76 protein-coding genes, 5 tRNA genes and 1 pseudogene (1 of these 82 running past the window's edge) are annotated in these 115,343 nt (G+C 44.6%); 42 read left to right on the top strand and 40 right to left on the bottom strand.

Going from position 1 to position 115,343, the window contains the following annotated elements:
* Positions 1-202 precede the first annotated feature (202 nt).
* The 5 genes from hisS to O3603_RS04525 all read right to left on the bottom strand — a co-directional run bounded on the left by hisS (position 203) and on the right by O3603_RS04525 (position 4,663).
* Positions 203-1,564 (bottom strand): histidine--tRNA ligase, encoded by a 1,362-nt coding sequence (gene hisS / locus O3603_RS04505; protein ID WP_371520987.1) that lies wholly within the window; start codon positions 1,562-1,564, stop codon positions 203-205.
* A gap of 189 nt (positions 1,565-1,753) precedes the next feature.
* A complete protein-coding gene (locus O3603_RS04510) occupies positions 1,754-3,028 on the bottom strand; it encodes an adenylosuccinate synthase (RefSeq protein WP_371520990.1) in 1,275 nt (424 codons plus the stop codon).
* Positions 3,025-3,531 (bottom strand): Fur family transcriptional regulator, encoded by a 507-nt coding sequence (locus tag O3603_RS04515; RefSeq protein ID WP_314518175.1) that lies wholly within the window; start codon positions 3,529-3,531, stop codon positions 3,025-3,027. Before O3603_RS04515 ends, O3603_RS04510 begins: the two co-directional genes overlap by 4 nt.
* 405 nt (positions 3,532-3,936) lie before the next feature.
* Positions 3,937-4,359 (bottom strand): hypothetical protein, encoded by a 423-nt coding sequence (locus O3603_RS04520; protein WP_371520993.1) that lies wholly within the window; start codon positions 4,357-4,359, stop codon positions 3,937-3,939.
* 22 nt (positions 4,360-4,381) lie between these two features.
* Entirely contained in the window at positions 4,382-4,663 is a 282-nt protein-coding gene (locus O3603_RS04525; protein ID WP_371520995.1) for a hypothetical protein, read from the bottom strand.
* Between the two features lie 526 nt (positions 4,664-5,189).
* Here O3603_RS04525 and O3603_RS04530 point away from each other — a divergent pair.
* The 5 genes from O3603_RS04530 (at position 5,190) to O3603_RS04550 (ending at position 9,010) form a co-directional block, all read left to right on the top strand.
* The gene (locus O3603_RS04530; RefSeq protein WP_009435947.1) at positions 5,190-6,101 is read left to right on the top strand and encodes a nucleotidyltransferase; all 912 of its coding nucleotides are present in this window, start codon (positions 5,190-5,192) and stop codon (positions 6,099-6,101) included.
* 167 nt (positions 6,102-6,268) lie between these two features.
* A complete protein-coding gene (locus O3603_RS04535; protein WP_371520998.1) occupies positions 6,269-7,318 on the top strand; it encodes a bifunctional oligoribonuclease/PAP phosphatase NrnA in 1,050 nt (349 codons plus the stop codon).
* Positions 7,315-7,824 carry a nitroreductase family protein gene (locus tag O3603_RS04540; protein WP_371521001.1) on the top strand — a complete coding sequence of 170 codons (510 nt, stop codon included), beginning with the start codon at positions 7,315-7,317 and terminating at the stop codon, positions 7,822-7,824. Before O3603_RS04535 ends, O3603_RS04540 begins: the two co-directional genes overlap by 4 nt.
* Before the next feature lie 54 nt (positions 7,825-7,878).
* Positions 7,879-8,256, top strand: coding sequence for a YccF domain-containing protein (locus O3603_RS04545; protein WP_371521004.1), 378 nt, complete (start codon positions 7,879-7,881; stop codon positions 8,254-8,256).
* Between the two features lie 73 nt (positions 8,257-8,329).
* The gene (locus tag O3603_RS04550; RefSeq protein ID WP_371521006.1) at positions 8,330-9,010 is read left to right on the top strand and encodes a hypothetical protein; all 681 of its coding nucleotides are present in this window, start codon (positions 8,330-8,332) and stop codon (positions 9,008-9,010) included.
* A gap of 185 nt (positions 9,011-9,195) precedes the next feature.
* On the opposite strand, the gene O3603_RS04555 is transcribed toward O3603_RS04550, so the two are convergent.
* Positions 9,196-9,600, bottom strand: a complete 405-nt coding sequence (locus O3603_RS04555) for a hypothetical protein (protein WP_371521009.1) — start codon at positions 9,598-9,600, stop codon at positions 9,196-9,198.
* A gap of 152 nt (positions 9,601-9,752) precedes the next feature.
* On the opposite strand from O3603_RS04555, the gene uvrA reads away from it, so the two are divergent.
* Positions 9,753-12,656 carry an excinuclease ABC subunit UvrA gene (gene uvrA, locus O3603_RS04560; RefSeq protein WP_371521011.1) on the top strand — a complete coding sequence of 968 codons (2,904 nt, stop codon included), beginning with the start codon at positions 9,753-9,755 and terminating at the stop codon, positions 12,654-12,656.
* 437 nt (positions 12,657-13,093) lie between these two features.
* On the opposite strand, the gene O3603_RS04565 is transcribed toward uvrA, so the two are convergent.
* The gene (locus O3603_RS04565) at positions 13,094-14,944 is read right to left on the bottom strand and encodes a beta-galactosidase (protein ID WP_371521014.1); all 1,851 of its coding nucleotides are present in this window, start codon (positions 14,942-14,944) and stop codon (positions 13,094-13,096) included.
* Between the two features lie 334 nt (positions 14,945-15,278).
* Between O3603_RS04565 and O3603_RS04570 the strand changes: the two genes are divergently transcribed.
* The gene (locus O3603_RS04570; RefSeq protein WP_371521016.1) at positions 15,279-16,556 is read left to right on the top strand and encodes a DUF3078 domain-containing protein; all 1,278 of its coding nucleotides are present in this window, start codon (positions 15,279-15,281) and stop codon (positions 16,554-16,556) included.
* A gap of 571 nt (positions 16,557-17,127) precedes the next feature.
* Here the strand turns inward: O3603_RS04570 and O3603_RS04575 are convergent.
* From O3603_RS04575 to O3603_RS04590, 4 genes are all read right to left on the bottom strand, one after another.
* On the bottom strand, positions 17,128-18,738 hold the full coding sequence (locus O3603_RS04575) for a beta-N-acetylhexosaminidase (RefSeq protein ID WP_371521018.1): 1,611 nt from the start codon (positions 18,736-18,738) through the stop codon (positions 17,128-17,130).
* Between the two features lie 101 nt (positions 18,739-18,839).
* Positions 18,840-20,141, bottom strand: coding sequence for an alpha-L-fucosidase (locus O3603_RS04580; RefSeq protein WP_371521021.1), 1,302 nt, complete (start codon positions 20,139-20,141; stop codon positions 18,840-18,842).
* Positions 20,142-20,267: 126 nt separating this feature from the next.
* On the bottom strand, positions 20,268-22,301 hold the full coding sequence (locus tag O3603_RS04585) for a reprolysin-like metallopeptidase (RefSeq protein WP_371521023.1): 2,034 nt from the start codon (positions 22,299-22,301) through the stop codon (positions 20,268-20,270).
* A gap of 52 nt (positions 22,302-22,353) precedes the next feature.
* A complete protein-coding gene (locus O3603_RS04590; RefSeq protein WP_371521026.1) occupies positions 22,354-24,039 on the bottom strand; it encodes a beta-N-acetylhexosaminidase in 1,686 nt (561 codons plus the stop codon).
* A gap of 174 nt (positions 24,040-24,213) precedes the next feature.
* Here O3603_RS04590 and O3603_RS04595 point away from each other — a divergent pair, with 174 nt between their 5' ends.
* Positions 24,214-25,608 (top strand): DKNYY domain-containing protein, encoded by a 1,395-nt coding sequence (locus tag O3603_RS04595; RefSeq protein WP_371521029.1) that lies wholly within the window; start codon positions 24,214-24,216, stop codon positions 25,606-25,608.
* 344 nt (positions 25,609-25,952) lie between these two features.
* Here O3603_RS04595 and O3603_RS04600 read toward each other — a convergent pair whose 3' ends face one another.
* From O3603_RS04600 to O3603_RS04620, 5 genes are all read right to left on the bottom strand, one after another.
* Positions 25,953-27,509, bottom strand: a complete 1,557-nt coding sequence (locus O3603_RS04600; protein WP_371521031.1) for a DUF438 domain-containing protein — start codon at positions 27,507-27,509, stop codon at positions 25,953-25,955.
* A 170-nt stretch (positions 27,510-27,679) separates the two neighbouring features.
* Positions 27,680-28,285, bottom strand: a complete 606-nt coding sequence (locus O3603_RS04605; protein ID WP_287315157.1) for a 5-formyltetrahydrofolate cyclo-ligase — start codon at positions 28,283-28,285, stop codon at positions 27,680-27,682.
* Positions 28,285-29,967, bottom strand: a complete 1,683-nt coding sequence (locus tag O3603_RS04610) for a S41 family peptidase (protein WP_371521034.1) — start codon at positions 29,965-29,967, stop codon at positions 28,285-28,287. Before O3603_RS04610 ends, O3603_RS04605 begins: the two co-directional genes overlap by 1 nt.
* 44 nt (positions 29,968-30,011) lie before the next feature.
* Positions 30,012-30,446 (bottom strand): cytidine/deoxycytidylate deaminase family protein, encoded by a 435-nt coding sequence (locus O3603_RS04615; RefSeq protein WP_371521036.1) that lies wholly within the window; start codon positions 30,444-30,446, stop codon positions 30,012-30,014.
* A 2-nt stretch (positions 30,447-30,448) separates the two neighbouring features.
* Positions 30,449-32,542 carry a M3 family metallopeptidase gene (locus tag O3603_RS04620; protein ID WP_371521039.1) on the bottom strand — a complete coding sequence of 698 codons (2,094 nt, stop codon included), beginning with the start codon at positions 32,540-32,542 and terminating at the stop codon, positions 30,449-30,451.
* A gap of 656 nt (positions 32,543-33,198) precedes the next feature.
* On the opposite strand from O3603_RS04620, the gene O3603_RS04625 reads away from it, so the two are divergent.
* The 4 genes from O3603_RS04625 to O3603_RS04640 all read left to right on the top strand — a co-directional run bounded on the left by O3603_RS04625 (position 33,199) and on the right by O3603_RS04640 (position 40,397).
* Entirely contained in the window at positions 33,199-34,809 is a 1,611-nt protein-coding gene (locus tag O3603_RS04625) for a CTP synthase (protein ID WP_288953579.1), read from the top strand.
* Positions 34,810-36,735: a membrane protein insertase YidC gene (gene yidC / locus O3603_RS04630; RefSeq protein ID WP_371521042.1), complete on the top strand. Its 1,926-nt coding sequence runs from the start codon at positions 34,810-34,812 to the stop codon at positions 36,733-36,735.
* A gap of 2 nt (positions 36,736-36,737) precedes the next feature.
* Entirely contained in the window at positions 36,738-38,900 is a 2,163-nt protein-coding gene (locus tag O3603_RS04635; protein ID WP_371521044.1) for an alpha/beta fold hydrolase, read from the top strand.
* A gap of 72 nt (positions 38,901-38,972) precedes the next feature.
* Entirely contained in the window at positions 38,973-40,397 is a 1,425-nt protein-coding gene (locus O3603_RS04640) for an MFS transporter (protein WP_371521178.1), read from the top strand.
* 577 nt (positions 40,398-40,974) lie between these two features.
* Here the strand turns inward: O3603_RS04640 and tilS are convergent.
* The 3 genes from tilS to O3603_RS04655 form a co-directional block, all read right to left on the bottom strand.
* Positions 40,975-42,360, bottom strand: a complete 1,386-nt coding sequence (gene tilS, locus O3603_RS04645; RefSeq protein WP_371521047.1) for a tRNA lysidine(34) synthetase TilS — start codon at positions 42,358-42,360, stop codon at positions 40,975-40,977.
* Positions 42,350-43,552 carry a class I SAM-dependent rRNA methyltransferase gene (locus tag O3603_RS04650; RefSeq protein WP_371521050.1) on the bottom strand — a complete coding sequence of 401 codons (1,203 nt, stop codon included), beginning with the start codon at positions 43,550-43,552 and terminating at the stop codon, positions 42,350-42,352. The genes tilS and O3603_RS04650 overlap by 11 nt, the downstream gene beginning before the upstream one ends.
* Positions 43,553-43,614: 62 nt before the next feature.
* The gene (locus O3603_RS04655; RefSeq protein WP_371521052.1) at positions 43,615-44,277 is read right to left on the bottom strand and encodes a 3'-5' exonuclease; all 663 of its coding nucleotides are present in this window, start codon (positions 44,275-44,277) and stop codon (positions 43,615-43,617) included.
* A 105-nt stretch (positions 44,278-44,382) separates the two neighbouring features.
* Between O3603_RS04655 and O3603_RS04660 the strand changes: the two genes are divergently transcribed.
* From O3603_RS04660 to O3603_RS04690, 7 genes are all read left to right on the top strand, one after another.
* On the top strand, positions 44,383-46,851 hold the full coding sequence (locus O3603_RS04660; RefSeq protein ID WP_371521055.1) for a DNA translocase FtsK 4TM domain-containing protein: 2,469 nt from the start codon (positions 44,383-44,385) through the stop codon (positions 46,849-46,851).
* Between the two features lie 59 nt (positions 46,852-46,910).
* A complete protein-coding gene (locus O3603_RS04665; RefSeq protein ID WP_371521057.1) occupies positions 46,911-47,522 on the top strand; it encodes a LolA-like putative outer membrane lipoprotein chaperone in 612 nt (203 codons plus the stop codon).
* Positions 47,523-47,603: 81 nt separating this feature from the next.
* A complete protein-coding gene (locus O3603_RS04670) occupies positions 47,604-49,106 on the top strand; it encodes a DUF5687 family protein (protein ID WP_371521060.1) in 1,503 nt (500 codons plus the stop codon).
* Positions 49,107-50,499: 1,393 nt separating this feature from the next.
* Positions 50,500-50,572 (top strand) — tRNA-Lys (locus O3603_RS04675).
* Positions 50,573-50,611: 39 nt separating this feature from the next.
* Positions 50,612-50,684: transfer RNA gene (locus O3603_RS04680), tRNA-Lys, on the top strand.
* Between the two features lie 100 nt (positions 50,685-50,784).
* The gene (locus tag O3603_RS04685) at positions 50,785-51,936 is read left to right on the top strand and encodes an ATP/GTP-binding protein (RefSeq protein WP_371521063.1); all 1,152 of its coding nucleotides are present in this window, start codon (positions 50,785-50,787) and stop codon (positions 51,934-51,936) included.
* Positions 51,933-52,736, top strand: coding sequence for a hypothetical protein (locus O3603_RS04690; RefSeq protein ID WP_371521066.1), 804 nt, complete (start codon positions 51,933-51,935; stop codon positions 52,734-52,736). Before O3603_RS04685 ends, O3603_RS04690 begins: the two co-directional genes overlap by 4 nt.
* Before the next feature lie 174 nt (positions 52,737-52,910).
* Here O3603_RS04690 and O3603_RS04695 read toward each other — a convergent pair.
* The 7 genes from O3603_RS04695 to O3603_RS04725 form a co-directional block, all read right to left on the bottom strand.
* Positions 52,911-52,981 (bottom strand) — tRNA-Gly (locus O3603_RS04695).
* A 2-nt stretch (positions 52,982-52,983) separates the two neighbouring features.
* Positions 52,984-53,059, bottom strand: a tRNA-Thr gene (locus O3603_RS04700).
* Between the two features lie 300 nt (positions 53,060-53,359).
* Complete coding sequence (locus tag O3603_RS04705; RefSeq protein ID WP_371521068.1) at positions 53,360-57,139, bottom strand: LamG-like jellyroll fold domain-containing protein; 3,780 nt, start codon at positions 57,137-57,139, stop codon at positions 53,360-53,362.
* Between the two features lie 200 nt (positions 57,140-57,339).
* The gene (locus O3603_RS04710) at positions 57,340-61,074 is read right to left on the bottom strand and encodes a LamG-like jellyroll fold domain-containing protein (RefSeq protein WP_371521071.1); all 3,735 of its coding nucleotides are present in this window, start codon (positions 61,072-61,074) and stop codon (positions 57,340-57,342) included.
* A 427-nt stretch (positions 61,075-61,501) separates the two neighbouring features.
* Positions 61,502-64,528, bottom strand: coding sequence for a GEVED domain-containing protein (locus O3603_RS04715; RefSeq protein WP_371521074.1), 3,027 nt, complete (start codon positions 64,526-64,528; stop codon positions 61,502-61,504).
* Positions 64,529-64,627: 99 nt separating this feature from the next.
* Positions 64,628-66,460 (bottom strand): SusD/RagB family nutrient-binding outer membrane lipoprotein, encoded by a 1,833-nt coding sequence (locus O3603_RS04720; protein ID WP_311453700.1) that lies wholly within the window; start codon positions 66,458-66,460, stop codon positions 64,628-64,630.
* 174 nt (positions 66,461-66,634) lie between these two features.
* On the bottom strand, positions 66,635-70,018 hold the full coding sequence (locus O3603_RS04725; RefSeq protein ID WP_371521077.1) for a SusC/RagA family TonB-linked outer membrane protein: 3,384 nt from the start codon (positions 70,016-70,018) through the stop codon (positions 66,635-66,637).
* Between the two features lie 823 nt (positions 70,019-70,841).
* Between O3603_RS04725 and O3603_RS04730 the strand changes: the two genes are divergently transcribed.
* The 3 genes from O3603_RS04730 to O3603_RS04740 are packed head-to-tail and all read left to right on the top strand — an operon-like array spanning position 70,842 to position 76,538.
* Positions 70,842-71,918: an efflux RND transporter periplasmic adaptor subunit gene (locus tag O3603_RS04730; protein WP_009435916.1), complete on the top strand. Its 1,077-nt coding sequence runs from the start codon at positions 70,842-70,844 to the stop codon at positions 71,916-71,918.
* A 4-nt stretch (positions 71,919-71,922) separates the two neighbouring features.
* Positions 71,923-75,111: an efflux RND transporter permease subunit gene (locus O3603_RS04735; RefSeq protein ID WP_315440798.1), complete on the top strand. Its 3,189-nt coding sequence runs from the start codon at positions 71,923-71,925 to the stop codon at positions 75,109-75,111.
* Positions 75,108-76,538 (top strand): TolC family protein, encoded by a 1,431-nt coding sequence (locus tag O3603_RS04740; protein ID WP_371521080.1) that lies wholly within the window; start codon positions 75,108-75,110, stop codon positions 76,536-76,538. The genes O3603_RS04735 and O3603_RS04740 overlap by 4 nt, the downstream gene beginning before the upstream one ends.
* A 611-nt stretch (positions 76,539-77,149) precedes the next feature.
* Here O3603_RS04740 and mnmE read toward each other — a convergent pair.
* From mnmE to O3603_RS04755, 3 genes are read right to left on the bottom strand one after another with little or no spacing between them, the layout of a single operon-like run.
* Positions 77,150-78,541 carry a tRNA uridine-5-carboxymethylaminomethyl(34) synthesis GTPase MnmE gene (mnmE, locus tag O3603_RS04745; protein WP_371521082.1) on the bottom strand — a complete coding sequence of 464 codons (1,392 nt, stop codon included), beginning with the start codon at positions 78,539-78,541 and terminating at the stop codon, positions 77,150-77,152.
* Positions 78,542-78,545: 4 nt separating this feature from the next.
* The gene (locus tag O3603_RS04750; RefSeq protein ID WP_371521085.1) at positions 78,546-79,304 is read right to left on the bottom strand and encodes an exodeoxyribonuclease III; all 759 of its coding nucleotides are present in this window, start codon (positions 79,302-79,304) and stop codon (positions 78,546-78,548) included.
* Between the two features lie 54 nt (positions 79,305-79,358).
* Positions 79,359-80,234, bottom strand: a complete 876-nt coding sequence (locus O3603_RS04755; RefSeq protein WP_155715829.1) for a nucleoside phosphorylase — start codon at positions 80,232-80,234, stop codon at positions 79,359-79,361.
* Positions 80,235-80,725: 491 nt separating this feature from the next.
* Between O3603_RS04755 and lpxD the strand changes: the two genes are divergently transcribed.
* From lpxD to O3603_RS04790, 7 genes are all read left to right on the top strand, one after another.
* Complete coding sequence (gene lpxD / locus O3603_RS04760) at positions 80,726-81,766, top strand: UDP-3-O-(3-hydroxymyristoyl)glucosamine N-acyltransferase (RefSeq protein WP_371521088.1); 1,041 nt, start codon at positions 80,726-80,728, stop codon at positions 81,764-81,766.
* A gap of 5 nt (positions 81,767-81,771) precedes the next feature.
* Positions 81,772-83,160: a bifunctional UDP-3-O-[3-hydroxymyristoyl] N-acetylglucosamine deacetylase/3-hydroxyacyl-ACP dehydratase gene (locus O3603_RS04765; RefSeq protein ID WP_314518237.1), complete on the top strand. Its 1,389-nt coding sequence runs from the start codon at positions 81,772-81,774 to the stop codon at positions 83,158-83,160.
* Between the two features lie 37 nt (positions 83,161-83,197).
* Positions 83,198-83,968 carry an acyl-ACP--UDP-N-acetylglucosamine O-acyltransferase gene (gene lpxA, locus O3603_RS04770; RefSeq protein ID WP_371521091.1) on the top strand — a complete coding sequence of 257 codons (771 nt, stop codon included), beginning with the start codon at positions 83,198-83,200 and terminating at the stop codon, positions 83,966-83,968.
* A 4-nt stretch (positions 83,969-83,972) separates the two neighbouring features.
* Positions 83,973-84,872, top strand: a complete 900-nt coding sequence (gene miaA / locus O3603_RS04775) for a tRNA (adenosine(37)-N6)-dimethylallyltransferase MiaA (protein ID WP_371521094.1) — start codon at positions 83,973-83,975, stop codon at positions 84,870-84,872.
* 65 nt (positions 84,873-84,937) lie between these two features.
* A complete protein-coding gene (locus tag O3603_RS04780) occupies positions 84,938-87,505 on the top strand; it encodes a transglycosylase domain-containing protein (RefSeq protein WP_371521097.1) in 2,568 nt (855 codons plus the stop codon).
* A gap of 18 nt (positions 87,506-87,523) precedes the next feature.
* Positions 87,524-89,275 (top strand): AAA family ATPase, encoded by a 1,752-nt coding sequence (locus O3603_RS04785; RefSeq protein WP_371521100.1) that lies wholly within the window; start codon positions 87,524-87,526, stop codon positions 89,273-89,275.
* Between the two features lie 300 nt (positions 89,276-89,575).
* On the top strand, positions 89,576-90,100 hold the full coding sequence (locus O3603_RS04790) for a hypothetical protein (protein ID WP_311453689.1): 525 nt from the start codon (positions 89,576-89,578) through the stop codon (positions 90,098-90,100).
* A gap of 531 nt (positions 90,101-90,631) precedes the next feature.
* Here the strand turns inward: O3603_RS04790 and O3603_RS04795 are convergent.
* Both O3603_RS04795 and O3603_RS04800 read right to left on the bottom strand, forming a co-directional pair.
* Positions 90,632-91,468, bottom strand: coding sequence for a bifunctional UDP-sugar hydrolase/5'-nucleotidase (locus O3603_RS04795; RefSeq protein WP_036895715.1), 837 nt, complete (start codon positions 91,466-91,468; stop codon positions 90,632-90,634).
* Positions 91,469-91,489: 21 nt separating this feature from the next.
* Positions 91,490-92,254 carry a 5'-nucleotidase C-terminal domain-containing protein gene (locus tag O3603_RS04800; protein WP_009435794.1) on the bottom strand — a complete coding sequence of 255 codons (765 nt, stop codon included), beginning with the start codon at positions 92,252-92,254 and terminating at the stop codon, positions 91,490-91,492.
* 318 nt (positions 92,255-92,572) lie between these two features.
* On the opposite strand from O3603_RS04800, the gene O3603_RS04805 reads away from it, so the two are divergent.
* The 3 genes and pseudogenes from O3603_RS04805 (at position 92,573) to rplS (ending at position 95,780) form a co-directional block, all read left to right on the top strand.
* Entirely contained in the window at positions 92,573-94,708 is a 2,136-nt protein-coding gene (locus O3603_RS04805; RefSeq protein WP_371521104.1) for a TonB-dependent receptor, read from the top strand.
* 405 nt (positions 94,709-95,113) lie between these two features.
* Positions 95,114-95,248: pseudogene (locus O3603_RS04810) on the top strand (phosphatase PAP2 family protein); the annotation flags it as partial.
* A 163-nt stretch (positions 95,249-95,411) separates the two neighbouring features.
* Positions 95,412-95,780: a 50S ribosomal protein L19 gene (rplS, locus tag O3603_RS04815; RefSeq protein WP_009435837.1), complete on the top strand. Its 369-nt coding sequence runs from the start codon at positions 95,412-95,414 to the stop codon at positions 95,778-95,780.
* A gap of 55 nt (positions 95,781-95,835) precedes the next feature.
* On the opposite strand, the gene O3603_RS04820 is transcribed toward rplS, so the two are convergent.
* Both O3603_RS04820 and pncB read right to left on the bottom strand, forming a co-directional pair.
* A complete protein-coding gene (locus O3603_RS04820) occupies positions 95,836-96,120 on the bottom strand; it encodes a hypothetical protein (RefSeq protein WP_004383742.1) in 285 nt (94 codons plus the stop codon).
* Between the two features lie 114 nt (positions 96,121-96,234).
* A complete protein-coding gene (gene pncB / locus O3603_RS04825) occupies positions 96,235-97,440 on the bottom strand; it encodes a nicotinate phosphoribosyltransferase (protein ID WP_371521108.1) in 1,206 nt (401 codons plus the stop codon).
* A gap of 767 nt (positions 97,441-98,207) precedes the next feature.
* Between pncB and nrfH the strand changes: the two genes are divergently transcribed.
* From nrfH to ccsA, 4 genes are all read left to right on the top strand, one after another.
* Positions 98,208-98,837 (top strand): cytochrome c nitrite reductase small subunit, encoded by a 630-nt coding sequence (nrfH, locus tag O3603_RS04830; RefSeq protein WP_371521111.1) that lies wholly within the window; start codon positions 98,208-98,210, stop codon positions 98,835-98,837.
* 23 nt (positions 98,838-98,860) lie between these two features.
* Positions 98,861-100,357 (top strand): ammonia-forming cytochrome c nitrite reductase, encoded by a 1,497-nt coding sequence (nrfA, locus tag O3603_RS04835; RefSeq protein ID WP_371521115.1) that lies wholly within the window; start codon positions 98,861-98,863, stop codon positions 100,355-100,357.
* Positions 100,358-100,570: 213 nt separating this feature from the next.
* On the top strand, positions 100,571-101,884 hold the full coding sequence (locus O3603_RS04840) for a cytochrome c biogenesis protein ResB (protein ID WP_371521117.1): 1,314 nt from the start codon (positions 100,571-100,573) through the stop codon (positions 101,882-101,884).
* Entirely contained in the window at positions 101,881-102,669 is a 789-nt protein-coding gene (gene ccsA, locus O3603_RS04845) for a cytochrome c biogenesis protein CcsA (RefSeq protein ID WP_371521120.1), read from the top strand. The genes O3603_RS04840 and ccsA overlap by 4 nt, the downstream gene beginning before the upstream one ends.
* A gap of 604 nt (positions 102,670-103,273) precedes the next feature.
* Here ccsA and O3603_RS04850 read toward each other — a convergent pair.
* From O3603_RS04850 to O3603_RS04880, 7 genes are all read right to left on the bottom strand, one after another.
* Positions 103,274-104,629 (bottom strand): MATE family efflux transporter, encoded by a 1,356-nt coding sequence (locus O3603_RS04850; protein ID WP_371521123.1) that lies wholly within the window; start codon positions 104,627-104,629, stop codon positions 103,274-103,276.
* A gap of 279 nt (positions 104,630-104,908) precedes the next feature.
* The gene (locus O3603_RS04855; protein WP_371521126.1) at positions 104,909-105,487 is read right to left on the bottom strand and encodes a porin family protein; all 579 of its coding nucleotides are present in this window, start codon (positions 105,485-105,487) and stop codon (positions 104,909-104,911) included.
* 298 nt (positions 105,488-105,785) lie between these two features.
* The gene (locus O3603_RS04860) at positions 105,786-106,787 is read right to left on the bottom strand and encodes a 2-hydroxyacid dehydrogenase (protein ID WP_371521129.1); all 1,002 of its coding nucleotides are present in this window, start codon (positions 106,785-106,787) and stop codon (positions 105,786-105,788) included.
* Between the two features lie 672 nt (positions 106,788-107,459).
* On the bottom strand, positions 107,460-108,041 hold the full coding sequence (locus O3603_RS04865) for a DUF417 family protein (protein WP_009435953.1): 582 nt from the start codon (positions 108,039-108,041) through the stop codon (positions 107,460-107,462).
* A 191-nt stretch (positions 108,042-108,232) separates the two neighbouring features.
* Positions 108,233-108,940, bottom strand: a complete 708-nt coding sequence (locus O3603_RS04870) for a DUF4230 domain-containing protein (protein WP_371521132.1) — start codon at positions 108,938-108,940, stop codon at positions 108,233-108,235.
* Positions 108,941-109,609: a DUF4230 domain-containing protein gene (locus O3603_RS04875; RefSeq protein WP_009435854.1), complete on the bottom strand. Its 669-nt coding sequence runs from the start codon at positions 109,607-109,609 to the stop codon at positions 108,941-108,943.
* Between the two features lie 88 nt (positions 109,610-109,697).
* Positions 109,698-111,383 carry a glycoside hydrolase family 10 protein gene (locus tag O3603_RS04880; protein ID WP_371521135.1) on the bottom strand — a complete coding sequence of 562 codons (1,686 nt, stop codon included), beginning with the start codon at positions 111,381-111,383 and terminating at the stop codon, positions 109,698-109,700.
* 468 nt (positions 111,384-111,851) lie between these two features.
* Between O3603_RS04880 and O3603_RS04885 the strand changes: the two genes are divergently transcribed.
* The 6 genes from O3603_RS04885 to O3603_RS04910 form a co-directional block, all read left to right on the top strand.
* Positions 111,852-112,346, top strand: coding sequence for a hypothetical protein (locus O3603_RS04885; protein ID WP_371521138.1), 495 nt, complete (start codon positions 111,852-111,854; stop codon positions 112,344-112,346).
* A gap of 28 nt (positions 112,347-112,374) precedes the next feature.
* Positions 112,375-112,983, top strand: a complete 609-nt coding sequence (gene recR, locus O3603_RS04890; RefSeq protein WP_273541614.1) for a recombination mediator RecR — start codon at positions 112,375-112,377, stop codon at positions 112,981-112,983.
* 33 nt (positions 112,984-113,016) lie between these two features.
* Positions 113,017-113,469 (top strand): hypothetical protein, encoded by a 453-nt coding sequence (locus tag O3603_RS04895; RefSeq protein WP_371521141.1) that lies wholly within the window; start codon positions 113,017-113,019, stop codon positions 113,467-113,469.
* Positions 113,470-114,669, top strand: a complete 1,200-nt coding sequence (locus O3603_RS04900; protein ID WP_371521144.1) for a glycosyltransferase family 2 protein — start codon at positions 113,470-113,472, stop codon at positions 114,667-114,669. It begins immediately after the preceding gene.
* A gap of 4 nt (positions 114,670-114,673) precedes the next feature.
* A complete protein-coding gene (locus tag O3603_RS04905; protein ID WP_288953980.1) occupies positions 114,674-115,201 on the top strand; it encodes a GNAT family N-acetyltransferase in 528 nt (175 codons plus the stop codon).
* A gap of 79 nt (positions 115,202-115,280) precedes the next feature.
* Positions 115,281-115,343, top strand: a tRNA-Asp gene (locus O3603_RS04910) (it continues 11 nt past the right edge of the window).

The following is a 115,343-nucleotide window of genomic DNA, read 5'->3' on the forward strand; positions in this document are numbered from 1 at the left end:
CAAATAAAGGGGGCATCTCCTTGATGTAAAGAGAGGCTCTTTTCGACATAAGGAAACGCCCTTCTCTAATCGAGAAGGGCGTTTCTTCAATTCTAGAACATTGTTACCTCTATTCCTGTTTAGCATTACTTTGCAAGCCAATAGCAGTAATCACTCCCCTCTCCATTCGGAGAGGGGTTGGGGGTGAGGCTTCTTCTCTTTATTACTTTACCCTCGCTATTAACTCCTCTGGCGTCACAAGCGTTTGTTCACCAGTAGTCATATTCTTCAAAGTAACCTTTCCTTCTTCCATTTCCGACTCTCCAGCAAGAGCCACGAAACCGATGTTCTTTGCATTCGCATAGCTCATCTGCTTCTTCATCTTTGCTTTATCGGGGAACATCTCGGTGCGAATACCCGCACGACGAGCGGCTGCTACGATTGGAAGACAGTATGCTGTCTCCTGCTCACCGAAGTTGATAAAGAGTAATTGAGTGCCTTGCACGCTCTCTTTTGGATAAAGGTCTAGGGTGTTCAAAACGTCATATATGCGGTCAGCACCAAAGCTGATACCAACGCCAGAGAGCCCTGGCATACCAAAGATACCCGTGAGATTGTCATATCGACCACCACCAGTAATAGAGCCAATCTGCACATCTAACGCCTTAACCTCAAATATGGCGCCAGTGTAGTAGTTAAGTCCTCGTGCCAAGGTAAGGTCGAGTTGTATCTCATTCTTTAGTCCGGACGTCTTCAACATATCAAGGATAAAGCGTGTTTCCTCAACTCCCTTTAGTCCAGTCTCGCTCTCCTTCAAGGCTTCCGCAATCACTGCTAACTTCTCTTCGTTGGTTCCTTCCAACTTAATGATAGGTTGCAACTTAGCAATCGCATCCTCTGATATACCATCAGCACGCAACTCCTCGTTTACATTCTCAAGTCCTATCTTATCGAGCTTATCAATGGCAACAGTGATATCAACAATCTTATCCTTCTCACCAATCACCTCGGCAATACCCGTAAGAATCTTTCTATTATTGATCTTTATCTGTACTCTCACCCCTAACTTGGTGAAGACTGTGTCCACAATCTGCATTAGTTCCACCTCATTTAATAGTGAGTCAGAACCTACAACATCGGCATCACACTGGTAAAACTCACGATAACGACCCTTTTGAGGGCGGTCGGCACGCCATACCGGTTGTATTTGATAACGCTTGAAAGGCAACTGCAGTTCCTCACGATGCATGACTACGTAGCGTGCGAAGGGGACAGTAAGATCGTAACGAAGTCCCTTCTCGCATAGTTTCGTTTGCATCTTCAACGTGTTACGCTCCTTCAATTCATCGTCACTAACCGACTTCAGATAGTCACCAGAGTTCAACACCTTAAAGAGGAGTTTGTCTCCTTCATCGCCATACTTGCCCATTAAGGTGTGTAAAGTCTCCATGGCAGGTGTCTCAATCTGCTGAAATCCATACAAAGCATAGACACTTTTGATTGTATCGAATATGTAGTTACGTTTTGCCATCTCCTCTGGTCCGAAGTCACGGGTGCCCTTTGGGATGGAAGGTTTATTTGCCATTGTCTGTTATAGTTATTCTTCTTAATATAAAAAAGGAGTTAAGAGCATTGGAGGAGATAGAGAAGTGAAAGAAACGATATTGTCAGTTATAGAGGAGAGAACCATCTAATGACCTTATATCCTTGTTCTTTTACTTCCCTAACAACCTTATTCTCTTAACTATTCAAAATTCTTTTGTTCCTATATTGATTATAGAACGATTGTCTGCTCGCGGTCAGGACCGATAGAGATAATGCCAATCTTGGTCTCAAGATACTCCTCCAAGAAAGCAACATAATCGCGGAACTCCTGTGGGAACTCTGCTGCAGAACGACAGTGAGTCATATCCTTCTTCCAACCGCGGAACTCCTTATAGATTGGTTTCACATCATCAATCTCGTATGGGAAATCCTGTGTTTGTGTACCGTCAGGAAGCTCGTATGCAACGCAAGCCTTGATGGTTTCGAAGGTGTCAAGTACGTCACTCTTCATCATAATAAGCTCTGTCACACCATCAACCATTACTGAGTAACGAAGCTGAACAAGGTCTATCCAACCGCAACGACGCTCTCTTCCAGTTACAGCACCATACTCATGACCAAGGTCACGAATCCTCTTTCCAGTCTCATCAAACAGCTCTGTTGGGAATGGACCAGCACCAACTCGTGTGCAATATGCCTTCATGATACCATAGACATTGCCCACTTTATTAGGTCCAATACCTAGTCCTGTACAAGCCCCAGCACATATAGTATTGGATGAAGTAACAAATGGATAAGAACCAAAGTCGACATCAAGCATTGTTCCTTGAGCACCTTCACAGAGGATGTTCTTGCCGTCACGTAATAGGTGATTGATGACATGCTCAGAGTCAACAAACTCAAACTCTTTCATGTACTCAATGCCTTCCATCCATAGTTTCTCAGTATCATCAAAACCTTCAAAGTCAGTCCACCCCAATGCTGCTAACATCTTCATGTGGCGTTCCTTGTGCTCTGCATACTTACGATCGAAGTCACATAAGATATCTCCTACACGCAATCCATTACGGCTAATCTTATCTGTGTAGGTAGGACCAATGCCCTTACCTGTTGTGCCAACTCTATTCTTTCCCTTAGCAGCCTCGTATGCTCTATCAAGGATGCGATGGGTTGGCATGATGAGATGAGCCTTCTTTGAGATACGCAAACGTTGCTTAAGTGGGTGCCCACTCTTCTCTAACTCCTTTGCTTCTCCCATAAAGAGATCAGGTGCCAAGACCACTCCATTACCAATGATATTGACCTTTCCTCCCTGGAAGATACCCGATGGGATGGAACGTAAAACATACTTCTCTCCCTCGAATTCAAGCGTGTGTCCTGCATTAGGACCACCCTGAAAGCGAGCCACAACATCATAACGTGGTGTGAGTACATCTACGACCTTTCCCTTACCTTCATCACCCCATTGGAGACCCAACAGGACATCAACTTTACCTGTGTTCATTTGCTTTTATGTGAGTTTTTACCTTGCTTTTGGGTTAAGAACTTGCTCTTCTGACGTGATAGAACAGCCTGACAGCGAGAGCATATACCATATATATATAATGAGAAACCATCTCTGCGGAACCGATAAAACTTAGTGTTTTTAATCGCTTCAGTGATCTCCTGAGACTCAACCTCGGTCACTGTTCCACATACAGTGCATATCTGGTGGATATGATCTTCATTATCGTAACAAGCCTCATACATGGTTTGTCCGATGAAACGATGCCTAACGATAAGGCGCAACTCTATGAATAGACGCATTGTATTATACAGCGTTGCACGAGATACACGGAAGTTCCTTGTTTCAAGCTCTACGCCCAATTCGTCTAAAGAGAAGTGTCCTTTCATGTCATACACGGCATCAAGAATAGCATACCGCTCTGATGTCTTGCGATGATTATTCGCTTCGAGGTACTCATCCAGAATATCTCGAACTCTTTTTTTGACTATGTCTTTAGTCACAACTTACTGATTAAATTCGCACAAAGTTAGTGTTTTTTAATGATATAACTAGTATGTGGTAATAAAAAAAAGTTAAAGAGAAGGGGAAGAGATAGGCCACTTCATCTTACTAATGCAGGGCATTCTCCCCTCATAAAGATTCTTATTTGCCATCTCTCCCATTGTTGTTTGCAAACTCAGGGAGCATTCTCCTACCTTTTCCTTATGATAAGTTGCCCCTCAACGTACCTATCCCTATCTTACTAAAAACCCCTATTTTATTTTAAATAATAGTTGCTGTCCCCTTTAACATATCACCTATAACGTTAGGAATCAAAGGCTTATATTAATTCAAAGAGAGGTAGTAACATTCGCAAGCTAGTCTTTGAAAGTTTCAAGAGAGGTGTTTCTTTCAAAACACCTCATCTAAAAACTCTTCCATAGTTCCTGCCTTTGCAGCGGGCAGACTATCGGCTTGACGCAAGTGATAATAACGCTGTTCAGCTGTTCACTCACACTATCAATCAACTGTTCCTCAGCACTCTTTCCCTTCTTCTCTTTCGCCTGGCTATACCGCTCGAAACTCTCTTCAATGATGTTATCCACTGCTTCTTTCGGTTCACCATATATCTTATCTCCAAACAATCTTGCCTGTCTCTCTGCCACCTGATTGGCACTCGGTTGGGCATTCCCATCGGCATCTAACTCATGAGATAATTGTTCCACATCATCGGTATTAATGCTGTTCTTCTTCGATTCTTTTATAGCATCAAACTTATTGATAATGCTAATTACACCTGCAGAACACCCATAGATATTGGAGATATTAGCGACGAGGAAGTTACTCATAAAGCCACTTCTCACCACCTCCTTAGAGCGTATTCGTCGAGGAATGAGCATCACCTGTTCGGCATCCAGTGGTATCTACGCCCTCATGGGCTTCATCTATTACTAGCAAATTCCACGTTAGCTCTGCCACTTCCTCTAGTTTCTTATGACTGCCACCGAAGTAGATTGAGCCCTTCAAGTCCTGTAAACTCACAAACTCAATGCAGTTCTTTACACCATTGCCATGCTTTATCTGCTCCACATATTGTGGACGAGTAAGACAAGGAGTGGGCTTTCGCTGAAGCAAAGAAGGCACACGACTCACAAAGAGATACTTGTCTTGTCCAACGAACTTTAGGTAGTCAACAGCCCATCTACAGCCTCTCCCCCAACCATCTACAGCCTCTCCAACAGCCCATCTACAGCCTCACCCCCATCCCCTCTCCGAATGGAGAGGGGCGTGAATACTGCTATTAGCTTGCAAAGTAATGCTAAACAGGAATAGAGGTAATCATATTCTAGAATTAAAGGAAACGCCCTTCTCGATTGGAGAAGGGCGTTTCCTTATGTCGAAAAGAGCCTCCCTTTGCATCAAAGAAACGCCCCCTTTATTCGCAAACAATAGTATTCACGCCCCCTCTCCATTCGGAGAGGGGACGGGGGTGAGGCTGTAGATGGACGGTTGTTTGGCTGGTTGTGGTTGGTTGTTTGGCTTTTTGTTGTTTGGATAAGGCTATGTATTCTATCTAAAAAGATGGTGATATACAAATCTTTTTCTTACCTTTGCAGCATATAACAATAGATGGTCTGTTTAGCAAACCACAATAGATTAACGATATAAAAACAAAAAGATGAAACCTACATTATTACTTCTTGCGGCTGGAATGGGTAGCCGCTACGGTGGTCTCAAGCAGCTCGATGAGCTCGGACCCAATGGTGAAACAATCATGGACTACTCTATCTATGATGCCATCCAGGCTGGTTTTGGCAAGATAGTATTCGTCATTCGTAAGGACTTCGAGGACCAGTTTCGCAAGCAGGTACTATCTAAGTATGAAGGACATATCCCTGCCGAGCTAGTCTTCCAAAGCATTGATGCACTGCCTGAGGGCTTCTCTGTACCTGAAGGACGTGAGAAGCCATGGGGCACCAATCATGCTGTTTTGATGGCAAAGGACGTTATCAAGGAGCCTTTCTGCGTCATCAACTGCGACGATTTCTACAATCGTGACTGCTTCAAGGTGATTGGTAAGTTCCTTGCCGACCTCCCCGAAGGTGCTAAGAACAAGTATGCTATGGTTGGATTCCGCGTTGGTAACACCCTTAGCGATAATGGAACTGTGGCACGTGGTATCTGTTCTACGAATGCAGAGGGTAACCTCACAACGGTTGTGGAACGCACTGAGATTGAGCGTCGTGAGGGCGAAGTGAAATACAAGGATGAGCAGGGCGAGTGGGTCGCAGTGAGTGATAACACCCCAGTCTCTATGAATGTATGGGGCTTCACACCTGATTACTTCGATTATAGCGAGGCTTATTTCAAGGAGTTCTTATCGGATCCGAAGAACATAGAAAACAAGAAGGCGGAGTACTTCATACCGCTGATGGTGAACAAACTCATCAACGATGGCACTGCAACAGTTAAGGTGCTTGACACGACGAGCAAGTGGTTTGGCGTTACATATGCCGCTGATCGAGAGAGTGTCGTTGCGAAGATTCAGTCGTTGATAGACGATGGTACTTACCCAGCTAAGCTATTTTAAATAAAGAAGTCATGGGGATGTGTGACCTGTGTGCTGGTGAGGAACAATCGTTCTAAGCCCCATAAGTCATGCACCCCAGCTTTTGATTTCGCCTTCCGTGTCGACGCATAGGATGTGAAGGAAGGATTGTTTCACCCCTACAATATCTATAAGTAGAACAACACACAATGGATTTAAACTTATTAAAACAGGATGAGCTTGCCTCATTACGACAGTTGCTTACCTCTGCGGAAAACATTGTTATCTGTGCTCACAGAGCACCTGATGGTGATGCCATGGGCTCTTCTCTGGCATGGATGAACTATCTGAATGGGATAGGAAAGACCAACGTGAAGGTGTGTATGCCTGATGCTACACCCGATTTCTTACATTGGTTGCCTGGTAGTAACACCGTCATTCGTTATGACCGACGCCCTCGTGAGGTGGAGCGAATCTTTAAAGAGGCTGACCTTGTGTGTTGTCTCGATTTCAATCAGCCCTCCCGTGTGGATGCAATGCAGGACGCTTTGGAGTCGTCGGAAGCCCCCCGTTTGCTCATCGACCACCACTTGGACCCTGATGAAGGGTGTGCGCTGGCTATCTCCCGACCGGATATGTCGAGTACAAGTGAGATTGTTTTCCGCCTCATCTGTCAGTTAGATGGATTCGAGACGATGACCCGTCAGTGTGCTGAATGTATATATTGCGGTATGATGACAGACACTGGTGGCTTCACATATAACTCTTCCCGACCAGAGATCTACTACATCATTGGACAGTTACTAACGAAGGGGATTGATAAAGATGAGATTTATAACCGAGTGTTCCACAACTATTCTACGAACGCATTACGCCTTCGCTCGCATATAATCCTTAATAAGATGAAGGTCATTGAGGAGTTACATGCTTCGTATTATACGGTGACGAAGGAGGATATGACGCAATTCCACTTTGTTAAAGGAGACATGGAAGGACTCGTGAACATACCTCAACAGATCAAAGGACTTAAACTCAGTATATCGTTAAGAGAGGATACTGAGAAGCAAAACACCATCTTGGTGAGTCTAAGGTCATGTAACGGGTTCCATTGCCAGCCCATGGCTACAAGGTTCTTCAATGGTGGTGGACATGCAGATGCAGCCGGTGGTAAACTGAATTGTACGCTTGATGAAGCGGAAAAGGTGGTTATCAAGGCGCTACTTTATTATAAGGATCAATTACAAACAAAGGTATTATGAACTTATTAGAACTATCACAAAAGCGATTCTCAGTACGTAAATTCACCGCCGAACAGGTATCGGAAGAGGACTTAAAGTATATTCTTGAGGTAACACGTATGGCTCCTTCGGCAGTGAACAAACAGCCTTGGAAGTTCGTTGTGGTCAAGTCGTCAGAGGCACGCAAGCAGTTGCAAGCCTGTTACAAACGTGAGTGGTTTGCCTCAGCACCGCTTTACATCATTTGTATGAAGGCTGTGGAAGGCTGTTGGGTACGCCCGGAAGATAGTAAGTCACACGGAGATATTGACGTAGCCATTGCCACAGAGCACCTTTGTTTGGCTGTTGCAGAACGAGGCTTAGGCTGCTGTTGGGTTTGTAATTATGATGTAGCAAAAATCAAAGAGGCATTCCCTAGAGCTGGATATGAGGCAGTTGCGATTATTCCTATTGGTCACATCGCCCCTGACTGTCCGATGAATGAGAAGAAACGGAAGCCTTTGGAGGAGATAACGGAGATGCTATAACTTAGCCTCGTCACGCCTTTCACCTTATTTATCAACTTACACCTTATTATATATATGCGCTTTATTGGAAACATTCTGTGGTGGCTCTTCGGTGGACTGGAGGCCGCCATCGGTTATTTCACGGGGAGTCTTGCCATGGCATTAACCATTGTTGGCATCCCTGTCGCTATACAAACTTTCAAGCTCGGACTGCTTTGTTTATGGCCGTTCGGGGCTGAGGTGCATAACACCGACAATACTTTCGGGTGCCTCACTGTACCCCTTAATATCATTTGGATTATCTTCGGTGGATTGTGGGCATGGCTTTGTCATGTCTTCTTCGGCATCCTCTTAGGGATAACCATTATAGGGATTCCCTTCGCAAAGCAGCACTTCAAGATGGCAGGATTGTGCCTTGCTCCCTTTGGAAAGGATGTTACGTTGAACTTATAAAAAACTCTTTATAATTCTTGGTGGAGCCACGAAAAGTCTGTAACTTTGGCGAAAAACATAGGAGGTAACGCCCATGATTACGCTAGACAACTTCAACCAAGAATACACTGACCCGATAGAGGAACAGAGAATACGCCATTTCGTTTGCATGGAAATGGGGCGACGTATCCACCGATATATCAAAGCTATGCACGGAAGTAAGCAACAGATGTTGCGCTTCGAGGAGCATTTAAAGGACTTATCGTTGGAAGAGAAGGAGGCAGCAATAGCCCATTACATCGACTTGAACCGCAAGGTTATCAAGGGATTAGATATGAAGATCGTCCTAGCTCGTGCTATGGCAAACTATTCCGACACCTTTGATTATCTTGTAACGTTGGTCAATGACAAGCGAAAGATGGTCAGATACTTGAACTTGATACGTGAGATTTACATCAAGTATCACGAAGTCATCGAACGCAATGGACGCTTTGGTATCCTCGACCATAGGGGTCGCACGCTCGTAGAACCTAAGTATGAGTTCCTCCGCACATGCTATGTTTATGTGGACGACTTGCGTACTATGCCGCTAATAGCGCAACTGGATGGCAAGTTAGGACTGATTCTTCCAGATGGTAAAGACACCGTTGTGGCACCTTTCATATATGATAGTATATCGTTAAGAGACGAACCGCCATACTTTGAGGCACGCATTGGTGACAAAGAGGTGTTGCTTGATACGGACGGAAAGGAGCAAGCCAAAGAATCCGAGTAAGGCTCATCCCCATGCGTTGTCATTGGTTGCTAGAGGTCTTGAAAGGCTTGCGTAAACCTTTACGAACAAATGACTAGAGGCTTTGAAAGACCTACGTAAACCTTTATGCACAAATAACTGAAGGCGTCAGAAGTTCGATTAACAGAACTTCCGACGCCTTCTAGCGTATGAAATAATACTCTTTATTAGATCTTCTTCAGCAAGTTTGCCAAGCCATCAAGCTGACTTTGCCATAGACTTATCTTATCGTTGACCTTCTGAACATCAAGGTTTTGATTCAAATCGGGCGTATCACGCTCTTGTTTCAACAAATAGATGTACTGGCTAACGAGCTCCATTTTAGCTTGAACTGTCTTCTTCTTAGGGTAACCACGCTTGTCGATCTCACGTTGATATTGTGCAGATATATCGTTAATCTTGCGTCCTACCTCTACATACTGGCTCAACCACTGCTGGTAAACAGGGTTTACTGTCTTGTTCTCTAGTGGTGTTTTGTTATCCGAACTGCCCACTGGCTCATAAGTGCTCTGCGCCATTACCATTGTAGGAAGTGCTATCAGAGCCATTACCAATAACTTTTTAACTCTCATAATCTTATTCTTTTAAAATCAAAAATAGGCCGCAAATATAAGCGAAAAGCCACAAAGAACCAAAGTTTTTTCGTACTTTTGCATAAGACTCAACCCTACTTAAACTTCTTTTAAGCATATTCGTTGAGTGTAGATAAGAATTATTAAGAGTTATGAATAAGTATATCGAGGTAAAAGGAGCACGGGTGAATAACCTCAAGAACATTGATGTCAAGATCCCTCAAGGCAATTTCGTCGCTATCACGGGAGTATCGGGTTCGGGCAAATCGTCCCTTGCTTTCGACACACTCTACGCTGAAGGACAACGCAGATACGTAGAGAGTTTGTCAGCATACGCACGTCAGTTCCTAGGGAGAATGTCGAAACCTGAGGTCGACTTCATCAAAGGCTTGCCCCCAGCAATAGCCATTGAACAGAAGGTAATAGCACGTAATCCACGCTCAACAGTGGGTACTTCGACTGAAATATACGAGTATCTCCGTCTGCTTTACGCTCGTATCGGGCGTACCTACAGCCCCATTTCAGGCGAGGAAGTGAAGCATCACTCCGTTGAAGACGTCATTGAACGTGTAAAAACATACCCTGAAGGGACAAAGTTCTGCATTCTCTCGCCTCTACATGTGGTAGAGGGACGCTCTCAAGAGGCACAACTTGAGATGGAAATACAGGAGGGCTACTCTCGTATCTACGTCAATGGAGAGTTCATTCGCATAGAGGATTGGCTCGAAGAACACCCTGTAAATGAGGCTGATAAGCAACAGAAAGATAAGAAGAAACCATCGGAAGAGAAAGAGAAAGCCGAAATCTACCTTGTAATAGACCGTATGTCGGTGGAGAACTCAAAGGATGCTATCTCTCGATTAACCGACTCTTGCGAGACAGCCTTCTATGAGGGAGATGGCACACTACGCCTGATGATACTGCCCGCAAAGCTCACTTACACCTTTTCTACACGTTTCGAAGCTGATGGAATACGCTTTGAAGAACCTAACGACAATATGTTTTCATTCAATTCACCGCTCGGTGCGTGCCCTACCTGTGAGGGTTTTGGCTCCGTGATAGGCATTGATGAGAAGTTAGTAATACCTGACTCGGGGCTATCAGTGTATGATGGTTGCGTGCAATGTTGGCATGGTGACAAGATGGAAGCATGGAAGGAAGAGTTCTGCAGACGTGCTGCTCAAGACGACTTCCCCATCTTTAAACCTTACTTCGAGCTTTCGAAGCAAGAGAAGGAGTGCCTATGGAAGGGACTGCCAAGCGATAGGAAGAAGGATATACACGACCGTGTCTGCATTGATTCATTCTTTCAAATGGTCAAAGAGAACCAATATAAGATTCAATACCGCGTCATGATGAGTCGTTACAGAGGTAAGACTGTATGCCCAGAGTGCCGTGGAACACGATTAAAAAAGGAGGCTTCGTGGGTGAAGATAGGCGGACGTGCAATCACAGACCTCGTTGATATGCCTATAGTTGAGCTCAAGCAATGGTTTGACAAGCTGCAACTTACGGAACACGAAAAGGAAGTTAGCAAACGACTTATCACTGAAATCACTCACAGATTACAGTTCCTTTTGGACGTGGGATTGGGTTACTTGACCCTTAATCGCCAATCGAACACATTGAGTGGAGGTGAGAGTCAGCGCATAAACCTCACCACTTCGCTTGGATCCTCGCTCGTTGGATCGTTGTATATACTTGATGAACCTTCCATCGGATTGCATAGTCGCGATACTGATAGGCTCATCCACGTACTCAAAGAGTTGCAAGCTCTGGGCAACACAGTGGTAGTTGTGGAGCATGATGAGGAGATTATGCGGGCTGCGGATTACTTGATTGATGTGGGACCTGACGCTGGTAGGCTCGGAGGAGAGATTGTTTTCCAAGGCAAAGTGTCAGATATTAAGCGCATTGCCCCCACTGGTAAGGACAAAGAAGGCAATGCCGAATCGAAGAAACTACTATCAGAATACCCAAAATCACATACTATTCAATATCTTACGGGGACTGAAATGATCCCAACTCCAACCTCTCGTCGCCCTTGGAACATGGCTATCGAACTGAAAGGAGCACGCATGAACAACCTCAAGGGCATAAATGTTCGATTCCCATTGAACGTCCTCACGGTTGTAACGGGGGTGAGTGGTAGTGGTAAGTCGTCGCTCGTCAAGGGCATACTCTACCCTGCCATGAAACGCAGACTGGATGAGGTTGCTGACGTTCCAGGCGAGTATTCAAGTCTTGGAGGCGACTGGAAGCAGATTAAACACGTGGAGTTTGTGGATCAAAACCCCATCGGTAAGAGCACAAGGTCTAATCCCGCAACTTACGTGAAAGCGTATGATGAGATTAGAAAGCTATTTGCTGACCAGCCATTAGCTAAACAGATGGGCTTCAGCCCACAGTTCTTTTCGTTCAACATAGATGGTGGTAGATGTGAAGAATGCAAGGGGGCGGGTGTCATAACAGTTGAGATGCAGTTCATGGCAGACCTTGTTTTGGAGTGTGAAGCCTGTCACGGGCAACGTTTCAAACGTGAGATTCTTGATGTGCAGTTCCATGGTAAGAACATCAATGACGTGCTGAATATGACCGTATCAGAGGCTATTCAGTTCTTTACGGAGCATAAACGGCGCGCGATAGTGAATAAGTTAAAGCCCTTAGAGGATGTTGGTTTGGGTTATATCAAGCTCGGTCAGAACTCGTCCACGCTGTCAGGTGGAGAGAACCAACGTGTTAAATTGGCTTATTTCATTGGTCAAGAGCAACAGGAACCAACGCTTTTTATCTTCGACGAACCGACTACAGGACTTCATTTCCACGATATTAAGCGATTGCTCAAAGCCTTCCATGCACTCATCGAACGTGGTCACAGCATCCTAGTCATCGAACATAACCTTGACGTCATCAAGTGTGCTGACCACGTCATAGACCTTGGTCCCGATGGAGGAGACAAAGGGGGACGCCTCGTGATAGCTGGTACTCCAGAGGAAGTCGCCAACTGTAAGGAGAGTCTTACGGGTCAGTACTTGAGGAGAGGAAGCCTTTCTTAATCCAACAAAAGGCCTCCCCACCAACCATCTACAGCCTCACCCCCGTCCCCTCTCCGAATGGAGAGGGGCGTGAAAACTGCTAGTAGGAAGGGAGAGGATGGTTAGCAGAAATAGAAGTAATAATATTCTAGAATTAAGGAAGCGCCCTTCTCCATTCGAGAAGAAGCCTCACCCCCAACCCCTCTCCGAATGGAGAGGGGAGTGAAAACTACTAGTAGGATGGGAGAGGATGGTTAGCAGGAATAGAGATAATAATATTCTAGAATTAAGGAAACGCCCTTCTCGAATGGAGAAGGGCGTTTCCTTATGTCGAAAAGAGCCTCTCCTTGCATCAAAGAAACGCCCTCTTCATTTGCAAACAATAGTATTCACGCCCCTCTCCATTCGGAGAGGGGACGGGGGTGAGGCTGTAGATGGACGGGGATTAGGCTTCTTTACTACAACACAGGAGTAGTAACTCCCGATAGAGATGACTGCTTCGTATCGTTGAGTTGTTCGAAGATTACGATGTCATTCTTGCCCTTGTTGAGGTAACAACCAGGTAAGTAAAGGGTTTGTTGGGGTCCCACCTTCCAGTAACGACCTAAGTTGATACCATTGACAAAGACGATTCCTTTGCCCCAGTGTGCCATATCTAAGAACGTATCCCCTACTTTGTCGAGGCTGAACGAACCACTATAAAGAACGGGCATACCTGCTTTGTAGCCTGCTGGCAATCGGTTGGTATCAGGCATAGAAGCCATTGGCAGCGAGTACATCTGCCATTCGCCAGTAATCTCGTTATCGTCTATTGTGATAGGACGAGTGATTCCCTTCGCACTTTCCACGATACGTGCTCCGTAGTTAATGCGCCCCATGTTCTCCACAAGAATATCCAAGGTGCTGTTGAAGGGGATGTCAATCTCCATGCTATCCTTATCGAATACTTTGTTTAACTCGCCCTTCTTCTCACCGTTCACATAGACTACGGCGTAATCAGCCAAGCCTTTCATGCGCATGAGACCACTAATAGGTTGGTTGAAATGGCGGCGATAAAGCACATAACCAGAGCCTTGGTTGAGTTCCTCGAAAGTCATAGGATGGTCGCTCTCAACGGCTTTCATCGTGTTAATCATCGTCATTACGTCGACCGATTTACCCAAAGTTATATTCGGAATAGCGATGACTGGGATGCGTTCAGGCACTTCTGGCACCTTATAATCGACCGACTTTATCATCAAGTCACGCAATGCGTTGTATTTAGGAGTAGCCCAACCCGCCTCGCTGATAGGTGCATCATAATCGTAACTGGTCATATCTGGCTGTATATTCGTTGCGTTGCTATAGTTCGCACCAGCGCTAAATCCGAAGTTAGTACCGCCATGTACCATGTAATAATTAAAGCTGATACCATTGTCGAGATACTTCTTTGTCTGCTTAACAACGCTCTCTGTCGATACACGTGGGAAGGGTTCCGCCCAGTGACTGAGCCATCCTGGATAGAACTCAGCCACCATGTAAGGTCCAACACCACCATGATACTCATTGACAACCTTCTTTAGTTTATCAATATCACCCTCTCCGTTGGCTGTTGGAAGAGCCCCTTCGATGGCTCCACCCTTAAAGAGCCAACTGCCATCAGACGTGAACATGGGTATAGTAAAGCCCGCATTGAGTAACAGCTGACGTATTTGTGCAGCGTACCTCTTGTGTGTTTCGAGTGGAATATCCTTGCGTTGAGCCACATAGGAACCAAATTCATTCTCTGCTTGAACCATTATCACGGGTCCACCCTGCGTCACTTGAAGGTCAAGCACTTGCTTTGCTAACTGATTGATGTACACTCGGCAGGAGTCTAGAAAAGGCTTATTATCGGTGCGAATCACCAAGTCCTTGTTCTTAGGAAGCCACCACGGATAACCTCCGAACTCCCATTCTGCACAGCAGTAAGGGCCTGGTCGGAGGATAACCATCAGTCCCTCTTCGCCCGCAGTCTTAATGAATTGACGTAAGTTGTGCGTTCCTGTGGACCAATCCCACACCCCCGGACTTGTCTCGTGATGGTTCCAAAAGATGTAAGTAGCCACTGCGTTGAGTCCCATAGCCTTCATCATCTTCATGCGATGACGCCAGTATGGAGCTGGAACACGTGCATAGTGCATTTCACCCGAGTGTATTTGGGTAGGCTTACCATCGTAGATAAAGTTACCATTAGCGATGGCGAACGTATGTTTCGTTTGTTTTGCAGCCATAACAGAACCTGCTGCTAGCAGTAAGACTGCCAATAATAAGAGTTTAATTTGCCTCATTCTATCAATTATATAGGTTAGATTAAATATTTATCTATAGGTTTTTAGAAGTCCGTTTAAGCTCCTTCATGGATAAAGATAGGTTCAGACTCCAAAGGACAAAGTTCTTAAAAAAGAACGAGAGTAGCAAATAAAACGATTGAAAAGTATGTCTTTTGTACGATAAAAGGATGATAGTAAATCATGAAGATATTGGTTTTTAAGTCTTTCGTCAGCAATAATTTGCGATAGAGATGAGGCTTTCCTTAGTTTTTTCTAGTAAACGAGATGTAATTGAAAAGAATGATGTATTTTTGCAAGACAATACATCTATTATATATTGTCAAGCTATTAAATGAAACGTAAATTCTTAATAACTATACTCCTTGCAATGGGTCTTGAGGTTGCTGCGCAATCGTATTCAACGTCCCTGTCAGTAGGTGATAACAAGCCAACCAATAGCATTGCTCAATCCTATGCAGACTCTTTGCAAATGTTGCGAGATAGTCTTTTCATGCCGAAGAAACAAAAACTAACATCGGTGAAAGTATCAGATACGAACCATATGCGGCTTCTCTTCCCGTTGACCTTCTATCGGGATGTGACGCAGCAGTTGTTCGCTAACGCCGATGCCGAGCGTGATTTCAATGCTAATCTCATGCACCTTTATCTCTTTCGTCCCGACTTAGTGAGTACGACGGAACGGGCTGTACAGCAACAACAAACGACACTCAATGACATTGAAAAGCCTATTCAACATGAGGTGGACATGGTTAGTAGGGTGAAAGAACCACCTATTGAACCTGTCGAAGCACCGGTTGAAGTACTTGTTAAAAAGCCTAACTTCTGGACTTACAAAGGCGACTATGCTTTGCAGTTCTTGCAGAACTACGTGTCAGGAAACTGGTATCGAGGGGGCGAAAGCAACTATGCTGCACGTGGATCAGTGGTTATGCAGGCTAATTATAACAATAAACAAAAGGTGAAATGGGATAACTGTTTGGAGCTAAGATATGGTATGCAGAGTAGCAAGTCGGACTCGTTACATAGCTTTAAGAGTACGGAAGACTTGATACGTCTTACTTCGAAGTTGGGCTTACAGGCAACAAAACAATGGTACTACACCCTTCAGCTCATCGGACAAACACAATTCTCACGTGCGTATAAGTCGAATGATCCTGTGGTATATGCCGACTTCCTTGCACCATTCAACTTGAATCTCTCTCTCGGTATGGACTATTCCGTCGATTGGTTCGAACACCGATTAAAAGGTAATATTCACCTTGCTCCGTTGGCATATAACATGAAGTACACCCGCTTCCGGAGCCTGTCAAAGCGGTTGGGTATCGGTGATAACAATCACTTCCTACATGACTATGGATCGGAATTCACCGTTGATTTGGAGTGGAAGATTATGGAAATGCTCACATGGAAGACCCGTCTTTATGGCTACACCACCTATAAGCGTGCCGAACTGGAGTGGGAGAACACCTTTACCTTACGCTTCAATCGCTTCATCTCAAGCCAGTTGTTCATCTATCCTCGCTTCGATGACGGTGTGAGTAGAGACTCTCGTTATGCTTTCTGGCAGCTGAAAGAGTTTGCTTCTATCGGTTTTCAGTATAGCTTCTAAAGCCTCCCCAAGCCCCTCCGAAGGAGGGGATGTATTCCCCAGAAGCCTATCTTTAATTCAACAAACAGCCTCACCCCCATCCCCTCTCCGAATGGAGAGGGGCGTGAATACTGCTATTAGCTTGCAAGTTAATGCTAAACAGGAATAGAGGTGATAATATTCTAGAATTGAAGAAACGCCCTTCTCCAACAGAGAAGAAGCCTCACCCCCAACCCCTCTCCGAATGGAGAGGGGAGTGAAAACTACTAGTAGGATGGAAGAGGATGGTTAGCAGGAATAGAGGTAATAATATTCTAGAATTAACGAAACGCCCTTCTCTAATGGAGAAGGGCGTTTCCTTATGTCGAAAAGAGCCTCTCCTTACATCGAAGAGACGCCCCCTTCATTTGCAAACAATAGTATTCACGCCCCTCTCCATTCGGAGAGGGGATGGGGGTGAGGCTGTAGCTGGATGGGGGAGAGGCTTCTTCTCCATTGGAGAAGGGCGTTCCTTTGTATCGAAGAAGGCGTTTCTTCACATCGAAGAAACGCCCTCTTTATTTGCAAACAATAGTATTCACTTCCCGTCCTATTACTTTGCTGGAGTGAAGATGTCCTGACATGCCTTCCAATCGTAATGCTTGTAAAGCATGTTCAACTTCGCTTCACGCTCCTTAAAAGAGCCGTAGTTCTTCTTTGCATTATCGGTCCATCCCGTTTCAGCTAAGGCTGCCACACGTGGTAAGAGTTGGTAGAAAGCAAGGTCACGACCCATTATATACTCTGTCCAAAGGTTAGCTTGTACACCCTTAACATGCGTCTTTAACGCTGGTGTAGCATCATCAGGAACAGGGTTATAACTATATGTCTTCTCTGTCGGGAGATACCCTCCTATGAGCGTGAGTCTATTGTCCTTCGTCTGATAATAGTCGATGTAATAGTACGTAGTAGGCGACATGATGACATCCAAACCACGCTTAGCAGCTTCGAAACCTCCGTCTGTTCCACGCCAACTCATGACCGTTGTCCCCTTGTCGACATCGCCTTCGAGGATCTCATCCCAGCCTATAATCGAGCGTCCCTTAGCGGCAAGGTGCTTTGCAACTTGGCTCATGAAGTAACATTGTAATTGCGCTTCTGCAGAGAATCCATTCGATCCTTTCAATCCGAGTTTCTTAATCTCTGCCTGGCAACGAGAGCATTCCTTCCATCTGTCACGAGGCGATTCATCACCTCCAATGTGGATGTATTTAGATGGAAATATGTCTACTATCTCATCGAGAACATTATTAACAAACTCGTAAGTCTGTGGGTTTCCAGCACAGAGAATGTCGGGGAATACGCCCCAAGACTCAGCCACTTTGTAAGGTCCACCAGTACATCCAAGCTCTGGATAAGCAGCCAGTGCGCCTAGCATGTGACCGGGCATATCAATCTCAGGAATCACTGTTATGTGACGTTTGGCAGCGTATTTTACGACCTCACGCATATCGTCCTTGGTGTAATAACCACCATAAGGAGTATCGTCATAAAGCCCTGTGTTGCGTCCAATTACCGTCTGCGCACGCTTCGAACCGACCTCAGTTAACTTCGGATAGCGGTCTATCTGTGCCCTCCACCCTTGGTCTTCTGTGAGGTGCCAATGGAATGTGTTGATGTTATGAAGTGCCAACATATCAATGAATTCCTTGATGAAATCCATCTTAAAGTAATGTCTCGCACAATCGAGCATCGTACCACGATAGCTGAAACGAGGCTGGTCAATGATTTGAGCAAGAGGGAAGCTGACGTTCTTTGCCTGCTCTACTGGCAATGACTTACGCAATGTTTGTATGCCATAGAACACTCCTGCGGCTGTCTTCCCTTCGATGGTAATGGTCTTAGTCTTTACTGTTATGACATATCCCTCATCGTTTTCTATCTTGTTATTGAGCTTTAGTATGATAACAGAACCCTTCTTGCTCGTGCCTTCTGGGGTGATTCCTGTGTTCTCACGAATATATTGTTTTAGAAATTGCACATTGCGTTGCATCGCCTCATCAGGGCTTAGTGAGAGGACAGAAGTTGTACCATCAAGTACAAAGGCTTCGCCTTTCTGCAGCGCAATAGATTGTGGTAAAGGTACTACCTGATAGTCTGCATCTGTGGCATGTAGGGCTATTGACGCCATCATAAGAGCCACAGAAAGTAGGATCTTTCTCATTTTCTTCGTTGTTTCTAAATGTTTTGTATTGATAAATAAATTGTTTTCTTCGTTAGAGATAGGACTGGATAAGCCCATTACTCATAGTCCCGTGAGATTGTCTATAGTGTGAGTTCGAGAACATAGTCAATCTCCTTCGGAGCCTCATCCATGTTAACTGTAATGCCATCACCCGTCTTTGTGAATCGAACAGGCTTCCCCGTGGCAAAGACTTTAGCACTCTTTACCTTGCGATTGCCCGTCGGGAGATACAAACTAGAGTCCATGCAATCAAGGATGTGGACGTATAACTTGTTGCCACGCTGCGTGCTTACGCCCCAGTCGTGAGGTGCAATTATACCGCCACGAGTGCCATAGATGGTCTCACCATATTGTTTCAACCATTCCCCCATAGCCTTTAGTCTATTCAAGGCAAGGTCTGGCAGGGCACCACCAGGCTCTGGACCGATGTTGAGCAAGAGGTTTGCATTCTTCCCAGCAGCCCTCACGAGCATCTGAATCAACTCCTTCGGCGACTTGTAAAGGGTATCGGTAATGTTGTAACCCCAGTGGTCGTTGATCGTTTGACACGACTCCAATGGTAACCGACTGATGTCTTGTCCTGACAAACCAGCCTTATTCTCGCCTGGTAAATCACGCTCGAATATCTGGATGTCTTCGCCTTCATTAGGTGTTTGATGGTGGTTATTACCAATGAGGCATTGCGGTTGTAGCTTATGAATGAGGGCATATTGCTCTGGTAACTGCCAATCGAAAGGCTTTGAATCACTATCATGATCCCACCAACCATCAAACCATATCGCACCGACGGGACCATAGTTTGTGAGCAACTCAGTTAGTTGTGTATTCATGAAATGATAGTAACTTGCCCAGTTTGCCTTGCTCTTGTCACGCCCAGTACCTAGTCCGGTGCGCCCTTGTGGATAGTCCTCCCTACCCCAATCGAGGTGTGAGTAATAGAGGTGGAGCTTAATTCCTTGTCGCTGACAAGCCGCTGCCAGTTCCTTAATAATATCCCTTTTGAAGGGCGTTCCATCGACAGTGTTATAGGTACTCGTTGCTGTCTTGAAGAGCGAGAAACCATCGTGATGACGGGTGGTAATGGTGATATACTTCGCACCAGCGTCCTTGATAGCCTTCACCCAAGCGTCTGCGTCGAACTCAGAAGGGTAGAAGGTCTTAGCTAACTTAGGGTATTCTCGATAGTTAATGTCCTTGTTGTGCATCACCCACTCGCCCACTCCCATCATCGAGTAGAGCCCCCAATGCAGGAAGACACCGAACTTCTCATCTTGAAATTGTTGACGTGCTTGAATGTTTTCAGGCGTTGGATGATAGGCTTCTTGTGCCCAACTCGTGTGCGCAAGGAGCATGATTACAACTGAAAGTAAAGTCTTTTTCATTCTAATAGGTAATTGTTTAGGTTGTTTGCAAAGATAGTTAAAAACTTTGATAAGTATGCACTCAAAGGGAAGAAGATATGTCCTTTATACAGGTTAAACCTCTTTTCGATTGCAGAAAATCCACCCTTAGTGGATTACCTGCACCTTTCTAGGCTCTTCCTCGCCCACCTTTATTATATAGACACCTGATGGTAAGTTGTCGAAGTAGAGCTTATCTCCCTTGCTCATCATACTCTTAACCAGCATACCTGCCGTGTTATAAATACCAACAAGAGTACCAGTCTTCGTGCCTGTGAGCGTTATCTGTCCTTTATATGTAGTGATTTTAATGGCATCCGAAACCTTGGTCGCGGTGATACCATTGGGTATGTTACCTACAACATCATCCTTTTTACGTTCGATGAAAAGCTGTACACCGCTCGTCTTACCGCCTCGTTCCACTGTCCATGTGCGTGTGGTAAGGTTATCGTCAGTGGTTTCTGTATAAGTGACAGGTACCATCTGTCCCTGTACTGATGCTGTGATATTCGGTTTCGGAGGCATTTCATCGTTTTTGCCAATGGTCATATAGGTTTCTTCTGGTACTCCTTTAAACTCCACTTCAGGCTTCGTAACCTCAATACCACCGTCTTTTTTCGAGTTATTCGATATGTCGTAATAACGGATATCATCGCCTATTGTCTCTATACGGAGCAGTCCCTCGCTAGCAAAGTAGATGTCTATTTTCTCTCCAGTATCGGGTATTACGAAGCTATAAGTGGGCACTCTCTTCATCAATCGTTGCGGAATAAAGACATCGCAAGCGCCATCGTTGTCCGTTGAAGGGAGCAAGACGTGGCGGAAGGTATGTCCCATATCATCCGACATCAGCACTCGCACCTTACTTCCTGATCGAAAGAATGACTTGTCAACTGTCCATGTCAAATGCAGGAGATCACCCTTCTCATAATGATTATCAATGGTTGTTGTAAGTTTAAAAGGCGTAGCTCTTACGACCTTGATGTTCGCTATGTAACTATCATAAAGGGGTGCTTGATGTTTCTGCATAGCCTCCTCTACAGGGAGAGCATCACTCACACTGAACCAGAAACGATAGTCTCCTACAGGGATACTATTCGAATTGGTCACCTCCGCACCAGTGCCATTATACCTCACACCAAAGTCTATTACATTGCTTTGTTGTGGTGCATAAACAGGGAAGTGAGCGGGCTTCTGCGGTGTACATCCATATTGATTAAAGGTGTAATGAAGCGTTTTTTGCTCCTGATCCGTTGCATAAACAGGAATGGAGAAAAACGTTCCTTCTGGTACAACATAGGTGTCCTTCATGCGTTCGCGATCGATGTGTGGAGCTGTATTAGTCGTATTTGGGAATCGTTCCACCAATCGGTAATCAGCCTTCGGGGTCTCATGAAGGATCTTCTTGAGGCACTCCAATGATACAAAGTCCTGCTCCGATGATGATCCATAACTAATGATTGACTGTCCAGAACCAGGTTCCGTGCCATATCCGAGCATCCCTTGACTCTGTGTAAAGGGGTGGTTTGAACCCAATAAATGCCCCAGTTCATGAGCGATGGTGGGCATGGATTGATTGATGACAATGCCTGTTCCCTTCCAAGTATCATTCCATATCCCCCCGACGGAAGCAAGTCCTTGCATTCCACCACTATCTGAGTAATCGAGAACAATACCTATATCGTAGTTGTCAATACCAATAGCTGCATTGATGAGAGCGGTTCCATCTTGATAAGTATAGTCCCGATTGTAAGTCTTTTCGACCAATCGTTCGTCCTTGATAACCTTGAATTGCAATCCAAAGTCACGTACATAGATACTATTCAGATAGGTTTCCAGCTCTGTCCAAAAGGCTTTGATCTTATCGAAGTTGCCGTTGAATTTCTCGGAGTTGTACTCCTTTGCACTCATAAAGACAGCCAGTCTCATCACACGATAAACACCATCTGTCACCTTCGTATCCTCTTCTTCACTACCTCGTGTGCGTATTCTCTCTTGTAGGGGATCGATACCCAACACTCCACACTTCATCTCCTTCGACTCTAACGGATGGTTGACAACCTGCGCATGGAGCTTTGACTGCAATGTTGGAAACACCATTAATGCACCCACGAGGGTAATGGTTGGTAAGATTCGACTCATCTTGTAATGTCTTAAATAGTTGTTTCTTAGAAATAAATAGAACTCTGTTTAATTACTGCAAAGGCTTGACAGGTATCTTATCGACATACTTTTTCAATAGATCTCGTCGACAGAAATTGAAGCCAGCAAGGCTTAGGTAGGCTGCATCCTTCGACACTCTTTCACGGAAGCTATCGTAGTTTTTGAGCTTTTCGGGCGTCCATCCTGCTTCAGCAACAGCCAGTAGGCGAGGCAAAGCGAGGTATTCTAGGTAAGAGACTGTCTTTACATGCTCTGTCCAAAACGTCGCTTGCACACCTTGATAATAGGTTTGCAATGATGCTGGTAGGCCTTCGGGAACAGGTTTAACACAATAGGTAACACGCAAGCTATCCGCTCCTTTGCCTGCTGCGTTAGGCTCATCTGCAGCCGTACTCTGCCTCCTGTTGATATAATAAGGGCCGAAGAAGGTCACGACATTATCGAGTTTCTGCTCCGCTGCCATGCGTGCCGACTGTGCTGCGGGGTACCAACAATAGACCTTCACGTTCGCTTCCTTGATCAGATCTAACTCTGTTCCTTCAGCCGTAATAGCCTCGTTCCACACCGCTGTTGTGCGTCCTCTCGAATGGAGATAGTCCGCCATCTGCTTGATAAAACGGCTCTGCAACTGTCGGTAGTTATGGAGTCCTTCTGTCTTATAGAGGCTTTGGCACTCCTCATTCTGCCGCCAGGCATCGTCTGGACACTCGTCTCCTCCGATGTGAACAATGCGTCCGGGGAAGAGATCGCACACCTCTTTTAATATGTCACGAGCGAAGTCCACGGCTGCAGGATTAGCCACATTCAACACATCATGAGACACTCCCCACTCTGTCCAAACGCTATGCTGCCCTGCAGGGTCGCAACTATACTCTGGGTAAGCGGCCATTGCTGCCATGAAGTGACCGGGCATATCGATCTCAGGAATCACGTTGATATGTCGCTGATGAGCATAAGCTACGATCTCCCGAATCTCCTCTTGTGTGTAAAAGAAGGGTCCGTAAGGTTCGTTACTACGCACTTCTCCTAATTTCACATCCGAGTATTTCGTACCAGGGGCAGTAGCTCCAACGGTGGTTAAGCGCGGATACTTCTTTATCTCGATACGCCATCCTTGATCGTCAGTGAGGTGCCAATGAAAGTTATTCATCTTGTAGTTCGCCATGAGATCAAGCAGTCTTTTAATCTCAGAAACGCCGAAGAAGTGGCGAGCCACGTCCAACATGAAGCCACGATAAGCGAAGCGTGGACTGTCCGTAATGCTCATGCAAGGTAGAGTGAGGGCTGTCTTCTCCATCTTCTGACGGGCTGCGAAGGCTGGTGGCAGAAGCTTTTTAATAGTTTGGAAGGCATAGAAAAATCCTGCTGTGGTCGTTGCCTTAATCGTAATATCCTGCTGCGTGATATGGAGCTGATAGCCTTCTACGCCCTCGGTTGTCGTGCGTATGAGATAGATAAAAGGGTTCTTAAGATTCTTCGAAACCTTGAGTTGGCGGTTAGTTACCTGCTGGTAATGGGCAGCAAAGTTCTTAGCTTCCGCCAAGATCGTATCTGGAAGCTGTCGACCACCTATCGAGAACGAAGCAGGCAAACGCAGTGTTCCACCCGTCGCAACGATTTCGCGCGGTTGAGGAATGAGTCCGATGGCTTGTTGCGCACGCATGGCACAACTGAAAGTAACGGCTATCAGTAAAAGAAAGAATCTGTTCTTTTGCATGAGGATATAGTTATATAATAAGGTATTGGTTATATTGGTCTACATAAAGATTAGGTTTTCATGTGCCATAAACACGCCCACAAAGATAGCAAATTATTTTGACTTGTTCACTTCTTCACCCCTTTTTTGTATCTTTGCAGCAAGTTAACTAAAATGTAAGGAAACGTTATGGGAATGATAGATAAATGTTGTTCGTGGATGAAGAGACGCATGGGAGGACAGGTAACAGTCGGTGAGATATTCTTTTCGATGTTACTCCTTTCACTCCTTCTTGCATGGCCTTTAGTTGCCTTGATGACGGTCTTTTTATATGACCAAAGCAGTGTTCCACTGGCTATTGATATATCCAGATGGGTGGTTACACTCGTTATCTGGCTTTATCCTGTATATATCATTCCCTTGCTCTTCATGGCTAAGAAGATGGCAAGGAAGCATGGGAAAGCATTGTTGTTTTATATCATCTCGGGTGCACCTATTATATTACTGGCACTCAGCATACTCTTAGCTGTGAGTCCATTAGCGCAAGAGTTGCCAAAAGGAGCAGACTTCTTCACTTATAAACGGATTGGAGATGAAATCGGCGGAAGCTACTCGATGGATGAAAACCATGTGTATTATATGCTTCAAGAGGTTAAGGGGGCGGATGCCAAGACATTCCAGGTTATGACCAACGAGGGCGATTATGGCGTGGATAAAAACCATGTTTACTATCTTGGGGAGGTGTTAAAAGGGGCTGATCCAACGACCTTTAAGGTGGGAAAGAACGGCAAGGCTTACGACGGGAAGGACTGTTTTATCTATGGAAAACCCTATCATGTCGCCGATTATAAAACGTTCCGTATGGGCAAAGGGAACTGGGATTTGGATTGTAAATACGCCTATTACTTGGGTGATAATGCGCAGGAAGAAGGTGCAAAGAGGCTTCGGATCAGCGATTGGAAGTCGTTTAAAGGCTTGAACGAACTGTACGCCAAGGACAATAAACAGGTGTATTTTCAAGATAAAGTGGTGCAGGGTGCCGATGCCGCCACATTCTTTACTTATAAAGACAATAAGCATGTGGGACAGGATAAGACGTGCGTTTACTACGATGGACAGCCTCGCGAATTGAAAGATTATCGACTATTAACGCCGTCAAACATCAATGATAACTATTATACTTATGGGCAATCAGTCTATAACTCTGAGCTTCTGAAGATGCCTTCATGTACTGACTTAAAGCACTTGCAATCGCTTGATTACACCGATTGGAGTAAGGACTTGCGCCATGTCTATTGGAAGAATAGGCTGGTCAAGGGCGCTAACCCAGCCACATTCAGCCCCTTGCCATCGTTGTTATTAACGATTGATTCGAGTGATGACATTAATAAAGATAACGATTACGGGAGGGATGCGACGCACATATACTATCGTGAAGTAATGCTCAAGGATGCCGATTACAACAGCTTCATCTGTGGGTGGGATGCACAAGAGCAGATGGCTTTCGCCTTCGATAAACACCGATTTTATGAGGGGCACCCAACGCCTTTGATACGTAAGTATAGAGGCTCCACCCACGCCTACAACTAGCCTCACCCCCGTCCATCTACAGCCTCACCCCCGTCCCCTCTCCGAATGGAAAAGCCTCCCCCAACCCCTCCGAAGGGAGGGGAGAGCCTAACGGGAGCTAGCTAGGAAAAGGCACTCTTAATACAAAGGGGGCGTCTCTTTGATGCAAGGAGAGGCTTTTTTCGACATAAGGAAACGCCCTCTTCAAATCGAGAAGGGCGTTTCTTTAATTCTAAAATATTATTACCTCTATTCCTGTTTAGCATTACTTTACAAGCTAATAGTAGTAATTACGCCCCTCTCCATTCGGAGAGGGGACGGGGGTGAGGCTGTAGAGGGTTGAGAGTTAGGCTTCTCTTCCCTTCCTACTGCGCAATAATCTCCTTGATCATAGCGATGAGTTTCTCCTCACCTAAGCCCGAGCGCTCACCAGCGGAAGCAATCGTTGCCTTCTTGAGGATGAGTTTTCCAAGTGGAGAGTTTAGCATTTTGAAAGGTGTGTAACGTGCTGCAAGTTCCTTTTTCAGTGTTGGATAAGCTGCAAAAAGGTCTTTTAGCTGCGTTTCGGGTGTGATGGCAATAGGTTTCTTTGCCGTCCCTTCAGTTGAATCAGAGCCTTCTTCGGGATTAGCTGGGGTGCTTCCTGTATTGTTACCAGTGGGAGAGTTTGGTTCCTGATTAGCCCATGTTAATAGCGTTTGAGAGCCTGTCAGCGAACGAATATGTGTGCAATCCTGCATCATTTCGAGTACACCTCGGAAATTACCAGCGTCATCGTGCACCGCAAAATAGACGATGTAAAGGAACACCTCAGGCTTGTTAATCCAAAATTCAGCCTTATCCTGCTCCCCATTACGGAACTTCTCAACAATCTCCTTAACGATATGTACGCTCTTACGAGGGTGACAGTTGGATACTTCACGACCAATGACATTCTTCGAACGAGGGAATATTCGATGGTCAGTGTCCGAATAGAACTTCACCAATTCATGCTCATCTACGAAAGAGATGTCTACTGGTAAGTGCTTATAAATAAGGTTGATTTGTTCCAAGGTGAGCTTTCCCGTGGTTACATCTAACTCCTGATCTTTTCCAACGGAATAGCCATGTTTCTTTAAAAGTGCCTGTAAGTCAGCCGCAAAGGAGCTATCATCAGCGGTGGATGTTGTGGCAGTCTTTGGCGTTTCTTCATGCTTAACATCAAAGAAAGCAAAGCCTATCTCTTGATCACCCGACTTCATATCCTCAAATTCGGCAGGGCTGATTAATGCCAAGGAAGTGGGATAGAGGATACGTTCCTCCTTATCCATAAGGTCGCGTGCAAGCTCTATCATCTCCTTTTGTGCAGCTATGAACTGATCCTCATCACCAGCTTCCAAGAGTTGATAACAGTTCTTGATAGCATCTCGAACGATGTCATCAAAGTTCCACATCGTCGTTGTTGGTCGATCAAAACCTTTCTTTTCCAATAACGGATAGAGCTGGTTTTGCTTGCGATGGTAGTGCTTTGGATATTGACGGAACTGATCGTACAATTCGAGCCATTGGTTTTTAATGACGGGATATTGCACTAGGTCCTCTGCAGCAAGCAATAGTTTGCGCATCTCATCATTCTCTTTATAATAATGTGTAAGCGGATGGTCGGCTGGTAACTCTGGTCGACTCGTGTCCATGAACCCCTCCAGTAGCTCATTCACCTTGCGCATATCCACACGTACACACTCGTCTTCAGCACCATCTTTAAGCGTTTGCTCCATGTAAGCAATGTGATAGGGGCGAATCTTCCCCACCTTTGTTCGCATGATTTCACGTGCATCCTCGAGTGTTATCTTACCTGTTTCGTAACGCTCCTCAACGTCAAGAAGCGCCTTCATCTTATCCATTTCTATCTCTGGGAGATAGTCTTTCATCTTATTAACCATAGTCTGTTACAGATTAAATATTCGTTTGTTGCAAAGGTACTTACTGATAACGAATATCTTAGATAACATTTGTTACCTGGTGATGTTAAATCCTTTTGGTTTTTAGTTAAATAATCTTTTAAATCCTGGAAGTCGCTACTTCTTAATCAGAAAGTAGTGTGTTTGCAAGCTTAAAATACTTCTCCTCTCATAACCTCATCCACTTTTATATCCGTCTTATCGGTTGGGATGTGTGCAAAGAACTGAAAGGAGAAGCAGACAGCGAGCTTATAAGCACGACTTATCAGCGGTAGGAAGCGATCGTAATAGCCTCTTCCACGTCCGAGGCGATTACATTCTGCATCGAAAGCCATGCCCGGAATAAGGGCAAAGTCGATGCTTTCATAATCATCGAAATAGTTACCAGTGGGTTCCATGATTCCATATGAACTGCATTCCATTGCTTCCCACCCCCGAAAGAGACGCAGTTCCATCTCCGTCGGACTCACTACTACGGGTAGCAGTATGCGCTTCCCGTCATCGTAGAGTTGCTGAATAAGCTCGTGTGTGTTGACTTCGTCGGGCATTGAGGTATATAAGAAAATGGTATTAGCAACCCTTAATTGCGGATGAGCCTGCACCTTATTTATAATAAGGTGTGACTGTTCTGTGAGTTCTTCAGCCGTGAACTGCTGTTTGAGCAGTCGTACATAACGGCGCAACTCAGGCTTCGTTTTCCCCCTAAAGTCCTCCTCCCATGTGGGAGAGGAGGGTTTAGGAGACAGGTTGTATGTCATTATCTTCTTAGATTAGGACGGGTTCGTCCGTGTGAAACAGACGTATCCCGTGCATGATTTTGAGGTTTTAGAAGAAGGCTCCGAGGCATCTTGAAGACACTTAAAGCCCGCTTTATAGTTTCGTCCGTGAGGTTAGCATACTCGTAAAGAGCCTGCTCATCAAGGATATTATAGATGATTCTACTGTTGAGGTAATCCTCCAGTAGGGTGTGCGAACGCATGATCATGAGGTTACGACGATGTAGCCCGTTGCGGTCGGCATAGTTAGCAAAGTCGCTGACAAGGTTCTGCTTAGACAGATAAGCAGCTAGTGGGCGCATCTCTGTGTAGGTACTTAACTTCTTACGATACTTGTCCGTGTAATTGAAGCAATACTGCATCATCAGTCCACTAAGCACCGCCTCTTTGAAATAAGACGTCACCTTCGATGTGTCCTCAGGCACGAATATATCAGGCGTAATACCTCCTCCACCATAAACAGTGCGCCCGTTATGGGTGTGATAGGCTGGTCCTTTATGCTTAATACTATCCTGTGAGAAGAATTCTCCATTCTTGTAACGTGTGAGAATGTCGTTCTCATAGTCGATGTTATCGCCTGGCTTGAATGGTTTCTGTATGCATCTGCCTGACGGAGTGTAGTATCTTGCCACTGTAAGGCGTATCATGCTACCATCAGGGAACTGTATTTGCTGTTGCACAAGACCCTTTCCAAATGATCTGCGACCCACTATTAAGGCCCTATCATTGTCCTGCATTGCCCCCGCAAAGATCTCTGCTGCAGATGCAGAGTTCTCATTGATGAGTACAACCATTGGTATATGTTGATAGCTTCCACGCCCATCACTACGGTAATCTACCCTTGGGCTCTTCCTTCCTTGTGTATATACAATGAGTCTATTCTTCGGTAGGAACTCATTAGCCATTTGTACGGCGGCATCGAGGATGCCCCCTCCATTGTCTCGAAGGTCGATTACTAACTGTCTAGCTCCTTGTATATTCAAGGATTGCAGAGCGGCAAGCATCTCTGCATAAGTGCGTTCGCCAAAGTTCTTAACACGTATATATCCAGTGGAGTCATTCAACATATAAGCTGCCGAAATACTCTTCACTGAGATGTCACCACGCATCACTGTGAATATTCTTGGTTGACGATCTCCATAGCGCAAAACGCCTATCTTGACCTTAGAATCTTTAGGTCCTTTGAGCCTGCGCATGGCTTCTTCGTTTGTAGCAGACTTCCCCACGAAAGGCTTACCACCGATACTTACCACCTTATCACCAGCCAGAATGCCAGCCTTATCAGCAGGTCCATCCTTGATAACATTCTGTACTCTCAATGTGTCGTTACGTATGATAAACTCAATACCAACGCCTGAGAAGGAGCCTTTCAAGTCGTCAGTAGCAGCCTGAACATCCTTTGCGCTGATGTAAACAGAGTGTGGATCGAGCTCCGAAAGGATCTCTGGTATAGCCTTCTCAACCAGTTCGTCGATATTGACAGAGTCGACATACTGATCATCAATGATGTGTAGTAAGTTATTCAATCGATTACTTCCACTATTGATGATATTCAATCGGTTACCAGAGAAGTGATTGGCATAAAAGGTGCCAATGAGGACTCCGATGACTACTGACACAGCCATCAACAGCGGTACGAAACGATTATTTTTATCTTTATTCATAAATGTTCTTACTTATCAGCGGGCATTTCTTACACCTTATTATATTAGTCTTGTCCGTCCTCCAAAGCCTTATATTCAACCTTTACACCAGCCTTCTCCAGCAAGTCGACACCATCGGTTAGGCGATACTTCTCGGCATATACGACTCGACGAATGCCTGCTTGGATAATCAGTTTAGAGCATTCAATACATGGAGAAGCCGTCACGTAGAGTGTTGCACCATCACTGTTATTACTGCTTCTTGCCAGTTTCGTGATAGCGTTAGCCTCGGCATGCAAGACGTAAGGAAACGTCGTTCCAGTCTCGTCCTCACAGACATTCTCGAATCCACTTGGCGTACCATTATAACCGTCACTAATAATCATCTTGTCCTTAACTACTAGTGCTCCGACCTGTCGACGACGGCAGTATGAGTTCTCCGCCCATATCCTTGCCATGCGTAGATAACGATAGTCTAGAAGGGATTGTTTGCTGTTCATGCTTAAAGCTCTTTGTTAGTTCTTATTCCATCACGCTCCATCAACGCCTGTATCGTTGGTTCCTTACCACGGAAACGCTTATAGAGTTCCATTGGATGTTCCGTCCCTCCGCGAGAGAGAATATTGTCGCGGAAACGTTGCGCAGTGCTTTGGTTGAAGATTCCTTCGTGTTTGAACACACTGAAAGCATCGGCATCCAGTACCTCAGCCCACTTGTAGCTATAGTATCCGGCAGCGTATCCTCCCGCCATGATATGCGAGAATTGCACTGTCATACACGTGTCTTTGCGTTGTTCCCCGATAATCGCCTTTGCCCAAGCCTGCTTCTCGAAAGGAATGATATCATCGGTAAACTCCTCCTTTTGTGTGTAGTATGCCATATCGAGTAAACCGAATGCAACTTGTCTTAAACAGGCTGTTGCAGCACCGAAGTTACGACTGGCAATAATCTTGTCAATCAGTTCATCGGGCATTGGTTCACCTGTTTGATAATGGAAGGCAAAGGTCTTTAAGAACTCTTTCTCTACTGCGAAGTTCTCCATGAATTGCGAGGGTAGCTCCACAAAGTCCCACCAAACGTTGGTACCAGACATGCTTTCGAAGCGCGTGTTAGCGAACATTCCATGTAGAGAATGCCCAAACTCATGCAGGAAAGTCTCGACTTCTCCGAGTCGAAGTAACGCTGGTTTGTCCTCCGTTGGCTTAGATAGATTCATCACTAAAGACGCATGCGGGCGCACGTTCTTGCCGTCTTTATCGATCCACTGACCCTGGAACTCGGTCATCCAAGCACCATCCCTCTTGCCTTTACGAGGGTGGAAATCGACGTAGAGAACCGCTAAGTAGCTGCCGTCCTTGTCGTAGACTTCATAAGGCTTAACGTCAGGATGATAAACAGGAATTGCCTTATTCTCCTTGAATGTAATACCATAAAGGCGAGTGGCAAGCCCGAATACACCTTTAATGACATTATTTACTTCAAAGTAAGGGCGTAACATCTCGGGGTCAAGATCATACTTCTTCATCTTCAGCTTATGCGTATAATAAGCTGCATCCCATGGCTCCATCTTGAAGTCTTCGCCCTCTATTTCCTTTGCTAAAGCCTCTACTTCCGCATGTTCGGATAGTGCAGTAGGCTTGTAAGCAGTTATGAGGTCATTCAGTAGTTTATAGACATTCTCCACCGAAGAAGCCATGCGATATTTCATGACATAATCAGCGTATGTATCGTAACCAAGCAACTGTGCCATCTCACGACGTAGGTTCACGAGACGCTTGCAGACCTCAAGATTATTCGTATCATTGTCCTTTATGCACAGAGTATTGCGTGCCATGAATAATTCCTGACGCAAGTCTCTTTGCGTACTGTACATCATGAATGGTCCATAACTGGGTGCATCGAGTGTGAAAACCCACCCTTCAAGCTCACGTTCTTTGGCTGCTTCGCGTGCAGTCTCACGTGCCGTATCAGGTAAACCATCGAGTTGCTGTTCGTTAATAATATGTAAGGTGTAAGCCTTATTCTCCTTAAGAAGGTTCTGAGAGAACTGCAATGAGAGCATAGAAGCCTCTTCGGTGAGCTGGCGGAGGCGGTTTTTTCCATCCTCATCAAGCAACGCACCACTACGAACAAAGCCGTCATAGCTATTCTCCAGTAGTCTGGCTTCCTCTGGTGTCAGCTCCCGATGGTGCTCATGCACGCATTTGATCCGTTCGAACACCTTAGGGTTCAGACTCACATCATTGCTATGCTTCGTGAGAATAGGGCTCATCTTCTGTGCCAGAGCATCCATCTCATCGTTCGTTTCAGCACTTAGCATATTAAAGAAAACAGCCTCCACACGATTCAACAAATCGTAGTAATGCTTTCGTCCCTGTACATCATCTTCGGGTATGATAGTATTCTCGAAGGTTGGTTCTTCGGGGTTATTAACAATCTTCTCTATTTGTTCATCCTCACGACGAATGCCCTCCATCATAGCTTCCTCATAGTCTTCTAGGCGGATACGATCGAATGGCACCGTGTCATGCGGTGTATCGTATGGTAGAAAGAAAGGGTTTTTGTGTGTCCCTTCTGTTGGTGTTTTATCTGTCATATTATATCTCTCAATCTTATCAATGTACAAAGGTAAACAAAAAAAAGGAATTTCGCTCGTATTGAGAAGATAATTAACGGAAATTTAAAAGAACTTTTTTTTAACCTCTCGTAATGGGTGGGAATAACTCGTCTAGCCTCCTCCTGCAGCCCTACTCGGCGTCTCGCTCCAACTCCTCTCCGAATGGGAAAGCCTCCCCCAAGCCATCCGAAGGGAGGGGAGAGCCTAACGGAAGCCAGTTAGAAAAAGGCACTCTTAATACAAAGAGGGCGTTTCTTTGATGCAAGGAGAGGCTCTTTTCGACATAAGGAAACGCCCTTCTCGATTGGAGAAGGGCGTTTCTTTAATTCTAGAATATTATTACATCTATTTCCGTTTAGCATTACTTTGCAAGCTAATAGCAGTAATCACGCCCCTCTCCATTCGGAGAGGGGTTGGGGGTGAGGCTGTAGATGGGACGGGGTGAGGCTGTTTGTTTGCACTTTGATTATGCTTTTTGAGTTCCAGCGAATAGCCTGTATGATGATAAAAGGTACTCGGTTTGCCTAAAAAACCTTATTACAAGCAGTCTAATTCATAGAAAAGTAGTATCTTTGCACATTAGTATGTAATTATAAAACATCGGTAGTTTAGACAACAATTAAACATTCATAATCGTGGCTGAAACAAAGTATATCTTCGTAACGGGCGGCGTTGTTTCCTCTTTAGGGAAAGGTATTATCTCGTCGTCAATCGGTAAGCTCCTGCAAGCAAGGGGTTACAACATCACCATTCAGAAGTTTGATCCGTACATAAACATCGACCCTGGAACGCTAAACCCATACGAGCATGGGGAGTGCTACGTAACTGTTGATGGTATGGAAACCGACCTTGACCTCGGTCACTATGAGCGTTTTACGGGCATAAAGACCACTAAAGCCAACTCAATGACTACTGGTCGTATCTACAAGAGTGTCATTGATAAGGAGCGTCGGGGCGATTATCTCGGTAAGACCATACAAGTTGTTCCACACATAACAGACGAGATTAAGCGTAATATCAAGCTCCTTGGCAAGAAGTATCATTATGACTTTGTGATCACAGAGATTGGTGGTACGATAGGAGATATTGAGTCGGCACCATTCTTGGAGGCTATTCGTCAGATGAAATGGGAACTCGGAAAGCGTGCTATCAACCTCCATTTGACATACGTGCCATACCTTAAAGCAGCGGGCGAGTTGAAGACTAAACCAACACAACATAGTGTGAAAGAGTTGCAGAGTGTGGGTATTCAGCCTGATATTCTCGTGCTTCGTACAGAGAAACATCTCGATGATGACATTCGCAAGAAGGTGGCTGCTTTCTGTAACGTGGACTTCGACTGCGTTGTACAAAGCGAAGACTTGCCTAGCATTTATGATGTTCCTATCAATATGCAAGCACAAGGTTTGGATGCAGCAATATTGCGTAAGTGTGGCGAAGAGGTAGGTCCTGCACCGAGCCTAGGCCCTTGGAAGGAGTTCCTCGACCGTCAACGCAAGGCAAAGAAAGAAGTTCATATCGGTCTTGTGGGCAAGTATGACCTGCAAGATGCATATAAGAGTATTCGTGAAGGACTGCTTCAAGCAGGTGTATATAACGACCATAAGACAGTTATAACATTCATTTCTTCAGAAGAGATAACCGAAGATAACGTTGCAGAAAAGCTAAAGGGACAGGACGGAATAGTGATTTGTCCGGGCTTTGGACAGCGTGGTATCGAAGGGAAAATAGTGGCAGCACATTATACACGAACCCATGACATCCCGACGTTCGGAATCTGTCTTGGTATGCAGATGATGGTTATTGAGTTTGCACGGAACGTCCTCGGATATAAGGATGCGAACTCTCGTGAGATCGACGGAAAGACTCCGCACAACGTTATTGATATCATGGAGGAGCAGAAGAACATAACCAACATGGGTGGAACAATGCGTTTGGGAGCTTACGAGTGTGTACTTCGTCAAGGCTCAAAGACATTTGATATTTATAAACAAGAACATATCCAGGAGCGTCACAGACATCGTTATGAGTTTAATAACGACTATGAGAAGGAATTTGAAAAGCATGGTATGCAGTGCGTCGGACGCAATCCTGAGAGTGAGTTAGTCGAGATTGTAGAGGTATCGGGACTACGTTGGTACATCGGAACTCAGTTCCATCCAGAGTATCAATCGACGGTTCTTCACCCACACCCATTGTTCCTCTCATTCGTAAAAGCATCTATAGACAATCAGAAAAAACAATAAATGGATAAGAAAACTATTACTGGGTTCATCCTTATAGCCCTAGTACTTTTTGGCTTTGCATGGTGGCAACAACCATCTAAAGAGCAGCTTGAACAACAACAAAAAGAGGCTCAACTCGATTCTATCGCAGCGGCTAAGAAGAACGCAAGTCAGAAACTCCTTGCAGCAAAACAAGCACAACAAAAGGCACAGGCTGCCACTGATACGACGGCTCTCTTTCATTCGGCACTGAATGGAAAGGCGCAAGATATCATACTAAAGAATGGTAAGGTGGAGTTGACCTTGTCGACTAAGGGAGGTGTTGTTCGTAAGGCAGTTATCAAGAACTATGTAGGTCATGACATTGATGTAAAGGATGGTTCTAAGGATCAGAAAGACCTTACTTTATTCAGTGGGAACGATCAGAACCTTAACTTCATGCTGTCTGCTAAGACTTCAAACATCGAAACAAAGGATCTTTACTTCACGCCTTCTAACGTCACAGATAGTACTGTTACGCTTACTGCTGAGGCTGGGAAGGGTAAGACCTTGACGCTGAACTATACCCTTGGAAAGGATTATCTCCTTCACATGTCATTGCAGGCTGAGGGCATGAGTGGTATGTTTGCACCTAATTATAACCAAATGGATATCAACTGGGAGGATAGGTGTAGACAGCAAGAACGTGGCTTTATGTTTGAGAATAGATATGCTACTCTGACTTACAAGAAGCACGATGGCAGTACAGACTACCTCAGTGAAACCTCTGAGAAAGAGGAGACTACAGAGGAGCCAATGGACTGGGTGGCATTTAAGAATCAGTTCTTTTCAGCGGTGATGATCGCTAAAGACAACTTTGCAACAGGTGCACAGCTCAAGAGTACACCGCTTGAGAAGGAGACAAAATACCTCAAGCAATATGCTGCCAACATGAAGGCTGGATTCGATCCAACGGGTAAGAAGGCGTCAGAATTCGAGTTCTACTTCGGTCCGAACGACTTCCGTCTATTGCAGTCAGTCGAGAAGGAGAGTCGCTTCGGGAAAGACCTTGACATGCAGAGACTCGTCTATCTTGGGTGGCCACTGTTCCGTATTATCAACCGATGGTTCACTCTTTACGTCTTTGACTGGCTAAGTAAAGTGTTCCCAATGGGCGTTGTTCTCATCCTTATCACCTTATTATTAAAGCTCATAACATTCCCAATGGTGAAGAAGAGTTATATGAGTTCGGCTAAGATGAGGGTGCTGAAACCAAAGCTTGATGAGGCTACTAAGCAGTTTAATAAGCCTGAAGATCAAATGCAGAAGCAGCAAGCTATGATGCAAAAATACGCCGAGTATGGTGTGAGTCCATTATCTGGTTGCTTACCAATGCTTATCCAAATGCCTATTTGGATTGCGATGTTCAACTTTGTTCCAAACGCCATCCAGTTGCGTGGAGAGAGCTTCCTTTGGATGAAGGATCTCAGTACTTACGACCCGATCTGGTCGTGGAATAGCGACTTATGGCTTATCGGTGACCACCTCTCACTGACGTGTATTCTATTCTGCGGAGCCAATCTTCTCTACTCTTGGTTCACAATGCAACAACAGAAAGATCAGATGGTTGGACAGCAAGCAGACCAAATGAAAATGATGCAATACATGATGTTTGCGATGCCACTCTTCTTCTTCTTTATGTTCAATAACTACTCTTCTGGACTCAACTTCTACTACTTTGTGTCCCTCTTCTTCTCGGCTGCTATCATGTGGACATTGCGTAAGACGACCAATGACGAGAAGCTTTTAGCAATCCTCGAAGCGCACCGAAAGGAAAAGAAGAACGATCCGAAGAAGGCGAGCGGACTCTTTGCTCGTATGCAGGCATTGCAAGAGATGCAGCAAAAACAGCAAGAGGAAATGCGTAAGAAACAGGACGAATTAAATAAAAGAAAGAAAGGTCTATAACTATGAACAGGAACTTAACGGTCGCAATGACAGCTGCGTTGATGATGACGGGGACTGTGTCTCAGGCACAGGAAGTCAATATCGGGCGTAGCAACATCACGCTAAAAAGCGACCTGATGACGCCTGAAGCTCTTTGGGCTATGGGTAGAATCGGGTCGGCACAAGCCTCTCCTGATGGTAAGAAAATCGTCTATCAAGTAGGCTACTACAGCGTTAAAGAGAACCGAGGACATCAAGTGCTTCGCATTATGGATGCCGATGGTAAGAATGACAAACTACTGACTACCTCTGCTAAAAGTGAGAGTGATGTAGCATGGTTGGACAACCAGACTCTAGCCTTCCTAACCGATGGTCAGCTATGGACAATGTCGACTGATGGCAGTAATAGACATCAACTGACTCACTCTGACATAGCCATCGAAGGCTTCCGATTCTCACCTGACAAGAAGCGCGTGGTATTGGTCAAGAGCATTCCTTATCACGGCACTATCAAGGAGAATCCAGATGATCTTCCAAAGGCAACAGGTATGTTAATCACTGATATGAACTATCGCCACTGGGATCACTACGTAACTTCTAATGCGCACCCATTCGTTGCCAACGTCACAGCTAATGGCGTGGATGCAGGCAAGGACATACTTGAGGGCGAGCCGTATGAGAGTCCAATGGCGCCTTTCGGAGGGATTGAACAGATTGACTGGAGCACTGATTCAAAGTCAGTTGCCTATACTTGTCGTAAGAAGGAGGGCACTCAATATGCCATTTCTACCGATGCCGACATATTTATATATAATGTGGAAACGGGTAAGACAACCAACCTCTGCAAGCCAGCCGACTATGTGGAACCAAAGATTGATGCGACAAAGAGCATGCGAGATCAGGCTGTCAACCATCAATCAGGAGACTTTAATGTAGGCTATGATGTCAACCCTAAGTTCTCACCTGACGGCAAATACATTGCTTGGCAGAGCATGAAACGCAATGGATATGAGAGTGATCGCAATCGACTCTGCGTCTATGAACTGGCAACAGGACGCAAGACTTATGTCACAGAGAGCTTCGACTCGAATGTAGATGACTATACTTGGAGTGCTGACTCTAAGTCTTTATACTTCATCGGAGTATGGCATGCAACCGTTAATGTCTATCAGACTAACCTCAAGGGTAATGTTCGTCAGCTTACAAAGGGCGACCATAACTATGTAAGTATCGCTCTATTAGGTAATAAACAGCTCTTAGGTATCCGACAGAGCATATCTCAACCGAATGAAATCTATGCTATCACGCCCTCAAAAGGCAATGCGGATAGCCAACAGACACAGCTTACTTTCGAGAATAAACACATCTTCGACCAACTCGCTTTAGGCGAGGTTAAAGATCGCTGGGTCGCTACTTCAGACGGCAAGAAGTTGCAGGAATGGGTCATTACACCGCCTCACTTCGATCCTAACAAGCGTTATCCAACTCTCTTGTTCTGCGAGGGTGGACCTCAAAGTCCCGTCTCTCAGTTCTGGAGTTACCGCTGGAATCTACAGATCATGGCGGCTAATGGCTATGTAGTAATAGCCCCGAACCGTCGCGGACTACCGGGTTATGGCAGTGAATGGAACGAACAAGTAAGTACCGATTGGACGGGTCAGTGCATGCGTGATTATCTATCGTCTATTGACGACGCAGCGCAGAATTTGCCCTTTGTTGACAAGGATAACTTGGCTGCAGTGGGTGCTTCTTTCGGTGGATTCTCGGTTTACTACCTTGCAGGAATACACAATAAGCGATTCAAGTGTCTGATTGCTCACGATGGAGCATTCAATCTCGAGAGTATGTACACGGACACTGAAGAGGCTTGGTTCAGCAACTGGGAGTATGATGATGCGTATTGGAACAAGGACAAGAGTGCGTCTGCTCAACGCACATATGCCAACTCTCCACATCTAAACGTTGATAAATGGGACACCCCGATACTATGTATCCATGGTGAAAAAGACTATCGTATTAACGCCAACCAAGGCATGGGCGCATTCAATGCCGCTCGATTACGTGGTATCCCAGCAGAGCTCTTGCTCTTCCCAGATGAGAATCACTGGGTGTTGAAACCACAAAATGGTATCCTCTGGCAACGCACCTTCTTTAATTGGCTCGACCGCTGGTTGAAGAACAAATAAGCACGAGGAGGACTGGTTCTAGATATCCTAATTGTTTTTAAGATACCTAGAACTTCTAGGCAACTAGCACTCATTAGAAAAACAAAAGACAATAATCAAGAAAAAACAAAACAATCAATTATAATGGTAGAAACAATTCAAAGAAAGCTCAGTGACAGTCCTAAAGCCCGTTGGACAGCCCTGATTATAGTTGCATTTACTATGATGATGGGGTACTTCCTCACTGATGTAATGTCGCCATTGGAGGCACTCTTAGAGACTCCAAAGGCTCAGGGCGGACTCGGATGGACGTCAAGTAACTACGGATTCTTCGCTGGTAGTTATGGACTCATCAATGTCTTCCTACTCATGTTGTTCTTCGGTGGCATCATACTAGACAAGATGGGCATACGATTCACAGGTTTGATGGCATGCTCCTTGATGGTGATTGGTGTTGCAATTAAGTACTTCGGCGTTAGCACCGACTTTGGTGATAGCGTCTTCTCTATCAGTGCTTTCGACTTCAGTTTACCAATGTCTGCGGCCGTAGCATCGCTTGGTTACGCTATATTCGGTGTAGGTTGTGAGATTTGCGGAATCACAGTTTCAAAGGTAATCACTAAGTGGTTCACTGGTCACGAGCTTGCTCTTGCGATGGGAATACAGGTAGCTTTGGCTCGTCTTGGTACTGCCGGTGCCATGATGGGTTCGTTACCATTTGCCAAGGCGATGGGTGGTCACGTTAGTGCACCAGTCCTTCTTGGTCTCGTTCTACTCGTTATTGGTTTGCTTGCATTCATTGTTTACACCGTAATGGATAAGAAGCTCGATGCGTCAACAGAGGCAGTTGAGGGGCAGAATACGGCAGATAGCGAGGATGAAGGGTTCCACTTCTCCGACTTGAAGTTTATCTTCTCCAACCCAGGTTTCTGGTGTATTACAGCTCTATGTCTGCTCTTCTATAGTGGAGTATTCCCATTCCTTAAGTTTGCAACAAAGCTGATGATAGCCAATTATAACGTATCCGACACCTTTGCAGGAGTACTTCCAGGATTGATTCCATTCGGTACCATCCTTCTCACCCCATTGTTCGGAACGCTTTACGACCGCATTGGTAAGGGGGCAACTCTTATGCTCATTGGTAGTACAATGCTCACTTGTGTGCACTTCATCTTTATGATTCACATCCTCCCAGTGGGCTGGTTTGCAGTCGTAATCATGCTTGTCTTAGGTGTAGCATTCTCTTTGGTACCATCTGCCATGTGGCCAAGTGTACCAAAGATTATCCCTATGAAGCTCCTCGGTTCGGCGTATGCAATCATCTTCTACATACAGAATATCGGTTTGAGTCTAGTGCCAATGGCAGTAGGATCATTCAATAAGAACGACCCAAGCTACTTCTCTATGGAAGCGTTCTTCACCTCTTGTGGTGTTGCTGCAATCATTGTTTCGCTTGTACTTATCGTCATTGACAAGAAGAAGAAGTACGGTCTTCAGGAAGCAAATATCAAGAAGTAAGGGTGCAGGAGGGAGGTTCTATCCATCAAGGATAGCCTTCTTTAAACCCTATTCTTATTCTCCGAAAAGCCTCCCCCAACCCTATTCGTAGGGAAAGAAGAAGCCTCACCCCCGTCTATCTACAGCCTCACCCCCGTTCATCTACAGCCTCTCCCCCGTCCCCTCTCCGAATGGAGAGGGGCGTGAATACTATTGTTTGCAAATAAAGGGGGCGTTCCTTTGAAGTAAGGAGAGGCTCTTCTCGACATAAGGAAACGCCCTTCTCCAAGCGAGAAGGGCGTTTCCTTATGTCGAGAATATTATTACCTCTATTCCCGCTAACTATTCTCTTCCATCCTACTAGTAGTAATCACTCCCCTCTCCATTCGGAGAGGGGACGGGGGTGAGGCTATAGATGGGTTGGGGGTGAGGCTTCTTCTCAAGTGGAGAAGGGCGTTCCTTTAATTCTAGAATATTATTACCTCTATTCCTGCTAACCATCCTCTCCCATCCTACTAGTAGTTTTCACTCCCCTCTCCATTCGGAGAGGGGACGGGGGTGAGGCTGTAGATGGTTGGGGGTGAGGCTTTTTGTTAAATCAAAGAAGAGCCTCCACACGCAAACACTTGGTGGTTTCTTCGGTGAGACGGAAGCGATGGTTAATACGCTGACCGACAACCCATAAGATTGTCCCCGTGGCATCTTGCAAGACAAGTTGCGTGCGTTTCTCAAAGCGGTTACGCTTCCGATTGGTTAAAAAGTCGCTTACTAATTGCGTACCCTGCATACCCAATGGAGTGAAGCGATCGCCTACCTCTGTTCGACGAAGGGTCAAAGGGAAACGGATGGAGGCTGCATCAAGGTCGATGATGTTCGCATCCTTCGAGAAAGAAAGGGGTGTTTGTGGGTTACGAAAAGACGTCGTTAGTCGGATAGAAGTATGTTCATCATAGATATAACGCCCCGTTTCAGGAATGACGAGTGGGCGTGGAACATCGTGTTCAAGCGGTAGAACGAGCAGAGAATGACGATCGTGAGTAAGCTCATAAGCCGTTGATTCCCATAATTGCCCTGTCTTTTCGTCTGCAAGTTCGGCAACTTCTGTAATCTGAGAAGTCGTAAATCCGAGTGGTTTCAACACATAGAAAAGAAGATAAGAAGGTGCAGGGAATTGTCGAACAACCTGTAAATCAAGTACAAAAGGAACATTCTCTTCGGGTTTGAAAGGACGTTTGAAAGATATTTTCTGACCATTCCTAAGAGGCTTGACAGCCGATTGTAACGCCTGTAATAAAGATTCTTCTACTATCTTATCTACATCCATCAAGTGCCGAGCCGTTGTAAGAATAGCATCGTTAACAGACGGGTTGATAGCTGCTAACTGGGGTAAGATATTCAATCGGAGTTTGTTTCTTACAACGTCATCAACGAGGTTTGTACTATCAGTAACATATGAGATAGACTGCTGATGGAGGTATTCTTCAATCTCCCGACGGCTCACGCAGAGCAGAGGACGCACAATGTCGCCCTTCTTCGGACGGATTCCAAGCATACCACTAAGCCCCGTTCCACGCACAAGATTGATGAGTATCGTCTCGACCGAATCCTCTTGATGGTGCCCAACACATATCGCATCAGCCCCAAGAGCCTCTTTCAACTGAAAGAAGTAACGATAACGCAATTCACGTGCAGCCATCTCTATGCTCACTTTATGCACCTCGGCATAGGTCAAAGTGTCAAAGTGAGCAATGTGAAGAGATATGTTTAATTGTTTACACAGGCTCTGGCAATACTCCTCATCACGATTGCTTTCATCGCCACGGAGGTGGAAATTGCAATGAACAGCGTCTGTCTCATAACCTAACTGGCGCATTGTCAACAGCAGGGCGACGCTATCTGCACCGCCCGAAAGGGCTACAAGGCAATGAGCCTTAGGCTTTAAGAGCTGTTCCGAGGCTATGTAACGCCTGATCTTATTCAACATATAGCACCAAGCCCTTCAAGTATTCGCCTTCAGGATGATATATATTGATAGGGTGATCGGCTGGTTGATGAAGCTGATGGAGTATCCGCACCTTTCGACCCGCTTGTGCGGCAGCTGTGAAAACAGCCTGTCTAAAGTTGTCTTTAGTCACTACTTGAGAGCAACTAAACGTAAAGAGAATACCGCCAGAGCGTATCTTTTCAAAGCCTTTCACATTAAGACGTGTATAGCCACGAAGCCCGTTCTTCAATGCTTGTCGGTGTTTGGCAAAGGCTGGAGGGTCGAGTATAATAAGGTCATACTTGCCCTCGTTGTCATCAAGATACTTAAAGGCATCCTCGCAGAAAGCCGCATGTCTCGTGTCTTCGGGGAAGTTAAGAGCAACGTTCTTATTGGTTAATTCGATGGCTTTTGCCGAACTATCGACAGAATGAACACACTTAGCTCCACCGCGCATAGCGTACACAGAGAATCCACCAGTGTAACAGAACATATTGAGAACACTGCGTCCTTGGGCATAGTATTCCAATAAACTGCGGTTCTCTCGTTGGTCAATAAAGAAGCCAGTCTTCTGTCCTTTCAACCAATCAATATGGAACTTTAAACCGTTCTCAATCGCTATGTTGTTATCCGTCTGACCATAGATAAACCCATTCTCTTGCCCTAGGTCGGCTTTAAAAGGTAAGGTTGTCTCACTCTTGTAATAGATACTATCGAGTTGATCCCCCATCACTTTCACCAGTGCACGAGCAATGACTTCACGACAGACGTGCATCCCGACGGAATGAGCCTGCATAACAGCTGTTGTGCCATATATGTCTATTACAAGTCCTGGAAGGTTGTCGCCCTCACCATGAACGAGGCGGTATGTGGTATTGGGATAGCCCTCCTTGGTAGCACCCGACTGACGAATTACACCGATGGCATTGCGTACCTGCAAGGCAGCAGAGAGCCTGCTCTCCCAGAACTCATCGTCAATCTTGACATCATGAAATGATAAAACTCGTACGGCAATAGAGCCTATTTGGAAGTGACCAACAGCTATGAAGCGGTTGTCGTGGGTCATCACTCTGACGATATCACCCTCTTCCAATCCTTCATCAATACGATTAATTGCACCTGAGAATATCCATGGATGGAAACGAAGTAAACTCTCTTCTTTTCCTCTATTTAAGTATACTTGCTTATACATAAAGTGTTTTTTCGTTTATTATTCCTTTCATCTTGTTATTAACAAAAGGCTCACACGGGGGCTTACTCGCTCTTGTGTGCAGCCTCAACAGGGGTTGCTGGCTCTGGAGTGGGTACAACAACTAATTGGTAATCGCCCGTTTCCTTCATCTCATGCAGACGTTCATAGAGCTTAATACAAGTCCATGCATCGGTGGAAGCATAGAGTTTCTGCTTGTCATTCAACACCTCATTCTCCCAGTTGGAGAGCTGTTCCCGCTTGGCAATACGCTCGTGGAAGACGTTAGCATACAACTTCTGAAGACTCATGTCTTCGATTCCTAACGACTTAACATAGTCCTGTAAGTCAATAAAATAGCCTGGTTTGAAGTTGGCGCGTTGGTGAAGCATAAGCATATCATCGCTTAGTGAGAGTCCAACTTTGGGCACAGTGGTATCCTCAAGAAACCTCTTTATACAATCAGGGATACCTATGTAGTTCAGACGAAAGAGGAAACACACATCGTGATCACATGCTTGTAGGAGCGCAACTTTGCGTCGGTGCCCCTTTTTAAACACTGGTCTTGTCTCCGTGTCGACGCCTATAATATCCCTGGAGAGCAGATAATCGACTGCTTTCTCAGCCTCCGTCTCATTGAGAATGACAACAATTCGACCAGGAAAGGTCACTCTTGGTAATTGAGATATCCTACTTTTATCGAACTTATTATATATTACTTTATTCATTTCCAATACTCAACTGACTTGCAAAAGTATAAAAAAAGTATTAAAACCTGTACTTATGTGGCATGAAATTATTACTTTTGCAAGGATAAAACATTGATAAGATAAATGGCAAAGAAGAAATCCGAACGCAAGAGCAAGACGTTCACTGAGGCACTGGGGCTCAATAATATCATTAATGACAAGACGGGGTTTGTGGTCGGACTCATACTTTTGTGCGTCGCTTTATTCATCTGCATTGCTTTCATTAGTTACTTTTCTACGGGACAGGCAGACCAGAGTTTGGTTGTAGATATGCGTCCCGGAGAGGTTCAGAATGGTGCTCGTGAGTTCCAGAACTACTGTGGTTCTATCGGAGCATTGCTTTCTTACGGTCTTATCTCACGTTGTTTCGGTATTCCCGCATTCCTTATTCCTGCCTTCATAGCGCTTTGTGGCGTTCGAATGATGGGTGCTTACAAGCAAATAAGTCTAACGAAATGGTTTCTCGGGATGGCACTTGTAATGGTATGGGGGTCCGTCACGTTTGCTAAATTCCTAACTCCTTTGATGGGAGAGCAGGTTTTTAACCCAGGAGGCGACCATGGGGCATTCTGCGTCCAATATATGGAGAATCTTATAGGAGCACCTGGTTTGGTGTCGATACTAGTAATCGTTATGATTGCATACCTTACCTATTTGACTGCAGAAACTATCACTATTGTACGCAAAATACTAAATCCTGTGGGCTACATACGTAGTAAGGTGAAGTTCACCGTGGTGCGTGGTCGACATCAGGGAGATGCTAACAACAATGATGAAGAGGATATTCTCATGCCCAACGAGGAGCCAGAAGACGAGGTTGAACCCATTGACTCAAGCCTTACCGATCCTATCGACTTGCCCACCGAGCCTACTGGTGTAGAGCGTCTACCCGACTCTTTCCCTGAAAAAGGAGTAGTTCCTACACCACAAAAGAACGAGAAGAAGAATGAGAAACCGGGCTTTGATGTGGAAGAGACACATAAGACAGAGGTGGCAAGCGGGAACACTGTTGCCAACGACGAATTACTCTTAACGCCTATAAACCCACGTGAGCCATTCACGAAATGGAAGTTTCCTACACTCGACTTACTCAAACAGTACGATTCAGATAACCGGACTAACTATGTGAGTCAAGAGGAGTTAGAGGCTAACAAAGACCGCATTATAAAGGTTCTAAGCGACTTTGGCGTACAGATAAGGAGCATACGTGCAACGGTAGGACCCACTATCACGCTCTATGAAATTACTCCCGCACAGGGCATACGCATATCTAAAATAAAGAATTTAGAGGATGATATCGCTCTAAGTCTTGCTGCCATTGGTATAAGAATCATTGCTCCTATGCCAGGAAAGGGCACTATCGGCATTGAAGTTCCTAATGCGAAACCTAACATCGTATCGATGTTCTCGATCCTAAACTCTAAGAAGTTCCAAGAGTCGAAGATGGAGTTACCAATCGCATTAGGCAAGACTATCACCAATGATGTGTACATGGTCGACCTCGCAAAGATTCCTCATCTACTCGTAGCGGGCGCCACTGGACAAGGAAAGTCCGTTGGTTTGAATGCTATCATCACTTCGCTCTTATACAAGAAACACCCAAATGAATTGAAGATAGTGCTTGTTGACCCTAAAAAAGTTGAGTTCAGCGTGTACTCCCCAATAGCTAAACCATTCATGGCAGCCGTTGAAGAGAACGAAGAAGAGCCTATTATCACTGACGTACAGAAGGTTGTTAAGACGCTGAAAGGACTTTGCGTGCTCATGGATGAGCGTTACGACAAACTCAAGGCAGCCCGTGTTCGTAACATAAAGGAGTACAATCAGAAGTTTCTGAACCACCACCTTAACCCAGAAGAGGGGCATGAATACATGCCATACATCGTTGTTATCATTGATGAGTTCGGTGACTTGATCCTCACGGCAGGCAAGGAAGTGGAGATGCCTATCACTCGTATCGCCCAACTAGCACGTGCCATTGGTATCCACATGATTATTGCTACACAGCGACCAACGACTTCTATCATCACAGGTAACATCAAGGCGAACTTCCCGGGACGCATTGCTTTCCGTGTAGGAGCGATGATGGACTCTCGAATTATCCTCGATCGACCAGGTGCGCAACAGCTTGTTGGACGTGGTGATATGCTTTATCTCAACGGAGCTGACCCTGTTCGTGTGCAATGCGCATTTGTGGATACACCCGAAGTAGAGAGTATCTCGAAGTTTATCTCTAATCAGTTGGGACCTGTGGCACCATTGGAAATCCCAGAGCCATTGTCTGATGACGATGCTGCTGGCGGTGGTTCGCTTGACACCCACAGCCTGGATCCACTCTTTGAAGAGGCTGCTCGTGCCATTGTCGTCAATCAACAAGGATCAACAAGTATGATTCAACGCCGTTTCTCTATCGGTTACAACCGTGCTGGAAGGCTCATGGATCAGATGGAGAAAGCTGGTATCGTGGGGGCTGCGAAGGGTTCTAAACCACGTGAAGTATTGCTTAGTGACGAGGTGAGTCTCGATAATCTCTTGGCAAGTCTACGTGGATAACAACCCAAGAACAGCAACTTTTTAATTAAAGAAAATACGTCGATTAAAACAATACGACAATGAAACAAATTAAGTATCTACTATTACTTGTAGCCATCTTGATGGCTAACAGCACCTTTGCACAGAGTGCGGCAAAGGCGAAGGAGTGCCTCGATAAGGCAACTGCAATCGTCTCTAACCAAAGCGGTATCACCGCTCGTTTCACCATTTCAAGCCCTAGCATGGGGCATACCAGCGGTTCCATCTCGGTGAAAGGTACTAAGTTTGTTGCCACAACACCGCAAGCTACCATTTGGTTTAACGGCAAAACGCAATGGACTTACATGAAGTCTACCAACGAGGTGAACGTTTCTAACCCTACTGAGGCACAGCGAGTAGCCATGAACCCATACGCTTTGATGACCCTATATAGACAAGGTTACGACCTGTCAATGACGGCTCAAGGCGGCTCATACGTCGTTCACATGAAGGCAACAAACGCTAAACGAAGTGTGTCTGAGGCTTATGTAACCGTTAGCAAGGGCTATCAGTTGCAGGGAATCAAGATGAAACAAGGAGGGAAGTGGACTACTATTAAGATTAGTTCTATCCAACGCAAGAGTCTGTCAGACGGCATTTTTAACTTCAATAAGAAGCACTGCCCGAGTGCAGAAGTTGTTGATTTAAGATAATAAACACGCTCTTTTCTTCCTTTATTTATCAATCATCAAGAAAAGAGGAAAGCGATAAGAAAGAAGCAGAAGGAGACAGGGATGACTTATTGGGAGACCTTTCTAACTCTTCGCCAACACTTCTCTCTCGCTGAAAAGCGCATTAAACAAAGGAGAGCCAACCGCATAGCAAGGTATATCTACTATGCGTTGACGCTCTTTGCGTATACTTATATTGCATGGGGCGGATGGCAACTTGCCAACTTAGCAAGCGAACCTGACCATGGTGGCTATCGTCTCATCTTTATTCTCTTACCCCTCTTTCTCATCGTTGACCATATCTTTCGCTATGGAACAATACGTCAGGAATTCTTCCGATTGCGCCCTTATCTTCTCTTACCACTGCCCCGTTACGCATGTGTCGACTATCTCATCCTGCGTCAGATAGCGCAACATGGTAATCTCTTCCTACCTCTCATCGCTATTCCCTTTGGTTTGAAAGCCTTATTACCAGCCGTCGGACCAATGGAAATGATGGGCTACACGCTTGGAATATGCCTACTTAGTCTTATCAACGGACAGTTTTTTCAAATCACACAAACACTATCCTCACGCCGACTTGTTTATTACCTCTTACCCATAGTGGTTTATCCACTCCTCTTCTTCCCCTTTTTCTTCGTGCCATCTGTAGCTGATCTCTTTCATCAGGCGGCTCTCTTCGGACAACTAATCATGCGAGGGAACATCGCTTTCTATCTACCAGCTCTGTGCCTACTCATCATCCTCACGCTCATAAACAGGCGTGTTCTGTTGAGTCATCTTTATTATGAAGCATACACAGCAGGCGTAACAAAGACGACAAAAAGGCGTGTTCTATCGCTCAATTTCCTAGAGCATTTCAAAGAGTTAAGCGAATACTTGAAACTGGAAGTGCGTTTCATCCAACGCAATAAACGCTTGCGTCACTCCTTTATCAACAGCACCTGCTTCATTATCTTTTATTCGATAGCGATGATTTGGCAGTCGGAAAGCGGTTCAACCATCACTGCAACCATTCTTCTCTATTGTTTTTCAATCTATGGCATAGCCTTTCTTACACCCTTGATGTGCTATGATGGCAACTATTTCGAGTGCCTTGTCATGCTGCCAAAGAGCCTACCTCAACTCTTACTTGCTAAGTATTACTTTTATTCCGTACTCTTGCTCATCCCCTTATTGTGCCTCCTTCCTGCCGTGATAATGGGTAATGTGAGTCTGTGGCTCATCCTCGCATTCTTCCTTTATACCGCTGGATTCACTTATAGAATACTCTTCCAAATGGCTATATATAATAAGGTGTCATACCCTATGAACGCCTCTCACTCGGCGACTCGATCGAACACGAAGATACCATACATGCAATACATCGTACCTTTCATAGTCCTCGGTCTGCCCGTGCCTATCATCCTTTTAGGGAAAAACTACCATCTAGAAAATCTATCTAACCTTCTTCTTGCTCTCATCGGATTGCCCTTTATTCTTACGCACCAGCACTGGATTAAACAGATCAACCGCCGAATGAGAGTACAACAACACGAACAGATTGCAGGCTTCCGAGGCTGTTAGATGCAGAAGAAGCAGACTGATAAGATTCTGTGAAGCATTCTCCAGCTGTGCAGATTAGCTATTTCTCTTTTTATCCCAACCCTCTTCCGTTTAAGAAAGTTCCCTCCCCTATCCTATTGAGAATACACGAACTACAAGAAAAGAATATGTTTTGTAGATCACGATGAAGGATGTGTAAAAACGGAGATAAGTCACTTCTGATATTTATTTACAATCTCGTTAGGAGATAAAAACAGGTTTCTTGAATGATTGAAAACCTACAAGCAATAAAAAAAGCGATGGCCTTCTCAGGTGATCGCTTGCAATCTATAGGTATTAGTTACTTTCTAAAAGGTAAAAGATTGTGTTCAGGATAACGATACAAAGATATGATTTTTTATTGTAACTAGCAAACTTATCCAACACTTTTTCATGACATTCTACGTGTGTACGAACACATATTTAGGTGATTAATGGGCGTGATTTAGAACCTATCCAGCCATCTCAACAACCTCAGCCAACCTCCCCCACAAAGAAAAAAAACATCACCCTAACTTCAACCACAGCCTCACGTCTAACTTCTCTACAGCCTCACCCCCAGCCCCTCTCCGAATGGAAAAGCCTCCCCCAACCCCTCCGAAAGGAGGGGAGAGCCTAACGGGAGCAAGTTAGGAAAAGGCATTCTTAATACAAAGAGGGCGTTTCTTCAATGTGAAGAAACGCCCTTTTCATTGCAAGGAAACGCCCTCTTGACGTGCAAGGGAGGCTCTTTTAGATAGAAAGAAACACTTGGGGGAACACATCCCCTCCTTTCGGAGGGGCTTAGGGAGGCTTTTAGTTGATTTAAAGAAACAGCCTCACCCCCGTCCCCTCTCCGAATGGAGAGGGGAGTGAAGACTATTAGTAGGATGAGAGGGGGGTGGTTAGTGGGATTATAGATAATTGTATTTTAGAATCAAAGAAGAGCTTTTGGGAATAACATCCCCTCCTTTGAGGGGCTTAGGGAGGCTGTTTGTTGAATTAAAGAAATGCTTTGTGGGAATACATCCCCTCCCTCGGAGAGGTTTAGGGAGGCTTTTTAGTAGAATTAAGGAAACGCCCTTCTCCAATCGAGAAAGGCGTTTCTTTGCCTCGAAGAGAGCCTCTCCTTACATCAAATAAATGCCCCTTTTCTTTGCAAACAATGGTTTTCACTCCCCTCTCCATTCGGAGAGGGGGCGGGGGTGAGGCTGTAGATGGACTGGGGGTAAGGCTGTAGCTAGTTAGGAGTAAGCTTGTAGCAGGCTCTCTTATTAAGCCCCTCTCTCTCTTAAATAGATATACCCTGCATCAGAGCTGACGTCAAAAAAAAACGCTAAAAAGTTTGGTCAATTCATTAAAAAGCTATACCTTTGCACTCGCAAAAACGATTTGAGCGCCCTTAGCTCAGCTGGTAGAGCAACTGACTCTTAATCAGTGGGTCTAGGGTTCGAGTCCCTAAGGGCGCACAACTAATAGGTTTTTGACCCAAACCAATCGTTTAGCTTGCGCCCTTAGCTCAGCTGGTAGAGCAACTGACTCTTAATCAGTGGGTCTAGGGTTCGAGTCCCTAAGGGCGCACAAAGAGGATTTCTATTTATTAGAAGTCCTCTTTTTTTATACTTGCAAAGATGGATATGTAAGATTAATGGCGAATTATCCGTAAGATAATTACGGATAATTGGAATTTAAATATTACCTTTGCGAAGAAAACATCAATTATGGTACTATGCTAGTTAAGTTCGCTGTAACCAATTATCGTGGGTTTGCTCAAAGAATAGAATGGGATTTGAGTAAGCCGAGTAATTATTCATTTAATACTTTCGCAATAAAGAATGGAATTATAAAGAATGGTATTCTCTATGGTCCCAATGGTTCAGGGAAATCGAACTTTGCCTTATCTCTGTTTGATATTGTCAATCACTTATCACAGAGATGGAGACCATCAGATTATTATAATAACTTTGTGTTTGCAGGGAAACCCACTTCTCTGGTAAGTTTCGAATATACTTTCCGCTTTGGTCAAGACGAACTTTATTATACGTATAAGAAAGGTTTAACAGGAATAATAAGGAGTGAGAAGTTATTAGTAAATGGTAACCTTGTGTTCTCTCGCACGGAAGGAACACAACTGGAACTTAGTTCCGAATATCCCATCGACAGCGCAGTTAGATCGAATCTATCCGATAATGTCAATAACGTTTCCATAGTAAACTTCCTCCTTGCCACATATCCTCTTCCTGCCAACCATTATCTCTTTAGACTACAGGAATTTGTAAACTCCATGTTGTGGTTCCGTTGTCTGGAACAGAGAGAGTTCATTGGTTTAGTCTCAGCACCTATCAATTTGGATGAATACATCATCCAGGAAGGACTTGTAAAAGACTTTTCTAGTTTTCTGCAAAGGGTTAGTGAACAAACATTCAACTTCGTTACCCCAGCAAAGGGAGACCGGGTCTTGCAGTGTATATTCAATAGCAACAAAGTAACATTCGACTCCATAGCCTCTACGGGGACACATTCGTTAATGCTACTCTATTATTGGATCAAACAGATGTCGAATGCTTCTTTTGTATTTATCGACGAGTTTGATGCCTTTTATCACTATGACCTTTCCTATAAAGTATGTAAGGAGTTGTTCTTACTTGATAACTGTCAGATATTTACCTCTTCGCATAATACTTACCTCATGACCAATGATTTGTTGCGACCAGATTGTAATTTTATCATTAACAACAATAAGATTAAACCATTGACAGATTGTACAGACAAGGAACTACGCTTCGGACATAACATAGAAAAACTATTCCGTGGAAAGGCTTTTACACTATGATCTTATTCATCGTAGAGGGTTCTAAGACTGAACCAAGAGTATATGAGACTATTAAAAGGTTATATTTCAGAGACGAGGAAGATATAATTTGCATCTTTGGGAGTAATATCTATGGACTTTACAATCGTCTGAAGAAGTATAATGCGGACTTTGACGACATTGGCAATGTTGCTAACATTGTCGATGTTATCAGAGAGATGGATCCTAAGAATGCAGAGGTATTAAAGAATATAAAGCTCTCTTCTGATATTGATCAGGTTTTTCTGTTCTTTGATTATGACTTTCAACATGCTTACCATGTGCAAGAGCAGCATCCAGAATGTTCATTAGAAGAGATACTAAAGGAGGATGATACAAGACTAAAAGAGTTATTGGACTTCTTTAATGAAGAAACTGATATGGGGAAGTTATACATTAACTATCCTATGATAGAATCACTGAAATATACGAAACAACTTCCTGATGTAGATTTCCACACATACAGAACAACATTAGAGGAGTGCCGTGGTCAATTCAAGAAAGTGGCTGAGGAGTTCTCAGACTATAAGGCTTATAAGGGGATTCTATGGGATAATGCACCTGATGAGATTGATGAGATAAGGCGTAATTGGGAGCTATTAAAGCAGCAGAATGTTATGAAAGCAAATTACATTTGTACCCTCTCTTATAGTATGCCAACTAGCAAGGAGGATGTGTCACAACAACAAGTATTTGCACACCAAATCAATACATATGATAAGAACAAATCGATTGCTATCTTAAATTCATTCCCTTTGTTCTTGTATGATTACCTTAAATAAGATTCTAAGATAGCAATGGATGAAAGATAACACTTATCTCTTTCATTATAATAAGATGAATGGTAAGCAGTTGTACAAATGCTGAGAAGTAAGTTTATATACACCTATTATTATATAAACTGACAATTAATAAGATTCTTGAGAATTGATGTTTTCCAGTGGAGAAAAGAGTTGAGCGGAATACGGGAATCGAACCCGCCTCTCAGGCTTGGGAAGCCCGTGCACTACCGATATGCTAATTCCGCAATGGAGCCGATACCCGGACTCGAACCGGGGACCTACGCATTACGAATGCGTTGCTCTACCAACTGAGCCATATCGGCGGTCTTGCAGATGCAAAGATACTGCAAAAAAAACAAACAACCAAATTTTACTTCTTTTTTGTGTAGCATTTTCTATTGTGGATGAAGCAATAATAAGAAGATCATCCAGTGTTCTTTGCAAAGATTCCCTATAGACAACCAAGAGAAAACGATATGCACTTGATGGATATAAGGGGCGAACTATCAGAAACTAATCTACATAAAAGAGGAACTGATACTATACGAAAAGTGAGCTGAAACAGCACCCACAATTACTTGTAGGAGCTGCCCAACTCACTAACACTTAACAAACCAACCTAATTATTTCTTGATGACTTTCAATGTCTTGTAAGTCTTTCCATTCTTCATTACTTGTACGAAGTAGATACCACGAGCACCACTGATTGCGACATTTACAACCTGTCCTTCTACTGCATCAAACTGGTTGCTCTGTAAGAGAGAACCGGTTGCGCCAAGGATATTTATTGTATAATGACCATTCTCAGCAAAGCGCATGTTCACACTTTCAACAAATGGATTAGGATAAACACTCAAGCCTGTTTGAGCCTCAACAGTAGAGATACCGTCTGGAATTGCAGTGATATCAACGATCTCATTCACCGTCTTCTCATCTTCACCCCATCCGTTCTTCAACTTCAAGGTAACGTTCTTCTTACCTGGAGCAGCATAGGTTACAACTGCAGTCTTATCAGTAGATGAAGAGATAACACCATCGCCCAAAGTCCAAGTAGGAACAGTCTTAATCTCGTATGTACCTACAACACCAGGGAAGCCTAATACATCGTTGTTTGGCTTTTGGTCAACGTAAGAAGCACTTGATGTATTCTCGCCACCACTACCAGCGACAACAACAACAGAACCATCAAAAGCACTACCTGCGCTACCGAGGTTCTTAAACTTCATACCATTAGCCTCCTCGAATGTGAAGTAAGCCTTCAAGTCAGTAGGAACCTGACCTTCCTTATAGCCCTTCATCGCCTGCAATACCTCATCGTCAGAGAGTGGCTTGCTCCATACCTGAACCTCATCAATGACACCATTGAATCCGCTCTTGTAAACACCACCACCACCGATGAAGATGTCAGCTACCTTGTTAGCATCGATACGTGGATCGCTCTGTGCAACATCCTCACGACGCTTAGAGTTTGCGAAGCTGTGGTCAGCCACCTTACGACCGTTGAAGTAGATCTTCTGCATATTGCCTTCATCCTGTGTTACAACGATATGGTTCCATACACCAGGAGTAACATTGTAACCCGTAGACATCACATCCTCATAAGGATTGTCGTGAGCAGTCCAACCCATAGTGTTGAACGAAATCTCATTCGCCTCGTGCTTTGTTCTATGACCCTGCCACTGTGGACGGATAGTTACCCAAAGGTCACCCCAGTTGTTATGTGGCCACTTGTCATGAATAGAGTTCTTATTGATAAGGTTTGTACCCTGACTATCATGGCTGAACTTGTCTGCCTTGAACCAGAGAGCATATGAATAAGACTTACCCTGCTGAACATCACCAGGGATACGGAACATCTTAGGGTCGGTAATCTCAAGACCACGTGACGCCTTGCCCTCACCGAGACGACCCTCGTAAGTGTAAGTTACGTTCTGACCTACCTTCTCTGTTGTCTTGTCTGCAGTGATATCGGTAATCTGAGGAACAGCACCTGTAGCCTCTGGTGTAACCTTTACCTTACCACGAATGATGCTTTCCTTACCGTTGCTATCCATAACAACGAGGTCGTATGTACCCTCTGTTGGAACAGTAAACTTAGCACTTGTACCGCTTTCGCCCTGAGCAACAACAGCACCAGTAACAGCATCCTTCAACTTCCATGACTGAGCAGCAGGAACCATGTCATCAAGATACTTGAGGGTAAATTCCTCGTTTGGCTTGATAACAGGACGGTCAGCAACGACATCGCTCAATGGCTGGTTGTAAGCAACCTCCTTATACTCTGACCAAACAATGTCAGAACCCTTCTTACCATCAGGAGATACGGCACGTACACCGAAACGGCAGTCGCGCTTGTCGGCACCTGATACCATTGGAGCATCAACAACATAGGCAGCCCAAGAGGTAGTAGCGGTAAGCAACTGCACTGGCTGGTCTTTCTGCTGGAAGTAGATTTCATAATACCATGTACCAACTTCATCGTTATAAGTCTTCTCCCAACCTGATTCTTCCTTAGAAGCATACTGCATCTTGAAGTCACAAGCGTTGTAACGACCACGGAGAATCTCAACCTTCTTGATTGTTGGAGTGGCAGTAGCAAAGTCTTTTGCATTGTCGCGGAGCGCCATCTCACCAACACGCAACTCATAGTTGGCAGGAGTATTCTCAACAACAAGACCCATCATAGCTACCTTATCACCAGCAGCCAAACCGAGTTCAGAAGCCTTTACTGTAAAGGTCTTCCACTTTCCCTCAGCCTCAACAGCTGGCAATGCTACCTCCTTATACTCGGTGACGTGGTCCTTCAGGGCTACAAAGAACTTAGCATGTGTGTCCTTGTCGGCAATCGTCTTATAGGTAACAGAGAACTCATAGTCTGGCTTTACCTCAAGCATTGTCTTAAAGAGTTTCACACGTGAGAATGCTGTCTGACCAGAGATAGACAAACATGAGCCACCCCAGTAAGCATCATCGAAGGTAAGTTCTGCCTTTGCAAGACTATTGATATTCCCTGTGTTTACCTGATCAGCACCATCAGTAATCCACCAACGCCATGTTGGCATGTAATCCTGCGTATTGAGGTTGTACCACTTGTGGTTGAAGGTAACCTTACCATCCTTGCGGAAGCTCAAACCATTACCAAGGTTAAAGCGTGAAACGAATGGAACCTGCTGGATAGTAGACTTCGCTGTGAGGAAGGTAGCAAGTCCGTGGAAGCTCTTTAAGCTTGCATTCGCCAAATTGCACTCCGTATTGATGGCTGGTAACAGACCTGGATTGTTATAACCACCACTAAACATAAGCTCTTGCTTCTTCAGATAAGTCTTCTGAATAGCAATGTCAGATGTACCATTGTCGGTAGCACTCTGGTGGATAAGACTCTGCTTGTGAGCGCCCCAGAAACCGATAGAGATATCGTTATCCAACAATGCGCTCCAACTTGCCTGACGCAAACCACGACCTTGAATGTCAAAGCCTGCATAATAATCGAAGCTGCTACGACCCAAACGCTTAGCTGTATTAACAGAAGCACTCAGATGACCAGGACCCCAGTTGTAGTTAGCAAACAACATATCAGTTGCAATGTTGTCCTTATCACCGAAGATCTTTTGGTTATGATAACCCAAACCACCATCAAAGTGAATCTGACCATCATCACTTGTACCGTCATACCAGTGCACTTCAAATTTCCAGTTGAGTTTCTCTGCTTCCTTATGACAGGCAACAAAGAACTCTGACAACTGTGTCATAACAGAAGAGCTGGTACGGAACTCAGAGTTAAAACCAATACCATTGATACCATAGTACTTCATCATACGAACCAATGGCTCTGCATACAAATACTTATCGCCACTCTTCTGAGTAAGTCTGAACAATACTCTACTATAGACATCACTTCTCCAAGAAGTCAAGTAAACTGAATTTCCAAAAGGAATAGACATCAAAGTACCTACGGTAACACCGTTCTTATGAGCAACGTCAGTCAGACCCGCAGTAGAACGAATCCAAGGTGAAGTCCAGTTTCCGTGGATATCAATGTATGACCACAAACTAAAGTTATCGCCCTCAAAGCAATAACGAGGGAGCGCCTTCCACTGAGCGGTAGGGTCGTCAAGCGGTGTCCACAGACACATCTTACGATCGCGCTTCACGCCTTGGCGCACCTGATAGTCACCGTCCTTAATACGCTCGAGTGGACGAACACGTGAGATAAAGAACTGGTCGTCAATCTCGCTGACGCCCTGTGGCTGCTTCATCTCGCCTTTCAACCACGCTTCAAGGTAGTTAGGCAGGTTCTCAAACTTAGCATCCTGGATGTCCAATGGATGTGTTGGCGTACGCTGTGCACTCACAGTGAGGCAGCTTGCCAATGCCAAGGATGCAAATAAAGTAATCCTTTTCATGAATAATAAATGTTTAGTTTATAAATAATTTTAGGTTTATACAGCTATAAGCATATAACTATATAAGGTTTGTCTCTGTTTAGCAATTATGCTATTTAGCTATGCTTTCGGGTTTAAAGATTAAATGTTCTTAATAGATAAAAGGATAAAACAAAAAGTGCCAGAAGGAGATTAGCTCCTTCCAGCACTTAAAGAATTATTTACTTACAGATAAACTTAACTGTACGGAGGGTCTTACCGTCCTTCTTGACATTCACAACGTAAACGCCCTGAGCACCAAGATGGAGACGTACAGACTCTGCACCATTAACAGAAACAGCCTTGCTTGCTACCATCTGACCATTGGTAGAGAATACCTGAACGAGGTAGTTACCTGGTGTCTCAACGTCGAAGAGGACATCACGATCGATAGCGTAAACCTTCATGTCAGCAGTCTCAGTGCCGTTGATACCTGTTGGATCAGCCTTCACCTTGATTACCTGGAAGGTACGAGTGTCAGAACCATGTGCGTTCTTCAATGTCAATGTAACCTCATAGTCACCTGCCTTAGCATACTTCAACTTAGCAGTACCAGCCTGATCAGTACCATTCTGTGAAACGATAGTAGCCTTCTTAGCTGTCCACTCTGCTGTAGTCTTCACCTGATAGTTACCAGATACGAATGGACTACCAGCATCGTAAGTTGGAGCATCTGGTACGAGACTTGCTACGCCCTCACCAGTACCTACCTTCAACTCACCGTGAGCCAACTTAGCAGTACCCACCTTGCTTGCGAAGTAGTTGTCAGAAGCAGCGTCAGACTCGAAGTCCCAATAAGCCTTCAAACCAGCCTCATTAGCATCGGTAGACATCATTGTGTGAGCAGCCTCTGCTGCAGTGAGCGCCTTGTTGAAGAACTTAACATCGTCAACAGTAGCGTTCATCGCTGCTGTGCTGTGACGACCAAGACTGATACCGAGAACATTATCAGCCCACCAACCATTGTTTGCGAATCTCTGAGAGTTCAGACCTTCACCATCAGTGCCATAGCTCCAGTTGTGTGCCTTAGCTTCCTTACCATTGATATAGAGCATAGGCTTGGTATCAGAACCATTACCATCCATAGCCAAAGTGAAGTGTGTCCAAGCACCTGGGATGAAGTCAACCTTCCAACGCTGCTTGTACTCTGGAGAGCCACCGCCGTTCTTAGCACGGAGTGTCAACTCATAGATACCAGTGTTAGGATCGTATGTAGACCACATTGTACCCCAGTTGTTCTGTGGCCAGCCTGTACCTGGGTCACGCATGTCGATAATCTGAGTGTTACCTGTAAAGCCATTGAACTTAACCCAGAATGCGAGTGTCCATGCCTGATTGTTACTTGTCAAGCCGAGCTCAGAAACCTTAACGCCTACTGGCTTCTCAAGGGTCTTGATACCTCTTGAACCAGAACCGTCAGCCTTCTTACCCTCGTACTTCATTGTTACCTCGCTGTTAGCAAGAACCTCGATAGAAGTCTCGCTGTTGTTAGCTGTGAGCTTGTTGATATGAGGAACAGCACCTACTGCATCAGAAGTAATCTGAATATAGTTAGCATATCTTACTTCCTTATTAACGCGTGCACCATTTTCATTAACTGCACCTGTAAGAACGAGATCGTAGAAGCCTGTCTGGCTCAAACCATTCTCAACCTTGATTTCATTAGCATTGTTGCTGCTTGCTACAGTTGCACCATTGTGCTCAATCTTCCAGTTACCAGCCTCGTGACGTGGGTCAACATAAGCGATAGTGAAAGCCTCGTTTGGCTTGATAACAGACTTGTCTGCCTTGATTTCGTCGCTATATTCGTAGCTATTGAAGATTTCGTGATCCTCGCCCCAAGCGATAGCACTCTCCTTCTTCATATCGAGAGATACTGCAGATACACCGAACTTCACCTTGCCCTGACCCTTGAGGTCTACAGGAACAGAATAGAACATACCTGCCCATGAGGTGGTTACACCCATGAGGATTGGGTCCTTACCCTCCTGCTTAGCCCAGAGCTTGAAGAGAGAAGTCTTCACGTCTGTGTTGTAGCAAGGCTCGCCCTGACCCTTAGTGTTAGGCATGTTGAAGATAATCTTAGCATCAACACCATTCTTTGCAGCGTGCAACAAGGTTGTCTTTACATCGATTGGCTGTGCTGGAGCATCGAAGCTACCACGAACGATTGAGAACTCACCGAGATAGAGATTCAAGTCGGCAGCATTCTCCATCTTGAGCGCAACGAGTGCAAGTGTCTTACCGTTCAAGTCGCCACCAACAGTGATAGTCTTCTCAACCCACTTATCCTCATCAGCCTCATCAGCAGTTGTCAATACTGGATAAGCCTTCTCAGCGTTTACATTATCTTCTGTAGCGAATACCAAAGAAGCATCAGCCTTACCACCCTTAACCTTATAACGGAAGGTGATAACGTCGCCTGTCTTCAAAGCATACTTTGTCTTGAAGAGGTGGAGATACTCCTTAGGAGTAGAACCATGTACACGAACAGTAGAACCACCCATGTAAGCATCATCCCATACGAACTCTGCATCAAGACCAGTTGCAGGAACATCAGCTGCAGTACGACCGAGCAACTTGCTTGCAAACCACCAACGCCATGTTGGCAAATAGTCCTGTACACCTACGTTAGCCCAAGGACGATCGTTCTTACGTACACCACCATAGTTGAAGAACTTACCGTTACCGAGGTTGAAGTAAGTAATCAATGGCTCCTGTGTCAAGTCCCAAGACATAGAACTACGTGCGGTCATCATCGCTGACATACCAGCAAAGTCTGTGTTATCAGCATTGTAGTTCAAGCTGTTATTGATTTGGAGAGAGTTAACCGGGTTACGTGAACCACTTGAGAACCAACGCTCTGTACGCAACATATAAGTGCGCTGCTGTGTCTCTGGGTCACTACCCTTCTCACCACGACTCTCGAAGAACATGTTCTGTGAGTGAGCACCCCAAAGACCGATAGAGATTGGATAATTCTTCAACAAAGTCCAACGTGAACCTGTACGTGGCTCACCACCCTGCATGTTGATACCAGCATAGATGTCTAATGGGTTACGCTCAATCTCTTCAGCCATCTCAACTGTATTCTGCAACAATGTTGATGAGTTCCAGTTATAGTTGAAGAAGAGGTTGGCAGCCTCGCTGCCTTTTGCACCAAATATGCTCTTGTTATATTCATTCAAACCATGGTCAAAAGAGATACGTCCCTTATCATTGGTACCATCATACCATATATTCTCATAGATTGGGTTGGTTGGTCTGATTGCTTTGTTAAGATCCACATGAAAATCTCTTAGTTTTCTTGTTATACGACCACCACCAAAATACTCTGAATACTCAGAGTTGTAGCCAAGACCATCATAACCAAAGTAATTCATGTAAGCAGCTGCCTTCTGCACATCTGTTGTAGCAAGTTGTTCTAAAGCACTACTCCACGCACCAGACAATCCACCATATGGAATACCAGCAACAGAAGATACAGGCACACCATTCTTATGTGCTGCGTCCAACAAAGCTGCAGGAATACGACCTAAACCACAGTTCCAGTCGCCCCAGTGTGTAACGTATGGCCACATTGAGAACACCTCAGAGTCGAAGACACCATCAGGGAGAGCGTTCTTACTTGGCACGTTCCATGGCAACCAAGCAAGGAGCTTCTTGTCGTTCGTATCTGTAAGGTCTGTACGAACCTGTGTTCCTTCGTAACGGAAACGCTGCTTTGGTTTTACACGAGAGATGAAGAAGTTATCATCATCATTGATTTTAGGGTTCGACTTTGACCAGCTCTGCAGTTTACCTGGGAACTGCTGAGACTCAAAGCCCCACTGAATGTAGTTGCTCTTAAGTTCCTGTGCCATCAAGGTTGATGGAATTAGGCAGCAACCAAAAAGAAGTAAATTAATTCTTCTCATAATTGATTTGGGTTTTAATGTTATTGAATAATTATAAATCTTATTACCGTTTAGATCTGCCTCCACTCGTTAGGAGAACAGACGTTGCCCGAGAACTGTATCCTTCGTTGGTACCGCTTAGTAGACTTTACCTGTCATTCGATAGCTTTATAGGTGTCAACTGTGCCTCACGTCTCTCATTTCCAATCGTCGTATTCATGCTTAGCACATCGTGTGCGAAGGCTTAACACCACTTGTGCGGATGCTCCGCACCATTAAAAAAGATGCTGAAGGAACATTCCACTGTTCATAAGACGAGGGTTGCACTACCCTAACAAAAGCCACGTTTTATCGGACATACTTATTATCAGAAAGCTTACCTACCAAACAAAACAAGGCTACCCGACTCGATAGAATCAAGTCAGATAACCTCATTTTATATCACCTATTACTTAATCGTAATCTTTTGTGTACGGATAACATTGTTGTTCTGCATCTTAACGAGGTAAACACCTGCTGGCAACTCATTTGTATTGAAAGACTTTGGATTAACCAAGCTCTTTACAGTCTGACCGTCAGTAGAGAATACCCATGCACGTTCAACATTCTCGAATACTACCTTACCGCCTGCAACAGTGAGCTGTGAAGCACCACCTACGTTAGCAGAGATGATATTAGTAGAACCACCCTCGAGCAACTCTGGCTCGTCAGCAACACCCTTATCATGGGTGTCAGCCTTAGCACCACGAGCAGCATTAGAACCAGTGATAGTCACCTTGAAGTCGATAGCGAAGCCCTTATTGAACTTACCAGTTGGTGTCAAACCGCCCTGGAACCATGCGTCACAGAAGACAAGGCGGAGACGGCTCTGACCTGGCTTAGCATCGTTAGGAATAGTAAACTCATATTCATTAAGCTGTTGTACTTGTGCAGGAACGCCCTTACGAACCTGACCAAAGAATACAACACACTCACCCTCGTTAGGATTCTCAGAGAGATTCTCTGGGTTGAACTGCTTGTCGCCATTGAAATCCATCCAAGCCTTACCCATACAATAGCGGAGGTCGTCATTGCTCTGGTCCTTGATCTGAGTTGCCTCATAGCCCTTAATCTTCACTTTCACTGTCGCACCCTGTGCTACTTCGAGCTCTTGACTCGTAGCATCAACATAGTTGGTCTCGTTTCCTGCAGGACCGTTAGCAGTATAGTCGATATTCTTTGTACCACCCTCTGTCTGGAACTTCTGAACATAACGAATCTTACGAGCTGTTTCTGCACCAGCAGCAGCATTGTCGAGTTCAACTGTTCCGTAGCCCTCTTCCTGTGCCTCTGGGAGTTCAGACTGCTGAGCGCGTGGCACAGCAATCCACAGTGTCTTTGAGTAGGTCTTAAGGTCAGTACTTACTGAGCGAACACCGATGAAAGGTTTGTCGTCAACACTTGTGAACTGGATGTTAGGAACGAGTGTAGCCCACTGTGATGTACGACCTACCTCAGACACCTTACCATTCTCACCGTTCTTATAGAGAATCTCGAAGTGGTCGATATTTGCCTCATCGTTATAAACGGTTGGATTCTGTCCTGGGTCCTTATCAATTCCCCATACCGCCTTAACAGAAAGAGAATTCTTTGTTTCCTCCTTCACCTGAACGGTCAAATCCTTCACGTTAGCTGGTGTTGCTGTCACGTCGTCGTTGAGTTCGAGTTTACCAACAAGTACATTATAGTCAGCATCTGAATCCTTCACACGCAGACCGATACGCTCAATCTTCTGACCAGCAGTGATATCATTCAACTCAACCTTCTTCTCTGTCCAGTTTGCGTTCTCGGTGTTACCCAAAGCATAAGCCTTCCAAGCACCATTCACACGTACGATGAGAGAAAGTTTTGAGTCGTTATTGCCTTCTTTGCCAGTCTTGATAGCTACCTTAGCAACTACCTTACCCTTAGAAGGAGTGAGGTTAGTCTTGAAGAGAACAACGTCTGTAGCAGTTGCATTGTTGACACCCTTCAAGCGAAGTGCTGCACCACCAGTGTAAGCATCCTCATTGGTGAATGAAGGCTGTACGTCTGTGCTGGCTACTTCAGTCTCTGGCTTAACAACCATCCAACGATAAGTAGGCACGACATCTTGGCTACTCATGTTATACCATGAGCCTGCAGTCTTCTTACCCTTATAGTTATAACGTTCGCCATTACCAGTGTTGAAGTGGGTAGCGAAAGGAAGGTTGCCTGAGATAGCTGTGCGCTCTGGAATCCAAGAAGCAAGACCTGCGAAACGTGCCAAAGGAGGTGTGGTACCCTGTGCCTCAACATTATTACCCCTATTGCTAATCTCTGGACGATACAAAGGATTACGATTACCACCAGAGAAAGCACGTTCAAGATACTCCTGATAGTTAGACATACGAGACATAGCGTCGCCACCAGTGTTATAACTCCAGAAACGACTCTCTGCATGCTCACCCCACAGACAAATACCACAACGCTTAGCATCTTGGTTGTTAAGACTATTCCATCGTCTGTCCATGCTTACAATCCATACACCAGCGTATAAACCATCGGCTGAGCCCATAGTGCGTTCTGCCTCTTTTACAGAACTGCCCATGTTCCAACTGAAGTCGCTGTTGTCGTAATTCAACATCACCTCACAGATACGATTGTCCTTATCTTGACCCCACATATATCTTGAGCTATATGATGTCAGACTTGAGCTCGTCGTATAATACATAATCTTGAAGTCGTTAAAACCTTCAGACTTCGCAATCTTATAGAGTTCCTTATGGAAGGCTATGTTATCTGCATCCTGATACTTGTTGGTGCTTTCCCAGTTATAGTTGATACCATCGAAACCGAGGAAGCGCATACAGTTGATGATAGGATGCGTATAGCGGAAGCTACCATCGCTATTACGAGTCATGATAAAGCTTGCCCAACTGTTAGCAGCTCCACCCGTTGTATGATCGAAGAACTTAATACCAGCGAAGATGCTTGTACCATTGCGGTGAGCAGCATCAGCCCATGAACCTGGTGCTTGGAAAAGTCCGTAGTTCCAGGCACCAAACAGGTTGGTATAGTTCCACATTGAGAAGTTATCGTTAGCAAATGTCTTTGAAGGATAGCCACCGAGGTTCTTTCCTGCACCACCAGGAATATTCATAAAGAGGTTACGATTCTCATATGTTCCTGGAATAAGACGGTCTACACGAGACTCAATAGCACGTTTCTTCACGTGAGAACGAATAAATTCTACTTCGTCTTTAATGCCCCATGCCTCTAAATCAGCGTCTGTTGGATATTTCTTTCCTTGGTCTATGAGCTGTGCAAAATGGTCTAACAAGGTCTGATCACTGAGCTTAGAAAGATCATAAACCTGGGTTGAAGAGGTAGAAGAATAGGTTTGTGCATGAGCTCCTACAGGTGACATCATCATCGCAGCTATAAGCCATGCATTAAGGGTAAATTTTTTATTCATATAATTTAGGTTTTGTTATTAGTGTTCGATAGATTTAGTTCCTGGCAGAGAGTAGGTTAAGACTCTCTGCCAGAATATTATCTCTGAATAACGAGACAATTAGAAGTTAGGAGTTAGTCTATCCCAGAAGAGGCGAGTTGCCATCTTGTCTGGACCGCCCAATGCTGGGATACCAGTGTTGTCAACATCTTGCTTTGTAGCAATGTCGCTTGTGCCAGGGAATGGCAGACGGCGCATGATATCACCAGGAACTAAACTACCATCAGCCTCATCGATGTTCAATACTGGCAACATACGTGGGAAACCTGTACGACGAAGGTCTACCCATGCTTCGAAACCATTAGGATAAGTAGCGAGATACTTCTGTGTGATTATCTTCTCCAACTTAGTTTCCTGAGAGTCACCATCGTTCCACTTTACACCAACATGAATAGGTGACGCAGCATCAGGAGTATCACCCGTAGGATCTTTATAAACGTAAGCAACAGGATTCTCTTGCTCCATGTACTGATGAATCCATGCGTCATACCAGTTCACATTCCCCTGACCATTAGGTCCTTCACCATCCATAGACTTCATTTCTGGGTCTTCACAGTTACCATGGAGAATACCTTCTTCATAGAAGTGTTGTGCTGTTCCTCCCATATTCCAACCACGAAGTGCACCTTCAGCACGTAAGAAGCATACCTCTGCATACTTCATGAGATAGAGTGGTGCAGCATTGAAGTATTGTTCATTCAACTTACTGAAAGCAATGTATTGATTCTCATCATAACCCTGACCTTCACCAGGATGTGTACCCGTGCGGATACCACAAATACGGCTTTCTGCAGGTGTTGTCTCACCAGTCTTATTGTTCTTGATAACGTTGTCATTCTTCTTGAAGAGATATTTCAACCAAGGATGATTGAAGGTCTTTAAGGTTATCTCCATTGTAGCACTCATTCGGCTATCACCCCAGTTCTCAACTCCTGGTAATGGATTACTGAATCCCATCACACCTGGACGTATAGAAACACTCTGTGCTTCATTCTCAATAACACCATCAGCAACAGCCTCTTCAGCCAATTTCTGTGCACGAACAGGGTCACTCTTAACCATGTGCATTGCAATACGTAGCTTTAGAGAGTTTGCGTAACGTGCCCACTCTTTCAATGTTCCATCAGCTGCACCACCATCGGACATTACTACAAAACGATCTACGAAAGCCTCTTTGATTTTCTGCTTGTACGCAGCTGGCTTTTGATCGAAGTAATGGAAACATGCGATAGCAGTGTCGAGGTTGGCAATAACATCATTATAAACATCCTCCACCTTATTATATGTATAAGGACCAACTTGCAAGTTTGTCTTCAACTCACGATATGGCATTGGACCATAAACATCAGCTACCTCAACAGCTTGCTGATTGAAGAGTGTAAGATAAGCAGCCTTCAACTCAGGAACAGCGTTTACCTTCTCGTTATTCAAGATAGGCACAAGACTTGTCTTCATCTCAGTGAATGAACCCCATGCACCACCATAACACTTTTGATCAATAGCGTAAGATGATGCCAAACGAATCTTTGAATACTGGAAGAAAGTATGTGGGACAACTGAATACTCAGCATAATTATCAACACCTAGAGAGTATTGATACTGATAAGCATGTGGACCTGGGTTCTCACCATTCTTACCACCACGCATAGAGAACTGTCCACCAACTCCTGCATCAAGCAAGTCTTGCATAGCATTCAAAGCTGCATCAGCCGCAGCTGCATCAGTAGCCTGACGGAAAGGAATGTTGTCTACATCGCCACGACTGGTCACTTTCTCAACATTCTTAGTAGTCGAATTAAACTCATCGCCTGGGTTATCATAGTCAAGACATGACTGCAAACCCAATGTTGGCAATGCCATCGCCATGAGTACAATTATATGTTTACTTTTCATTATTTTAATTCTTTAGATTGTTATTTAATAGATTTACTATATTGTGAGAGAGCTGGAGTAAAGGTATTGGAGACTCATGCAAAGGACATCACTCATTACATGAGGTTCTACACATGAGTATTGATTTTTAGTTCAAATCTCCTAATCCCTTTAACTCCTTTAACTCCTCAAAAACTAGAAGTTTGCCTTCAAAGAGAAACCGAATGAGCGTGATGATGGCATATTGAAGCTCTCAAATGCTCCGAGACCATTCTGTGTAGAAAGTGATACATCTGGGTCTGTTGGTGCATCCTTATAAAGGAAGAACAAGTTGCGAGCAATGAATGAGACTGTCAAATTACGATTCATACCAAAGACATCACGGAAGGTATAACCCAATGAAAGCTCACGGAGACGGAAGTTCGTACCGCTATACAAGTAGCGTGAAGGATTGCTTGAAGCTCCTAATGCCTGATAGTAAGCTTGAACAGGAACAATGCGACCACTACCATCATTCAATGCCATTCCTGGAACATTACCATAATCAGTAGCTACGATATTATTCTTCTCTGCTGCTAGACGTGCATCTGCTGTACGCTGTGAAGCACCAATATAATCAAGATAAGATTCTGTCAAAGAGAATACCTTACCACCAATACGACCATTGATAAGTACCGAGAGTTGGAAGTCTTTATAGTTGAAAGTATTGGTCCAACCCATCTGCCACTTAGAATTCATATTACCAAGATAACGATCATTTGAACCTGTCTTGTCAAATGTTGGCTCACCCTTAGCTGTCAAGACGATATGACCATCGGCATCACGCATGAAGTCTCCAGCGTAAATATCGCCAATAGAGCCACCCTTCTGGTAAACAACTTTAGCCTCACCTACTGTCTGCTGATATTTACGAGATGTTCCGTCCTTATCATATCCAGTCTCAAGAATCTCGTTATCATTAAATGAGAGGTTGTAAGAAGTGCGCCAACGAAGGTCTCTTCCAAACTTGAAATCGTAACCAATAGTGGTCTCAAAACCGGTATTACGAACCTTTGCTGAGTTCAACAACTCTGTATTACCACCAAGAGAACCCAACTCCATGTAGAGATGTCTTACCACCGTATTATAGAAGGTGAAGTCGAAACTCAAACGATTATTGAGGAATAATGACTCAATACCTGTCTCGAATGAACCTGTCTCCTCTGGTACTGGAGCAAAGTCAAGCAACTTGTTACCAGAAAGAGCACCTGTCTGGAGGTTACGACTCATTGCGCCATAAGCCTTATTTGGAATAGAGTTACCTACAGAAGAGTAAGAAACACGATATTTCAAGAAGTTAAACCAATCTGGTAACTTCACCAACTGACTTACGATAGCGTTGGCACCAACACCAAAGTAACCATAGTTATCGGTATCAATCTTGCCCAACTGCTTGAAGTAACGGAATGGACGATACCAGTCACGACGATAAGAAGCATCGAAATAAATGGTCTCTTTCCAACCTAATTGTGCTGTAAAGAGGTAAGAACGATCCCAGTTAGAACTCTTTGAAGTATTTGTCACGCCATAGCCACCTGCACTGGTCTCAAAGTAGTTGACCATTGTTGGGAGCTTACGCATAAGACGATCATAGTATGTTGCAACTGCATCTGTTCCCTTTGTTTCGCCCTTAATAGTATGACCAACAAAACCTGCTGTTGCAGAAACAGAGTAGTCTCCAAAGGTTTTGTTATATGATAAGAGGTAATCAGTGTAGAATTCTGTTGTCTTCTCATCTGAATCCCAGAGGCGACCATAGTCTTCCATAGATGCTGGAAGGAACGTGGTAGCATAACGTGTTGCGTGGTTTTTAAAGCGAAGTTGACTATAGTTAACACGTGCTTGGAATGTCAAACCATCATAGATATCAACATTTGCTTGCAATGTACCAAACAATCTACTCTCATTCTGCTGGCTATTCCCCATGTTCAACAACCAATATGGATTGTTATTAGGGTGTGATAGGAATGCCCATTCCTGCTGTGGACCAGTTAAGGTAGTACGCTGTCCTGCTGCCCAAGAGAAGTTTGAGCCATTCAACTTATAATATGAAGCTGGGTTTGACAACCACTTTCCTTCTGCATTCACGTAATGGTCACGATAATAATTCATATCTAGGTTCTGTGGTGCAGTGTATAGATGATACAATGGATTACCAACAGTACCACCACCAGGACGATTTCTTGTCTTCGTCTCTGTGTAGCTCATTGATGCATCAATATGTAGACGCTTAAAGAAGTTATAGGTCTGACGGAAGCTGATAGAGTTACGATTGTATGAGTTATTACGCATCATACCTGTTGCGTGGCTATTAGCAACTGACACATAGGTACGTGCCGTCTCTGTTCCACCTGATAGTGAGAGAGAGTTATTGGTGGTTACACCTGTACGGAAGAAATTGTCTACATCGTTTACTGTGCGATTACGCAAGTGTACATCATGACGGCGAGCCATGATAGCAGCGTCCAAAGCATCTGTTCCTATCTGCTCTGGTTCGTAACCTACCCAACGATCATCTAAAGGAGAACGAACGATGAGGTCGTTATCAGCACGATCTGCGACTTTACCTCCCCAGTTATTCAATGACAATGCACCTGTTGCTGGGTCGTATGTTGAACCATATGTCTTTTGAATCTTTGGTGTCAACAATGGACTATCGAAAGTAATGTTAGATGTAACATTGATATCCACCTTTCCTTCACGACCACGCTTCGTTGTAATCATAACAACACCATTGGCTGCACGCGAACCATATAGCGCAGCAGCATTAGCACCCTTGAGGACGTTGATCGATTCAATGTCATCTGGGTTGATCAATGATAATGGGTCAGAACCTTCGGACATACCTGTTGAACCGAAGCCTTCACCACTCATACCCTGCTGACCACGGATACCATTACTCATTGGCACACCATCAACAACGATCAATGGCGAACTATTACCAAGGATGGAACGGTTACCACGAAGTACAATCTTCGATGCACCACCAGCACCACCGGCACTTGGTGTAATCGTGATACCAGCTACCTTACCTTCAAGAGAGTTTGCGGCATTAGGATCTTGAACCTTCATAAGATCCTCAGCCTTTACTTGCTGGGTTGCATAAGTAAGTGATTTCTCCTTACGCATGATACCCATTGCGGTCACAACAACCTCATTCATGGTGTTGGTCTCTTCTTTCATTGAAACATCAATGGTAGACTTACCAGCCACAGGGATGGTTTGTGCAGTGTAACCAACATACGAGAACACTAGCTTTGCATTAGGTGTAGTGTTGAGAACAAAGTTACCATCAATGTCGGTAACAGTACCATTTGTACTTCCCTCAACCATTACAGTCGCACCAATAAGCGGCTCTCCTGTTGAGTCAACAACTTTACCCGTCACTTTGTGATTACCATTCTGCTGTACAGACTGCACAGAGGTTGCATGATTGCCACCAGGGTTAGCATAAACACTTGTCGCTGATAACGACAATGCGAACGCAAAAGCCGCTGAGAAATACAGGTGCTTTTGCTTTGATTCCTTAAAGATTTTCATCAGGTTTAGGTTTTTAAACATATTATTTTTATACCTTGTTTTAATTGTTCAGATGGAGGATACAAACACTTCTGTAAGACATCTGCAGTTGTGCTCGATGATATTACACCTTATTATATATATGGAATTGATAGGTTTCAAATTCTCATCTTATATTATAGGTACAACACTTTCCAATTTAGGTCTTGTTCGCATCAAGTCTTTCTCAGACTTGTTACCTCTTCTTGCATCCATCTATATTTATGTAGGAAACAGCATCTTCCCTTCATAATAATAGGCTGACTGTCAAAGAGATAATCATAACACCATATTGTTTAGATAGGTTTATTTAATCCTCACACGTACAAAATTAACAAAATAATAGTAATTACAACACATAATCTCAGCGCTTTTAAGCATTATAAGCATTTTTAACTATTCCGTAAGTAACAATGAGGTAAGATTAAAAGAAGGCTCCTCTCCCCTCCTTTCATTAAATGACTAAGGAAGTGGACAGACTTGAAAGGCATGAAACCATTTATTTATAAGCCTATGCTAGATATATAACAACACACAGAGAACACAGGGAAGTAGGAAGTAAAGCACCCAGCCACATACATGCCAACAATCCCTACCTCCTATCAACCTCATGTTTTTTTATATAAATTCTGTGAATTTATTGAAGAAGTAGAGATTATTGTTTAACTTTGCAGAGATAATTTATAGCATAAGCAAAGGGCGTATGTTACGACTAAGTATGAGCTGATTAAGATTCAAGACAAGCGAAGTCTTGAAATGAGGTAAATACTAGTTATAGGCATAACGACCTAAAAACATGTGTTTTATGAAGCGGATAACAAATCTTATTCTCCTATTAGCTGTATTGCTATGGGGGTGTCAATCAAAGAAAGCTGAGCAGCAAACGAATGTCGTTTACACGTCTACAACGCCATTAGTTTCTGATGTTAGTCTTCCGCAAAGTTATGTGGCTAACATCCAATCTAAGCGTAACATTGAGGTTCGTTCACAGCAAGAAGGAATCTTACAGCAAGTCTTTGTTAGTGAAGGACAGATGGTTCATGCTGGTCAGCCCTTGTTTCGTATTGCCATCGTGGGCGAAGATGAGGAGATTGAGAAAGCTCGTTCTGCACAAGAACAAGCTGAGATTGATTTGCAAAACACAAGTAAACTAACCGACAACAACATTATTTCCCCTAATGCAAAGCGCATGGCAAAAGCTAAGCTGCAGTCTGCCAGTGCAGATTATAAGCTAGCCGTATTGCATAAGAAGTTAGCTCTTATCCGTGCACCCTTTACTGGTGTCTTAGGGAGAATACCACAAAAGGTGGGTAGTTTCATTCAACAAGATGACCTATTGACAACGCTCTCTGACAACTCACAAATGCAAGTCTATTTCAACATCTCAGAGACTGACTACCTAGATTTTCAGCAACATCCCGACCTTTACACACAGTTACCTCTGAAGCTATTGTTGGCTAATGGCAGTACATTCCCAGCCCAAGGACATATCAAGGACATCTCTGGACAATTCGACAATGCCACTGGAACCATCTCAGTTCGCTCTCTCTTTGCTAATCCAAAGGGGCTTTTACGTAACGGACAGACAGGAACTGTACAACTACTCGTGCGTAAGAATCATGCAATGATTATCCCTCAAGAGGCTGTCTATGAGTTGCAAGACCGCAAATATGTCTTTGTTATTGATAAAAACAACGTTATTCACCAACGCCAAATACAAATTGCAGCGGAGGCAACAGGCATTTACGTCATTGCATCAGGGCTCAACGCCTCTGATCACTACCTGACAGATGGTATACAGAAGGTCAACGATGGCGATCGTGTTCGCACTCGTTTTGTTAATCCCCGACAAGCAATAAAGTCAAACGAAATCACTATTTAAGTAGATGTTTAAGATATTCATACGCCGTCCGGTTCTATCTATTGTGATAGCACTGGTCATTGCCTTTATTGGTATTCTTTGTCTTTTCAACCTACCTATCACGCAGTTTCCATCTATCTCACCGCCTAAGGTGAACGTAACTGCTGACTATCCGGGTGCTAACAATGAGTTGTTAGTAAAGTCAGTCATCATTCCTTTGGAGCAAGCCCTCAATGGTGTGCCTGGCATGAAGTATATTGAAAGTGATGCAGGTAACGATGGTGAGGCAGAATTGAACGTGGTATTCAAACTTGGAACCGACCCTAACGTTGATGCTGTCAACGTACAGAATCGTGTTTCTGCAGCCACTAACAAATTACCACCAGAGGTCATTCGAGAGGGTGTAAAGATCTCCCGTGAGGAGCCAAACATCCTTATGTACATCAATCTCTATAGTGATGATCCCAGTGTCAATCAAGACTTTCTATACAACTACTTCGATATCAACATCTCACCAGAGCTCTTGCGTGTAGATGGTGTGGGCGACCTTGATATCCTCGGAACCCGTAGCTATGCTATGCGCGTTTGGTTACATCCTGACAAGATGGTTGCTTACGGCTTATCAACGGATGATGTGAGCGATGCCTTGGAAGACCAGAATATAGAAGTATCACCTGGTAAACTCGGTGAGAGTGGAGGTACACGTCCACAGGTTAAGGAGTTTGTCTTGAAATATCCTGGGCGTTACACCACTGCCGAACAATATGGTAATATCATCGTCAAGAGTACTTCTGATGGACAAACTGTGCGCTTGAAGGATATTGCCGACATACATCTTGGTAGTGAGGTATATGATATTTATTCCACACTAAATGGTCGTCCTTCTGCCGCTGTGACGTTGAAACAGGCTTACGGAAGTAATGCCAGCAACGTTATCAAGCAAGTGAAACAAACCATGACACGCCTTCAGAAGGACATGCCAAAGGGTATGCATTATGAGATCAGTTACGATATTAGCCGTTTCCTTAACGCTAGTATCGAGAAGGTAATACACACTCTTTTCGAGGCATTCGTGCTTGTTGCCCTCGTAGTCTTCATCTTCCTTGGCGACTGGCGATCGGCAGTTATTCCTGTACTTGCCGTCCCTGTCTCTCTCTTGGGTAGCTTCATTGCGATGTTAGCATTCAACATCACACTCAACATGATATCCCTCTTTGCGTTGGTGATGGCTATTGGTATCGTCGTCGATGATGCGATAGTTGTGATTGAGGCAGTGAATGTTCAGATTGCACGAAACAAACTCTCACCAGTCGAAGCGACGGAGAAAGCAATGCAGGAGATATCTGGTGCCATCATTGCTATATCTCTTGTCATGGCTTCAGTGTTTATTCCTGTGGCTTTCATGGGCGGTCCTGAGGGTATGTTCTATCGTCAGTTCTCTATCACGATGGCTTCAAGTATCCTCTTCTCTGGGTTTGTTGCCCTCACACTAACGCCTGCTCTTTGTGCGTTGATATTGACGAAAGAACAGGAACATAATGTCAAACTCGGACCTATCGGACGACTCTTAAAGAAGTTCAATACCACTTTCGATGCTGGTAGCAAACGATATGCTAGCTTACTGCAACACACTGTTAAGCATAAAGCCTTTACACTTCTTGCCATCTTAGTGTTCTGTGGGCTTGCCTATTGGGTGAACCTTGGTCTACCTTCAGGATTCATCCCGCAAGAGGATCAAGGTATGATTTATGCCGTCATCGAGACGCCTCCAGGCTCAACCATAGAGCGCACGAACGAGGTTGCTCACCAACTCCTTGCCATTGCCGAGAAGGAGGATGGCATTGAGAGTGTATCTTCTTTGGCTGGTTTTGAGATCCTTTCAGAGGGTACAAGTGCCAACTCTGGTAGCTGTCTAATCAATCTCAAAGACTGGAAACACCGCAAGCGTACAGCCAAAGAGATTATCGAAGACCTTGAACAAAAGTGTAAGGTCATCACGACGGCGAACATTGATTTCTTCGAACCACCATCGATTCCAGGTTATGGAGCAGCCAGTGGATTCGAGTTGCGATTATTAGATAAGACTGGTAATAACGATTATCACCAGATGGAGAAGGTTAGTAAAGACTTCGTAAAGGAGCTTAATAAACGTCCAGAAATAGGCAACGCCTTTACGTTCTATTCGGCCAGCTTCCCTCAATACATGCTCAACGTCAATGATGCAATGGCGTTACAAAAGGGTGTAGAACCCGGTAAGGCGCTCAATAACTTATCGATATTGGTGGGCTCAGACTATCAAACGGGATTCATCGAATTTGGCAAGCCTTACAAGGTAATTGTGCAAGCCGCACCACAGTATAGGGCGTTCCCAGAGGACTTACTCCATCTCTATGCAAAGAATGATGAGGGCAACATGGTGCCTTATTCAGACTTTATGACGTTGCAGAAGGTGTATGGTATGAGTGAGATTACACGTCATAACCTTTACAACTCATCAGAGGTAACAGGTGCACCAGCACCCGGTTATTCCAGTGGACAGGCTTTGAACGCTATTAGTGAAGTAGCAGAAAAGTCCTTACCAAAGGGTTATGACTATGATTGGGCTGGTATTTCAAAGGATGAAGTGGACCAGGGTAACACCGCAGTCATCATCTTCATCGTCTGTCTTGTCTTCGTTTACCTCATCTTGGCAGCGCAGTATGAGAACTTCCTATTGCCTCTTCCGGTCATTATCTTCCTACCCGTTGGTGTCTTCGGAGCCTTCCTCTTCCTGAAACTATGCGGCTTGGAAAATAACATCTATGCGCAGATTGCCCTTGTCATGCTTATCGGTCTATTGGGTAAGAACGCTGTGTTAATGGTTGAATATGCCGTACAACGAAAGAATCTCGGACAGCCTATTCTGCATGCAGCAATCGAAGGTGCGGTAGCGAGATTCCGCCCTATTCTGATGACAAGTATCGCTTTCATCGCTGGTTTGATCCCACTCGTCTTTGCTTCGGGAGCTGGTGCTATTGGTAACAAAACCATTGGTACTGCCGCAGTGGGCGGTATGTTAATTGGTACGTTATTTGGTCTTTTGCTCATCCCAGGGCTTTACAATATCTTTGCATCTATGGCGGACAAGATCGTTCACTACCAGAAAGACAAGCCATTAAGCGAAGAGAAGGACAAACGTTACCACAAGGAAGAATCTAAAGAGGAATCAGAATGATGAAAAAGAACCATAGACAATTACACATTATATATAATATAGCAGCCCTGCTGGGGCTGTTATCTCTCGCAGCATGTAAGACTCCGCAAGCGACCTTACCGAAGGACACCATCAAAGCAAGCCTCCCTGTTGCAACAAGTGACACAGTGAGTGCCATCCCTGTTTGGCGTGATTTCTTCCAGGATGAGACGCTCCGTGCACTCATCGACACGGCTTTGAACAATAATCAAGACCTAAAGATAACCTTGCAGGAGATGGCTATTGCGAAGAGTAATATCCTAGCCAAACGTGGGCAGATGTTGCCTTCCATCACGGCAAACATGTCTGTTGGTGCATCGAAGGTGGGACGTTATACGGCTGACGGAGCCGGTAACGTGGGTACGCAAATCACGCCTGGTCATAACATCCCAACCGTCACACCAGATATAGCACCTAGTTTGCAACTCAACTGGACGATTGACCTTTGGAATCAACTCAATAGTGATAAGCGTGCAGCAGTCGAACGTTACCTTGCTTCGGAGGATGGTCAACGCACGCTAAAGAGCCAGTTGGTGGCTGATGTAGCAGAGAATTACTACTCGTTATTGGCGTTAGATAATAAGCTGGATATCATGTTGCAATACATTAAGTTACAACAGAAAGCGGTGCAGATAGCCCGTGTTCAGAAGGAAGCAGACGCTGATACGCAATTAGCAGTGGAGAAGTTTGAGGCCGAGCTAGCGAAGGCGTCAGCTGAAGAATACGAACTCCGACAGGCTATCACAGAGACGGAAAACAACTTGAATATGCTACTTGGACGTTATCCAACGCCTATTCTCCGCAACAAAGAGAACCTGATGAATAAGCAGGTACCTACGTCCTTGCAGACTATTCCTACGAGTCTCTTACTCAAACGACCTGATGTTGTACAGGCAGAGCACCAACTTGAGGCTGCAAAATGGGATGTTGACGTAGCCCGCAAGGCTTTCCTTCCTTCACTGAACGTGTCGGCTTCGCTTGGTTTAGATGCTTTCAACCCTAAGTATCTATTGCATTTACCGAAGTCATTAGCCTTTGGTGTCATCGGTGGACTGGCTGCTCCTATCATCAACAAGAAGGCTATTCAGGCGAATTTCGATCAAGCAAATGCCTTGCAACTAGAGGCTCTTTACAATTATGATAAGGTGTTGCTATCGGCTTATAGTGATATGACTACCTTGCAGGCAAAGGCTCATAACCTTGCACAATATCAAGCATTAAAGGTGAAACAGGCGGATGCTCTATCGAAGGCGGTCATCGCTGCCCAACAACTCTACACCTATAACCGCGCAACCTACCTAGAGGTTCTCGATAGCGAACGCGAACAACTCGATTGCCAAGTGGACCTTGTTGACACGCAGTTACGCCAACTCTCTACACTAATCGACCTATATAGAGGTTACTTCTAAAGGCTCAACTCATAGCTAACTACAGGCTCAACGCCTGTCTATCTACAGCCCCAACGGTAGCCATCTACAGCCTCTCCCCCGCCCCCTCTCCGAATGGAGAGGGGAGTGAAGACTGTTGTTTGCAAATAAAGGGGGCGTTTCTTCGATGCAAGGAAAGCCTCTCTTCGATAGGAAGAAACGCCTTTCTCGATTGGAGAAAGGCGTTTCCTTAATTCTACTAAAAGCCTTTCTTTAATTCAAAATGCAAAGTTCACAATTCAAAATTGTGATTAGTTCTGTTGTTGAAAGGCATTAATAAATTCTTTGCTGGAACATTTTTAACACGGAATACACGGATGGCACAGAAACTAAAAGCGACACAGAGTTCCTAAAGGAACATGGGAATACACAGAAGCTGCCGCCCATTTTTATTCAACTAAAAGCCTCCCCAAACTCCTCCGAAGGAGGGGATGTATTCCCCAGAAGCTCTTCTTTAATTCAAAAACACAATTATCTCTATTCCCACTAACCACCCTCTCTCATCCTACTAATAGTATTCACGCCCCTCTCCATTCGGAGAGGGGGCGGGGGAGAGGCTGTAGAAGGGTTGGTGGGAGGCTGTTTTTCCGTCCTTACTTACCGATACAGAAGTGCTTAAAGATATTCCCCAACACCTCATTCGGAGTAATTTGTCCACCCGTGATATCGGCTAGTTCGTCGAGACAAATGCGGAGATCCTCACTGATAAGGTCGCCTGAAAGACTCATAGAGAGGGCGTCTATCACTCGAAGAATCGACTCGTCGGCACGAGTGAGTGCTTCGTAATGGCGAACGGAAGTGATAATTACACTGTTCTCATTGATCTCTGGGATATTAGCAGAGGCGTAGATCAGTTGTTCCAGTTGGTCGATATTACGCTTATACTTGGCAGATAGACTAACTATCTGGCAGTGGCTATCGCCTACCGAAAGCTCTTCCGCAGTCGTCTCGTCCACTTTGTTGCGCACAAGGATAAGGCTCTTTCCCTCACAACGAGCCTGCATCTCAGATAGTTCCGATAGACTAGGAGTAGCATCAACCACCCACAAGATGATACGAGCCTCAGCCAGTTTCTTATACGATCGTTCGATTCCGAGTTGCTCAACCTGGTCGTCCGTGTTACGCAAACCAGCTGTGTCAATAAAGCGGAAGGTAATCCCCTGTATCTCTGTTGTGTCCTCAATGACATCGCGGGTAGTACCATGAATATTTGAAACAATCGCTTTCTCCTCATGTAACAAGCAATTCAAGAGCGTTGATTTACCCACGTTTGTCTTGCCAATGATGGCTACTGGCACCCCACGCTTCAGTGCGTTACCTGTTTCAAACGACCTGATAAGCACCGAGATACGCTCGTGTATTGTTTCAGCCAACGCCTTCAACTCCCCTCTATCAGCAAACTCTAGCTCCTCATGATCGGAGAAGTCGAGTTCTAACTCAAGTAGGGACGTCATCTTCAAGAGCTGGTCTCGTAGCTTGGAAAGCTCCGAACTGAAGTGACCCTTCAGTTGGCTCAATGCCACTTGATGTGATGCTCTGTTCGTCGCAGCAATCAGGTCGGCAACAGCCTCAGCCTGACTCAAGTCCATCTTACCATTCAGATACGCCCGTTGGGTGTACTCTCCTGGTCGAGCCTGTCGACATCCAGCATCAATGAGAGCCTTTACCACTTGATTAAGAACGTATGCCGAACCATGACACGAGATCTCCGTACTATCCTCACCAGTATAACTATGTGGTGCACGGAACACACTCACAAGGACATCGTCAATCTCTTTTCCGTCCTTACCAACGATCTCACCATAGTGTAACGTGTTCCCTTTGGCTTCGTGGAGCAGCTTCTTCCCCACCCCACGAAAGACCTTCTCCGTCAGTTCTATTGCTTTCGAGCCACTCACACGCACCACTCCAATGGCTCCACCAGGCTGCGTTGCAAGTGCTGTTATCGTATCTGTTGATATTGAAGAAATCGTGTCTAATATCATAAAATCATATTTTAATATCCAGTAGCAGGGGTACATTACACGAGCCCTCCACCTCTTGAAGAGGATAACAATCTACTACCTTTCCCATTAATTGCTTACTTGTAAGGAACAAGTCAATCCTATATCCTTCCTTATTTATCCTGTACTCCCCTCCGAAAGGGTAATATGTGAAACCCTCCTGTTGCTTATCAGGGTGCAAATATCTATACACGTCCACCAAAGTCTCCGCCTGCATAAAATGCTCGAAATCGATATGCTCTTGTCTTGTAAAGCATGCTGCCGACTTGACAGACACGTTATCAAAGGCATCAATATCCCGTTGGACGATATTAAAATCACCACAGATAATACAAGGCTTATGGGCTTGTAACTGATGAATAATGTGTTGGAAAGATTCAAACCAATCGTGCCGATACATTCGTGTCGACTGCTCCTTACCAGCATAAGGCACATATACACCAACGACATACACGCTTTCCAGTTCTGCAACTATTATGTGTTCCCGTTTATAAACACCTTTAAGACTATCGTTCAAAGTGTTTCCCTGCTTCAAGGATTTGGTGAATAACGCCGTACCAAGGTGTGCTGCATCATCTGCCTCATTCCATATTTGATGATAACCAACGATATTGAAGCATGCATCTATCGTCTTTATCTTGGTTTCCTGTAGGCAAACTATGTCTGGTTCCCAGCTTTCCAACATTGAAAGAAAGGCTGAAAATGCCGACCGAATACCAAATATATTCCAAGAGATAATGCGCATTAAGGGAATTGCCTTATCTTTTCTTCATCTAATAACACCCATTGCTTCACATTATTATATACGCTCAAGGACAAGAGTAATCAGTCCGTCGATGGTATTCTTATAGTTTGCATTCGCCTCCTTAGCCAATCGGTTGGCAATAACCATGCAACAGGTGACAGCCTTATGACCCATGAGTGTTGCCAAACCAGCCAACGCTGACGACTCCATCTCAAAGTTCGTCACACGCATACCATCGTATTCAAACTTCTGAATCTTCGTATTTAGCATTGGATCTTGCAGTGGTAAGCGCAATTCGCGACCCTGCGGACCAAAGAAGCCACCGCAAGCAATGGTTACACCTCGCACCATATCGTCGCCCGCAATACGCTCAAGTAACTCGTTATCAGCGCATGCCACGTAAGGATTACCCATCTGCATATCCCATTGCACCTGCTCTTTAAACGCTTGTTCAAAGGCTAAGTCGCTTGCTTGATTGCGCCCTGCATAGAAGTTCAGAAGCCCATCAAAGCCAATACTCTTGGCTGATGCGATGTAAGTACCTACTGGTGTGTTAGGCTGCAAACCACCACATGTACCAATGCGAACCAATGATAACTGTCTTAACTGTTCGTTTTCATAACGTGTCTGAAAGTCGATATTTACCAAAGCATCAAGTTCGTTAAGAACGATGTCAATGTTATCACAACCAATACCCGTGCTCACTACCGTTATACGCTTACGATGGTAAGTACCCGTAATAGCTCTAAATTCACGATTAGAAACCTCACACTCAATGTCTTCAAAGTGTGATGCCACGAGTGCCACACGCCCTGGATCGCCCACAAGTATCACTTTCTCTGCAAGATCTTTAGGCTTTAAATGTAGATGGAAAACACTTCCATCACTATTGATAATCAGCTCTGAGGGGGCAAAATACTTCTTCTCCATATCAAAAGGTGTTTTGGTAAAAATATTGACTACTGTTTGTTAACTGACAAAGATACGTATAAAAGTGGAAAGAAACAAGTTTTTTCATATAGAAAGCGTATGTTTCTTTCATTCAAAGGTAAGCTACAACAAGGCTAGGAGTGATGTTTATCACAGCGATTCACGCATGATTATAAGTTTTTGTAACGATTTATAAGATAGCCCAGAGGCTGCAACAAGAACATCGGGAGAGGCTCACAAGAGACCTCAAAGCAATCACTTAAAACCGAGCAGCCCCACAGGTGAAAAGGACGAGACGCCCTTCTTGCAGGAAAGAGAGCCTCCCTTCACTGCAAGGAGAGGCTCTCTTGCTAACGACGAAACGCCCTTCTCTATAACGCATAACGCCTCGATGGGAGCATAAAATTATGCAAATTATACTAACGTAAGCAATGATTCTAATAAAAAATATCTATCTTTGCAGAAATAATAACCAATTAATGGTATAATACATGGAGTTTTCTGCAAAACAGATAGCGCAATTCATACAAGGACGTGTTGATGGTGACGAGAATAAAACCATCCATACTTTCGCCAAGATAGAGGATGGAAAAGAGGGTGCAATCTCTTTTCTTGCCAATCCGAAATACACACATTATTTATATGAGACGGCTTCGTCAATCGTTCTCGTTGATGAGGACATCCAGTTGGAGAAGCCCGTTAAAGCCACATTGATACGTGTTAAGAATGCACGTGATTGTGTTGCGAAGTTGTTGCAGTTATATGAGAGCATGAAACCTAAGCGTCAGGGCATTGACAGCTTGGCTTTTGTTTCGCCCAAAGCAACCATCGGTAAGGATGTTTATATTGGTGCCTTTGCATACGTAGGGGACGGTGTGATGGTCGGAGATGGCTGTCAGATTTATCCTCATGCAACGATAATGGAAGGTGTAGAGATGGGTAAGAACTGTATTATCTATCCTAATGCTAGCATTTACCAAGGCTGTAAGTTGGGCGATAGAGTTATCCTCCATTCTGGCGCAGTGGTGGGTGCTGATGGTTTCGGGTTCGCTCCTAACGCAGAAACAAATAGTTATGACAAGATACCACAGATAGGTATTGTGACCTTAGAGGACGATGTTGAGATTGGAGCAAACACTTGTGTGGATCGCTCAACGATGGGTAGCACCTATGTTCGTAAGGGTGTTAAACTAGATAACCTCGTGCAGATTGCACACAACACAGACATTGGCGAGAACACAGTCATGTCTGCCCAAGTGGGTATCGCAGGCTCTACAAAGGTGGGTCAGTGGTGCATGTTCGGTGGACAAGTGGGCATTGCAGGGCATATAGAGATAGGTGATAAGGTTTTCCTAGGCGCACAGTCAGGTGCACCTGGAAGTTTGAAGGCTAACCAACAACTGATTGGTACACCTCCAATGGAGCAACGCTCTTACTTTAAGTCGCAAGCCATCTTCCGCAGACTGCCTGAGATGTACAAGCAACTAAGCGACTTGCAGAAAGAAATAGACCAATTGAAAAAGAACAGATAACATTCATGGATACAATAAAGCAGAAGACATTAAAAGGGAGTTTCTCGCTCTTTGGCAAGGGACTTCACACTGGTTTGAGTCTTACCGTGACGTTTAATCCAGCTCCAGAGAATACTGGTTATAAGATACAACGTATAGACCTTGAAGGGCAGCCAATCATCGATGCCGTTGCAGAGAATGTAGTGGATACACAGCGCGGAACGGTCTTGGCAAAGGGTGAAGCACGTGTAAGTACCATAGAGCATGGTATGTCTGCCCTATATGCAATGGGCATTGACAACTGCTTGATACAGATAAACGGACCAGAGTTCCCTATCCTCGATGGTTCTGCAACGATGTATGTTAATAAGATCAAGGAGGTGGGCATTGTGGATCAAGCAGCCCCGAAGGACTATTACATCATACGTAAAAAGATAGAGATAAAGGAGGCGAACGGGTCAGTAATTACTATCTTGCCAGACGACGAGTTCTCTATTACTGCCATGTGTAACTTTGATTCAAAGTTTATCAGCAGTCAGTTCGCTACGTTGGACGACTTTGGTACATACGCAGAGGAGATTGCGCCAGCTCGAACCTTCGTCTTCGTGCGTGACATTATGCCGTTATTACAAGCGAACCTCATTAAGGGTGGCGACTTGGATAACGCTATTGTTATCTATGAACAGCAGGTTTCTCAAGAGAAACTAGACCAACTGGCAGACCTCTTGAAAGTGCCTCGCATGGATGCAAATAACATTGGTTATATCCAACATAAGCCTTTGCAGTGGGATAATGAATGTACCCGTCATAAGCTCCTAGATATCATCGGAGACATGGCACTCATAGGTAAACCTATCAAGGGACGCATTATTGCAACTCGACCAGGGCACACTGTGAATAATAAGTTTGCGCGTTTAATGCGTAAAGAGATACGTAAGCACGAGGTGCAAGCACCGATTTACGATCCTAATGAAGAGCCTCTCATGGATAACAACCGCATACGTGAGTTGTTGCCACATAGGTACCCCATGCAGTTGGTAGACAAGGTTATCTCCATGGGTGCAAATAGTGTAGTTGGTGTGAAGAATGTCACTAGTAACGAGCCATTCTTTCAAGGTCATTTCCCTCAAGAGCCCGTTATGCCAGGTGTACTTCAGGTAGAGGCAATGGCGCAATGTGGCGGTCTCTTGGTATTATCTCAGCTTGAGGAGCCAGAGAGATGGTCAACTTACTTCTTGAAGATAGACGATGTTAAGTTCCGTCAAAAGGTCGTTCCAGGTGACACCCTCTTGTTCCGTGTGGAGCTATTAGGTCCTGTTCGCCATGGAATTAGCTCAATGAAAGGCTATGTATTTGTCGGTGTCAACGTTGTCACTGAGGCAACGTTTACGGCACAGATAGTGAAGAATAAGTAAGGAGGAGTTTAGGAACTCCTCCCCAAAACATAATGATATGAACCAAATAAGCCCACTTGCCTTTGTTCATCCAGAGGCACAACTAGGTGACAATAACATTATCGGTCCGTTCTGTTACATCGACAAGAACACCGTAATCGGTAGTAATAATGTGTTCCAAAATGGCGTTACCATTCATACTGGAGCACGAATAGGTAATGGCAACGAGATATTCCCTGGGGCTAGTCTCTCTACAAAACCTCAGGACTTAAAGTTCCGTGGTGAGGAGACAGAATGCGTCCTTGGAGATAACAACTCCATACGTGAGAACGTTACAATCTCACGTGGTACTGCATCCAAAGGGAGGACTGTTGTGGGGAGTAATAACCTCCTTATGGAGAGTATGCACATAGCACACGATTGTGAAATTGGGTCTGGTGTCATCATCGGAAACTCGACTAAGTTCGCTGGAGAAGTGGTCGTTGAAGACTATGCCATCATATCTGCTAACATCCTTTGTCACCAATTCTGTCGCATTGGTGGATATGTTATGATACAAGGAGGAAGCCGTTTCTCAATGGATATCCCACCTTATATTATAGTAGGCAAAGAGCCTGCTCGCTATATGGGAGTTAACCTCGTCGGATTGCGCAGACGTGGTTTTACAAACGAACAGATAGAACTCATCCATAACACGTATCGCCTACTTTATGGTACAGGAACGCGTGCTGAGAATATAGCTCGTATAAAGAGTGAACTGCAGGTGACGCCTGAAGTACAGCGAATCATTGACTTCGCAGAGGCTTCACAACGTGGTTTGATTAGGTAAGAGTTTGAAGGAAAAGACATTAATAGTCGTCACGGGACCAACAGGTGTGGGCAAGACGGAGGCAACCTTACGCCTTGCCGAGCATTTTGGTGTACCTGTTATCAATGCAGACTCACGTCAGATCTTTGCTGAAATACCCATCGGAACAGCTGCACCAACGGCTGCTCAGCAGGCACGAGTACGCCATTACTTTGTTGGAAACCATCACTTAGAGGACTACTATTCGGCAAGTCTGTTTGAAGAGGATGTTTTGAAGATTATTAATGAGGCTTCTTCGAAGGTTTCCTTACTATCGGGTGGGTCAATGATGTACATCGATGCGGTTTGTAAAGGTATTGATGACATTCCGACAATACGCCCAGAAGTACGGCAGGAGATGATGCAACTCCTTGAGAGTGAAGGCTTAGAAAAGATGTGCGAGTTGCTTCATGAATGGGATCCAGAGCACTGGGCTGTAGTCGACAGGAACAATCCTCGACGGGTTATTCATGCCCTTGAAATATGCAAACAGACGGGTAGAACCTATACATCCTTCCGTTCTAATACCATCAAAGAACGCCCTTTTAATATTATCAAAATTGGTTTGAATCGTGATCGTGAGACCCTCTATCAACGTATCAATCAGCGAGTTTTGCAAATGATAGACGATGGTATGATCGAAGAAGCGCAATGCGTCTATCCGAAGAGAATGCTCAATTCGCTTAACACGGTGGGTTATAAGGAACTATTTGAGTATCTTGACGGATTGACAACACTTGATGAAGCGATCTTTAAGATACAAAGTAATACCCGTCGCTACGCCCGCAAACAACTCACATGGTACAAGCGTGATGCGGAAATGACGTGGTTTTCACCTGATAACATTGAAGAAATCTTAAATTATCTATCAACTATCTCCCTGTAAGCAAGTAAATAACTACTTTTGCAGTAATAGGTGAGTTATGTTATAAAACGAAGATTGTAAAGGCAATGATAAAGAGACTTTATTCATTTATTAAAGCTATTTTCCAAGGGATAGTACACTTCTTTCCTTGGTACATAAAGCTCTATAAGGGTCGTGCATGGTACACAAAAGCAGCACTGGGGATCACTTCCTTCATCGTTGCCATATTCCTTTATCTAGGCATGGTAGACACTAACTTCCTGTGGCTCTTTGGTAGATCGCCTGGCTTTATAGAGATTAAAACACCTCCAACGTACGCTGCTTCGGAGATATATAGTGCTGACTCCGTACTTATTGGACGCTTTTATAAAGAAAACCGTACGCCTATCAAGTATGGAGAAGTCAATCCCGCCTTCTGGAACGCACTGATTAGTACAGAGGACGAACGCTTCTATAGCCATCATGGAATCGACTTCATGGGTATCGGTGGAGCGATTAAAGACGCTGTTACTCGTGGTGATGGACGTGGTGCATCGACGATTACTCAGCAGCTAGCAAAGAATATGTTCCGTGTGAGAACACAGTATTCTACAGGCTTACTGGGGCACGTTCCAGGACTTCGTATGCTTATTATGAAGAGTAAGGAGTGGATTATTGCTGTGAAATTAGAGCTCATCTATTCCAAAAAAGATATATTGACAATGTATGCCAATACCGTCGATTTCGGTAACAACTCATATGGTGTCAAGACCGCAGCAAAGACCTATTTCAATACCACACCAGCGAAGATGTCGGTTGATCAAGCAGCCACCCTCGTGGGTATGTTGAAGGCTACTACCTATTACAACCCCATCACGCACCCTCAAAACTCTATCCGTCGACGCAACACAGTATTATATAATATGGTGACACACCATGTATTACCTCAATCAGAGTACACCGCTTATTCGAAGCGTCCTCTACACCTTGATGTACACATGGAAGAGAACTATGACGGTCAAGCGCAGTACTTCCGTCAATATGTTGCAGACGAGTTTAAGGAGTGGATGAAAGACCATGGTTATGACTTGTATAGTAGTGGTCTCAAGATCTACACCACGATTGACACCCGCATGCAGAAGTATGCCGAACAGGCTGTATCGAAGCAGATGGAGCGTGTGCAAGACAACTTTAACAACCATTGGAGGGGTCAGAACCCATGGAGGGACGCAAGTGGAAAGGAGATACCAGGCTTTATCGAGGGTATAGCTCAGCGCCAACCTTTCTATAAGAAACTTGTTCAAAAGTATCCCAACCAGCCTGATAGCGTTCTTTATTATCTAAATAAACCACACAAGGTAAAGCTCTTTGATTATGCAAAAGGCACCATTGAGAAAGAGATGTCATCGATGGACTCCATCCGTTACATGGTACAGTTTATGCACTGTGCGATGGTCGCCATGGAACCTCAAAGTGGTGCAGTAAGGGCATGGGTAGGCGATATCAACTTCGATACATGGAAGTATGATAAGGTCATAGCAGAGCGTCAACCGGGTTCAACCTTCAAGCTTTTTGTATACACCGAAGCCATGCGACAGGGTATGACGCCATGCACTCGTCGACGTGACGAATACATCAGTATGCAGGTTCTCGATAAGAAGACTGGACAGATGAAGACGTGGACTCCGCATAATGCTAATGGGCGTTTTTCTAACGACTCCATACCTTTGATGACCGCATTCGCTCGAAGTATTAACTCCGTTGCAGTGCGTGTTGGACAGGAAGTCACTATACCAAGTATCATTGAGACAGCGCAGAAGATGGGCATAAAGAGCCCGTTAGATAACGAGCCATCATTGGCTCTTGGATCAAGTGATGTCAACTTACTTGAGATGGTGGATGCCTACTCTACGATAGCAAACTATGGTGAGCATATTGATCCTGTGGTCGTTACTCGAATCGTAGATATGAATGGTAACGAAGTTTATACAGCCCCTCAAAACCACGAGAGAGCCGTTGATACGAAGTCTGCCTTCCTAATGCAACAGATGCTCAAAGCCGGTGTCAATCAAGGAGGAGGTACCAGTCAGTCCCTGAGACAGTATGTTCCTAGCGATACAGACTGGGGTGGAAAGACAGGTACAACCAATAACCACTCCGATGCATGGTTTATGGCTGTTAGTCCGAATCTAGTAGTTGGTGCATGGGTAGGAGGCGAATATCGCTCCATACACTTCCGTACTGGCGCCCTCGGACAAGGCTCAAAGACAGCCTTACCAGTGGTGGGTGAGTTCCTTCATAGCCTGATGTACGACCGCAACTATAGGCGTTATCATGCCAAGTGGGAGGTAGATGAGGATGATGATATCGACCCAACAATGTATAATTGTCAGCCAGCTCCTGTCCAGCGACAGCTCCCTGACTCTCTAAATGGGCTAAACGCAGGTCACAGACGTTATCATGGTGATAACGAGGAGGGCATTCCTTCTGATGAAAACGATGCTGAAGGCATACCTTCAGAACCTATCCAACCAGCGGAACCAGTAAGCAGACACCAGTCTGAGAATGGCTCTGAAGGGGGCGGAAACAGCCATGAGAGCAAGTCAGAGAAGAAGAAGGAAAAGAAGATAAAGGCTGCTAAAGACCCAACGGTAAGTAATATTGAATGGGACTAAGCAGCGTTAATCAGCATCATGAAAGCTGCTATTAATAACGCAATAGATCTACAGAATCCAGAGCTACAAAAGGCTTTGCAGATTATACAGTTTACACATAATTCCCTGTTCCTGACCGGTAAGGCAGGTACGGGGAAGTCTACTTTCTTGCGTTATATATCGTCTACTACAAAGAAAAAACACGTTATTCTCGCCCCGACCGGTATAGCTGCCATCAATGCAGGAGGCAGCACTTTGCATAGCTTCTTCAAGTTACCTTTCCATCCATTAGTGCCTGATGACAGTCGATACACGCCTCGCCACCTGCGCGGGACAATGCGTTATAACGGCGACAAATGCAAACTCTTACGTGAAGTGGAGCTTATCATCATCGACGAGATAAGCATGGTTCGCGCCGACATCATTGATTTCATTGATAAAGTATTGCGTGTTTACAATCGCAATATGCGTGAGCCTTTCGGTGGAAAGCAGCTCCTTTTGGTTGGAGACATCTATCAGTTAGAGCCAGTAGTCAAGGAGGATGACCGCAGACTATTGCAACCTTATTATGCAAGTAACTATTTCTTCGATGCTAAGGTATTCCAGGATTACCCCTTGGTCAGCATTGAGTTGAATAAAGTTTATCGTCAGAACGATTCCACCTTCATCTCTATTCTCGACCACATACGCACCAATCAAGTCACTGACACCGACTTTAAAATGATTAACGAACGTGTGGGTGCATCCTTAGAACCACAGGATAAGGACAAAGAAAACTTCACCATCACCCTATCAACGAAGCGAGATACGGTCGACTGGATTAACAATGAGGGACTAGACAGGCTCGAGGGCGACCCCGTGATGTTCCTTGGTGAGATCAAGGGAGAGTTCCCTGAGAGTAGTCTACCTACCCCCATGGAGCTGAATCTCAAGGTGGGTGCACACGTAATGTTCATTAAGAACGATATAGAAAAGCAGTGGGTCAATGGCACACTGGGCATTATCATCGGTATAGATGAGGAGGAGGGAATGCTCTATGTACGCACGGAAGAGGGTCACGACCTGCAAGTTCAGCGTGAAATGTGGGCTAACGTGCGTTACACCTTCAATGAGACTGAAAAGAAGATAGAGGAAGAACAGATAGGAACTTACATCCAATTCCCATTGAAACTAGCGTGGGCTATCACCGTACATAAGAGTCAAGGACTAACGTTCAAGAACGTCAATATCGATTTCTCTGGTGGTGTATTCGCAGGGGGGCAGGCGTATGTTGCACTCTCCCGATGCACCAGTTTGGAAGGAATTAGCCTCAAAGACCCACTGAGACAGAATGAGGTTTTCGTCCGAGCAGAGGTCACGCAGTTTGCACGTCATTATAATGATCGCAATATGATAGCCACAGCCTTGAAGCAAAGTAAGGCTGATAAGGAATATTACGATGCTGTGCAAGCGTTCGACGAGGGCGATTATGACAGTTTTCTAAACAATTTCTTCCTTGCCATCCATAGTCGATATGACATTGAGAAACCCGTTGCGAAACGTTATATCCGTCGTAAACTCGAAACAATCAATCAGCTCCGACGAGAGAACGAAGCCTTGCGGCAGCAACAACGAGCGCATGAGGATTTCCTCAAAAAACTCTCTGTTGAATATGTGATGATGGGTAAGGAATGTGAAAAGGAGGGTATGCGTGAGGCTGCCATTGCCAACTATGAGAAGGCAATCAAGCTCTATGAGGATAATCCGATAGCACGAGGACGACTCGAGAAGCTATGCCGTAATACAAAATAAAAAGCCTCCCCAAGCCCCTCCGAAGGAGGGGATGTGTACCCATAAAGCACTGCTTTGATGTAACAAAAAGTCTCCATAAAACCATCGGAAGGAGGGGATGTGTTCCTCCCAAAGTCCTCCTTTGATGTAAAATGTATATTCGATTAGTGCTGTTGGGGCTAGATTCAAGGACTGAAAGGAATGAGAAGGAGTGAAAGAGAGCGAAGGCAATAGCACAGACTGCTGTTAGTTGTACTCTCAAAGACGAATGTCTTAACGCCAGCACCCAGTCTCCTGCCTCTTAAAATAGAATTAAATTACATGGAAAAGAAGAATAATCAATCACGAATCATCAGTTTGATCTTCCTCAGCATATTATTGGCTGTGGGCGTCATTGCGTCTTGTCACCATAAAAACAGCATTGAGGTAGAAGACAATAAAGACACTGTTGCGGCGAAGGACTTTGCCCCTTTGGTTGATAATGGTAAGTTATCAATCGACCTAAAAGGCATTACTTCCGTTGCTTTCCCTAAGTATAAACTATCCAAAGCAACGCCTTTCATCCCCGATTCTGTTAGTGTTGCTGCGGATGAAGAGAGCGTTTCGAGCGGTAATTACTCGGCAACTCTTATGCTCGACACTATCCCTCCGAAAACCTTTTACCAGTCGGTTGAGATGGCAGCACAACACGATACTTGTTGGCAGATTAACAACTTTGCTTTCACTTACGAACGCAAAGATAAGAAGGGAGGAGTGTATAAGGTTAGCTTTAGTAAAGGCGGTCAACAAATCTTTGTCACCCATCTGAATAGTGACATGGTGGGGCTTACGGGTAAAAAGAAGTAGGCTTAATGTAAGTCAAAAAACAGCCTCACCCCCGTCCCCTCTCCGAATGGAGAGGGGCGTGAACACTATTAGTAGGATGAAAGAGGGTGGTTAGTGGAATTAGAGATAATTGTATTTTTGAATTAAAGAAACAGCCTCTGGGTAATACATCCCCTCCTTCGGAGGGGCTTGCGAAGGCTTTTAGTTGAATAAAAATGGGCGTCAGCTTCTGTGGATTCCCATGTTCCTTTAGGAACTCTGTGTCCCTTTTAGGCTCCGTGCCATCCGTGTATTCCGTGTTAAAAATGCCCCAGCAAAGAAGTTATTAATGCCTTTCAACAACAGAACTAATCACAATTTTGAATCGTGAACTTTGCATTTTGAAATAAAGAAAGGCTTTTAGTAGAATTAAGGAAACGCCTTTCTCCAATTGAGAAAGGCGTTTCTTCCTATCGAAGAGAGGCTTTCCTTCCATCGAAGAAACGCCCCCTTTATTTGCAAACAGCTGTATTCACGCCCCTCTCCAATAGGAGAGGGGACGGGGGTGAGGCGTTACTTCTTCTTCAAATCAAGCACTAGCTTGCCCACAAAGATAGCGTGCTTGCCATTCTGATCATCACCAACTAACTTGCCGTCGAGGTCTTTTACGTACTCAAGTTTCGTTAGGTACGTGTGAGAATGCCCTCCCAACACAAGGTCAAGACCACGAGTTCCAGCGATAACTTCCTCATCGCTGACCCCTTCAATGTCCCATCCGAGGTGCGAGATACAAATGATTAAGTCGCACTTCTTGCCTTTCAACTCGTTAATAACCTTCTGTGCGCACGCAACAGGGTCGTTATAAACGATCTTACCATAGTTAGCTTTCACCACAAGACCATCCAACTTAGGAGCAAGACCGAACACTCCTATCTTCAAGCCGTTGCGTTTCAAGATGACATAAGGCTTTACCAAGCCCTGAAGTGGCGTACCCGTGAAGTCGTAATTGGCACATACAATAGGGAACTTAGCCATCTTAAAGAGGCGAACCATATTGTCCATACCAAAGTCGAACTCATGGTTTCCTATCGTAGCAGCGTCATAGTGCATCCGATTCATTAGACCCACTTCAACGTCACCTTTGAACATTGTATAATAAGGAGAGCCTTGCGAGAAGTCGCCACTATCGAAGAGTAGCAAGTCAGGTTGCTTCTTTCTCTCTTCTTTAATCATAGCCACACGACGCACGAAACCGCCTCGTCCAGCCTTCATAGTGTCTGCGAGGGTTGCACTTAACGGATAAATCTGACTGTGCGCATCGTTTGTATGCAGGATTGTTAACTGCTTTGTCTGTCCGAAAGCGAGGATTGCTATCAAACAGAAACTCATCAATAATATATTTCTTTTCATCTTCTTCAACTCTAGATATGGTTATTCTACACGAATACGACCCTCTTTCTGAGCATTGACAATGCGCCCTTTAGCGGTTTGCTCCTTAAAGAAGTTCATGATAATAAAGCGTGTGTTATTGCTTGTTTCTTGCGGAGATACAACGCTAGTAGCCGACTTGAATGCCTCCATCTTATCGTTTCCTTGTGCCAAATAATCGAGTGTTGCGATACGATAAGACGCCTTCGGGTCAATCTCCTTACCATTGAGAAGAGCCGACTTCAACTTGTGGTCGCGTGTGAAAACAAGCTCTACTCCATGGCTAACAGCCTCTCCACCAGTATAAGCCATCTGACGGAACAACTCTAAAACCTTCTCTCCAGTGAGGGTCACGAAGCATATCTTGTTCTCAAAAGGAGCTATATCAAGGACGTCGCCATAGGTGATTTTACCCTTCGGGAGGGCTGCACGAATGCCACCCATGTTATAAACACCAAAGTCAACACGCTCATTATAATCGCGAGCACCCCACACCATGATGTCAGCCAAGAGGTTGGATAGGTCGCTTTCAGGTCTGTGTGCCACCATCTCATGGTCTGTTTCGCCCACAACAGGTCCCATTAACGAGTCCACCTTGTGCTTGAAAGGTTCCATAAACTTTGCTGCGTCGGCATCAGGAGCAGCGTCATACCTACTATCCACCAGCACACGTGTACGCTGAATACTGGCTAACTCATAGTGAGACGCACAGCCCGTCAACGCTAGCAATGCTGTTAATCCAGATAGATAAACTGTTTTCTTATACATATATAGTGATATTTTATAAATCTCATAAACATTCATCAGCCCAGAGAGCACCTTCTCTTTGATTGGATAACAATGTTTCCTACCTTATATATATAGGTGACATGGCATGCTGATAACATCTAAAAAGATAATGCAAAAGTAAGAAAAAAAATCGAATACACTGCTTGTAGGATGATGAAAGATAGATCTCTACCACATGAAGAGGCGCACGATAACAGCCGTTGCCCCCACCTTTATACCTAGTTTTAGGTATTGCGTGCTTGAAAGATAATTTATACTTTTGCACTCAAACATTAACATTTAACGTATTGTGTTCACATGAAGAAAGAAGCAATTTACCTATCTCTTGCTATGCTCGCAATGGCTACAACGCCTTATAATGCGCATGCACAAGAGATGGAAGACTCAACATTACAACTCAAAGAGGTAACGATTAGTACGACACGTATGCCTGAAGTAAAGCAGAATGCGGCTGCTACTGTTACCATCATAGACCAGAAGCAAATAGCAGAAATGAGTAAGGCGGCACCCGACATCACCCATCTTTTGGGCTTACTCACACCTGGTATGGCACTATCAAGCAATACCACAAGCTCGCGCTCACAATCACTTCGCGGACGAAGTGCCCTCATCTTGATTGATGGAATCCCTCAATCAACTCCTTTACGTTCAACCGATCGTGACATAAGAACCATTGACATCGCTGCTATCGACCATATAGAAGTGGTGAAAGGATCTACTGCCCTCTATGGTAACGGGGCTATTGGTGGATTGATAAACATCATCACGAAGAAGAATACAACTAATAGAGCTATTGCCGGCGCAACGACTCTCTCGGGGTCAACCTACAACTTCTTCCGCCAGAGCAAAGGGCAAGGTTATCGCATCAACCAGCAAATCTATGGCCGTTTGGGTAACTTCGATTACCTCGTAAATGGCGCATTCGGGCGTACAGGTAGTGCCGTTGATGGTGACGGGAAGTTCATTTCTCCACGTTACGGACTCGGTGATACTTATACAACAAACGCACTTGTCAATCTCGGTTACAGCCTATCTCCAAAGAACAGAATCGAATTGATGTATAATTTCTATCGTAGTTTGCAAGACACAAAACTGATTCCTTTCGGTGGAAAGTACCTCCAAAGCCCTTCAATAGGTGTAATTGGTAACAAGGACCCACAGGCAGTTGACGAGGGAACAAGGTACAACCACAATGCGTATCTCAAGTTTACTTCAAAGGACATATTCAAACATACCGACTTAGAAGCATCCGTTTATGGCTCGAGTTTATACACCATCTTCGACTTCCGAAAGGCTAATCCAGCACAACCAAGATGGGAGGGAACAAGCGGACAGTCGGCTGTTAAGGATCGTAAGTTCGGTGTTCGTGCTCAGTTCAACAGCCGTCTTATCTTCTCAGACAATGCCTTTGCACATCTAGCCTACGGTTACGACTACCTCTACAATAAGACTTCTCAACCCTTAGTAGACGGCAGGTATTGGATGCCATGGCTCACCAGTAACAACCATGCACCCTTCCTTCAGATCAAGACAACGCTCTGGCAACACCTTAGCATCAAACTCGGCGGACGTTACGACTACATTAGTGTGAAGGTACCAGACTACGATGTGCTGCGTAATAAGCTCTCTGACCCACAGGTGCAGGTAAAGGGTGGCACGCTAAAGTATAATAACTTATCCTTTAACGTGGGTGTTTCTTATAACAAATACCCTGCTTTTCAACCCTTCGTAGCCTACTCTCAAGGCTTTTCTATCTTCGATTTAGGTCGTACACTACGTGCTGCTAAGGCGGATGTACTCGCTAAGATCTCCACAGAACCAGTAAAGACTAACAACTACGAGATTGGTGCTTACTCTGATATTAACCATTGGTTGCAACTCAATGGCTCGTTCTTCTACACCTATTCTAAGCTAGGAAGTGACCTCAAGATAGACCATGGTTTCTGGGTAGTCAACCGTACTCCACAGAAGGTATATGGCGTTGAGTTGAGTGCAGATGCGCAAATCCTCAGCAACTTAAAGGCAGGTGCTAACCTCTCATGGTTCGAAGGTAAGCTCAAATCAGCTACTGGTAAGTGGGACACATACATGTCGAATATCTCCATTCCAGCCGCTAAGTTGGCAATGTATGTCAACTATGCTCCAGTCAAGAACACCTATCTTCAACTGCAATACATGCACACGGGTAAGCGCGACCGATTCGCTCCTAACGCATCAGGAGTATATAACGAAGGAGAAGGAAAGGTAAGTCGTATCAACTTACTAAACCTCACTGCAGGTGTAAACTTGAAGGTTTGCGACTTGAGTTTGTCGGTAACCAATCTCCTAAACTACACTTATTACACACCAGCATCCATGATGATGGCACGCAATGCAGAGTATGCCCACGCCGATGGACGCAGGTTAACTCTCACCGCAGTGTTTAAGTATTAAGCCACAAAAAGACGACAGGAAGGTCCCCACGTGGTGGGAGATTCCTAAATAATAAAGCAGGGGTAGATGTTCAGCATCTGCCCCTTTCTTATGCACAACACGCCTCGCAAAAAGGCAAAACAGCCTATCGCACATCGTAAACTATAAGCAGGAAAGACGGAATGTAGTATATCTTGCATTCTTTCTTGCCTACTTCTCTTTTGCTTTTCAGCGTATTTCGCATTGCTGATATACGTATCTAATAATATTATCTAAGTGTGATAATTAATTATCTAAGTCCTGATAAAACTTTATCTAAGCGTGATAATACTTTATCTAAGTGTGATAATATAAAAACATACGCATTGCGTGAATACGAAATACGCATCGAAATAATACGCGAAGCGCATAGAAAGAAGACAGAATCACTATCAGAGCGATGTTGATGCAGGTCGCCTATGTGCGAGTGTAGGCTATGCTGCAGTTCATTCATCCGAAGCCTTCCAGAAGCAAATGGCTAAGGCTAAGAAGGAAATAGCCAAGATTCTTGCTACAAAATAAGCTTGATTCTTGCCCTAATAAGCATTAAAAGCATACAAATACTTTGTTGTTTCAACGAAAAGCAGTAACTTTGCACCGCTTTTCGGTGTAACCGCTGGTTGTGGAAGAGTCGCTAACTATGTTACATTGGAACGACAAACAATATTTAATTTATCAATAAGAAATGGATTTAATTAAAGTTGCTGAGGAAGCATTTGCAACCGGCAAGCAGTTCCCAGAGTTCAAGGCTGGTGACACAATCACTGTCGCTTACAAAATTGTCGAGGGTAACAAGCAGCGTATTCAGCTCTATCGTGGTGTAGTAATCAAGGTTTCTGGCCATGGAGAGAAGAAGCGTTTCACTGTTCGTAAGATGTCAGGCACCGTTGGTGTTGAGCGTATTTTCCCAATCGAGTCACCTAATATCGATTCTATCGAGGTGAACAAGCGTGGTAAAGTTCGCCGTGCGAAACTCTATTACCTACGTAATCTTACAGGTAAGGCTGCACGTATCAAGGAGAAGAGAACAGTTGTTGCTTCTACTGAGAAGTAAGCCCTTGGAAATCCAAGAAAATAAAAGTCCGATACCAAAAAGGTATCGGACTTTTTTAATCTTCATAGTTCAACTTAGCATCATTGTCGCCATGCAAAGCCTTACTTAGGTCTTTCCAGTTCTGGAACCCAGCGAAGAGTGCTAGCCTATCTAACGTCTTTTGGGATGGTTTCTCTTTACCTTTAAAATAACCAATCAGCCTCTTCAGTGATGTAGTCTCCAAATTGATATGGTAGACCGCAAGCCTGCTTGACAACTTCTCTACATCTGCCACTAGTTCTTTACGCACTTGAGTCTTATGCCCTAGATCCTCAATAATGGCTCTAAACTTCTTTTTCATCTCTCATTGAAAGCATTACTAACATGCTGCAAAAGTAATAAAAGATTAGGTAAATGCGTAAGATTCAATAAGTTTTTTGTGTTACTAATAGTAGATAAGAGTATTCCTTCCCACTTACTGCTTATAATGTATAGCCTCCATGAAACGCTTGACAACCTCTGGTTTACCCGTGTGTTTACCTTCATCTTCAGATATCTTGCAGGTGTCATTATAGTATGGCCACAACTCTGTTATCTTAACTGCTACGAGCTTAATAACGATGTTCATAGGCTTAACATGTGGGAAGTCATTGGTGAAGTGAGTGCCTATTCCAAATGAAGGTTTTACCTTTCCTTCTGCATAGTGTTGTAACTCTATCGCACGATCAGTATCGAGTGCATTAGAGAAAAGTACCTGCTTGTCACGGGCGTCAATGCCGAAAGACTTGTACTTAGCAATAATCTTATCCAACTGCTCATGATTGTCACCTGAATCAATGCGAAGCCCCTTGAATTGATTAGCAAAGTCTTCCGAGAAGTTGTAAGAGAAGATATCCCAACCGAAAGAATCATATAAGTAAGTGCCAAGAGCACCCCTATAAGTCTTGCGCCAAGCCTCCATTGCCATGTAATTAGCCATCTGTGGACCAAACATACCACCTATTGCACAGATGAATTCATGCGCCATTGTGCCCACCGGCACGAGGTCATACTTCATCGCAAGGTGTATATTACTAGTACCCACAAACTTGCCCTTCCACGTCTTACTTTCATAACAGTCTTTCATCGCACGAACGGCTATCTCTTCCGCTTTCAGACTAGCACGACGACGCGTACCAAAGTCTGAAAATACGCAACCAGCCTCTAGTAAACGTTCCGCCTTATGGTAAGTCTTATCGTAAAGAAGCTGATAATCGAACTCTTCTGCCTGCTCATTAAATACGTAGAAAAGCTCTGATATGATAGCAAGAACCTTCACTTCAAGCAAGATTGTATCGGCCCATAAGCCTTCAAACTCTATGTGTAAATGCCCTTCCGAGCTCTGCCAAACCTTTACCCAATCGCTTGAGAAGCGGAAACCACGTAGATAAGTAAAGAACCATTCAGGCAAGTAGTTGCACTTACGACGTAGGAAGTTTATCTCCTCTTGAGTGATGATAACCGACTCTAATAACTTTATCTGATGTTCCACCTCATGCGCAAATCCATCGGGATAAACCGTATCATCACGATCAACAAACTGGTAACAAACATGCGCACGAGGGAAGTTATCGATGACAGCACAGCACATTGTCAGCTTGTAAAGGTCATCGTCAGTGAAATGATTAATAATTTGTCTCATTTGTTATTGTACGTTTTTTTCTGCCGTCAAAAGTATAAAAAAGAAGAGGAAGAACAAAGTCTTTTCATAGAAATAACATATCCGGCAACTCAAAAGAGAGCCTCATCCGAAGTCTAATAAAAGTCCCTTCTTACCCCATCTACCATAGAAAAGTGAAAATAAATAGCCCCCTAACAACAGAAACTATTACACGCCAGCACCACCATTCAGCCTCCATCAATCCTTAGAACAGACTATTTGAGTCCTCCACCGCTTGTTCCCCTGTGTGTAACAAACCACCACCTCGTAAACAAAGTACAACAGAGCAAAAACGAAGGAACGCCCTTCTCCAATCGAGAAAGGCGTTCCCTCACATCCACGAGAGCCTCTCCTTGTAGGGAAGAGAGGCTTTCCTTCCGATGGAGTAAGCCTTTCTTGAATTGAGAAAAGTTTTTCATTTGTGTCGCCGAAAGCACTCTTTTGTAGTGAGCAGTGTTCCCCTTAATATCACGGCGAGGCACTTCTTTCTTCTTATTAATTGACATCACGAACGCAAAAGAGGATGTTAATGAGATGAATTAATCGTTGTGATTTATACATATATTCGTCAGTTCCATCAGTAATAACACGTGATTGGTACGAATAATAGCCCTGAGAATAGGCGTATTCAAGCCGATCTGCAGCGTAAATAAAACTTTCTCATCATTTATAATGATATTTTCTTGTTTTTTTACAAGTGCTTTGAAAATTACTATTTATATTTGCAAACGAAACATTATGTGATACGTATGAACCTAAAAACAACTCTAAACAAGCTAAAGACTAAATGGTTTAACTTTCTGGAGAGGCTGTCCTATCGTCAGAAAGCGTCGTTGGTAATGCTTTGCGGTGTTATTGTTGGACTGACAGGGCTGTTCTTTTACCTCCTTCGTATGCATACATATATAATAGGAGATGACCCTGCTGCATGTATAAACTGCCACATCATGTCGCCTTACTATGCAACGTGGTCACATTCAGCACATGCCCGCAATACCACATGTAACGATTGTCACGTGCCTAATAACAATATTGCTTCCCATTACGCATTCAAAGGAATGGATGGTATGAAGCATGTTGCTTATTTCGTAACACATAGTGAATCGCAGGCTATCGAAGCAGAGGATACATCGGCAGAGGTCATCATGGATAATTGTATAAGGTGTCATAAGCAGCTGAATCAAGAGTTTGTGAAGACGGGGCGTATCGACTATATGGAAGCAAAACGAGGCGAGGGCAAGGCTTGCTGGGATTGCCATCGCGATGTAGCCCACATGAGAAAGAACTCCTTGTCGAGTACTCCTGGGGCAGAGTTTGTAGAACCCATGCCTCCTTCTCCAGTCCCTGATTGGCTCCAGAAAGTGTTAGGAAAGAAATAAAATAACTACTAAACCCTATAATTATGGCAAAGACATTAAAGAAATGGCAGGGCTGGTTGCTCTTCGGAGGAGCGATGGTCATCGTGTTCTTCTTAGGTTTGCTATGCTCGTCCATGTTAGAACGAAGGGCGGAGATAGCAAGTGTGTTTAATAATCGACGTACCCAGATGACTGACTCTATCGTAGCTCAAAACGAGAAGTTTGCCGAAGACTTCCCCCGTGAATACGAGACTTGGGCGATGACGGAAGATACCAGTTTCGTTAGTAAGTATAACTCTTCACAGGAAGTCGATGTATTAGGACAACGACCAGAAATGGTTATCTTGTGGGCAGGATATTCTTTTTCACGTGGATATAACACCCCTCGTGGACACCGCCATTGCGTTGAAGACTTACGTAAAATAATGCGTACTGGTAGTCCAGGTGTGGATGGTCAAGACGATATACAGCCTGGTACGTGCTGGACATGTAAAGGTCCTGATGTGCCAAGGTTGATGAGAGAGAAGGGAACAGACAAATTCTATGCTGCCAAGTGGAGCAATTGGGGACCAGAGGTCATGAACACCGTCGGTTGCTCTGACTGCCATGATGCACGGACGATGGAGCTTCGTCCAGCTCGTCCAGCACTCTATGAGGCGTGGGCTCGCGTTGGTAAAGACGTGAGAAAAGCCACACATCAAGAGATGCGTAGCCTGGTCTGCGCACAGTGCCACACAGAGTATTACTTCGAAAAGGACAATGGTAACTATCTACACTTCCCTCAGGAGAAGGGTATGACGTGTGAGGCAGCAGAAGAATATTACGATAGTATAGGCTTCTATGACTACATTAATCCACTCTCAAAGGCGAAGATCTTGAAGGCACAACACCCTGGTTATGAGCTTTTCTTACAGGGTATTCACGGGCAGAGGGGCGTTTCTTGTGCTGATTGTCACATGCCTTACATCTCTGAAGGTGGTGTGAAATACACTGACCACCACGTTATGAGTCCATTAGCTCACATTGATCGTACCTGTCAGACATGCCATCGTCAAGATGCAGAGACGCTTCGTCAGAATGTTTATGAGCGTCAACAGAAGATTTATGACTTCCGTACTCATGTGGAGAAGGAGCTTGCTGCAGCACATATCGAGGCTAAGTTTGCCTGGGATAAGGGTGCTACAGAAGCAGAGATGCAGCCTGTTTTGACTGATTTACGTAAGGGTCAGTGGCGTTGGGACTATGCTGTTGCGAGTCATGGAGCAGCCTTCCATGCACCTCAAGAAGTAATGCGTTTGCTCGCAAGTGCTATGGAGTTTGCTAAGGATGCACGCCTACAAATAGCACGAGTTGTCGCTCGTCATGGCTTTACAGGACAAATTCCTCTGCCTGACATATCGACTAAAGCAAAGGCTCAGTCATATATAGGACTAGATATGCCAAAGCTTAACAGTCAGAAAAAACAGTTCCTCGACACTATCGTTCCGAAGTGGATTGAGACTGCAAAGAAGAACAAACGGTTCATAACTAAGCCGATGTAAGCGAACAAAGTAGTAAAAGATAGTTGGTAGCTAATGGTTAACTCCATTGCTACCGACTATTAATTTTTATGGTATTGATCTAGTAATGTGATAGAAACAAGTGATAGTCTTGTATCTGAAAAAGCATGAGAAATGCAGCAGAAACAGTGCAAGTATTGAGGATAATATCAAAGATTACAACTGAAGATACCATTTCTTTTCCTTAAAATAACAATGTGGAATAAACCTTATACATTAAAAGAAGGGACGGCAATCGTCGTTGGATTGCTTATAACTGGTCAGTTATTACAGTTTACAATGGGGCCTTTGGAGTGGGCTATCTTTGCTTGGCCAGCTAATATCGGGACGCTCCTTTTCCTATTGATAGCCCTAGTTGTTGTTTATGCCTTGCGTAAGAAGGTGTACTTCTTCCGCTTTATGACCACCATGCAAGCCGCTATTCCTGCCATAGCAGGTGCTGCTTTGCTAACGTTGATCATGGGTGTTACGAAGCAAGTAGCCGAAGGGAGGAACCCAGTAGACCCCATCGGACTAACGAAGATGCTGAACTATTGGCCATTTGTACTCGTCTATCTCTGGTTAACCATCATAGTGGGTGAGGTCACACTGAACCATATCTTCCATTTTTCATGGCGTCGTTTGCCATCTTTTGTGAGCCATGCAGGATTGTTCATAGTGCTCACCTGTGCAACACTGGGTAGTGCTGATATGCAGAAAGTGAAGATGTATTGTGAGACAGGGCAGCCTGAATGGCGTGGTCTAGACGCCATGGACAATGTGCATCACCTACCAGTTGCCATTCAACTAGAGAAGTTCACCATTGATGAATACCCTCCCAAGCTAGCGTTAATAGGGCGTGGTGGGTTCCCACTCCCTAAGGATAAGCCTGAGAATCTATTGTTAGATAAAGGTATGCGAGTAGGTCAGTTGCTCGATTGCAAGGTAGAGGTTCTTAAGCGAATAGATAATGCTGTCCCTGCTATGTTGAGCAAGATGATAGGTAAGATGCCCACTGGAATGATGGGAAATATTCGAATGGATTCACTCGGGCAAGCACGTAATAAGGATGGATATATAGCCTCGGATGCAGCTGGTTCGGCTTGTGCTCTATTGGTGAAAGTCACTACTAACAATGCACCCTACAAGGGTGTGCATCATAGCTACACGGGTTGGGTAACCTGCGGAAGCTATCTCTTCCCTTATCAAGCCCTACGTTTGGATGACGGGCGAATGTTGGCTATGCCTAACCGAGAGCCTCGTCGTTTTGCATCTCTCGTCGACATCTATACGAAGAGTGGGCAGAATATCCAGACAGAGATAGAGGTTAACAAGCCATTCAGCATTGAGGGATGGACGATCTATCAGCTCAGTTACAACGAGCAGATGGGTAAGTGGAGTAATCTCAGTATCTTTGAGTTAGTCACCGACCCATGGTTACCAGCGGTGTATGTCGGTATTTTCATGTTATTAATAGGTGCTGTTGGAATGTTCCTAACGGCTAGTCGTAAGAAGGAGAATCAGTTATGATCTGGAGTTATTTCGTCGTTTTCGCAATCATCTCAGTATTGTTATGGGCAGTCGGAGCATGGGCTTCGTGGCGTAATCGCCGTAGTCTAGCCTTCATAACAACAGGTCTTGGACTCTGTGTGTTCTTCTCTTACATCCTTATCATGTGGGTAACTCTCGAGCGACCACCGCTCCGCACGATGGGAGAAACGCGTCTTTGGTATAGCTTCTTCCTCCCTTTAGCGGGCATGATAGTGTATAGTCGATGGCAATACAAGTGGATTTTGAGCTTCTCAACACTCCTTGCAACCGTCTTCGTGTGCGTCAATCTCTTCAAACCAGAGATACATTCAAAGACGCTCATGCCTGCTTTGCAGAGTCCATGGTTTGCCCCTCACGTCATCGTTTACATGATGGCTTATGCCCTCTTAGGCGCAGCTGTGGTCATGTCGGTGTATCTGCTCTTCTTCAAGAAAGGCACAGATACCACGAAAGAGATGGAGATTACGGATAATCTCACCTATGTTGGGCTCTCCTTCATGACCCTTGGAATGCTCATGGGAGCACTCTGGGCAAAGGAAGCATGGGGTCATTACTGGGCATGGGACCCAAAGGAAACATGGGCAGCTATCACTTGGTTCTCTTATCTCGTTTATGTTCATTACCGCCAGTATCGCCCTCATCACCTGCGCCCAGCCCTTATCATCCTCATTATAGCCTTCTGTTTGTTACAGATGTGTTGGTGGGGTATCAACTACCTACCATCTGCGCAGGGGATAAGCGTGCATACTTACAATTTGAATTAAGGTTTTTCTATAAGCCTAGTCAGCCTCTCCCCCGTCCATCTACAGCCTCACCCCCGTCCCCTCTCCGAATGGAGAGGGGAGTGAATACTATTGTTTGCAGATAAAGGAAAGCCTCTCCCCCGCCCCCTCTCCGAATGGAGAGGGGAGTGAAAACCATTGTTTGCAAATAAAGAGGGCGTCTTGTCAAATTGAAGAAAGGCTCTCTTCATAACGAAGAAACGCTCTTCTCGCTTGGAGAAGAGCGTTTCCTTGTGTCAAAGAGAGGCTCTCTTGCCATCAAAGAGACGCCCCCTTCAATAGCTATCAACCCTGTTTTCTCCCCTAGCCCTTCGGAGAGAGGAGGAAAGCGAGGCTCTCCCTCTCCTTTCAAGGAGGATAGAAGGAGTATCTAAAGGGGGGTAACAAGACTTTAGGGGAGGTTCTGCAGAAGATTCAACAAGAGTGTTTATACTCATCATCCAACTTGCTTTGAAGGGAAGAAAGCAGTATATACAATCTCCCCCTATCGTCTGTTGCGACAATAGGGGGAGGCTTTGTGCTGTGTTGTTGTTATCTATCTCTATTGTGAAAAGATAATGGAAAGGCAGGAATAAAGTCCTTTCTTTTACTTTGCAGACTCCTCTATACGCTTCAAACCCTTCTGATAATAAACGTAATAGAGTATTCCTGCGGTTGTTAAACCAAATGGGAAGGCATACCAAATACCCAAGAGTTGGAAATTCATAACCACTCCGAAGAGGTAACCCAATGGCAATGAAACGATGAAGAAAGCAATAAATGCAATCCAAATCAGCGGTTTCACTACGGCGATACCACGCATGGCATTGGCATAATTACACTGCATTCCGTCGCCAAATTGGTATATCATGAAGGGGACAATGGTCATTGATACCATCGAAATAACCTCGGTATTGTCAGTAAACAGTGCTCCCATGCTATGACGGAAGATGAAGATTGGAACAGAGGTCAGCATTGCCAGGAAGAAAACGAGGTGTATTCCTGCTGTCGCCGTGCGCTTTACTGCTGTGTAATCACGCTGTCCCATGAAGTTACTAATGCGCACTGCCACTGCTGCAGCAAGCCCATAATATATCATATAACCCAGTTGGGAAATTGTCAACATGACCTGGTGTGCTGCCAAAGCTGTTGTTCCGAACCAACCCACCATTAGGCTCGACAGACTGAAAGCTGCTGTTTCCATACCCATTTGAAGTGCCAACGGGAAACCGAGAACAGTGATTTGTCGGAAGTCTCTGCGGTTTGTTCGCCCTTGATGCCAGCCCTTTCTGTATTCCTTATACTTCTTACTAAAGAAGAAGATACCCATCATTACAAGTGCCATCAATATACGGGAAATCATTGTGGAAAGCCCTGCTCCTATCAGTCCCATCTCTTCCATGCCCAGGTGACCATAGATGAGAACCCAGTTACCAAATATATTCATTATGTTGCCACTTACCAATATCCACATAGCCACACGAGTATCAGTAATACCGTCAGTGAACTGTCGGAAGGTGTTAAACCAGCAAACAAATGGAAGGGAGATGAGCTGTATGATGAAGTAAGGACGCATAAGGGGTAAGAGTTCTTCAGGCTGTTTTAAGTTGCCTAGATTCATATACAATACACCCATGATAACCGATAAGATTACTGCCATACAGGTGTTTGCTGCCACCGCACTCTTCATGAGTTCGCCAATACGATGCGTCTTCTCCTGCCCATAGAGGTTACCCACAAGGGCAGTAATAGCGTAAGTAAAGCCTATAGCAAAGACGATTACCAACGTAAACATATTGTTGACAAATGCCGCAGCTGCCAACTCCTCCGTACTATGATGGGCTATCATCAAGGTGTCAGCGAAGTTTAGAATGAGGTTTCCTAGCTGTCCGATGATGATAGGTACACCCAAATAAGTAAGGTTCCGATAGTGTGTCTCGTATCTTGAAAACTGATATGACATAATGATGTATCCTGTTTCTTTGTTGTTAATGATGCAAAGGTACGAAATTAAAGCGTATTATTATACGTCTTTTATAATAATCTTCTCTCTTTTAATTAACTATTAGAACTTTTCTTACTCATGCTCATCTGTGTTTGAACGAAACGCCTCCTTTTTGTAACGAATTTATCTTTTTTATTGTTATGTGACCTTAGCTCCGTACTAGATAAGCGCAGATAAAGACGAAAAAAGAGGAAACCTTCAGGCTTCCTCTTTGCTATTTAAACTGTAACGAATGGTTTACAAGTCGAATTTATAGCCCAGTGTAATCTGGAATACGCTGTTCTTTACCTTGCTACCTTCGTATACCTTTGTTACACCCCAGTTGTAACGAGCATCCAACTGGAAGTTGTTATACTCATAAGAAACGCCTACTGGAATAGAAAGGTCAAATGACTTTGCCTTGCCAGGAAGGGCTACATTGAGTGCATGTGCTGCATCAACAGAAGCAACATCACCGACTTTGAAACCTGGTTGAACACCCAACTTCACAGCAAGACCCTTAACAACATACACATTAGCAGTTATTGGAATGTTGATGTAATCAAGCTTTTGTGTAACTGTAACAAGCGGTTGATTCACCTTAGCACCTTGCATAGAATAAAGCAGACCAGCACTAACTGAAACGATGTCAGTTGCTTGATACTCTCCTTCAGCACCTGCTACAAGACCGAGACGAGCGTCTGACTTGCTGTAATCAGTTAGGTTTGCAATGTTCAAACCAACCTTTGGCTGGATGTTAAAAGAACCTACTGCGTGTTGTGCGAATGTAGCTACTGATGATAACATCAGGGCTGCTACTAACATAATCTTCTTCATAATCGAATGAATTTAATGTGAGTTTAATTGTTATCTATAATCTTTTTACTGTCTTGTTAATTCTCTCCTTTGTAAGTCATAACCTATTCGTTCGTTTTAACAAACCTATTATCACTTGGCGTGGGCAAAGTTATGTTTTATAAAGAAAACGGCAAATTATTTCCAATTAATAAGTGTTAAAGAAGGTATTTGGATAACATTTATCATAAAAAAAGGCGAGTATTGGAGATCAATCAACCAGCACTCACCTTATTGTATATATGCTTTGAACTTGTTTATAACGGATAGTTACATTGCTTTATGCGTTCTTTACCTCACAAGTTAAGTCTTTTCCTTCGGCAAACTCCTTCACACTATCGAGTGTAGAAACGGCTATGTTATGCAGAGCCTCAGTAGTGAAAAAGGCTTGATGAGAGGTTAGTACGACATTAGGAACCATCAACAAACGCGCCAAAACATCGTCATCTATCATCTTATCACTCTTGTCTTCATAGAAGTACTCACGCTCTTCTTCATATACATCAAGGCCTGCTGAACCTACTTGCTTACTACGAAGTCCCTCGATAAGATCCTCTGTATTGATCAGTTTTCCACGACCTGTATTGATGATCATAACGCCCTTCTTCATCTTAGCTATGCTATCCTGATTAATCAAGAACTTCGTGTCTGACGTCAATGGACAGTGCAGAGAGATAATGTCACTATTGGCATATAACTCGTCAAGACTTACCACCTTCACATCGTACTGCTTAGCAAATTCGTGGTCAGGATACAAGTCGTAAGCCATCACATTCATACCGAAACCATGCAAGATCTTGATGAGTTCCTTTGCAATTCGGCCCATTCCGATTACACCAGCGGTCTTTCCATACATGTCAAAGCCCAACAGTCCGTTCAGAGTAAAGTTACCATCTCGGGTGCGATTAACGGCACGGTAGATCTTACGATTTAGACTGAGCATGAGTGAAACAGCGTACTCTGCCACTGCATGAGGTGAATAAGCTGGAACGCGTGTAACCCTTATTCGACCCTCAGCCGCTTTAAGGTCTACGTTGTTAAAGCCCGCACATCGCAATGCAATTAACTTGACTCCGTTGTTGATCAACTCGTCTATCACCTGTGCATCACACTCTGCATTCACAAAGATACAAACGACATCTGCACCCTTAGCGAGGGGCACTGTGCTAATACTCAGGCGTTCCTGATAGTAGCGAATATCGAAGTTATAATCCTTGTTAACTGCGTTGAACGACTCAATGTCATACGACTTTGCGTCGAAGAAAGCGATTCTTAATGCCATGTATCCTAAATATTTAAATTGTTATGAGTGTTTAAATAAATCCTTAAGACCATTGTCTTAGGGAGTTCTTATCAATTCTTTCAATGTCTCAGGTAGGTTTTATCCCTTTTAGTTACCTTGTCTTTCCTTTTAAGACAGTGCAAAGTTACGCATAAATTGTAATATTTGCAAGTATCAAACTATAATTCATTTAATTAATAGATATGGGTCAAGTGACCCGCTGGTTGGCGTCCTTTCTTTTGTCAATAACGCTAACATCTCTCCCACTCCACACCGTCACAGGAGGGACATGAGCCTCTCGTCCATTTGAAGGGGGCGTTTCCTTGCATACAGAAGAGCCTTTCCTTGCCTCAAGGAAACGCCTTCTTTAATGCGAAGGGACGCCCTCTTTGAATGAAGGTAAGTCTCTCCAAGCTAGCTCCCGTTAGGCTCTCCCCTCCCTTCGGAGGGGTTGGGGGAGGCTTTCCCATTCGGAGAGGGGCTGGGGGTGAGGCCTCTCTTCCTACGCATAGGGTACAAAGCTGTTGGAAAAGAGCACCTCAACTGCCTATTGACAACGGCTCAAGTACAAGGGTAGATATAAATAAGAAGGGGTGTCAAATATGCTGTTGAAGCATCTGACACACCCTTCATTGCTATTTAATTACTCTAGTAAAAATGTGTTGTATATGATTACTTACGTTTCAAAATACGACGTGCACAATCGGACAAGACTACTATCGCTGATGCCAATATACAGACATCCTTGATAACTAATCGCCCTGCTCCGGTTAATAACGGGAACCCATGTTCGCCACTACCAAGGTCGGGAACCCATGCTTCGGGTGTAGTGACAAGGAAGGACAAAGTGCCTAAGGTCATTAAGATGACAAGCCCCGTACCAACGAAACCTACCTTTGGGAACCATATACCTAATAGTGTCAATACACCGAAAGTCATAATCGCAATGCCTAGACCATGTGAGAAGGTGTAAGTGTTGTTGGCCTCATGCCACTCGTGTTTAACCTTATCGAACTCACCTTCCTTTAGCTTGTAATCCTTGTATTCAGGCGCATTCTTTGTGTAAAAGAAGCTCATAAACGGACTGTTAGCAACGAATGGTACAATGCCTTCTGCCTCATAGTTCCAGAACTTCAAGCCCCCAATCCAAACGAAGATAATAAATATTGCGATACGTATAAAGTTGATACCCACGCCCTTAATTGAGGCCGCAATCTCAAGTACTGTATGCACCAGTGCTGTGATCTTATTCATAGATTCTTATCCTTTTAATTAATTGATTAATATTCTTTTAACGCCTACAAAGATATATACTTTTACTTAATTAAAAGGCAAAAAGTTGTATTTATTACAAAAAATACCCACTTCATGGTATATAATCAGGCGCTAAAAGGGGGCTAACGAACCATGAAGTGGAAAAGAAGTGGGTAGGAGGACGTTAATTCTTATCCCTCTTTTTGCATTAAATTCTTCGGACTTTGTGGAGCTGACAGCGTCACTTTCACATTCTTATAACCCATTGCTTTCAGGAATTGAGTGAACTGTCTCCGTGCGTTCTCTTCGGCTATCTTGATGTTAGCAGGCGTCAAACAACGTGCGATCATCTTGTTATATGCACGGCGATAAAGGGCTTCGCGGTCAGCTGAGGACCAATCTCCTTTCTCGAAAAACGAGCGTGTGTGCGCCTCATCAATGAAGTTCCTATCCAAGAGTTCGATAGGTGGTAGCTTGGCAACTACGACACTGTCATCCTCAACTTGCAGCCATTGAGGTTCTGCGTGGTGCAGGTCTATCCCCATGCGAATCGTTCCGTAATAGATTCTCACTAGTTCGTCGTCAGAGAAGAAACCATGATTAATCGTGTCAATCAGCTCCTCATCATTGATAGCAAGGAACTCCCACTGCCCGATGTCTTGTATCTCTTGTATGCGAGTAGGCGTGATGTCTATCTTATTGTCAGTGCTTATCCCTATCTCATTGGACCCATTCAACCATGAGAAAGCACCGATGAGAATCACAATGAGTGCTAGGGGGAGTAACAAACAGCCCATTGCTTTCCAGCTTTTAGGTAGGAATCCAGCGATAGTCTGCCCTTTCGTTTCGTTCTGATGAACCTTCTGTAACTTGTTCGTAGGCGTTTTCTCTTCCATCATTTAGCCCTCCTTGCTTGTTTCAATAAAGTTACGTATATCATTGATGGTAAACTTCTTGCGGAAAGAAATCGTCACATCGGCATCCTTATAACCAAGTTGTGTGAAGATAGGAACCAACTGGCGCGCTGCACTCTTACGTGCTTCTTCTATGATCCCCATCTGTGGTATGGCATTAAGAATCTGTTTCCTCCCTTGCTCCTCATAGTTAGTTAGCTCGGCATCAGTGAAGTTTTGCCGTGTTAAAGCTACGTATTTCTTGACCTCCTGATGGTCTATTTTTGTCGAGGTAAGCACAATCTTAGGGTCAGGAAGGGTGATAATGAGTTGTTTCCCACTGCGTTGAATGTTCTTCGCATCGAACGATGAGAGGTCGATATACGCCTTTATCGTTGCTGTCATAGGGATTGCTATGCGCCTCTCACCCAACGGAAGGTTCACACTGAAGTCTTTCTTCATAAACGAACCAGACACTTTCATCTCGTCATCGTGCGTGATGATCTTATGAATATGGTATTCCGTCGTATAGAGACGGGAACACTCTTGCACCTGCGTGACCAACATTGGAATCGTATCGAGCGCCTTATTGGTTGCGTCGGCATCGGTGTTCTTGTTCTTACAAGCCCCTAGGGTGATAGCCAGTAAGACGATTATAGGGATTATTCTCTTCATCTTCTTAGTTGTTAAACGGCACAAAGATACAAAAAAAGTGTTATATCTTACAATGCAAAACATAATTCATACATCATCGTTAGAGCCTCTATCGCTTTATAACAAACGCACCAATGCTATACTCCTTATGCTTCTTTGTGCGCCCCGTAAGCTGGTAAATGCCAGGAGAAAGGCTTGAGATATTAAGGGCGGATTGCCTATTTGTTACGTTTGTGATGGTGCGAAGACTTGTTCCCTGCATACTTTTGATGTCATACTCCACGATGTCTGCCTCCTTCACCATCGCTGGTAAGGCTAATGATTGTCCGTCATTAGCAAGCAAAGCGGTTGTTTTCTTACTTGAAAGTGGTGCCAGTTCCTGCAATGCGGGACTCTCGTTTCCATATCTGTCCATCGCTGTCACGGCAAAGTAAAGACCCTCGTTTACGGATGAGAAGTGCAACTGTGTACCTGCATAACGGGCGTATAAAAGGTTACGTGCATTGCTTATGTCGACAGGATAAGACCTACTGGCATATATATTATAATAAGGTGCATTGCCCTTCCAACGCATTGTCATCCCTCGGTCGGAAGCATATTCTACGAGTGGCGACATCGACTCTGTCGTTGGAACCGAGACGGCACGTCCCCCCTTCGTGACGGGTGGCAAGGCAAGAGAAGAGTTGAATCTACATTCAAAATCATAGATTCCTTGTTGGTTAGAAGTGAGGAAGTAAGAACGGAAATGAGCGTGTCCCATACCCAAGGAACGACTGACGTACATCTGACGAGTCATGTCCGACAATCGCCAGTTGCCCTGTCGTGGGTCAAGGAAGTACGTTCCCAAGCCCGTAACAACGTCCCTGCTATATCGGTTCTCCACCCAATCTGCGATGAAAGGATAGTAGTTTTCGCCACGGAAATACTGCATAGGATAGAGTTGATCCATTAGACCTTCTCGTAGCCACTCTTGCGCTTCTTGTGCCACACGATCGCGTGCATTGAAGTTCTTTGAGCTGTATCTACTCAAGTCAGAGTACTTTCCGATGGGCGAACATGACATCTTCACCCATGGTTTGATAGCCTTCACTTCATCGTGAATAGCCCGCACAATCGCTGTTATATGCGCCCTTCTCGCCTCAGGGGTATCGCCATTTCGATACGAAGGGAGCGGCCATCCATCAGGATAACGTATGTAATCGAGGTTGATACCATCAATGTCATACTTCCTCGTAATCTCTCCGCAGATGCGAGCAAGGTATCCCGGCACGGCTGGGTCGGCTGGGTCTAGATACGAACCAGTGGCATAGCTCCGCACACGGAAGCCCCTTTTCATAATGGTCCGACAGCCTAGAGTAGTCTTCATACCCACTGGAATGGTGGCAATCCACGCATGAATCTCCATACCACGACGGTGACATTCATCAATGGCAAAGGCTAATGGGTCATAACCGAAGCCCGGCGCACGCCCTTCCACACCAGTGATACAATGGTCCCAAGGCTCTATCTCGGATGGATAAATGGTCGCTGCACGCACACGCGCTTGTAATAATACGGTGTTGATATGCGCCTTTTGATAGCTATCGAGTATGTCTCTCAGCTCTTGCTTTTGCTTTTCTATATTCTCTTTCGACGTTGCGTAAGTCTTAGGCCAGTCCAAATTGGATAGTGTAGTGAGCCATACTGCACGAGTCTCACGCTTTGGTTGCGGTAGAGTGAGATAATCTGCAATGTTCGTCTGAGCCTGCGCTTGCAACGTTAAAAAGCCTAATATAATAAGGAAAAAATGTCTCATAAATGATGAATTAAGAATGTTATAAAGCCTCCCCCAACCCCTCCGAAGGGAGGGGAGAACCTAACGGGAGCTAGCTTGGAGAAACTCACCTTCATTCAAAGAGGGCGTTCCGTCGCATTAAAGGGGGCGTCTCTTCACATCGAAGAGAGGCTTTCTTTGCATGAAAGAAACGCCCTCTTCATTTGCACTCCTGCAGTTCCAGCTAACGAGGTACAGCCTCGTAACACCCCGACCGATGTTCTCCTCTTATGCAAATAGTACTATCTACGCCCCTCTCCATTCGGAGAGGGGATGGGGGTGAGGCTGTAGATAGGACGGGAGTGGGCTCCTCCTTTATGCAAATAAAGCACAAAGATACAGCAAAGATTTCTTTAATCCAAATATTATCCTTACCTTTGTCTTGATTTGCTAACGTATAGCTTACATGCAATCAATCAATCATTAATATTCATTTTAACTTGTATCAATATGATAAGAAAGTGTTTTCTGCTTGCTGCGGCAATGATAGTTAGCCTCTGTGCATCGGCTCAATTCCAAGAAGAAAAGGGCTATGTGGGTGCGTCACTGACTGGGCTTGACTTGCATTATAATAGTCATGACGGTTTAAACATGGGTGTTCAAGCTAAGGCGGGATACTTCCCTTGGGACAACGTAATGGTATTGGCTTCCATTGATGCTGTACATAATGGCTCTAAGACAGTGGCTGATCACATCAGTGTGGGTGCTGGTGGACGTTATTACATCACGCAGAATGGATTGTACCTTGGTGCTGGTGTGAAGTTTCTACACGCCAATCACCGATATAACGACATAATGCCGGGCATGGAAGTGGGGTATGCCTTCTTCATCAACAGGTCGGTAACCATCGAGCCAGCTATCTATTACGACCAGTCGTTTAAAAGCTCTGATTACTCTACTGTAGGGCTTAAGGTGGGTATTGGTGTCTATCTCTTCGATGATTAAGGTAGCCCTTTAACAACACAAAACACGAATGCAACAATATTCATCACAGCTCTTGGAACGTGCTGTTGAGAGCTTTTCGCAGTTGCCGGGAGTAGGACGTAAAACCGCCCTACGCCTTGTTTTGCACCTACTTCGCCAACCCCTAGAAGACGTGGACAGCTTTACTGATGCGGTAACACGTGTTAGGCATGATGTAAAATATTGTAAGGTGTGCCACAATATATCGGATACTGACATCTGTTCTATCTGTTCTGACCCCCGAAGAGACGGCTCCGTCGTATGCGTAGTGGAGAATATTCAAGACGTAATGGCCATTGAGAACACACAACAATATCATGGTCTTTACCACGTTCTAGGCGGTATCATCTCTCCAATGGATGGTATCGGACCTCACGATCTATCGATTGATTCACTCGTGGAACGCATAGATGAAGGGGGAGTAAAGGAGGTGATCCTTGCCTTGGCAAGCACGATGGAGGGCGACACAACCAACTTCTATATCTCACGGAAGCTCAAGGACAAGGATGTGAAGCTGTCGATTATAGCACGCGGAATATCTGTTGGCGACGAACTGGAGTACACCGATGAGGTCACTCTGGGGCGAAGTATCCTCAACAGAACGCCTTTCCAATCTTAATATCATCGCTCTCAAGAGCCTTACTAATTAACAATGACTGAAACAAGAAAAACCCTTTTGACGGAGTTAATAGCGTCATGTGCGTTGGCATTCATCATTATCATTGTCTATGAATGCCAATGGCTCTTACCCGGAATGTGGGTAGGTGCAGAGAACCACGTACTTGTTATGCTGCAATTCATTATGCAGTTAACCACCTTAGCAGCCATTCCCTTGGCTCTATTCTTATTCAAGATTGGATCGATAAGGGACGCTTTGAACACTGATGAAAGCCATGTGAACAGGGCTTTACTAAAGTGGGGAACGGTGCGCATGATGCTCCTCTGTGTGCCAATGGTTGCCAACATCTTCCTGTATTACGCTACTGGTGAGGTCGTTAGTTACTTCTATCTCGCTATCATTCTAGCCCTTAGTCTCGTCTTCATCTATCCTAGTAAGAAGCGATGTGAGCATGAATGTCACTTGGATAACCCAACGGATGAATAGATGAAGATTAGTGTTATCATCGTAAACTACAATGTTAAGTACTATCTCGAACAATGTCTTATGAGCGTGGAAAGGGCTTTGGAGGGCATTGAAGGCGAAGTGCTCGTTGTGGATAATCACTCTTCTGATGGGTCAGTAGACTATCTCAAGCCTCGATTCCCAGCCGTTCACTTCATTACAAGTGGGCATAATCAAGGTTTCGCAAAGGCAAATAACATCGCTATCAAGCAATGCAAAGGGGAATATGTACTATTGCTTAACCCCGACACTGTCGTGGGGGAACAGGCGATCCGATCGTCACTTGCCTTCATGGAAGGGCATGAGAAGGCGGGAGGATTGGGCGTGATGATGCTGACGGACACAGGAGTTAGAGCCTTGGAGAGCCGTCGTGGACTGCCAACTCCACGTGTCGCCTTCTATAAGATGGTTGGTCTTTGCAAGCACTTCCCCACTCACAAGGACTTTGCACACTATTATATGGGTGATTTGTCATGGGATGTTCCAGGACAGATAGAGGTCATTAGTGGGGCATACTGCTTCCTTCGGCACTCAGCATTGCGCCAGATTGGATTGCTGGATGAGGACTTCTTCATGTATGGAGAGGATGTTGACCTTAGTTACCGACTCTTACAAGCAGGCTACGAGAGCTGGTATTTGCCCGTGCAGATACTCCATTACAAGGGAGAAAGCACTCAGAAGTCGAGCTACCGATACGTACATGTGTTCTACAATGCCATGTTGATCTTCTTTCAAAAGCATTATGGCGGAGCAAGTCGATTGCTGACGATACCCATCAAAACGGCTATTTATGCCCGAGCACTGCTCTCACTTGTGGGGACAACACACCATGCTATTAGTAAGATGTTGGGCTTCCGAAGTCGAAAAAGGCACCATTCGCCACATTATATATTTGTTGGTGGAGAGGAGATGACGGCTCGTTGCCAACAAATAGCAGCCGATAACGGATTGATAGCAACATCTCGTAAGGTGAACAAAGATAGCTTACGAATGATTCATAACGCACTCTTAGACGAATGGGAGGGGCGGAAAGAAACGCTCTACATCGTCTATGACAATGCACTCTTTGCCTATCGTGACATATTAGAAGTCTTTGAAGCACGCCCAGTGACGCTCATTCACATGGGATTCTATCATCATTCTATAGACAAAATCATCACTTCTAAAGAAATAATTGGTTGATAAGATGCAAACAAGCAACGCACCCACTGTTACCTTGCGAGCCATGGAACCAGAGGATCTGGACGCCCTTTATCGCATTGAGAACGACCGCCAATTATGGAACATCGGCTCTACGAATGTTCCTTATAGCCGTTACGCACTGCATAACTACATAGCGGATGCGAAGAACGACATCTATATTGACGGGCAGATACGCATGATGATTGAGAACGAAGGGGGCATTGTGGTGGGTGTCATCGACCTCGTTAACTTCGATGCCAAGCACCAACGTGCAGAATTAGGAATCATCATCATGGAGCAATACAGGCGTCAGGGCTATGCCAAAGCAGCAATTCTTAAACTCATTCAGTACGCTCGTAACGTCTTACATCTCAATCAGATATACGCAGTTGTGGCTGTTGACAACACGAACTCACGCCATTGTCTCACCTCATTAGGCTTTAGCTCTGGTGCACGTCTGCAACAATGGCTTTGTAGCGAAGGCTCTTATCAAGATGCACTAGTAATGCAACTTTTTATCGAAAAAGCGTAAATAAAATTTGTGGGATTAGTTTTTTATTGCTATCTTTGCACTCGCAAAACAGAAATGGGGCACTCATTAGCAATGCTTTGGTGCGTTAGTTCAGTTGGTTAGAATGCCTGCCTGTCACGCAGGAGGTCACGAGTTCGAGTCT

Origin of the sequence: Prevotella sp. 20925_1_30 (genome assembly GCF_041433025.1) — a bacterium.
Lineage (GTDB): Bacteria > Bacteroidota > Bacteroidia > Bacteroidales > Bacteroidaceae > Prevotella > Prevotella vespertina.

What these genes read in the sequence shown, in the direction of transcription:
- hisS (WP_371520987.1), bottom strand. Translation starts at nt 1,564, where the DNA reads ATGGCAAATAAACCTTCCATCCCAAAGGGCACCCGTGACTTCGGACCA.
- O3603_RS04510 (WP_371520990.1), bottom strand. Translation starts at nt 3,028, where the DNA reads ATGAACACAGGTAAAGTTGATGTCCTGTTGGGTCTCCAATGGGGTGAT.
- O3603_RS04520 (WP_371520993.1), bottom strand. Translation starts at nt 4,359, where the DNA reads ATGAGTAACTTCCTCGTCGCTAATATCTCCAATATCTATGGGTGTTCT.
- O3603_RS04530 (WP_009435947.1), top strand. Translation starts at nt 5,190, where the DNA reads ATGAAACCTACATTATTACTTCTTGCGGCTGGAATGGGTAGCCGCTAC.
- O3603_RS04535 (WP_371520998.1), top strand. Translation starts at nt 6,269, where the DNA reads ATGGATTTAAACTTATTAAAACAGGATGAGCTTGCCTCATTACGACAG.
- O3603_RS04540 (WP_371521001.1), top strand. Translation starts at nt 7,315, where the DNA reads ATGAACTTATTAGAACTATCACAAAAGCGATTCTCAGTACGTAAATTC.
- O3603_RS04545 (WP_371521004.1), top strand. Translation starts at nt 7,879, where the DNA reads ATGCGCTTTATTGGAAACATTCTGTGGTGGCTCTTCGGTGGACTGGAG.
- O3603_RS04550 (WP_371521006.1), top strand. Translation starts at nt 8,330, where the DNA reads ATGATTACGCTAGACAACTTCAACCAAGAATACACTGACCCGATAGAG.
- O3603_RS04555 (WP_371521009.1), bottom strand. Translation starts at nt 9,600, where the DNA reads ATGAGAGTTAAAAAGTTATTGGTAATGGCTCTGATAGCACTTCCTACA.
- uvrA (WP_371521011.1), top strand. Translation starts at nt 9,753, where the DNA reads ATGAATAAGTATATCGAGGTAAAAGGAGCACGGGTGAATAACCTCAAG.
- O3603_RS04565 (WP_371521014.1), bottom strand. Translation starts at nt 14,944, where the DNA reads ATGAGGCAAATTAAACTCTTATTATTGGCAGTCTTACTGCTAGCAGCA.
- O3603_RS04570 (WP_371521016.1), top strand. Translation starts at nt 15,279, where the DNA reads ATGAAACGTAAATTCTTAATAACTATACTCCTTGCAATGGGTCTTGAG.
- O3603_RS04575 (WP_371521018.1), bottom strand. Translation starts at nt 18,738, where the DNA reads ATGAGAAAGATCCTACTTTCTGTGGCTCTTATGATGGCGTCAATAGCC.
- O3603_RS04580 (WP_371521021.1), bottom strand. Translation starts at nt 20,141, where the DNA reads ATGAAAAAGACTTTACTTTCAGTTGTAATCATGCTCCTTGCGCACACG.
- O3603_RS04585 (WP_371521023.1), bottom strand. Translation starts at nt 22,301, where the DNA reads ATGAGTCGAATCTTACCAACCATTACCCTCGTGGGTGCATTAATGGTG.
- O3603_RS04590 (WP_371521026.1), bottom strand. Translation starts at nt 24,039, where the DNA reads ATGCAAAAGAACAGATTCTTTCTTTTACTGATAGCCGTTACTTTCAGT.
- O3603_RS04595 (WP_371521029.1), top strand. Translation starts at nt 24,214, where the DNA reads ATGATAGATAAATGTTGTTCGTGGATGAAGAGACGCATGGGAGGACAG.
- O3603_RS04600 (WP_371521031.1), bottom strand. Translation starts at nt 27,509, where the DNA reads ATGGTTAATAAGATGAAAGACTATCTCCCAGAGATAGAAATGGATAAG.
- O3603_RS04605 (WP_287315157.1), bottom strand. Translation starts at nt 28,285, where the DNA reads ATGACATACAACCTGTCTCCTAAACCCTCCTCTCCCACATGGGAGGAG.
- O3603_RS04610 (WP_371521034.1), bottom strand. Translation starts at nt 29,967, where the DNA reads ATGAATAAAGATAAAAATAATCGTTTCGTACCGCTGTTGATGGCTGTG.
- O3603_RS04615 (WP_371521036.1), bottom strand. Translation starts at nt 30,446, where the DNA reads ATGAACAGCAAACAATCCCTTCTAGACTATCGTTATCTACGCATGGCA.
- O3603_RS04620 (WP_371521039.1), bottom strand. Translation starts at nt 32,542, where the DNA reads ATGACAGATAAAACACCAACAGAAGGGACACACAAAAACCCTTTCTTT.
- yidC (WP_371521042.1), top strand. Translation starts at nt 34,810, where the DNA reads ATGGATAAGAAAACTATTACTGGGTTCATCCTTATAGCCCTAGTACTT.
- O3603_RS04635 (WP_371521044.1), top strand. Translation starts at nt 36,738, where the DNA reads ATGAACAGGAACTTAACGGTCGCAATGACAGCTGCGTTGATGATGACG.
- tilS (WP_371521047.1), bottom strand. Translation starts at nt 42,360, where the DNA reads ATGTTGAATAAGATCAGGCGTTACATAGCCTCGGAACAGCTCTTAAAG.
- O3603_RS04650 (WP_371521050.1), bottom strand. Translation starts at nt 43,552, where the DNA reads ATGTATAAGCAAGTATACTTAAATAGAGGAAAAGAAGAGAGTTTACTT.
- O3603_RS04655 (WP_371521052.1), bottom strand. Translation starts at nt 44,277, where the DNA reads ATGAATAAAGTAATATATAATAAGTTCGATAAAAGTAGGATATCTCAA.
- O3603_RS04660 (WP_371521055.1), top strand. Translation starts at nt 44,383, where the DNA reads ATGGCAAAGAAGAAATCCGAACGCAAGAGCAAGACGTTCACTGAGGCA.
- O3603_RS04665 (WP_371521057.1), top strand. Translation starts at nt 46,911, where the DNA reads ATGAAACAAATTAAGTATCTACTATTACTTGTAGCCATCTTGATGGCT.
- O3603_RS04670 (WP_371521060.1), top strand. Translation starts at nt 47,604, where the DNA reads ATGACTTATTGGGAGACCTTTCTAACTCTTCGCCAACACTTCTCTCTC.
- O3603_RS04690 (WP_371521066.1), top strand. Translation starts at nt 51,933, where the DNA reads ATGATCTTATTCATCGTAGAGGGTTCTAAGACTGAACCAAGAGTATAT.
- O3603_RS04705 (WP_371521068.1), bottom strand. Translation starts at nt 57,139, where the DNA reads ATGAAAAGGATTACTTTATTTGCATCCTTGGCATTGGCAAGCTGCCTC.
- O3603_RS04710 (WP_371521071.1), bottom strand. Translation starts at nt 61,074, where the DNA reads ATGAGAAGAATTAATTTACTTCTTTTTGGTTGCTGCCTAATTCCATCA.
- O3603_RS04715 (WP_371521074.1), bottom strand. Translation starts at nt 64,528, where the DNA reads ATGAATAAAAAATTTACCCTTAATGCATGGCTTATAGCTGCGATGATG.
- O3603_RS04720 (WP_311453700.1), bottom strand. Translation starts at nt 66,460, where the DNA reads ATGAAAAGTAAACATATAATTGTACTCATGGCGATGGCATTGCCAACA.
- O3603_RS04725 (WP_371521077.1), bottom strand. Translation starts at nt 70,018, where the DNA reads ATGAAAATCTTTAAGGAATCAAAGCAAAAGCACCTGTATTTCTCAGCG.
- O3603_RS04730 (WP_009435916.1), top strand. Translation starts at nt 70,842, where the DNA reads ATGAAGCGGATAACAAATCTTATTCTCCTATTAGCTGTATTGCTATGG.
- O3603_RS04735 (WP_315440798.1), top strand. Translation starts at nt 71,923, where the DNA reads ATGTTTAAGATATTCATACGCCGTCCGGTTCTATCTATTGTGATAGCA.
- O3603_RS04740 (WP_371521080.1), top strand. Translation starts at nt 75,108, where the DNA reads ATGATGAAAAAGAACCATAGACAATTACACATTATATATAATATAGCA.
- mnmE (WP_371521082.1), bottom strand. Translation starts at nt 78,541, where the DNA reads ATGATATTAGACACGATTTCTTCAATATCAACAGATACGATAACAGCA.
- O3603_RS04750 (WP_371521085.1), bottom strand. Translation starts at nt 79,304, where the DNA reads ATGCGCATTATCTCTTGGAATATATTTGGTATTCGGTCGGCATTTTCA.
- O3603_RS04755 (WP_155715829.1), bottom strand. Translation starts at nt 80,234, where the DNA reads ATGGAGAAGAAGTATTTTGCCCCCTCAGAGCTGATTATCAATAGTGAT.
- lpxD (WP_371521088.1), top strand. Translation starts at nt 80,726, where the DNA reads ATGGAGTTTTCTGCAAAACAGATAGCGCAATTCATACAAGGACGTGTT.
- O3603_RS04765 (WP_314518237.1), top strand. Translation starts at nt 81,772, where the DNA reads ATGGATACAATAAAGCAGAAGACATTAAAAGGGAGTTTCTCGCTCTTT.
- lpxA (WP_371521091.1), top strand. Translation starts at nt 83,198, where the DNA reads ATGAACCAAATAAGCCCACTTGCCTTTGTTCATCCAGAGGCACAACTA.
- O3603_RS04780 (WP_371521097.1), top strand. Translation starts at nt 84,938, where the DNA reads ATGATAAAGAGACTTTATTCATTTATTAAAGCTATTTTCCAAGGGATA.
- O3603_RS04785 (WP_371521100.1), top strand. Translation starts at nt 87,524, where the DNA reads ATGAAAGCTGCTATTAATAACGCAATAGATCTACAGAATCCAGAGCTA.
- O3603_RS04790 (WP_311453689.1), top strand. Translation starts at nt 89,576, where the DNA reads ATGGAAAAGAAGAATAATCAATCACGAATCATCAGTTTGATCTTCCTC.
- O3603_RS04795 (WP_036895715.1), bottom strand. Translation starts at nt 91,468, where the DNA reads ATGAAAAGAAATATATTATTGATGAGTTTCTGTTTGATAGCAATCCTC.
- O3603_RS04800 (WP_009435794.1), bottom strand. Translation starts at nt 92,254, where the DNA reads ATGTATAAGAAAACAGTTTATCTATCTGGATTAACAGCATTGCTAGCG.
- O3603_RS04805 (WP_371521104.1), top strand. Translation starts at nt 92,573, where the DNA reads ATGAAGAAAGAAGCAATTTACCTATCTCTTGCTATGCTCGCAATGGCT.
- rplS (WP_009435837.1), top strand. Translation starts at nt 95,412, where the DNA reads ATGGATTTAATTAAAGTTGCTGAGGAAGCATTTGCAACCGGCAAGCAG.
- O3603_RS04820 (WP_004383742.1), bottom strand. Translation starts at nt 96,120, where the DNA reads ATGAAAAAGAAGTTTAGAGCCATTATTGAGGATCTAGGGCATAAGACT.
- pncB (WP_371521108.1), bottom strand. Translation starts at nt 97,440, where the DNA reads ATGAGACAAATTATTAATCATTTCACTGACGATGACCTTTACAAGCTG.
- nrfH (WP_371521111.1), top strand. Translation starts at nt 98,208, where the DNA reads ATGAACCTAAAAACAACTCTAAACAAGCTAAAGACTAAATGGTTTAAC.
- nrfA (WP_371521115.1), top strand. Translation starts at nt 98,861, where the DNA reads ATGGCAAAGACATTAAAGAAATGGCAGGGCTGGTTGCTCTTCGGAGGA.
- O3603_RS04840 (WP_371521117.1), top strand. Translation starts at nt 100,571, where the DNA reads ATGTGGAATAAACCTTATACATTAAAAGAAGGGACGGCAATCGTCGTT.
- ccsA (WP_371521120.1), top strand. Translation starts at nt 101,881, where the DNA reads ATGATCTGGAGTTATTTCGTCGTTTTCGCAATCATCTCAGTATTGTTA.
- O3603_RS04850 (WP_371521123.1), bottom strand. Translation starts at nt 104,629, where the DNA reads ATGTCATATCAGTTTTCAAGATACGAGACACACTATCGGAACCTTACT.
- O3603_RS04855 (WP_371521126.1), bottom strand. Translation starts at nt 105,487, where the DNA reads ATGAAGAAGATTATGTTAGTAGCAGCCCTGATGTTATCATCAGTAGCT.
- O3603_RS04860 (WP_371521129.1), bottom strand. Translation starts at nt 106,787, where the DNA reads ATGGCATTAAGAATCGCTTTCTTCGACGCAAAGTCGTATGACATTGAG.
- O3603_RS04865 (WP_009435953.1), bottom strand. Translation starts at nt 108,041, where the DNA reads ATGAATAAGATCACAGCACTGGTGCATACAGTACTTGAGATTGCGGCC.
- O3603_RS04870 (WP_371521132.1), bottom strand. Translation starts at nt 108,940, where the DNA reads ATGATGGAAGAGAAAACGCCTACGAACAAGTTACAGAAGGTTCATCAG.
- O3603_RS04875 (WP_009435854.1), bottom strand. Translation starts at nt 109,609, where the DNA reads ATGAAGAGAATAATCCCTATAATCGTCTTACTGGCTATCACCCTAGGG.
- O3603_RS04880 (WP_371521135.1), bottom strand. Translation starts at nt 111,383, where the DNA reads ATGAGACATTTTTTCCTTATTATATTAGGCTTTTTAACGTTGCAAGCG.
- O3603_RS04885 (WP_371521138.1), top strand. Translation starts at nt 111,852, where the DNA reads ATGATAAGAAAGTGTTTTCTGCTTGCTGCGGCAATGATAGTTAGCCTC.
- recR (WP_273541614.1), top strand. Translation starts at nt 112,375, where the DNA reads ATGCAACAATATTCATCACAGCTCTTGGAACGTGCTGTTGAGAGCTTT.
- O3603_RS04895 (WP_371521141.1), top strand. Translation starts at nt 113,017, where the DNA reads ATGACTGAAACAAGAAAAACCCTTTTGACGGAGTTAATAGCGTCATGT.
- O3603_RS04900 (WP_371521144.1), top strand. Translation starts at nt 113,470, where the DNA reads ATGAAGATTAGTGTTATCATCGTAAACTACAATGTTAAGTACTATCTC.
- O3603_RS04905 (WP_288953980.1), top strand. Translation starts at nt 114,674, where the DNA reads ATGCAAACAAGCAACGCACCCACTGTTACCTTGCGAGCCATGGAACCA.